The sequence below is a fragment of the Streptomyces sp. NPDC093064 genome (genome assembly GCF_044754605.1).
In the GTDB taxonomy this organism is placed as follows: domain Bacteria; phylum Actinomycetota; class Actinomycetes; order Streptomycetales; family Streptomycetaceae; genus Streptomyces.
On the sequence record NZ_JBIVPK010000005.1, the window covers coordinates 1 to 112393 of the forward strand.

Here is a 112393-nt window from a genome sequence, read left to right on the forward strand (position 1 = left end):
GACAAGGCGGGGAACACGTCGGTTGTGAAGTCGGTGCAGTTCACCGTGGTGGCGGCTCAGCCGGAGGACAAGACGCCGCCGGAGACGTCGGCGACCGTGTCCGGGACCAAGGACGCTTCCGGTAACTACGTGGGCAGCGCGACCGTGACGGTGTCCGCTTCCGACACTGAGTCGGGTGTGGCGAAGATCGAGTATTCGCTGGACAGCGGGGCCTATGCGACTTATTCGGCGCCGGTTCAGGTGAGTGCGGTTGGTGCGCACACGTTGTCGTATCGGGCGACGGACAAGGCGGGGAACACGTCGGCTGTGAAGTCGGTGCAGTTCACCGTGGTGGCGGCTCAGCCGGAGGACAAGACGCCGCCGGAGACGTCGGCGACCGTGTCCGGGACCAAGGATGCCTCCGGTAACTACGTGGGCAGCGCGACCGTGACGGTGTCCGCTTCCGACACTGAGTCGGGTGTGGCGAAGATCGAGTATTCGCTGGACAGCGGGGCCTATGCGACGTACTCGGCGCCGGTTCAGGTGAGTGCGGTTGGTGCGCACACGTTGTCGTATCGGGCGACGGACAAGGCGGGGAACACGTCGGCTGTGAAGTCGGTGCAGTTCACCGTGGTGGCGGCTCAGCCGGAGGACAAGACGCCGCCGGAGACGTCGGCGACCGTGTCCGGGACCAAGGACGCTTCCGGTAACTACGTGGGCAGCGCGACCGTGACGGTGTCCGCTTCCGACACTGAGTCGGGTGTGGCGAAGATCGAGTATTCGCTGGACAGTGCGGCCTATGCGACGTACTCGGCGCCGGTTCAGGTGAGTGCGGTTGGTGCGCACACGTTGTCGTATCGGGCGACGGACAAGGCGGGGAACACGTCGGCTGTGAAGTCGGTGCAGTTCACCGTGGTGGCGGCTCAGCCGGAGGACAAGACGCCGCCGGAGACGTCGGCGACTGTGTCCGGGACCAAGGATGCCTCCGGTAACTACGTGGGCAGTGCGACGGTGACGGTTTCGGCCTCCGACACTGAGTCGGGTGTGGCGAAGATCGAGTATTCGCTGGACGGTGCGGCCTATGCGACGTACTCGGCGCCGGTTCAGGTGAGTGCGGTTGGTGCGCACACGTTGTCGTATCGGGCGACGGACAAGGCGGGGAACACGTCGGCTGTGAAGTCGGTGCAGTTCACCGTGGTGGCGGCTCAGCCGGAGGACAAGACGCCGCCGGAGACGTCGGCGACCGTGTCCGGGACCAAGGATGCCTCCGGTAACTACGTCGGCAGTGCGACCGTGACGGTGTCCGCTTCGGACGCCGGGTCCGGAGTGGCCAGGATCGAGTACTCCCTCGACGGCGGCCCCTACCTCCAGTACTCGGCACCGGTGGTGATCGACAGGGCCGGTAACCACGCCTTCCTCTACCGGGCCACCGACAAGGCCGGCAACACGTCCACGCCGAAGTCGCTGTCCCTCACCGTCGTCAACAGCGAGCCGCCGACCGACTGTCCGGAAAGGGACGACCGGGCCACCGTGTTCGTCGGTTCGATCAACACCGGTATCCCCAACCGCGTCACGGCCGACGGCTGCACGATCAACGAGCTGATCGAGGACAACCGGGCCTGGGAGAACCACGGCACGTTCGTCTCCCACGTCGGAAAGGTCGTCCAGACGCTGCGGGACGAGGGCGTCATCGACCAGCGGGAGGCCGCCGAGATCAAGAAGGCGGCGGGCCAGTCCGACGTCGGCAAGCCCAACCGCGGGCCGTCCGGCGCGTGAGTCACGGCCGGGGCGGTGACACCGCCTGAACCGTGAGCCCTGGCGGGCCGCTTCAGCAGCCCGCCAGGGCACCCTCCGGCACCAGGTCCACGACCGACACTGCCGCGTATGGCTTTGTCCATCCGCAGATGAAAGTTCCACTCGTTAGTGCACAAGTTTCTTTCATCGGCGACGGCTCGGTGCTACGGTCCTTTCCAAAGTCGTGCCCCCCCACGTGCCGGGCATGCGAACGATTCTTGCCATGACGGGGGCGGCGTGAGGTCTATGACGGCTCGACCGGCCAATCTTCATCAGGCCCGGCTGCTCCGCCTCCTGCGTGACCTCGGCCCGCAGTCCCGGGTCGCCCTGGGGGAGCAGGTCGAGCTGTCCCGCTCCAAACTCGCCTTCGAGATCGACCGGCTGCTGGAGACGGGTCTCGTCGTCCAGGACGGCCTCGCCGCCTCCCGCGGTGGCCGCCGCTCGCACAACGTCCGGATCGCCCCGTCGCTGCGCTTCCTGGGCGTGGACATCGGCGCCACCTCCGTGGACGTCGCGGTCACCAACGCCGAGTTGGACGTCCTCGGCCACGTGGCCGAGACACTGGACGTGCGCGAAGGCCCGGTCGCGGTCTTCGAGCGGGTGCTCGCCCTGGCCAACAAGCTGCGCGAGGCGGGGCTGGCGGAACACTTCGACGGCGCCGGGATCGGCGTGCCGGGACCCGTCCGGTTCCCCGAGGGCGTCCCCGTCGCGCCGCCGATCATGCCCGGCTGGGACGCCTTCCCCGTCCGTGAGGCGATGAGCCAGGAACTGGGCTGCCCCGTCCTCGTCGACAACGACGTGAACCTGATGGCCCTGGGCGAGCAGCACGCAGGCGTCGCCCGGTCCGTACGCGACTTCCTGTGCGTGAAGCTCGGAACCGGCATCGGCTGCGGCATCGTCGTCGGCGGCGAGGTCTACCGCGGTGTCACCGGCAGCGCCGGCGACATCGGCCACATCCAGGCGGATCCGGACGGTCCGCGGTGCGCCTGCGGCAACATCGGTTGCCTGGAGGCGTACTTCGGCGGCAGCGCCCTCGTCCGCGACGCGACCGCGCTCGCCCAGTCCGGCCGCTCGACGGAACTGGCCGGACGGCTCGAAGCGGCCGGGAGACTGACCCCCGAGGACGTGTCGGCCGCCGCCGGTGCCGGGGACGCCGCGTCCCTGGACCTGATCCGCCTGGGCGGACGGCGTACCGGTCAGGTCATCGCCGGTCTGGTCAGCTTCTTCAACCCCGGCCTTGTGGTCATCGGGGGCGGGCTCACCGGACTGGGCCACAACCTCCTGGCGAGCATCCGCACCCAGGTCTACCGGCAGTCCCTGCCGCTGGCGACCGGCAACCTGCCGATCGTCCTCGGCGAGCTCGGCCAGGTCGCCGGCGTCGTCGGCGCCACCCGGCTGATCAGCGACCACGTCTTCTCACCGGCCTGACCCCCACGCGGCCCGACCCTCGCGACCGGAACCCGTGGCGAGGCGGTTCCCCTCCCCAGCGGGCCCCGCCTCACCGCCCGGATCGTCCGCCCCCGACCTGGTGCGCGGGCGCGAGCCCATGGCCGGTGCGGGGGAGCGCGATCTCCCGCCGCCCGCAGTCTGGCGCGAGTGGATGGTGACAGGTCAAGATCTCTTCCCCGGCGGCTCCGGCCGGCCGGGAGCCGGTACCGGTGAGGGCCGGCGCACGACCGGAGGAGGAGAAGAGCGACATGTTCGAGACCGCGAGTCTCAACTCCGTGGAGGTACGTGCGTACCGCAGTCTGGTCAGGGTGCCGGAGGCCACGCCGTCCCAGCTCGCCCGCCGTCTCGGTCTGTCCGGGCGGGAGGCGGCCAGGCTCCTCGACACGCTGGAGGCCAAAGGGCTGGTGAGCCGCGCCGAGGGTTCGGCACACCGCTTCCGGGCGTCGCCCCCGGACCTGGCGCTCGGCCCGCTGCTGCTGAGCCGGCAGCAGGAGTTGCAGGCCGCGCAGTCGGTGATGGCGGAGCTCACGGAGGAGTACCACAGCGAGGCCCGGCGCCGGGGTTCGGGTGAGGCGGTCGAGACGGTGACCGGGGCGCAGGCGATGGCCCGCACGTTCGACCAGCTTCAGCGCGGCGCCCGGGACGAGATCCTGGCGCTGTGCAAGCCGCCGAACATGGCGGTGCCGTCCCGCGGCAACGACACCCAACTGGAGGTCCTGGCCTCGGGGGTGACGTACCGCGCGGTCTACGAGCCGTCGGCGCTCGAGGTGCCGCCCGAGGTGTACCGGATTCGCGAGTTCGTCGAGAGCGGAGAACAGGCCCGGGTCGCCGCGGAGGTCCCGGTGAAGATGGTGGTCGCGGACCGGCAACTGGCCATGCTGGTGTCCCCGTTCGCACGCGCCGTGGATACGGGCGGCCCGGCGGGCGATCCGACGGACGATCCGACAGGCGGCCCGACAGACGCTCCGACCGGCGACGCGACAGGCGGGCCGACTGGCGGCCCGACCGGCGGCCCGACCGGCGATCCAGGCGATCCTGGCGATCCCCCCGCCCAACCGCCGCCCGCCCCCGCCGCCAGGCCGTCCGCCACCCCCTCCGCCGAGCCCACGCCTGAGCCGTCCGCCGTCCTGGTCCGCCCCGGCGCGTTGCTCGATGCCCTGATCGCGTTCTTCGAGAGCCTGTGGGCGGGCGCCTCCCCGCTGGTGCTCACCGAGGACGGGCTGGACGGCGCGGCGGTATCCGACCGGACCCCTCCGTCGGAGGACCTGCTCCTGCTGTCGCTGCTGCTCACCGGGCTGACGGACACCGCCATCGCCGGCCAGTTGGGCACGAGCCTGCGCACCGTCCAGCGCCGCATCCGCGATCTGATCGCGTTCGCCGGGGTCCGCACCCGGATGCAACTGGCCTGGGAAGCCTCCCGCCGCGGCTGGCTGTGACGGACGGCCGCCGCGCACGAGGGGCCCCGACCCGTACGACCGGGTCGGGGCCCCTCGCAACAACGCGGAACCGTGCGCGGTGACGGTGCCGAACACACCGTCACCGCGGCAGGATCAGTGCTCGAACACCTGGAACTCCGAGGCCCGCACGTTGAACGCCGCCGTGGAGCCGGTGGCGCAGTCGGTCACGTTGTTCGGGTCGTTGTCCTGCTTGCCCGCGAACGCCGGGCCGCCGATGCACTGGTTGGTGACGGTCTCGAAGCGCAGGTCGGTCGCCGTGGTCAGCGGGATGTCGAAGCTGCGCATCGTCAGGTCCGGCGCCGCCGGCCGCGGCTTGGCCGCCGCGAAGGCGTCCGCCGCGCTGGTGTAGACCGGCTTGAACTGGCCGGGCTGGGAGCAGTCCACCGACTCGGTGCGGGTGCAGGCCGAGATCTGGAACTGGCGCAGGGCCGAGAAGCGGCTCTGGCTGCCGGTGTCGCCGCCCGGGTCCCTGCTGTCGGTCGGCCGGTTCAGGGCGCTGACCTGCACGCGGCGGATCTTGCTCGGAGCGTCGCCGGCCAGATGGATGCTGACGCCCTTGCCGACCACCGACGTCCTGGTCTTGTCGCCGACGAACGCCCAGTTGGTGCCCTCGTCGTCGTCGATGAGCCGGGCCAGGTTCAGTCCGTCGCCGGTGACGGTGGCGCCGGCCGCCGCCGAGGCGAGGTTGCGCTCCATGTGCACCGGAACGGTCCGGTTGGACTTGCCGCCGACCTGGAAGTCGAACCGGACCAGGCCGTAGCCCGGGGCGACCGCGACCGCGTCGTAGCGGCCGGGGGTGAGGCGCGCGGTGGTGTCGAGGCCGGAGGCCGTGCCGGCGACCGGCGTGGTGCGGGTGCTGAAGTGGCCGATGGAGACCTTGGCGCCGTCGATCGGGCTGCCGCCGTCGTCGGTGATCTTGAAGGTCACCGTGCCGTTCTTGCCGTTCGGGGTGGAGAAGTCCGCGTGCGGCCGGGTGTCGCTCGTCGAGATGGCGGTGGCACCGATGCCGAGGCCGCGCTTGGCGAACGCCGCCCACATGGCGTCCACGTCGTCGCCGCCGAAGCGGATCCGGTCCGCGGCGAGCATCGCGTCACGGGCGTCGACCATGGTGATCCGGCCGTCGGCCATCAGCAGGTAGGAGTCGAACATCAGCTGGATCCAGCGGCGGCCACCGCCGCAGTCCTCGACCGCGGACTTGCCGGCCGCGCACGAGGCGAGGACCTTCTGGGACGGCTCGCCGTGCTTGCCGACGAGGCCCTGGCGCACCTCGTACTGCACGGCGTTCCAGATCTCGCCGTCGGAGTGCACCTCCGCTCCGCCCATGTCGTAGCCGAAGTTGGAGTAGTTGAGCGGGCTGCGGTCGATGGCGAAGTTGCGGATGCCGCGCTCGTTGTTGTCGGTCACGTACGGGCCGACCACCCACGGGTCCACCCCGTCCGGGACCACGCCGGTCTCGATCAGCCGCTCGCTGGCGACCAGGTCGCTCCAGGACTCGCCCATCGAGCCGCCGTGGGTGCCGGAGATACCGGCGTCGGGGCCGCCGATCATCCGGTTGGTGATGGCGTGGGTGTACTCGTGGCCGATGACGGAGGCATCGAAGTCGCCGTCGGCGCAGCGCCCGTAGAAGGCACCGGCCTGCGGCTGCCACAGGTACATGTTGGTCAGCGCCACGCCGCCGTCCGCGCCGGTGCTCTGGTTGGCGTTGTTGCGGGTGGTGGGGTTGCTGCCGCCGGACCGGGCGACACCCATCTCCGGGTCGCCGCCCTTGCCGCCCAGGCCGTAGTTGTCGTGCTGCATGTTCCACGCCTTCTCGGTGAACCCGAGGTGGTACGAGAAGTCGTGCATCCCGTTGTGCTGCGCGAACAGGTTGCCGATCGCGGCGTCCCGGTCCGGCTGGGCCGGGTTGGTCAGCACCTTGGGGTCGCAGCCGCTGGCGTGCCAGGCGTCGGTGTAGGAGTAGTCGTAGACCCGTTCGGGCCGCACGTTCGGGGTGATGCCGAGCCAGTTGCGCCCGGTGGCCGTCAGGCCGTCACTGGCGAAGGCGTTGGCGCCCAGCGTGGTGCCCGGCTTGTAGTAGCTGCCGTAGGTGCCGCCGCCCTTGCCGGAGGCGATGTCCCAGGCCAGGTGCGGTGCGCCCGGCGCCTCGTCGCCGACCACCCGGTCGCAGCCCGTGGCCGCCGTCCAGCACCAGGTCTCCCGGGTGTCGGCGGAGGAGTCGTTCAGCGGGGGAGAGAAGGGGAACACCTTCCACTGCGGGTTGCCGTCGTCGGTCCCGTCCACCACCTGCTCGGACTCCACCAGGGAGCGCCGGGCCAGCACCTCGCCGGTGCGCGCGTCGACGATGCTGTCGTACAGCTCCGGCTCCTCGCCGGCGGTGCCCGCCTGCACCTGGTAGGCGGAGCGCACCGTGCCGTCGGGGTCGGCGACGACCACCTGGCGCACCATCTGGGTGCCGTCCAGGTCCGCGGCCTCGTACTTCTGCCACTTCTCGGTGCCCGCGGTCTCGGTCAGCCTGCCCGGCGACATGGTCACGTCGGCCAGGGCGGCCTTGATGGCGTCCTGCTCCGAGAGCGTCGCGGGCTGCGGGGTGCCGGTGACCGGGGTGAGCGCGCCCGTGACGCTGACCACGGTGCCGTCGACCACGCCCACGGAGACCAGGCCGTCCCGGCCGAACGGCTTGCCGTCCACCTCCTGGGCGAGCAGCACCGCCGCGCCCTTGCCGATCGGCGTGCTCGACACCAGCTTCAGGCCGTCGACCTGGTCGGCGGAGACGCCGAACAGGGCCGCGTTGTCCTTCAGATACGCGCGGGCGGCCTGTTCGGGCGCGGCCGGCAGCCCGGTCGCCAGTGTGGTGCCCTCGCCGTCCGGCACGACCGTGGTCGGGGTGCCGTAGCGGCTCCAGCGCACCCGGGCGTCGGCCTCGGCCGCCGCGCCTCTGGCCTTGGCCGACGGGGCTCTGTGGGCCCCGGGCAGGTCCTTGTCGGGCTTGCCGTGGTCGTGGGCGCCGAGCATGCCCGAACCGGAGTCCGACGACTGCGGTTGTGCCGGGCCTGGGTCCGCACCGGCGGACGGTGTCTGGATGACCGCGACGATGCACGCGGTGGCCACCGCCAGGACGGTCCGCCGCACACGTGTGGAGCGTGTGGAGTATGTGCGCACTCGTACCCCTCTCCTCGTGGAAGGACCGGACGCGGATTGCCCGTCCGGACCCGCGGAGAGTGGCATGCGGCGTGGTGCCGCCGTAATGATCGTGCATGGCGGAAACATGACAATGCATAGTTCCGCCAGGGGCCGCCTCGTCATCGGTACGAGGCAGCCCCGTCCTCCGCCTCAGGCTGCCCGGTCCTTCGTCTCAGGGCGCCCCGGTGCGAGTCCTCCGTCTCAGGCCGCGCCGAACGCCGCGAAGGCCCAGCCCGTCGCCTGGTGCGTCGCGTCGTCCGGCAGCGCGGCCCGTGCGTCGCGCAGTGCCTCGGCCAGGGAGAGCCCGGCGTCCAGGCCCTTGTGCAGGGCAAGCATCAGCGGAACCACCGCCTCGTCGTTGACGGGGGCGCTGCACGCCACCACCCCGGCGGTGCCCAGTGGAAGCAACGCCGTGACCAGGCCGAGGAGTTCGTCGGCGCCCACCGAGGCGAACCGGGCCGTGTCGCAGCAGGACAGGATGATCCGGTACGGGCTGCGGTCCAGGCGCTCGAAGTCGTGCACGATCAGCGGACCGTCGGCCATCGTCAGCGACGAGAACAGGGGGCTGTCCGCACGGAAGGTGCCGTGCGCGGCGATGTGCGCGAGCGCGGCCCCGTCCAGCTCCCGCAGCACCCGCGACACGTGCGCGTCGGCCTCCTCCAGTACGGTCGGTGTGCCGTAGCGGTCGGCGAGTTCGGGCACCTCCGCGCCCCCGGTCGCCAGGCCCGGCCCGCGCACCAGCACCCGGCGGCCCCCCGGCGGCGGTTCGGTCTCGTGGGCGCGCAGCCAGCTGCTCGCCGACGGCGACACGCTCAGCACCCGATCCCGCAGCGACGGCAGCAGCGCCCACGGCACCCGGTGCAGCGAGCCCGGCGGCACCACCACGACCGGCCCGGAGCCCAGATGCCGGACGGCCGGCCCGAGCAGCAGCTCCTCCAGGCGGCGCCCCGCCGCCTCCACCAGCGGCAGCCGGGCCGCCGCCCCCGGGTGCGCCAGCCGCCGCAGTCCCGCCTGCACGTGCTCGGCCTCGGTCACCGCGTCCGCGAGCCGCCCGGCCTCGAAACGCCGTACCCGCCCCTCGCCGCACAGCAGCACGTGCACCCGCCCGTCCAGCACGGCCAGTTCGACCAGTCGCGCGTCCCCGAGCCGCGCCAGCAGCCGGCCGGGGTCGAACCGGTCGCCGCCGCCGGGCGCGTCGCCGCGCAGACGCAGGGTGCGGGAGCGGATCTCCCGCTCCAGGCGCCGCTGTTCGCGTTCCAGGGCGGGCACCGGGTGGCCGTCCTGGCGGGCGTCCTGCGCGCGGGCGGCGATCTCACGGAAGGCGGTCAGCCCGCTGAGCAGGGCCGGGTCGGCGGGCGGCCGGGTGGGCGGCGCGGACAGTACGGTGGCCCGCCAGCGCTCGCTCCACACCAGCAGCCGCCGCGGCTCACCGGAGGCGAGAGCCGACTCCTGTGCCAGCGCGGCCAGTTCGGCGCCCTGCGCGGTCGCCCGGGCACGCAACTCCGAGGCACCCAGCGTCATCCGGTGGTCGTCGAGCACGTCGAGCCCGCGTCGGCACGCCTCCAGCACGCCGCGGCGGGAGCCCGCCGCCCGCGCCCGCAGCGCCTGCGCCGCCCACCCCGTCATCCGGGCGAGCGGCGGCCCGCCGTGCCGGCTGCGCGCGGCGACGGCGAGATGGCTCTCGGCGTCCGCCGGCAGGTCCAGGGCGAGCGCGATCCGGCCCGCCAGCAGCGACGCCTCAGGCGCGGCAGGCGAGCCGAAGGAGGCCAGCCGTTCGGCCACCGCCGCGGCGTCCGCGACCAGCCGCCCCGAGCGGCGCCCGTCGGCCACCCGGGCCTCGATCAGCACCAGCCGGGCGTGCGTCTCCCACCAGGTGCGCCGCTGCCCGGCGAACAGCCGCACGGCCAGCGCCGCGCGCGCGGTCGCCGTGTGCGGGTCGTCCGCCAGCCGCGCTGCCCGCGCCGCGGCCAGCAGCAGCTCCGCCTTGCGGGTCGACTGGCCGCCGATGCCGTCCAGTTCGGCGATCGCCGCGTCCGCCCCGGCCAGCGCCTCGGGGGCGAGCCCGGCCGCCATCAGTACCTCGCAGCGCCGGATGTCCAGCATGAACGTCGGCGTGCCGAGCTTGGCGTACTGCTCCTCGGCCTCGTCGAGGAGCCGCAGCGCCGCCGGGATGTCGCCCTGCCGGAACGCCGCCAGACCCCGGCTCTCCACGGCGTCGGCCTTGTCGTGCTCCTGGCCGGTGGTGTCCCACAGGGCCTGGGCCGCGGTGAAGTCGGCGTCCGCCCGTTCCACCGCGCCCAGCGCCAGGTGCACGGTGGCCCGCAGCGTCAGCGCCCGCGCCGTCCAGATCACGTCACCGGTCTGCCGCAGCACGGGAATCGCCCGCCGTACGTCCTCCAGCGCCTCACGATGACGGCCCAGCACCCACCACACGTACGCCCGCCGGAACAGCACCCGCGCCCGGGTGTGGCCCGTCCCGCGCGCGACCCCGCGCTCGAACGCCGCGAGTCCCTGCCGTGTGCGCCCCGCGTGCACCAACGCGACCCCCAGCGTGGCCAGTACGTCGGCCTCCCGCTCGGCCGAATCGGCGCGCGCCGCCAGATCCCGGGCCCGCCGCAGATGCCGCAGGGCCAGCCGGGTGTCGCCGAAGTCCCGCTGCCAGATGCCGATCACCTGGTGCGCCACGGAGCCGTGCAGCGGCGGCGGACCGGCCTCCAGCAGCCCACGGGCCCGCGCCAGGGCCTCGCCCGGCGCGGCGAACACCATGGGCAGCAGTTCGAGGACCGATTCGCTTCCCGCTGTCACGCCTCGGATGGTAGTGGCCTGGTGAGGCCCCTGGAACCGGCGCCTGCCGGTTGACCGGATCTCTTGAGCGCAAGCCCCGTTCTTCAGGACGGGGTTAGCTCTTCCTTGGCGCGGAGCCGCCCGGCGGCGGAGTTCGCTGCGTTGTCAGTGGCGTGCACTATGTTGATCGCACCGGTCGAAGGGGGGTGTTCTCATGCTGTCCGGTCGCCGCTACCTGCTCGATCTCTCGCCCGAGCAAGAGGAGATGTGCGAGGAGTTCGGCGCTATCTGCCGGTCGGTGTGGAACACGGCGCTGGAGCAGCGTCGGGCATACCGGCGGCGCGGGGCGTGGATGAACTACGTGCCGCAGTGTGCCGAGTTGGCCGATGCCAAGCGTGAGCATCCGTGGTTGAAGGCGGCACCGTCGCACGCGTTGCAGCAGACGCTCAAGGATCTGGACCGGGCCTGCCGGGATCACGGCACGTTCAAGGTGCGGTGGCGGTCGAAGGCACGTTGGTCGCCGTCGTTCCGGTTCCCCGACGCCCAGCAGATCAGCGTGGAGCGGCTGGGGCGCAAGTGGGGCCGGGTCAGGCTGCCGAAGCTGAGCTGGGTCCGCTTCCGCTGGTCCCGCCCCCTCGGTGGCGAGATCCGTTCCGCGACCGTGTCCCGCAAAGGCGGCCGGTGGTTTGTGTCGTTCCTCGTGGACGACCAAGCGGCCACGCCCGAGCAGCACGCCATGCCCGGTACCGCCGTGGGCATCGACCGGGGGGTCAAGACCGCCGTCGTCACCTCCGACGGCGACTTCCACGGCCGGCCGTTCATCACGGCCGGCGAGATCGTCCGGTACCGGCGTCTGCAACAACGCCTCGCCCGGTCCAAGCGCGGCAGCGCGAACCGGCACAAGACGATCACGGCCATGGGCCGCATCATGTCCCGGGTGTCGGACCGGCGCGGGGACTTCTGCGCGCAGATTGCCGCCCGGATCGTCGCGAGGAACGCCCTGGTGGTCCTCGAAGACCTGCGGATCAAGAACATGTCCGCCAGCGCGTCCGGCACCGTGGCCGCGCCCGGCCACAACGTCCGCCAGAAGGCCGGGCTCAACCGGGCCATCCTGGACAAGGGGTGGCACCGCCTCGAACTCGCCCTTGCCAACGCCGCCCGGTACACGGGCACGCGCGTGGTGAAAGTCAACCGCGCGTACACGTCGCAGCGGTGCTCCGCCTGCGGCTTCGTCACCGAGGGAAACCGTGAGAGTCAAGCGGTCTTCCGGTGCAAAGCCCCAGGCTGCGGATACCGCGACCATGCCGACGTGAACGCCGCGAAGAACATCAAGGCCGCAGGACATGCGGTCTCAGCCTGTGGAGACCTTGGCACCAGCCGGTCCGTGAAGCAGGAACCCGTAAGCCGGGCGACCGGCCGAACCCCCTCATAGGGGAATCCCCGGGCTTCAGCCCGGGGAGGAAGTCAAGCTGTATCAAGCGTGAGCCCCATGGCTCAGACTGACGACGTCGCACCAACGGGAGGACACGCCATGGCACCTCAGCGATTCCGCGAGCAGTTCGCTCAGATCCAGCGCTCGATGCCGGACGTGCCGCTCGCGATGGGCCCGGACGACGCCGCCGAGTTCTGCTACGAGAAGGGCGTCGTCCTCGCCCGCGACGGCGAGGAGGCCCGCTTGGTCGAGGACACCGTCCGCACCCACTTCACCGCGGCGCCCGACCTGACCGCGGACCGCGTGCGCCGGGCGGGCCCCGAGACCAACCGCACCGGCATCACCCGTATCCAGGTCGGCGACCCGGGCCGCGGCGACCGCGGCGGCGACCTCGCCGTCACGCACGCGCTGCGCGCCCTGCGCGAGCACGAGGGCAGAGCCGGACGGCGGCTGATCAGCCGCAACCACGTGGTGTCCATCGCGGTCAACGCCTGCCCCGGTGACGAGCCGGTGCCCGCCCCGTTCGCCCAGGGCCCCAACCCGGCGGCCGCCGAGACCGCCTACGACGAGGACACCGCCGTCGGCGTCCTCGTCGTCGACACCGGACTCATGCACGACTACCGCTCGGTCCCGATGCTCGCCCACGTCCAGGGCGACGCGCAGGTGGAGGAGACCGACGACGCCGGCGTCCTCCAGCAGTACGTCGGCCACGGCACGTTCATCGCCGGGCTGGTCGCGGCCGTCGCCCCCAACACCGACATCACCGTGCGCGGCACCCTCAACGACGCCGGCGCCGTCCTGGAGTCCGACTTCGGCCACCGGCTGTTCGAAGCCGTCGACGCGGGCGGCTGGCCCGACATCCTCAGCCTGTCCGCGGGCACCTCCAACGGCCGCACCGACGGCCTGCTCGGGGTGGACGCCTTCATGCGGGAACTGCGCGCCCGCGGCACCCTGCTCGTCGCGGCCGCCGGCAACAACGCCAGTGGCACCCCGTTCTGGCCCGCGGCCTACGCCGGCCTGCCGGACTACGCCGGGTCCGTGCTGTCGGTCGGTGCCCTGCGCGGTGACGGCGAGCACGGCGCCTGCTTCAGCAACCACGGAGCCTGGGTGAAGGCGTACGCCCCGGGCGAGCGGCTGACCAGCGCCCTCACCGGCTTCCAGGCGCCCGTGCCGTACGTCTACCAGCACTCCACCTACGACGCCTGCCGGTTCGGCTTCTCCTACGACTGCACCTGCCAGTCCCCCCGGCACACCGGGGTGCTCAGCGAGGCGGAGCAGAGCCCTCCGGCGACGGCGGACCAGGTGATGTTCGAGGGCTTCGCGCAGTGGAGCGGCACCTCCTTCGCCACCCCCGTGGCCGCCGGCATGATCGCGGCGCACATGACCGCGCACAAGGAGCGCGACCCGCGTGCGGCCCGGCGCCAAGTACTCGCGGCGAACACCGAATACGCGGAAGTGCGCGGGGCGCACGTCCCGGCGCTGCGTCCGCCGACCTGGAGTCCGGTCCCCGTCGTCCGGCTCGCTCCGCCGGCATGAGGTCCGGAACCGTCCCCTCCACGGCGTACGATGACATGCCGTATTCGAGGGGTGAGTTCGTGGATCGTGCAGAAGTCGGCGTGCTCGTCCAGTCCGCCGTCGACGGTGACGCGGCGGCCTGGAAGGCACTGGTGGAGGGGCTGAGTCCGCTCGTGTGGTCGGTCGTACGCGTGCACCGGCTCTCGGACGCCGACGGACACGAGGTGTACCAGACCGTGTGGTTCCGCTTCGCCCAGCACCTCGGGCGGATCCGGGAACCCGACAAGGCGGGCTCGTGGCTGGCGAGCACCGCGCGCAACGAGTGCCTGAAGACGCTGAGGAGCCTCAGCCGGCTGACGGTGACGAGCGATCCGCAGCTGCTGGACCGGGTCAGCGAGGACCGTACGCCCGAGCAGTCGCTGCTCGACTCCGAGGAGGCCGCCGCGCAGAGCGAGCGGGTCCGCAGGCTGTGGCAGGAGTTCGAGAAACTCGGCGACCGCTGCCGCCAGTTGCTGCGGGTGCTGATCGCCTCGCCGCCGCCCAGCTACCAGGAGGTGTCCGCGGCCCTCGGCGTGGCCGTGGGCAGTATCGGACCACTGCGTCAGCGCTGTCTGCGGCGTCTGCGCGCACGACTCGACGCACGGGGGACAGTGTGAGCGACGGAAACGACACCCGCGACTACGACGGCAGCGGTGACGGACTCCTCGACGGGGAAGGGTCGTTCGATGAGGAGGAAGTGGCCGCGGGCCTGCTGGAGGAGGAGTTGCGGCAGGCCGCCGCCATCCTCGACCCGGTGCCCGTCGATCTGCGTCAACTCGCCGTCGAAGCCTACGCGTTGCGTGACCTCGACGCCCGGATCGCGGAGCTGACCTTCGACTCGCTGGTCGACTCCATTCCGGTCCGGGGCGCGACGGACACACCGCGGATGCTGACCTTCCAGGCCGGTGACCTGACCGTGGACATCGAGGTCACCGGGGACGGGCTGATGGGGCAGGTGCTGCCGCCGCAGCAGGCCAGGATCGAGGTGCTGGCGGGCCCGCGGCGGCCGGGTCCCGCGCTCACCGTCGACGAACTGGGCCGGTTCACCGGCGACGCACCGCCCGCCGGCCCCTTCGCGCTGCGGCTGCGCGCGGGCGCCGAGGTCGTTGTCACGGAGTGGCTGCGGGCGTAACCGGCCCGTCGCGCCTCACCCGGTGACGAGGCCGGCGCGGCTCACCGGGTGACCGGCCCGGCGCGGCTCACCGAGTGACCGGGCTGGCCCGCCTCACCACCTGGCCGGCAAGGTCCGCGGGCTGTGGATCATCGTCCTCCGCCGACCAGGCGACCTGGCCGGCGGGAACCGCGAGCCGCGGCCCCGGCAGCCGGTCGAGCGGCGTGTCGCTCGGCAACTCGGCCACGATCGGGTCGAACTCCGTGCCCGCCAGGTCGAGCGCGGGCCACTCGTGCTCCGGGGCGGGGCGCCCGCCTGCTCGCTCAGGGGCACGAGTGGCCCGGCCGGGCGGTGTCGTGGTGATGATCCCCTGCGTCATACGGTCACCCCGACCAAGCCCGCACCGCTTGTCGTGGCGTGCTCCGGCCGGAGGTCAGCGGCCCAGGCCGTCGACGAGGGCGGCCAGCGCCCCGGCGAGCCGGTCGAGGCCGGTGCCCGCGGGGCCGCCCGGCTCGGTCATGTACGTGTCCCGCCGGATCTCCACCATCAGCGCGCCGACGCGGGCGTCCTCGCCGTAGAAATCCAGCGGGACGTACGTGCCGCTGAACGGGCTGTCCAGTCCCGTCCCGCCGCAGCGCGCGAACGCCGTCCGGGCGAGCCCGGTCAGCTCGGGCGGGGTGTGGAAGGAGTCGGTGCCCAGGCACACGGGCGGCCGCGGACCCCGGCCGTGCAGCTCGTACGGCAGCGCGGCGCCGGGGTAGGAGTGCACGTCGATGATCACGGCCCGTCCGGTGGCGGCGAGCCGGTCGGCCACGGCCTTCGCCATCGCCTCGGCGTACGGCCGGAAGTACCGCTCGATCAGCGGCTCCGGGTCGGTGTCCGCCGGCCGCAGGACCTCCCGGTGCGTGGTCCGCGTGTACACCGCGCCCATTCCGACGGCGAGCATCTCCTCCCGCTCGTCCGGAAACCGCTCGGGGTCCACCACCAGCCGCGACAGCCGGTTGACGAACCGCCACGGCGCGAGGCCCGTCAACTCGGCCGCCGCCTCGGCGATCCGGTCGGTGTACGCGTCGGTGATGTGGTCCAGCTCCCGCTCCAGCGCCGCGTCGTCCAGCACGATCCCGGCCCGGACATCGGCCGGTATCGCCCGCGCCGCGTGCGGCACGTGCAGGATCACCGGCGACTCGGCGACACCGGGCAGCAGTTCGAAGGACGGCGGGGTGTCGGGCATGGGGCTGTTCCTGTCTCTCTTCGCCTCGCCACGCGGGTCTCGACGCCGTGGCCCCTCGATCCTGCCGCACCCCACCGACAACGCGGCTCAGACCGCCCCCAGCAGCTCCCGGACCAACCGTCCCACCTGCTCCGTCTCGATCAGGAAGCCGTCGTGGCCGTACGGCGACTCGATCACCCGGAGGCGGTCGGCGCCCGGGATGCCGTCGGCCAACTCGACCTGCTGGGCGAGCGGGTAGAGGCGGTCGGAGTCGACCCCGGCCACCAGCGTGGGGGCGGTCACCCGGCGCAGGGCGGCGCGCACGCCGCCCCGGGCACGGCCGGCGTCGTGGGCGTTCATCGCCTCGGTCAGGACGACGTAGCTGGCTGCGTCGAACCGCCGTACCAGCTTGCCCGCGTGGTGGTCGAGGTAGGACTCCACCTGGTAGCGGCCGCCGTGCCACGGGTGCTCCGCACCCTGCGACGAGCGGCCGAAACGGAGCTGGAGTTCGGGCTCGCTCCGGTAGGTGACATGGGCCAGCCTGCGGGCAAGACCCAGGCCGGCGTGCGGTCCGCGGCCGGTGTCGTGGTAGTCGCCGCCGCGCCAGTGCGGATCGCTGCGGATGGCGTGCAACTGGACGCTCGCCCAGGCGATCTGCTCCGCGCTCGTTGCCGCCGTCGTGGCGAGCAGCAGCAGGGCTCCCGTGCGCTCCGGGTACGACACCGCCCATTCCAGGGCCCGCATCCCGCCCATCGAGCCGCCGGCCACCAGGGCCCACCTCTCGATGCCCAGCGTGTCCGCCAGGTCCCGCTCGGCCGCCACCTGGTCCCGCGGGGTCACGAACGGGAAGGCCCCGCCCCAGGACCGCGCCCCGTCGGGTCGCGGCGAGGCCGGTCCCGTACTGCCCTGGCAGCCGCCCAGCACGTTCGGCGCGACGACGAACCACCGGTCGGTGTCCAGCGCCCGGCCCGGCCCGACCAGCCCCTCCCACCACCCCGGCGTGGGATGACCGGGCCCGGCCGGCCCGGTGACATGGCTGTCACCGGTGAGGGCGTGCAGCACCAGCACCGCGTTGGAGGCGTCCGGAGCCAGGCGGCCCCACGTCTCGAACGCCAGCCGTACACCCGCCAGTTCACCCCCCGCCTCCAGCGGCAGGGGCCGGCGGAGCCCGTGCCACCGACGGCGCCCCGGCGGGTCCCCCGCCCGCCAGGCCCCGGAAGCCGGCGGGCGGGGGAGCGCGTCCGCGTGGGAGGCGAGCACGTTGTTCAGGACGCCCCCTTGGCCGCGCGGAAGCCGGCCTCCAGATCGGCCTTCAGATCGGCGAGGCTCTCGATGCCGACCGACAGCCGCACCAGGCCCGGCGCGGTCCCGGTCGCCGCCAACTGCTCCTCGTCCAGCTGGCTGTGCGTGGTGGACGCCGGGTGGATGATCAGGCTCCGCACGTCGCCGATGTTGGCGAGATGGCTGAACAGCTCCACCCCGTCCACGAACCGCTTGCCCGCCGCGACCCCGTCGCGCAGCTCGAAGGAGACCACCGCCCCCGCGCCCCGCGGCAGGTACCTGCGCCCCGCCTCGTACCAGGGGCTGGAGGGAAGTCCCGCGTAGTGGACCGCGGACACCTCGTCGCGCCGCTCCAGCCACTCCGCGAGGGCCTGCGCGTTGGCGGAGTGCCGCTCGATGCGCAGGCTCAGCGTCTCCACGCCCTGAAGCAGCAGGAACGCCGAGTGCGGGGACAGCGCCGGTCCCAGGTCGCGCAGCAGCTGCACCCGCAGCTTGGCGGCGAACGCGCCCGGCCCGAGCACCGGCCAGTAGCGCAGACCGTGGTAGCTGGCGTCGGGCTCGGTGAAGTGCGGGAAGCGGTCGGCGTGCGCGCCGAAGTCGAAGGTGCCGCCGTCCACCACGACCCCCGCGATCGCGGTGCCGTGCCCGCCGAGGAACTTGGTCGCCGAGTGCACCACGACGTCCGCGCCGTGCTCGATCGGGCGCAGCAGGTAGGGCGTCGGCACCGTGTTGTCCACGATCAGCGGCACGCCCGCCGAGTGCGCCACGTCGGCGACCGCCCGCACGTCCAGCACGTTGCCGCGCGGATTGCCCAGCGTCTCCGCGAACAGCGCCTTGGTGTCCGGCCGGATCGCCGCCCGCCAGGCGTCCGGGTCGTCCGGGTCGTCCACGAACGACACCTCGATGCCGAACTTCGGCAGGGTGTGCCGGAACAGGTTGTACGTGCCGCCGTACAGCGACGTACTGGAGACGATGTGGTCGCCGGCGCGCGCGACCGTCAGCAGCGCGAGCGTCTCCGCGGCCTGCCCGGAGGACAGCGCGACCGCGGCGACTCCGCCCTCGAGGGCGGCGATCCGCTGCTCGAAGACGTCCTGGGTGGGGTTGTGGATGCGGGTGTAGATGTTGCCGGGCTCGGCGAGCGAGAACAGATCGGCGGCGTGCTGGGTGTCCCGGAAGACGAACGACGTGGTCTGGTAGATCGGCGTCGCCCGCGCGCCGGTCGCCGGGTCGGGCGCGGCCCCGGCGTGGACCTGCTTGGTCTCGAACGACCAGGCGGAGGTGTCGGGCCCGGCGGGGGCCTCGTCGGGCGTGTGACCGGCGGCGACGGCGTCGATGGGCTGGGTGGGGTCGCTCATGGTGCTCCTCGTACGGAGTGCGGTGGCGCGGGATGCCACGGGTGTGCCGCAGGTCCCGGGGCATGCGTGAGCGCGTGCGGGAACCGCGGGATGAACGAGATGAGGGAGAGGAACGACGGAGGACCCGAGGGCCGTGACGTGACGGCGGTCCGCGGGTACGTCAGCCGGTGAGGCGACAACCCGTGCTGGTGACACGTCCGTAGTCGACGTGGCGGCGGCTCACGAGCGCGATCATGCGACCCAGGTAAACACAGGGCTCCCCGGCGCACCAGCGCCGGAGCGGGGATGACACGCAGCCGTCACAAAAGGGCTCCGCCCCGGCCGGCGGGATGCCGGTCGGGGCGGAGCGGTGAGGACCGTCGGGCCCGGCGGGGTGCCGGGGCCCGGGTCGGCTCAGAGGGCGGCCAGCGCCTCGTTCCAGGTGGTCGACGGGCGCATGACCGCGGCGGCCTTGGCCGGGTCGGGCTGGTAGTAGCCGCCGATCTCGGCCGGCTTGCCCTGGACGGCGATCAGCTCGTCGACGATCTGCTGCTCGTTGGCGGCGAGGGTCTCGGCGAGCGGCGCGAACGCCTTGGCCAGACCGGCGTCGTCGGTCTGCTTCGCCAGCTCCTGCGCCCAGTACAGGGACAGGAAGAAGTGGCTGCCGCGGTTGTCGATGCCGCCGACGCGACGGGTCGGGGACTTGTCCTCGTTGAGGAAGGTCGCCGTGGCCCGGTCCAGGGTGTCGGCGAGGACCTTGGCGCGGGCGTTGCCGGTGGCCTGGGCGTACTGCTCCAGGGACGGCACCAGGGCGAAGAACTCGCCCAGGGAGTCCCAGCGCAGGTAGTCCTCCTTGACCAGCTGCTGCACGTGCTTCGGCGCGGAGCCGCCGGCGCCCGTCTCGAACAGGCCGCCGCCCGCCATCAGCGGGACCACGGAGAGCATCTTGGCGCTGGTGCCCAGCTCCAGGATCGGGAACAGGTCGGTGAGGTAGTCGCGCAGCACGTTACCGGTGACCGAGATGGTGTTCTCACCGCGGCGGATGCGCTCCACGGACAGCTTGGTGGCCTCCTCCGGGGACAGGATCTTGATGTCCAGGCCCTCGGTGTCGTGCTCCGGCAGGTACTGCTCGACCTTGGCGATCAGGTTGGCGTCGTGGGCGCGGCCCTCGTCCAGCCAGAACACGGCCGGGTCGCCGGTGGCGCGAGCGCGGGTGACGGCCAGCTTCACCCAGTCCTTGATCGGGGCGTCCTTGGTCTGGCAGGCGCGGAAGATGTCACCGGCCGAGACGGTCTGCTCGAGCACGGCGTCGCCGGCCTGGTCGACCAGGCGGACGGTGCCGGTGACCGGGATCTCGAAGGTCTTGTCGTGGCTGCCGTACTCCTCGGCCTTCTGCGCCATCAGGCCCACGTTCGGGACCGAGCCCATGGTCGACGGGTCGTAGGCGCCGTGGGCGCGGCAGTCGTCGAGCACGGCCTGGTAGACGCCCGCGTAGCTGGAGTCCGGGATGACCGCGAGGGTGTCGTGCTCCTGGCCGTCCGGGCCCCACATGTGGCCGGAGGTGCGGATCATGGCCGGCATGGAGGCGTCCACGATCACGTCGGAGGGGACGTGCAGGTTGGTGATGCCCTTGTCGGAGTCGACCATCGCCAGCTCCGGGCCCTCGGCGAGCTCGGCGTCGAAGGAGGCCTTGATCTCGGCGCCCTCCGGCAGGTTCTCCAGGCCCTTGTAGATGCCGCCCAGGCCGTCGTTCGGGGTCAGGCCGGCCGCGGCGAACGCCTCGCCGTACTTCGCGAACGTCTTCGGGAAGAAGGCGCGCACCACGTGGCCGAAGACGATCGGGTCGGAGACCTTCATCATCGTGGCCTTCAGGTGCACGGAGAACAGGACGCCGTCCTGCTTGGCGCGGGCGACCTGGGCGGTGAGGAACTCGCGCAGCGCGGCGACGCGCATCACGGAGGCGTCCACGACCTCGCCCTTCAGGACCGGCACGGACTCGCGCAGCACGGTGGTGGAGCCGTCGTCGCCCTTCAGCTCGATGCGCAGCGCGCCGTCCTCGGCGATCACCGTGGACTTCTCGGTGGAGCGGAAGTCGTCGACGCCCATGGTCGCCACGTTGGTCTTGGACTCGGCGGTCCAGGCGCCCATGCGGTGCGGGTGGGTCTTGGCGTAGTTCTTCACCGAGGCGGGGGCGCGGCGGTCGGAGTTGCCCTCGCGCAGCACCGGGTTCACCGCGGAGCCCTTGATCTTGTCGTAGCGGGCGCGGATCTCGCGCTCCTCGTCGGTCTTCGGGTCGTCCGGGTAGTCCGGCAGCGCGTAGCCCTGGCCCTGGAGCTCGGCGACCGCGGCCTTGAGCTGCGGGATGGAGGCCGAGATGTTCGGCAGCTTGATGATGTTGGCCTCGGGCGTCTTGGCGAGCTCGCCCAGCTCGGTCAGCGCGTCCGGGATCCGCTGGTCCTCGGCGAGGTACTCCGGGAACACGGCGATGATGCGCCCGGCCAGCGAGATGTCACGCGTCTCCACCGCGACACCCGCCTGCGAGGCGTACGCCTGGACCACCGGCAGGAAGGAATACGTCGCCAGGGCCGGGGCCTCGTCAGTGTGTGTGTAGATGATGGTCGAGTCAGTCACCGGGTGCTCCGCTCCACGTCTGCAACATTGCTCGACATCAAGATATCTCGTGACGGCCCCCGGCTCGACAGGGGTCCGCCCCGGATCCGGAGGGTTGGCTCACTCGTCCCTGGAGGGTTGGCTCAATCGTCCCTGGGGGGCGGGCTCACTCGTCCGCGAACGAACCGTGCCGTCCCGCCCCGGCGGCGAACCGGGCCGCGCCCTGAAGGCCCTCGGCCAGTACGCCCCAGCCGCGCCGGAGCTCCCCGCGCAGGGCCGACACCTCGTCCAGTGACTCCTGGTCCAGGACCGAGGCGCGGTCCGCCCGCAGACAGGCCTGGGGGAAGCCGGCGAGCCGGGCGGCCAACCGCTCGGCCTCGGCGCGGGCACGACCGGTGGGGACGAGCCGGTTCGCCAGGCCCATCTCGTACGCCTCGCGGGCCGGGACCGGCCGTCCGGTCAGGATCATGTCCATGGCGCGGCTGGTGCCGATCAGCCGGGGCAGCCGTACCGTGCCGCCGTCGATCAGCGGCACGCCCCAGCGGCGGCAGAACACACCGAACACGGCGTCCTCCTCCGCCACCCGCAGATCGCACCACAGCGCCAGTTCCAGACCGCCCGCCACGGCATGGCCGGCCACCGCCGCGATCACCGGCTTGGACAGCCGCATCCGGGTCGGCCCCATCGGCCCGTCGCCGTCCTCCACGACCCGGTTGCCCCGCCCGGTGCCGACCGACTTCAGGTCCGCGCCCGCGCAGAACGTGCCGCCCTCGCCCCACAGCACCGCCACCCTGGCCTCCGCGTCGGACTCGAACCGGCGGAACGCGTCGGCGAGTTCGGCGGCCGTCGGGCCGTCCACCGCGTTACGGGCCCCGGGCCGGGACAGGACGACCGTGGTGACGTACCCCTGGCGCTCGATCCGGACCGGCATGGCGGCGACCTCCTGCGGCGATCTCCTGCTGCGTGGTGGGACGGCAGGTTACTCCTCGGTCACCTCGTGCGGGAGACGGAGCCGCGGGGGAGGGGGACGGTCAGATGACCTTCAGCCGTACCAGCGCCCCCAGCGTGAGCGCCCCCGGCAGCAGCGGCAGCCACACCGTGATGATCCGGTAGGCGACCACCACCGCCGTGGCGACCGCGGCCGGCCCGCCCGCCGCCACCAGCGCCACGACGAGCGCGGCCTCCACCGAGCCGAACCCACCGGGCGTGGGCACCAGCGCGACGGCGGTGGTGGCAGCCAGGTACGCCAGCGCCATGTACACGGACGGCACCGGGAGCGCCAGCGCGTGCCCCACCGCGACCAGTGAGACCGCCTGAAGGGCCGGGAAGGCCAGCGAGCCGCCCCACAGCGCGAGCGCCCGCGCCGGACGGGAGTGCACCGAGCGCGCCTCGCTCAGCGCGGTGCGCACGAAGGAGGCGACCGCCGCGCGCAGCCGCCGTACGCACAGCGCCGCGCCGGCCGCGGCGACCAGGACCGCGCCCACGGTGTACAGCAGCGGACCGGCCACGCCCGAGGGCAGCAGGCCGCCGAGCCGCAGCGCGTTCGGGAACGCGAGGAGCAGGGCGGCGAGCAGTGCCAGCCGGGCGATGCTCTCCGCGAGCATGTACAGCGCGAGCGCGGCCGAGGACCGGGCCAGGGAGACCCCGCACACCGTCAGGAACCGCAGGTTCACCGCGCTCGCCCCGAGGCCCGTCGGCAACAGGTGGTTGGCGGCGCCGGCCGCGAACTGGGTGGCGAGCAGCCGCCGTCTCGGCAACCGCTGGACGACCGCGCCCTGCCGGGTGACGGCCGCCGCGACCCAGGTCAGACAGGTCGTGCCGACCGCGGCCAGCAGCCACGGCCACTCGGCGCTCCGCAGGTGCGCGAAGCCCTCGGCCAGCACCGACCGGTGCTGCACCGCGGCCACCGCCACGAGCAGCACCGGCAGCAGGCACAGCACCTGGCGCAGGGGCAGGCGCCGCGGGAGCCGTCCTGGCCGCAGATCGCGAAGTTCGGCCGCTGTCACATCCTGGGTCACATCCGGAGAGGGTTTCCCCGCCGCGCCAACGGCGGGTGGCGGAACCGAGGACGGCGCCTTACGAGCGGAAAGCGGGTCGGGAGGAGGCGGAGCAGTCGGGGCCTTCGGGGTGCGCACATTGACCTCAACGATGCTTGAGGTTCTAGGTTCTTCTTTATGAGCATGGAAACCACCGCCTGGACGCAGCTGCACAGCGTCATGACCGCCCAGCAGGAGCGGCGTCCGCTCGCCCGCGCGACGCTGCGCCGCATCGGCGCGTTCGCCCGGCCCCACCGCCGCCGTATCGCGCAGTTCGTCGCCCTCGGGGTGGTGACCGCGCTGCTCGCGGTGGCGACCCCCGTACTCGCCGGGCGCGTCGTCGACGTGATCGTGTCGCGCGGCGATCAGGGCACGGTCATACGCCTGGCCCTGCTCATCGCCCTGATCGCGGTGGCCGAGGCGGCGTTCGGCATCCTCGGCAGACGCCTGTCGGCCACGCTCGGCGAGGGACTCATCCTCGATCTGCGCACGGCGGTGTTCGACCATGTGCAGCGCATGCCGGTGGCGTTCTTCACGCGCACGCGCACGGGAGCCCTCGTCTCCCGGCTCAACAACGACGTCATCGGCGCCCAGCGGGCCTTCAGCAACACCCTCTCCGGTGTCGTCAGCAACGTGGTCACGCTGCTGCTCACCCTCGCCGTCATGCTCACCCTGTCCTGGCAGATCACCCTGCTCGCCCTGGTGCTGCTGCCGGTGTTCGTGGTGCCGGCCCGGCGGATGGGCACCCGGATGGCCCGTATGCAGCGGGAGGCGGCCACGCTGAACGCGGCGATGGGCACCCGGATGACGGAGCGCTTCTCCGCCCCCGGCGCCACCCTGATCAAGCTCTTCGGCCGCCCGGAGCAGGAGTCGGAGGAGTTCGCCTCCCGCGCCGGCCGGGTACGGGACATCGGCATCCGTACGGCGACGGCGCAGTCCGCCTTCATCACCGCGCTGACCCTGGTGTCCTCGCTGGCGCTGGCCCTGGTCTACGGCCTCGGCGGGTACTTCGCCCTGCGGGGCACCCTGGAGCCGGGCGCCGTCGTGTCGCTCGCCCTGCTGCTGACCCGCCTGTACGCGCCGCTCACCGCGCTCGCCGGGGCGCGCGTGGAGGTGATGAGCGCCCTGGTCAGCTTCGAGCGGGTCTTCGAGGTGCTCGACCTCAAGCCGCTGATCGAGGAGAAGCCGGACGCCCGCCCGGTGCCCGAGGGCCCCCTCGCCGTGGAGTTCGACGGCGTCCGCTTCGGCTACCCGTCCGCCGACAAGGTCTCCCTCGCCTCACTGGAGGAGGTCGCCGGCCTCGACACCCGCGACGGCGCAGAGGTCCTGCACGGCGTCTCCTTCCGCGCCGAGGCCGGGCAGACCGTCGCCCTCGTCGGCTCCTCCGGCGCCGGCAAGTCGACGATCGCGCAACTGCTGCCGCGCCTGTACGACGTCGACGAGGGCGCCGTGCGCGTCGGCGGCGTCGACGTCCGCGACCTGACCTCCGCGTCCCTGCGGGCGACCCTCGGCATGGTCACCCAGGACGGCCACCTCTTCCACGACTCCGTGCGCGCCAACCTGCTGCTGGCCCGCCCCTCGGCGACCGACGCGGAACTGTGGGACGCCCTGCGCCGGGCCCGCCTCGACGACCTCGTGCGCTCCCTGCCCGACGGCCTCGACACCGTCGTCGGCGAGCGCGGCTACCGCCTGTCCGGCGGCGAACGCCAGCGCATGACCATCGCCCGGCTGCTGCTGGCCCGCCAGCGGGTGGTCATCCTCGACGAGGCCACCGCCCACCTCGACAACACCTCGGAGGCGGCCGTCCAGGAGGCGCTGGCCGAGGCCCTGGAGGGCCGGACCGCGGTGGTGATCGCCCACAGGCTGTCCACGGTGCGGGCTGCCGACCTCATCCTGGTCGTCGAGGGCGGACTGATCGTCGAACGCGGCACCCACGACGAACTCCTGGCGGCGGACGGCCGGTACGCGGAGCTCCACCGCACGCAGTTCGAACAGCGGGCCGAGGATGCGCGGGAGGCGGGGGAGGCGCCGGGCATCGAGGCGGTTGCGTAGGCGACGCCGGGGGGTGCGGCGCGGGGGCGGCGGGAGCCACACTCGGGCGACCGCCGCCCCCGCTCACTGTGGGGGCGGACTCACCGCGGCGGCGGTTGCCGGGCGTGCCGCGTACGCCGCGCCTGCACGAGCAGGGGCACCAGGGAGAGCACGATGAGCACGGCGACCATGATCAGGAGGTAGTCCCCGATGCGGGGGACCGACGCCCCCAGGGCGTACCCGGCCAGCACCAGGCTCTGGGTCCAGAGCACGCCCCCGACGGTCGCCCAGAGCGTGAAGGTCCGCGTGGGCACGCCGAGCGCCCCGGCCGCCGGGTGCAGCACGGACCGCAGCATCGGGATGAAGCGGCCGATCACGAGCGCCTTGCCCTGCCCGTAGCGGGCCAGGAGTGCCTGCGCCCGAGCCGCCCGTTCCTTCAGCCTCGGGTTGGAGGAGCGGGCCAGCAGGGTCCGCCCGCCCCGCCGCCCGAGCAGGAACCCCACCTGCCCGCCCGCCACCGCGCCCACGGCGGCGCAGACCAGAACCTGCCACAAGGCCATCCGCGGCGTCTGGCCGTCGCTCTGCGCGCACAGCACGCCGGCCGGGATCAGCAGCGTGTCACCGGGAAGGAAGAAGCCGACCACGATCAGACCCGACTCCGCGAAGGTCACGACCAGGACCCCCAGCGCACCGAAGGCGGCCAGCACCGAGGCGCTGTCCGTCGGGTTGACGGCGAACACCGTCATCGCCTCATGGCCCTCCTCACCGCGCGCTCGTCGTCGGGCCCACTGCTCCATGATGAACGCGGCTCGACGTATACCGCCTTTCGGCAGGCAGTCGAATACGCCGCCGCAGCCTGCGCCGGCCCGAAGTTGGAGCGGACGAAGGTGCCCCGCCCGACCTCGCCCCCCACCGGCGTAGGCGCGGGCGACGGTCCCCCCGGTCACACCGAGGGTCCGTGCCGGGTGCAGATGGGTCGGCAGCCGGTCACCGGAACGCAGCCGGTCACGCGCGATGTCCCCGGCGAGCACGCCGGCCGACCCCTGCCCCGGCTGGCCGTTGAACCGCGCTCAGCCCTCCAGCCTGCCGATCGCCTCGTCCAGCCACTTCCTCTCTTCGGCTCCGGTGGCACGGGCGATGCGCAGCATGCCCTGCCGGAACAGGTCCGGTGCGTCCTCGGCCCGTACGGGCTCACCATCGCGGTAGAAGAAGCTCGCCGGGGTGTCGAGGAACGTTTGACGGCGCCGCAGGACGGCCGCCTGCTCGGCACGGTCCGGAAGGTGTCGCAAGAACGCGAGCAGCGTGAAGAAGCGCTGTCCATCGGTGATTTCGACTTCCTTGGGGCTCCTCAAGCGCCCCAGAAGCTCGGTACGGCCCGACTCGGTGAGGGACAGCGTCCGGCGCTGCGCGGCACCACTTCCGGGTTCGGTGCGCTGTTCGACCAGGCCCGCCTTCACCAGTCGGGTGATGGCGGGGTAGAGCGCGCCGTCGCTCACAGGACGGATGTGACCGCTGAGGCCCTGGATGCGCGCCTTCAGTTCGTAGCCGTGCAGGGGTGCTTCATAGAGGAAGCCCAGAATCGACAACTCCAGCATCAACCGGTCCCCTTCGGCGCCATCCGCACGCTTGTCCACTCGACGCCAGCATGCTATCTCTTTTCGCTGTACCTCGAATCGAGGTACAGCGAAAAGAGGGGGGTGTGATGAGTGCAGCGCAGCACCGTCGCAGGCTGATGTCACTCGCGATTCCGGTCTACTTCGAACTCCTCGCCGGGGTCATGGCAGGGATCATCAACATGGTGTGGGTGGCCCGGCTCGGCGGGCACGCCGTCGCCGCGGTGGCGGTCGCCACGAATGTCGAGAACCTGCTGCTCGGCGTCATCCTTGTCGCCGGCTCCGGCACGACCGTGCTGGTCGCACGGGCCAGAGGCGCGGGGGATCCGGCGGCGCTGCGATCCGCCGTACGCGGTGGCTGGGCGTTGTGGGCACTCGTCACACCCGTCGTCGCCATCGGCGGATACCTCTGCCGCGAACCGCTGGCCCGTCTCGTGCTCGGCGGCGACGAAGGCCGTTCACTGTCCCTCGCCACCGGGTACTTCTCGATCGCGCTACCCGGGATCGCGGTGTTCTTCGCCATCAACGTCGTCGACGGCATCCTCAAGGGCACGGGCGACACCCGCACCCCGATGAAGCTCTCACTGCTCGCGAACGGGCTGATCCTCGTGCTGGATCCCCTGCTCATCCTCGGTCTCGGACTAGGAGTGCGCGGGGCGGCGATCTCCACCGTACTGGGGCGGGCGGCCGCGCTCGTGTGTGGCTTCCTCACGCTGCTCCGAAACGGCACACTCCCGCAGACTGGCGGAGGAACCTCGTCGCTCCGCATCAAAGAACTGGGCACCGACGCACGCAGGACGGCTGCGACCGGTCTGCCGATGTCCGCCGACTTCGTCGTCAGAATGGCCGGGACACTCGCGCTCGTTGCCGTGGTCGCCCGGATCGGTGTCAGCGCCGTCGCCGCGTACGGGATAGCGACCAAAGCGATGTACATCGCCACCATGGCCTTCTACGCGGTACGCCAGGCCGCCGCCATCCACACCGCCCATCAACTCGGCGCCGGTCAGGACGAACGCCGGAACATCGGACGCCAGGCGCTGCTCCTGGCCGGGGCGTTGGGGCTCACGACCTCTCTGGCTCTGCTCGGTACGGGCCCGTGGATCATGCGAATCTTCGGCGCCGACGGCGAGGTGGCCGAGGCGGGGGCGCTGTATCTGCGCTGCGTGGGGCCCTACTTGGTATTGCTCGCGTGCTTCATCGCGCTGGGCGGCGTGTTCGAGGGCAGTGGCGGCAGCCCGGCCCTTGCCCGGATCACCGCGTTCGGGGTGGTGCTGCAACTGGCCCTTGCGTACGGACTGTCGGGATGGGGCCTGCCGGGCATCTGCTCGGCCATGGCACTGTCGACGGCGTCGCAGTGCGCAGCCATCACCAGGATGTATCGGCGCACGAAACAGCCCGGGACGGCAGGAGACGCCGAAGGTCGGCCGAAAGCCACGGCCGTGGAACCCGACACCCCTACGTCGAGGTAGCAGGCCGTCGGACGGGCGGCATACTCTGAGCCCCGTCCGCACTGTCTGGGAGAGTCATGACAAGTAGGTTCACCGAGTTGGCCGTTGACTGCCGCGACCCGGAGAGGCTTGCGGCCTTCTGGTGCGAGGTCCTGGACTTCAAGGTGATCGACCGGAGCGAGGGCAAGGTCGAGATCGGCTCCTGGGTGCCGACCGTCGAGGATGTTCGGGCCCGCCAGATGCCGCCCACGCTGCTGTTCATCCAGGTGCCCGAGGGCAGGACCGTGAAGAACCGGCTTCACCTCGACGTCAGCCCGATCGACGGCAGCACCGAGGGCGAGGTGACCAGATTGCTCGGCCTCGGCGCCACCAAGACGGATGTGGGCCAGGGCTCAGGCCGAAACTGGGTGGTGATGGCAGACCCCGAGGGAAACGAGTTCTGCGTCCTGCGCACCCTGGCACCGCAGAACTAGGGGCGTTGCCGCGCCGGTGTGACCTGGTCCGGCGCGCCATGCCGCGGACGCGAACCGGGGATCCAGTCAGGTCGTGCTGTCCTGCTTCGTAGGCATCAGTGTCCGGTCCGCGTACGGAGTGAAGTGCGCCGGTGCGTGGTCGATGGGCGGCAGGTCGGAGCGCCAGGACGTGAGGATCTGGGCACTGCACACGAACAGTCCCTGCGGCAGCTCGTCCAGGGCCCACCACCGCCACTCGCCCACGCTTTCGTGCGGCTGGTCGGCGGGCTCGCCCTGCCAGGCCGTGACGACGGCGCCGACGGTGACGCGTACGACGTCGTCGACGTGGTCGATGAGCGTGCCCAGCAGAGTCACGTCCTCGGGGCGCGCGACGAGCCCGGTCTCCTCGGCGAGTTCGCGCACGACCGTGTCGTGGAGGGACTCGCCGGGCTCGACGGTACCCCCGGGCAGCTCTCAGGTGCCGTGCCGGTGCCGTCCCAGTGAGCAGGCCCCGCTCGCCGAACATGATGGCTCCGACGCCGATCGCGGCGTGGGGTACGGGCGGCCGGGCGGTCCGTGGACGACTTGTTACGCGGGGTGGGCTGGTCGTGCGGTGGCGTCGGGCCCGGACGAGTTGGAGTATCCCGGGGTTGTCCGGTTCCGGTGCGGTGAGGAGTTCGACCCCCTCCACCCGGAACCCGTGCTCGGTCAGAAGGTCTTCCCAGAGCTGCGGAGTGAGCACCCACATCTGGGTGGGGATGGGTTCCCCGTCGCGCAGTCGGATCAACTCCTGTCGTGGCACCACCTCGTTGGACGGCCCCTGTGCGTCGGCGTCGGTGTGGAGGGCGGAGAAGACGAGGGGCGCGCCGTCGACCAGCGCGTCCCGCAGGGCCGGCAGCAGGTGGTGCGGGTCGATGCAGGCGAAGGTGCGGATGCCATAGGCGGCCTCGTACGGTTCCGCGCGACGCAGATGCTCGGCGACATCACCGCACAGGAAGCGGACTCCGGGCTCGCTGCCGTGGGCGTTCAGTGCGCGCTGGTGCTGGGTGGCGGACAGGTCGATGCCGTCCACGAGGGCGCCGTACTCGCGGGCCAGGTGGACGGCGTGGTGCCCGGGACCGGATCCGACGTCGAGTATCCGCTTGCCGCGGATGTCTCCGAGGACCTCGGCTCCGGGACCCACACCCGGCCAGAATCCCCAGTCGATGCGGTCCGGTACCGGGGGCGAGTAGCCGTAGTCCAGTTGGCGTTGACCGCAGATCGTCCAGCTCTGTTCGTACGCGGGGTGTGCCGTCACAGAAGGACTCCAAGTCATTCGACGCAGCGATGGCCAAGCTCAAGAGTCTCAAGGATCGCCGTTCGTGACCGTAAGTGACGCCTTCGCAGCGTCCGTCCAGGCCGCGCGCATGCGGCCCCCGGCCGCCCGTACAGGCCATCCCGTACTGGTTGTAGCCGGGCCGGACACGTAACCCCTGCTCATGGTCGGGCCGTTGTACCCGTTGCAAGAGGTGACGCGGGTGTGACAAGGGGGTCGTCATTCATGGCAAGTGGCAGTGCGCTTGATTCGTCCGGCAGTATGAAGGCGTTCGGGGCGGCCCTGAAGGTCTTTCGTGAACGGGCCCTGCTGACGCAGGAACAGCTGGTCGAACGGCTCAACTACTCGCATGCTTCAGTCGCTTCTGTCGAGCAGGGTCGGCGGATGCCCACCGCGCTCTTCGTCGAACGGGCCGAGGAGGCGCTGGAGTCGTTCGGTGTGCTGCGCGCGGTGGCCCGGCACGTGGGGCGGCAGCGGGGGCTGGCGGTCTGGTTCCGGGAGTGGGCGCAGTTGGAGGAGACGGCGGTCAGCCTGTGCACGTACGAGTGCCGGGTCGTACCGGGGCTGCTCCAGACCGAGGCCTACACGCGGGCGCTGATGCTCAACGTGCCGCCTCCGCCGACGGAGGAGCAGCTCCAGGAGCGGATCGCCGCTCGGCTGGCGCGGCAGGAACTGTTGACGCGCAGGCCGCCGGTCGCGTTCAGTTTCATTGTCGAGGAGTCGGTACTGCTGCGGCACACGGGAGGTGAGGAGGTCACCCGAGGACTGCTCGACCACCTCCTCGTCCGCACGAAACTGTGGAACGTGGAGCTGCAGATCATGCCGCAGAGGCAGCCGCACCACGCGGGTACGGACGGACCCATGCGACTCCTGGAGACCCCGGAACGTCAGTGGTTGGGGTACTCGGAGGGGCAGAAGACCGGACAGTTGGTCTCCGACCGAGAAGCGGCGAGCGTCATGCAGATGCGGTATGCCAAGATGCGCTCGCAGGCCCTGTCCCCAGTGGACTCGGCGGAGTTGTTGCAGCGGATGAGAGGGGCTCTATGAACACCGCCGGTGAACTGGACTGGTTCAAGAGCAGCTATAGCGGATCCGAAGGTGACGACTGCGTGGAAGTCGCACACGCTCCCGGAGCCGTGCACGTACGCGACTCCAAGCAGAGCGACGGGCCGCGATTCGAGGTCGCCTCCTCGACATGGGCGGATTTCCTCGGTCTCGTGGTGTAGTGCGACGAGTCAGGACGCCGGAGGCGGACTGCATCAGACGACGAGCGGGGTTCGGTGGATGCGCTGCTGAACCCCTGGGTGTTGGCCCTGCTCGGCATCGGCGTGGCCATGTTGATCTGGGCTGCCCTGGCGGGAACGGTGACCCGGCCCCGCTCTTGGCCGAGGATCAGCCCAGGGTCCGGGCGAGGATGCGTGTCTACCCCGAGGCCGGCCGTTTGGGACGGATGATGACCTCGCTGCCCAGGGGACTGTAACCAGCCGCGAGGAAAGCTCGAAGGGATCGAGCGTTGCCTGGGGCGACAGCGGCGAAAACCGGCTCACCGGTGGGGAGCAGGGTGAGCGCGTCACGCAGCAGGGAGCGACCGAGCCCAGCCGCACTGCTACCAGGGTCGTTGAGTTCGATGCTCATCTCGCGCCGTCCAGCCAGGCCACCGGCCAGTGTGACAAGGCCGCGTTCATCTCCGTAGACACGGACGTCGGTACGCAGAGCCTGAGCATGACGAACGCGTGGGTGGTCATCGACATCGAGACGTTCAGGCAGGCGGCGAGGGGCCGGCGCGCCACGCGCAACGAGTGTCGCGTCGACACTGTCGATCCACCCCTCGCGACCTGCGAGGTAGCGCAGGAAATCAGGAGCCATTGAAGCCCCGTAACCGTCGGGTCCTTGAGCCTGGATGTCGGAAGTGAACAGGGCGGTGGCGACCACGGCGTGCCCGGTGAAGGCGACCGAGCACTCCAGCCCACCCGGCAGAGGCGGAAGAACTGTTACGCGGCCGTCTGCAGGCGGGAAGCGTCCGTCGGCAGCATCGAGGAACATGCCCAGCAGCGGGTGAGACTCGGCCATGACGGTCCACCCTACGAGGGGTTGTTCGTCGTGGCAGCCACACCCGTTGGGTGAAGCGCCGGTAGGCCGTGGGCCGGGTCGGCCCAAAAGCAGCGATGGCTCAGTAGTCGCCCAGGAGCGTCCGCACCCTCCGCGGGTGTCCCGGTCGAGCCGTCCGTCAAACCGGCGAGCGTCCGATCGGAGGCATGACGCCCCGAAGCAGAGTGCCGAGCGCGTGGGCTCGCCCTCCACGGGTACTCGTCACCGCGTGTGGCGGCCTGACGACCGCACGACGAAGAGCCGGGACGAACGCATGCCCGAACTGCCGGATGTCGAGGGATTCCGCGAGGTGCTGATGACCTGCGGCCGGCGCCGGTGTGTCACGGACGTCGAGGTGCGGGACGCAGGGGTTCTGCGCGGCGTCAGCGCGCAGCGGCTGCGGAGGGAGCTGGTGGGCAGGCGTCTGGGGGAGGCGTGGCGGCACGGAAAGTGGTTGTTCGTGCCGACGGACGACGGTGGTCCCACTCTTGTCTGGCACTTCGGCATGACGGGGTCGCTGCGGTGCTGTTCCCCGGACGAACCGATCGAGGCGCACGACCGCGTCCTGCTGACGATCGACGGCTCCCGACACCTCCGCTATCGCGACCAACGCAAGCTGCATGGCGTGCGGTTGGCCGACGACACGGAGATCGAACGGATCACGGACGGTCTCGGTCCCGACGCCCTCACCGTGCGCGCACCGGAATTCAGGGAGCTGCTCTCGGGACGACGGCGCGCCGTCAAGAGCGCGCTGATGGACCAGTCCGTGATCGCGGGTCTCGGGAACCTCCTGTCCGACGAGATCCTCTGGCGGGCCGGTGTCCCTCCGCGGACTCCCGCGCGGGACCTGAGCGAGACCGAGATCCGGCGTGTCCATGCGGGGATGGGCCGGGTCCTTGAGACGTCCGTGGTCGCCGGGTGCGTGCCGCCGAGGCGCTCCTGGCTCACCGGGCACAGGGACGACAGCGAGCCGATGTGTCCTCGCTGCGGGTGGCCTCTGTGCTCGAACCGCGTCGGCGGGCGCCGCACGGTCTGGTGCCCGCAGTGCCAGAAATGAACGAAGCGGGCCGTTCTCAAGTGAGCCGACAGCAAGTGGGATGATGATCGGCGACATAAGGCGACGGCGGTCCGAGGAAGCCGGTGAGAATCCGGCGCGGTCCCGCCACTGTGACCGGTGAGCGAGTTCCGGAAGGCCACTGCCCCGCCCGGGGTGGGAAGGCGGGACGAGTGAAGACCCGGGAGCCAGGAGACTCACGCGGTCGCCTCCTCGAGCGACACCGGGGCGGATCTCCCCGGGAGGGGAGTGGTGCGGCGTGCCCGAGAGGCCGACGGACGAGGCACCGGGCGGTGCCGTGACGGGGAGCGGTTCGGTGCCGTGCCGGGTCGTCGTGTGCCGGGACTGCTGCTGCGGCAGCCCCAAGGTGACCGGGGTCGATCACGCGGCGCAGACCGCGCGGCTGCGAGCGGAGGTGCCGGTGCGCATCTCCGACTGCCTCGACGTGTGCGAGCAGGCGAACGTCATCGTGGTCCAGCCGTCCACCGCGGGCCGGGCCGCCGGTGCGCGGCCGGTCTGGCTCGGACTCGTCAACGATGCGGACGCGACCGAGGACATCGTCGCCTGGGTGCGCGCCGGAGGCCCGGGCGTGGCTCCCCTGCCGGACATCCTCGACCTTTACGCCATCACACCGCCACGACGTGCCACGGATTCCTGAGGCCCGCACGCGCGAGGAGGCCCGGACGCGTGAGGAGGCCGGCCCGTCGTCACCGGCCGGGGAACGGGCGGGCCTCGGCCGATGTGACCGCCTCGCCGGCCGGCACACCGTGCAGGACCTGGGCGAGCACCTCCGCGCCGCGCACCACGCGGGGGCCCGGCCGGTTGAAGTAGGACGGCCCGTCCAGCACCCAGACGCGGCCGGACCGAACGGCGGGCAGATCCGTCCAGCCGGGCAGCCCGGTGAGCAACGCGGCTTCCCACAGGGTGCGTTCAGGTGGGAAGCCGCACGGCAGGACGAGGACCACGTCCGGCTGTGCGTGGCGCACCGCCTCCCAGGTCATCGGCTTGGTGTGCTCGCCGGGCGCGGCGAGGAGAGGCTCACCGCCGGCGGTGGTGATCTGCTCGGGCACCCAGTGCCCGGCGGGCCACAGCGGGTCGAGCCACTCGATCGCCACGACCCGGGGCCGGCCGAGGCCGGCGACCGCGCCGCGGACCCGGGCGAGGCGCGCCTGCAACTCGCCCCGGCGCCGCTGGGCGCGCTCGCGCACGCCGAGCAGGTCCCCGACTGTGACAAGACAGTCCAGTACGTCGTCGAGCGTGCGCGGCTCCAGGCTGAGGACTCGGGTGCCGGCGTCGAGCAGCCGCACGGTCCGGCTGACCCTTTCGTACGACACCGCGCACACGTCGCACAGGTCCTGGGTGAGCACCACGTCGGGGCGCAGGGCGGCCAGAGCCTTGGTGTCCAGCGTGTACAGCGACGAGCCGGAGTGCGCCGATCCGCCGACGGCGTCGGAGATCTCCCGGCTGGTGAGCGCGTCCTGGTCCAGGTCGGCCCCCGTCACCACAGGCACCGAGGCGACCTCGCGCGGCGGCCAGTCGCACTCGTGGGTACGGCCGGCCAACTGCTCCGACAGGCCGAGTTCGGCGACGATGTCGGTTGCGGCGGGCAGCAAAGAGACGATGCGCATACCTCGACTGTAGGAGGCTCCGGGACCCGCGGACCTCGCGGATCCGCCGATTCCGGCGCCCGGCGTGCAGGGCATGCACGGCGTGATCGCACGAACCGACACCGGCTACTCGGCCGCCGACCGGGTGCTCCAACTGCACGGCGGCTACGGCTACCTCGGCGAGTACGGCCTTGAGAAGATCGTCCGTGACCTGCGCGTCCATCAGATCCTGGAAGGAACCAACGAGATCATGCGTGTCATCGTGGCCCGCGGCCTGACGGAGGCGTTCGGATGACCGCCGCCGAGGAACCCGTCCTGTTCCACACCGACGGACGGGCCGCCCACATCACCCTCAACCGGCCGAAGGCCCTCAACGCCCTCACCCACGAGATGGTGCGCCGCATCGACGCGGCACTGACGGCCTGGGAGCACGACCCGGCCGTGGAGACCGTCGTCGTCACCGGCGCGGGGGAGCGCGGCCTGTGTGCGGGCGGTGACATCCGCGCCATCCACGACGACGTCCGTGACGGGGACGGCACCGCGTCGGCCGCCTTCTGGCGCGACGAGTACCGCCTCAACGCCCGTATCGCCCGCTACCCGAAGCCGTACGTCGCCGTCATGGACGGCATCGTGATGGGCGGCGGCGTCGGCGTCTCCGCGCACGGCAGCGTCCGCATTGTCACCGAGCGCTCGCGGATCGCGATGCCGGAGACCGGCATCGGCTTCGTACCCGACGTCGGCGGCACCCATCTGCTGGCCCTCGCCCCCGGGGAACTGGGCACCCATCTCGCGCTGACCGGTGCGCAGATCGGCGCCGGCGACGCCGTGCTCTGCGGGCTCGCCGACCACTACGTGCCGTCAGCGGCCCTGCCGGCCCTCATCGACGACCTCGCCGGCACGCCCGTACGGGAGGTGCTGGCGCGCCATGCCCGACCGCTGCCGCAAGGGGAGTTGGAGGGGCAGAGGGAATGGATCGACCCCTGCTGTGCCGCCGCGACGGTCGAGGACATCGTGAGCCGGCTGTTCGACCACGGCGAGCCCGCCGCCAAGGAGGCGGCCGAAACCCTGCTCACCAGGTCACCGACCGCCGTGAAGGTCACCCTGGCCGCCGTGCGCCGCGCCCGCCGTCTCGGATCGCTGGAGCCGGTCCTCGACCAGGAGTACCGCGTCTCCTGCGCCGCCCTGAGCAGCCCCGACCTGGTGGAGGGCATCCGGGCCCAGGTCATCGACAAGGACCGCGACCCGCGCTGGTCCCCCGACACCCTCGCCGAGGTGACCGACGCCGACGTGAACCGCTTCTTCGCCCCGCTCGGCGACCGTGAACTGGGCCTCGCCGGCTCTGGCACCACCGCGGAGGCGGCCTGGTGAGGAGGACCGTCGTGTTCCTCGGACTCGGACACATGGGCGCCCCCATGGCCGGGGACCTGGGCCAGGCCGGTCACCGTGCGAGTCGGGTCAAGCCGGCGGTAGCACGTCCACCAACCGCCTAGGCAGGTGCTGGGCAGCTGTCGTCGGCGACCGGGGCCTCCTCGTCCACCCCGGGGTGGAGCACCTGCGCCGAACCGAGCAGCGCCTCGACCACCTCCTCCAGGTCGAGGCGCTTCTCGACCGACCGCAGGTGCGGCAGCCGCGCCCCGGTGCTGACCCGGGGAGGGGCGAGCAGACTGCAGCAGTCCTCGTCGGGCAGGACCGAGATGCCGGCGGTGCCGATGGACCGGGCCTCGTCGATGATCTCCTGCTTCTCCCAGCCGATCAGCGGACGCAGTACGGGCAGCGCCGCCGCCTCGTCCACCGCGACCAGGTTGGCCAGTGTCTGACTGGCGACCTGCCCGAGGCTGTCGCCGGTCACCAGCGCCTGGGCACCGATACGGTCGGCCAGCGCGGAGGCGGTGCGCACCATCAGCCGGCGCTGGGCGACCACCTGGAGCCGCCCGGCCCCTGCCACGGCGAGTTGCTTCTGCGCCTTGCCGAGCGCGACGACGTGCAGGGTTCCGGGCGGCTGACAGCGGTTCAGCTCACGGGCCAGGGCGTACGCCTTGTACACGGACGACGGGTTCGTGTAGGGAGCGCCGTTGAAGTGCACGAAGTCGCACGCCAGTCCGCGCCGCATGGCCCGGTGGGCGGCGACGGGGGAGTCGTAGCCGCCGGAGAGCAGGACCAGGGCCCGTCCGCTGGCACCGACGGGCAGCCCGCTCAGACCGGGGAGGCGTTCACAGGAGAGGTACGTCTCCTTGTGGTCGATCACGACGTTCAGCGTCACGTCGGGCGCGGTGAGGTCGACCGTCAGCGCGGGCACGGCGTCGAGTACCCGGGCCCCCAGGAACACTTCCATGCGGGAGGAGGTCAGCGGGAACTGCTTGTCCCGCCGCCGCACCCGCACGGCGAAGCGGAGCCCCCGGCGCTCGCCGCTCAAGGCACGCAGGGCGTCGATCGCCGCCGCCGTGATGCCGTCGAGCGTGCTGGGCACCCGTACGGCCGGCTCGACGGAGTTGAAGCCGACGACGCGCCGGGCCCGCTCCACCAGGGCCTCAACGGGGACCTGCCCGCCCAGCACGGTGACGTTCTGCGCGGTCTTGATCCAGGTCGAGCCGCCGACCCCGCGCAGGGAGACGCGCAGGTTGTCGTGCAGCCGCTCGGTGAAGCGGTGGCGGTTGCGGCCCTTGAGGAAGACCTCGCCGTGCTTGAGCAGCACGCACGGGCCGTGGGAGACCGGGGCGGCACCGGAGGAGGCCCGGGGAGTGGGTACACGGAGATCGTCGGACATGTGAGCGAGCTTCTCAGAAGTCCCCGTGGCCGTCGCAGGTGCCCTCCGTGCTGCCGGGAGAGGTTCGGAGGCCGACCGCCTGTGCGGCAGCGGGTCTCCGTCCTGGTCCCGTCGTTGCGCCGACTCTGGCACGGCAACGGGTGTCCGGTCTCGCTCGTCAAGGCACCCCACCACGGCAGTGCGCAGAACGTGAGCGCCGGGCTGGTCGCCGCGGTCGAGTGCCGGGACTGGCTGTTCTCCACCGACGGCAGCCACGGCCACGCGAAGCGCACGCGGGCCGGCCGCTCGACGCATCCCGCCCCCGAGGCGGTCGCCCGGATCCTGCTGCGGAACGCCGCGGGCGAGGACCGCCCGCAACCACTGGATCAGCGTCGGGATGCGGGGACAGGACGTGACGCTGGATCGGCTCCGCGTCGACCGGCAACTCGGAGAGGCCTGTACTCAAAGGCCCCGGCCCGCTCCACGTCGCGGAGGTCGTCGGGCCCGGAGAGAAGACCGCGATGCGCTATGCGGACTCCGCATGGCTCTACTGGAACGGACCGGAGAGCGCTCGTCATCGCCGCCGGGAAAAGGGTTTGGCCCGGCTTGTGGGGACTTGAAGAATGACGGTCATGCAGACCCGACGGGCATGGCCTGACGACGCAGTGGCGGTCGCTGGTGTCTACGTGCGCTCCTGGCAGGCGGCGTTCGCCGGTCTGGTTCCCCAGGCCTATCTCGACGCCATGGAGCCAAGCCGCGAAGAGCCCAAGTGGAGGACGCGCATCGCGGAGGCACGGTGGCCGTCGTCGGGAGTGCTCGTAGCCGAAACCGAGGCGGGGATCGTCGGATTCGCAGGTTTCGGCCCGTCCGAGGAGAGCCCTGCCGTCGCGGAGATCGGCATGCTCTACGCGCTGCCCGAAGTCTGGGGAACGGGGATCGGGAAGCAGTTGATGCCGGCCACGTTGAAGACCTTGGGAAAGGCCGACTACACGCAAGCGACCTTGTGGGTCCTGGAAGACAACGAACGCGCCCGGCGCTTCTACGAAGCTGCCGGCTGGCGCGCGGACGGCGCAGCCGTGGAAGACACCACAGGCGGGGCCTCTCTCAACAAGTTGCGCTACCGCTGCGCTCTTGGCCAGCCCCATCACTCGCTTTTCTGGGGTGAGTTGGAGTCGAACGGCTCTTCGCAGGAGCTTCCAGTCGGCGGGGTACGGCGCCTGGTCCGTCCGGCGCAACTCGCCGACAGGGCGGGGTCAGCAGCCGCAGGCGCCCGTGACCGGGGCGGCCAGGGGGTCGGCGTCGCGGCGCTCCGGGCCCTGCCGGGTCTCGTAGGCGAAGCCCTCGCGTACCCAGTACTCGAATCCGCCGAGCATCTCCTTGACCTGGTAGCCGAGTTCGGCGAGGGCGAGGGCGGCACGGGTGGCGCCGTTGCAGCCGGGGCCCCAGCAGTAGGTGACGACGGGCACCGACCTGTCGAGCAAGTCCCCGGCCTGTTCGGGGATGAGCGCGGTAGGCAGGTGGACCGCGCCGGGGATGTGTCCCTGGTCCCAGGATTCGGTGGAACGGGAGTCGAGAACCACGAATCCAGGGTCGCTGCCGGCCGTGAGCGCGGCGGCGACGTCGGCCACGTCGGCGTGGAAGCGCAGTGAGGCACGGAAGTGGACGGCGGCCTCGGCGGGTGCCGCGGGGGCGACGCGCAGGATGGGGTTCGGGACGGTCGTGGTCATGAAACAGGGCCTTTCCTGATGCCGGACGACACGGCCCGGCTGCTGTCTACGCCCTCGAATCTACGGGCCGGAACGGGCACCCAGAAGGCATCATCCACGGCCTTTGATTGCTGAAGCCGTGGAATCCGTGCTACTTCTCGTGAATGACCACGATTTCCCTGGACACCATCGACTGGCGCATCCTCGACGTTCTCCAGCGCGACGGCCGGGTCAGCTTCACCGACCTCGCACGTGCCGTCTCCATGTCGGCCAGCGCGGTCACCGAGCGCGTGCGCCGACTGGAGGAGGCGGGGATCATCAGCGGCTACGCGGCGGTCGTGGACCCGGACATGGTCGGGCTGACGATCATGGCGTTCGTGCGGCTGCGCTACCCGAACAGCAACTACAAGCCCTTCCACGACCTGGTCAAGGCGATGCCGGAGATCCTGGAAGCCCATCACGTGACAGGCGACGACTGCTTCGTCATCAAGGTCGCGGCGCGTTCCATGCGCCACCTGGAAGAAGTCTCCGGCCGAATCGGCGGCCTGGGCTCCGTCACGACCAGCGTCGTGTACTCGTCTCCGCTGCCCCGGCGCCCTGTCGGCCACTGACACACCCGACGATCCGCCGGAGAGGCCGGGAATTCCCCGCAAGCCGACGTAGCGCGATCAGGTCCCGGCGAAGTCGTCCAGGAAGAACTGGAAGAAGAAGCCGGTATGAGTCCCGAAAAACCTGAGGAGAGCTGTCCGGACATACGACTGGCTGTAAGGTGTCGAGCCAGCCCTTGACCTGCAAGAACGCAGGCAGGGAGCCTAGCTTCAGGAGTAGTTCGATGCTGCGCACCATGTTCAAGTCCAAGATCCACCGCGCCACCGTCACCCAGGCCGACCTGCACTACGTGGGATCCGTGACCATCGACGCGGACCTGCTCGACGCCGCCGATCTGCTGCCCGGTGAGCTCGTCCACATCGTCGACGTCACCAATGGCGCGCGGTTGGAGACGTACGTCATCGAGGGCGAGCGCGGGTCCGGGGTCGTCGGGATCAACGGGGCAGCCGCGCATCTCGTGCACCCCGGAGACCTGGTGATCATCATCAGTTACGCCCAGGTCACCGACGCCGAGGCGCGGGCCCTTCAGCCGCGGGTTGTCCAGGTCGACGCGGACAACCGTATGGTGGCGCTCGGCGCCGATGCCTCCGAGCCGGTGCCGGGTTCCGACCAGGAGCGCAGCCCGCAGGCCGTATCGAGCTGACCGACCAGGAGCGTGACCGTGAGCGACATCGAGATCCGCGACGACCGGACGACGGGACGCCTCGAGGCGGTGGAGGGCGGTGCGGTCGTCGGCCGCATCGAGTACTTCGTCCTCGAACGACCCAGGCGCGCGATGGTAGCCGTGCACACGATCGTGGAGCCGACCCACGAGGGCCGGGGCATCGCGGGCTCGCTGGCGCGCGAGCTGTACGCCATCGCCGGGCGCGAGGGTGCCGCCGTGGCCCCGCTCTGTTCGTACGTCGTCAAGTGGGCCGAACGCCACCGCGACGAGGCCCCGGCGGCCGACCCCGAGCTGCTGGGGGCCGCGCGGGAGTGGCTCGCGGCGCATCCGGAACGGTTCTGAGCCATGCTCGCCCTGCTGCACACTTCGCCGGCGCATGTCCCCGTCTTCGACGGGCTGCGCGACGAGACCCACCCCGGCCTCCGGCTACGGCACTTCGTCGACGAGGAGCTGCTGCGCCGGGCCCGCCGGGAAGGTCCGGCGGCGGTGACGGACGCGGTGGCGGCGGTGCTCGGCAGGGCGGTCGCCGAGGGCGCCAGGGCGGTCCTTTGCACCTGCTCGACCCTCGGGGGCGTCGCGGAGGAGGCGGGGACGGCGCAGCTCGTCGTGCCCGTGCTGCGGGTGGACCGCCCCATGGCGGCCGCCGCGGTCGCCGCCGGGCCACGCGTGGTCCTGCTCGCGACGGTCGCGAGCACCCTCGCGCCGACCACCGCGCTCATCGAGCAGGAGGCACGCCGCGCCGGGCGCACCGTCACCGTCCGCCTCGTGCTCGTCGACGCCGCCTGGTCCCGCTTCGAGGCCGGCGACAACGAGGGATACGTGCGTGAGGTGGCCACCGTGGCCGACCGGGTCACCGACGCCGACGCGATCGTCCTCGCCCAGGCCTCCATGGCTCCCGCCCAGCACCTCATGACGACCCCGGTCCCCGTCCTCTCCAGTCCGCGACCGGGCTTCGAGGCAGCGGCACGCGCGGCACGACACGGCCCCGCCCGACCGCTCGACACCCCCACGTAGCCGAACAGGCCGCCCGCCACCCATGGGTCCGCCCGGCTGCTCGCCGTGCCCCCGTCGGGTGACTGGTGGCGCGGGGGTCGGGTAGGTGGGGGAGTAGTCCAGAGCCGATGTCGACCGACTGGCCGGAGGACGCCATGACCGACCCGTACCCGGACCCCACCTCGCCCTCACCCATGCCGGGTCCGGACCCCCAGCATCCGCAGCCGCAACCGCACCCCGTGCCCACACCGGAGCCGCCCCCGGCCCCGGAGCCCCCTCCGGCACCAGGGCCGCTGCCGGGCCCACCACCCGGTCCTGGCCCGACCCCGCCGCCCGCGCCTCCGCCCCCGCCGCCAGGCCCCGGCCCGATCCCGCCCACGCCCCCGGGCCCGATCCCCAGCCCGCCGCCCAGTCCTCTGCCTCCGGAGCCCCCGCCGTCCCCGATCCCGCCGGGCCCGGAGCCGGTCCCGAACCCCGAGCCGGGACCACCCCTGACCTGACGCCTGATCCGGCCTCGGGACGTGATCCGGCCTCGGGACGTGACCCGGCCTCGGGACGTGACCCGGCCTCGGGATCCGACCTGGCCCCCTGACCTGACGTCCGACCTGACCCGGGACCCGGTCCGCCCCCGGTATCGACCCGACCTCGCTACCGCCCAGGCGTACCCGCCCCTCGCCCCGCCCGCGACCGAAGGAAAACGAAGGAAGACGGTGGGCGGCTCCGGCCGCCCACCGTCTTCTGCCTGCTCCGCAGCTACGCCCGTACTCCCGGCCGAGGCGGCCGGCGAAGCGGAATCCCTAAGCCGTCACCTCCGACCGGTCCCCGCCCCACAGCGTGTGGAAGGAGCCGTCCTGGTCCACCCGCCGGTACGTGTGCGCCCCGAAGAAGTCCCGCTGCCCCTGGGTGAGCGCGGCGGGCAGCCGTTCGGCGCGCAGGGCGTCGTAGTACGCGAGGGCGGCCGAGAAGCCGGGGGTCGGCACGCCCTGCCGGGTCGCGGCGACCAGGACCTCGCGCCAGTCGTCCTGGGCCGCCGCGATCTCCTGGGCGAAGGTGTCGTCGGACAGCAGGCTCGGCAGGTCCGGGCGGGCGTCGTAAGCCGCGCGGATCCGGTCCAGGAAGGCCGCGCGGATGATGCAGCCGCCGCGCCAGATGGCGGAGACCGCGCCGAGGTCGATGTCCCAGCCGTACTCCGCGCTGCCGGCGGCGATCTCGTGGAAGCCCTGGGTGTAGGACACGATCTTCGAGGCGTACAGCGCCTGTTCCACCCGGTCGGCGAAGGCGCCCGCCTCCGACTCGCTCAGCGGCGACGCCTTCGGGCCCGCCAGCCCGCGCGAGGCCTCCCGCAGGTCGGCATGGCCCGACAGGGAACGGGCGAAGACCGCCTCCGCGATGCCCGAGACCGGCACGCCCAGGTCGAGGGCGATCTGGACCGTCCAGCGGCCGGTGCCCTTCTGCTCGGCCTGGTCCACCACCACGTCCACGAACGGCTTGCCGGTCGCCGCGTCCACGTGGGACAGGACCTCCGCCGTGATCTCGATCAGGTACGAGTCGAGCCGGCCCGTGTTCCAGGTGCGGAAGATCTCCGCGATCTGCGCGGGGGAGTACCCGGCCACGTCGCGCAGCAGCTGGTACGCCTCGCCGATCAGCTGCATGTCGGCGTACTCGATGCCGTTGTGCACCATCTTCACGAAGTGCCCGGCGCCGTCGGGGCCGACGTGCGTGACGCACGGCGCGCCGTCCTTCGCCTTCGCGGAGATCTTCTCCAGCATCGGACCGAGCGACTGGTACGACTCCTTCGAGCCGCCCGGCATGATGCTCGGCCCGTGCAGCGCGCCCTCCTCGCCGCCGGAGATCCCGGCGCCCACGAAGTGGATGCCCTGCTCGCGCAGCTCGCGCTCCCGGCGCCGAGTGTCCGCGAAGTGCGCGTTGCCGCCGTCGATGATCATGTCGCCGGGCTCCAGCAGCGGGGCGAACTCCTGGATCACCGCGTCGGTCGGATCGCCGGCCTTCACCATGATGACCAGGCGGCGCGGCCGCTCCAGGGCCGCGACGAACTCCTTCGCGGTCTCGGCCGCGACGAAGTCCCCCTCGTGCCCGAACTCCTCGACCAGGGCGTGCGTCCGGGCCACCGTCCGGTTGTGCAGTGCGACCGCGTAGCCGTTGCGCGCGAAATTGCGGGCGAGGTTGCGGCCCATGACCGCGAGTCCCGTGACGCCGATCTGGGCTGTAGTGCTCATACCGCCTGCTCCTCGAAAATCCGGTGAATCATCAAGTGGAACGCTGGGGCCCCGCCGCCGGTGCCGTCGGCCGGTCCGCCGCCAGTGCCGCCGTCGATGCCGCTGACGGCCGGTCCGCCGCCGGTTCCGCCGTCGGCCTTCCGTCCGTCGCGCCGTCCGTGCCCGCCAGTATCGCCGTTCATACCCTTTCGACCATCCTGACGTGCCGGTACGGCGCGCGCATATCCGGACCCGGCACCCTTCCATACGCGCGGCGGGGGCCCAGTGGCTCAGCGCACGGCCCGCGGATCCGGCCAATCAGGTGCCCCAACCGGTCAGTTGGAGTGACGAACCGGCCGATAGCCGTCTTGTCACGGCCTGTTCGCGGCGGTTACTTTCGCCCCTCCTGACGCATGTCGAGGGGGCTTGAGATGGCCGTACGCGGCCGGCACCGCCGGTACCAGCCGAACAGGATCAACCGCGCCTCGCTCACCGTCACGGCGGGCGGCGCCGGGATGGCCATTCCGCTCATCGGCGCCGGAGCCGCGCACGCCGCCGACGCCTCCACCTGGAACAAGGTGGCGGCCTGCGAGTCGAGCGGCAGCTGGCACATCAACACGGGCAACGGCTACTACGGCGGACTCCAGTTCACCCGGTCCACCTGGGAGGCGTACGGCGGGACGCGGTACGCGCCCCGCGCGGACCTGGCCACCCGGGACCAGCAGATCGCCGTCGCGGAGAAGGTGCTCGACGGGCAGGGACCCGGTGCCTGGCCGGTGTGCTCGACCCGGGCCGGTCTCGCCCGGGGCGGCGGCGCCCCCGACGTCCACCCGGACACGGCCGGGCAGCGGACCGTGCGCAGTGCCAAGAGCTCCGCCCGCGAGGTCGACGTACGGCCGCAGACCGCCCCGCAGGCGCGGGCCGGCAGCGCCGAGATGTACAAGGTGGTCCGCGGCGACACCCTCTCCGGCATCGCCGAGGAGCGTCATGTCTCCGGTGGCTGGCGGCAGTTGTACGCCGTCAACCGCACAACCGTGGGCGCCGACCCGAACCTGATCCAGCCGGGTCAGCGGCTCGCCGTGCCCAAGTCGCGTACGACGGCAGAGCCGCACCGCAAGCCGTCCACCGCCACGCGCCCCGCCAGAGAGGCCAAGCCCGCCGCCGGCACGGCCAAGTCCCGTCCCCACGCCACCCCGCACACCCTCGTCGCCCCCGTCGGCGGCGGCGTCGGCACGCCCTACCACGCGACCGGCGCCCACTGGTCGAAGGGCTACCACACCGGCGTCGACTTCGAGGTCCCCACCGGTACCTCGGTGAAGGCGGCCGCGGCCGGCCGGGTGGTCAGCGCCGGCTGGGGCGGCGCCTACGGCTACCAGGTGGTCATCCGGCACGCCGACGGCCACTACACGCAGTACGGCCACCTGTCGGCGATATCCGTACGGGCCGGGCAGTCGGTCGCCGCCGGACGCGGCATCGGACGCTCGGGGGCCACGGGCAACGTCACCGGACCGCATCTGCACTTCGAGGTGCGCACGGGGCCCGGCTTCGGCACCGACGTCGACCCGCTCGCCTACCTGAGGTCCTGCGGCGTCAGGATCTGACCCGCCGCAACAGGACCGGGGCCCGTATCCAGAGTTGGACCCGTATCCGCACCCGGACCCGTACCCGGGGCCGGGCGCCGGAGGTCAGGATCCGACGCGGGACTCGTGCCGGTCGGGCACGGGCACCGGGACGCAGGGGTTCGCGTAGATCTGCCCGCCGTAGCACGGGGCACCGTAGAACAGGCCGAGGATGAGCGGCGGTTCGCCCTGCGCGGGGTCCTCCTCCCGGGCCGCCGGTGCAACCGGGACGACGACCGCGTCCACCCGCACGCCCCGCCCGGAGGCCCCGGACGCCTCGGCGGACAGCGCCGCCTCGGCAGACAACACCGCCTCGGCGGCCGACGCCACCTCGGCGGGCATTTGCCCGGTCCCGGTCACCACGACCGGAGTCGTACGCTCGATGCGCTCGGTCGTCAGCAGGATGAGCCCGCCCGCGGCCACCACACCGCAGCCGAGGGCGAGCACGGTGCCCGTCGTGCCGTAGCTGAAGGTCTCGCCGAACAGCGTGAGCCCGACCGCGGCCGCCATCACCGGGTTCACCACCGTCAGCGTGGCCAGCGGCGCCGCCAGGCCACCGCCCCGGTACGACGCCTGCGACAGCAGGATGCCGGCCGTGGCCAGGACGCCTATCGCGGCCAGGGACGGCAGTTCCGACGCCGCGATCCCGTCGGTGAAGTCGACCGTGACGGTCTTGGTGAACACCGAGGACATGCCGAAGGCGATGCCGGAGCCGGTGGCGAGCAGCACGCTGCGCACCGCCGGATGCCGGTGCGCCGCCCGGCCCGCGACCGTGAGCGCCGCGACCACACCGGCGGTCACCACGGCCAGGCCCCCGCGCTGCGCGGTGGTCAGCGACTGGGCCTCGGAGGTGCCCACCAGGGACAGCAGACCCGCGAGCCCCACCGTCGCCATGATCGCGCCGCGCCAGGCGGCGGCGCCGGCCCGCCGGCCGACGAACAGCGCCGCCATCGGCAGCGCGAACACGATGGTCAGGGCACCCAGCGGCTGCACCAGGCTGAGCGGGCCGCAGGCCAGGGCCACCACGTGCAGCAGCCCGCCGAGACCGTTCAGCAGCAGCGCCGCCCACCAGGCGGGCCGGCGCAGCGGCGCGTACCGCTCGCCGGGGGAGGACACCGCGACCCGCTCCTGGACGATCGCACCGCCGGCGTAGGCCACGGCGGACACGAAGGACAGCAGCACGGACAGCGCGAGGGCGCTCATGAGCTGCACCTCCGCGTGGGGCTGGGGCGGCGACCCCGGCGCGACGAACGGTCGGCTTCCATGGTTGACCACCCTGCCGTGCCGATCGCCTCCCGTCGTCGTCCCTGAGCAGTCAATAGGTCCTACTGCCGATGGAGTACGCCCCGCCCGCCGTCCTCCCCTGGGTGGGCGACACAGGACGCGGAGTCCCCGCCGGAACCCCTTGCGCACCGCTCGACGGGCCTTGGTACTACTGCTTCCCGTGAACCTCGCCCCCGGCCTCGCCGCACTGAACGACCTCGGCGGATTCTTCGTCCTGCGCACGGGCGCCCCGCCGCACCGGCCACTGCCCACCCTCGCCCAGGCCTACGCCGCGCCCGCCGCCGACCCCGACCGGCATCCCCTAGTGGTTCGGGTCCGCCGGGTCGCCGACGGCATCGGCGCCCCCGAAGCCCGGGTCGCCGCCTCGGTCGCGCACCAGGCGCTCGCCGCCCGGCTCTGGTCGGCCGCGCTCGGCTGCGCCGTGCTGTACGGGCGGCTCCCCGACCTGGACGCCCACCTGATCCGCTGGGACCCCGCCGGCAGCGCCCCGGACGACCTGTGGCTCACCGAGGTGCGCGCCCGCCCGGCGGACCCGGAGACGGTCGCGCACGTCGTCCTGCACGGGCACCTCGACCCCCTGGCGGCCGCCCTGCGCGCCCGGTACCGCCTCGCACCCGGACTGCTGCGGGGCAACGCGGCCTCCGCGCTGGCGGCCGCGGCACGCCTGCTGGAGAGCCGGGCGCGCGACAGCGGTCGTACCGCGGCCGGCGACCACGCCCGGGAGCTGGCCGCCGGGCTCCTCGCTCATCCCCTCCTCGACGGTGCCGGCACGCTGACCGGCGCCGGCACCGGCTTCCGACGGCGCAGTTGCTGCCTCTACTACCGCGTCCCCGGCGGCGGCCTCTGCGGGGATTGCTGCTTCACCCGGGTGCCGGGCTCTTCCCCACGGGCCGCATCTGAGTGACCATGAAGGCGACCGGCCGCTTCGGACCAGGGGGTTGCGGGTGCGCGTGGGACTACTGACCCGGGAGTACCCGCCGGACGTGTACGGCGGTGCGGGCGTCCACGTCGAGTTCCTCGCGCGGGAGCTCGGACCGCTGGTGGACCTGGAGGTGCACTGCTGGGGCGAGGGCCGCGCCGACGGCGTCGTGCGCCACCGTCCCTGGACCGCGCTGGACGGCGCCAACGACGCGCTGCGCACCTTCTCCGTCGACCTCGCCATGGCCGCCGCGCTCCAGGACCGCGAACTCGTCCACTCCCACACCTGGTACGCCAACCTCGCCGGTCACCTCGGCAAACTGCTGTACGGCGTGCCGCATGTGATGACCGCGCACTCCTTGGAGCCCCTGCGCCCCTGGAAGGCCGAACAGCTCGGCGGGGGCTACGCCCTGTCCGGCTGGGCCGAGCGCACCGCGATCGAGTCCGCCGACGCGGTCGTCGCGGTCTCCGGCGCCATGCGCGAGGACATCCTCGGCTGTTACCCGGCGCTCGACCCGGACCGGGTGCACATCATCCACAACGGCATCGACACCACCCTCTACCGGCCGGACCACGGCACGGACGCCCTCGACCGCGTCGGCCTCGACCCGGACCGCCCGTACGTGCTGTTCGTCGGCCGCATCACCCGGCAGAAGGGCGTGCCCCATCTGCTGCGGGCGGTACGGGACATCGACCCGGCCGCGCAGGTGGTGCTGTGCGCGGGAGCGCCCGACACACCGGAGATCGACCGGGAGTTCCGGGACCTCTACCAGGAGTTGAGCCGGACCCGCGACGGCGTGCACTGGATTCCGCGGATGCTGCCGCGCCCGGACGTGATCCAGCTCCTCACCCACGCCGCCGTCTTCGTCTGCCCCTCGGTCTACGAGCCGCTGGGCATCGTCAACCTGGAGGCGATGGCGTGCGGCACGCCCGTCGTGGCCTCCCGGGTCGGCGGGATCCCCGAGGTGGTCGACGACGGCCGGACGGGGGTACTCGTGCCGGTGGACGACGATTTCGAGACCGGGCTCGCCCGCGCCCTCGACTCGGTGCTCGCGGACCGGGACGGCGCCCGCCGCATGGGTGAGGCCGGAAGACGGCGCGCGGTGGAGGAGTTCGGCTGGGACGCGGTCGCCCGGCGCACCGTGCGGCTCTACGAGGAGATCCTCGGACAGGCTTAGGGCTCTATCCCTCCTGCTCAGGTGCAGGGGGGAGGCAACCTGGTGAGGGGAGCGGCCATGCGTCGTGGTGGACCTTCGGTCCTCGGGATCGTCCTCGCGGGCGGAGAGGGCAAACGGCTGATGCCGCTGACCGCGGACCGCGCCAAACCAGCGGTCACGTTCGGCGGCACGTACCGGCTCGTCGATTTCGTCCTGTCCAACCTCGTCAACGGCGACATCCTGCGTATCTGCGTGCTGACTCAGTACAAGTCGCATTCGCTGGACCGGCACATCACCACCACGTGGCGGATGTCCAGCCTGCTCGGCAACTACATCACCCCGGTCCCCGCCCAACAGCGGCTCGGGCCCCGCTGGTACCTGGGCAGCGCCGACGCGATCCTTCAGTCGCTCAATCTGATCCACGACGAACAGCCCGAATACGTAGCGGTGTTCGGTGCCGACCACGTCTACCGCATGGACCCGCGGCAGATGCTCAAGGAGCACATCGAGGGCGGCGCGGGCGTGACGGTCGCGGGCATGCGGGTGCCGCGCGCCGAGTCGTCGTCGTTCGGGGTGATCACCCCCGGTTCGGACGGGCAGACCGTGCAGCGCTTCCTGGAGAAGCCCGCCGACCCTCCGGGGCTGCCCGACGACCCGCAGAGCGTCTTCGCCTCCATGGGCAACTACATCTTCTCCACCAAGGTGCTGATCGAGGCACTTCAGCGGGACGCGGAGGACGACCGGTCGGTGCACGACATGGGCGGCTCGATCCTGCCCCAGCTCACCGTCCGCGGCGAGGCCCAGCTGTACGACTTCGGCGCGAACCACGTGCCCGGCGAGACCAGCCGCGACCAGGGCTACTGGCGGGACGTCGGCACGCTCGACGCGTACTACGAGGCCCATATGGACCTGATCGCCGAGCGCCCCGCGTTCAACCTCTACAACCGCGACTGGCCGATCTACACCCACTCGGGTCAGCTCTCGCCGGCCCGGTTCAACGGGGGCGGGATCGCGGGCGAGTCGATCATCAGCGCCGGCTGCCTGATCCGTGGGCAGGTCACCCGCTCCGTGCTGTCGCCGGGTGTCCGGGTCGACCCGGGCGCGGTCGTCCAGGGCTCGGTGCTGCACGACAACGTCCGGGTGGGCCGGGGCGCGATCGTGCGCGGCGCGGTCCTGGACAAGAACGTCGAGGTGCCGCCCGGCGCGACGATCGGCGTCAACCCGGAGCGGGACGCCGAGCTGTACACCGTCTCCCAGGGCGGTGTGATCGCTCTCGGCAAGGGTCAGCTGGTCCCGTAGCCCGACGCGGCGCGTCCGGGGGCCCCGCACGGGGCGCCGATCCGCGACGCGTCGCGCGCGACACCCGCCGGTTGCCGGACTGACCGGCCTTCAGACCGGATCATGCAGGCAGTGACGTCTCCTTCGGAGGTCTTCCTGCATGAGATGGACCCGGCGCCTGCGCCTGTGCGCGGCGGGGGCGGTGGCAGCGTTCGCGCTGACCGCCGCTCCCGTCGCCGCACCGGCCGCCGAAGCGCGCGACGACCGGCTCACCGATCTGGTCGACCCGTTCATCGGCACCGCGAACGAAGGCAACACCTTCCCCGGCGCGGCCGTGCCCTTCGGCATGGTGCAGCTCTCGCCGGACACCGGCCACAGCACCGGTTACGACCATGCCCAGGACCGCGTCCGCGGCTTCTCCCTGGTCCATCTCTCCGGCGTCGGCTGCCGCATCGGCGGCGACCTGCCGGTGCTGCCGACCACCGGTGACGTCACTCGGACGGACTACGCGAAGTACGCGGCCGCCTTCAGCCACGACACCGAGCGGGCGAGCCCCGGCTACTACCGCGTCGGCCTGTCCTCCGGTATCGGCGCTATCGGCGCCGAACTGACCGCGAGCGCGCGCACCGGGGTGCAGCGCTACACCTTCCCGGCCACCGGCAAGGCCAACATCCTGCTCAACGTGGCCCAGGCGCTGCACAAGCCGGGCGCCGCGAAGGTGGAGATCCTGGACGACCGCACCGTGCGGACCGCGATCACGGGCCGCGGCTTCTGCCGGGACACCCGGCCCTACACCGTCTACACCGTCACCCGCTTCGACCGCCCGTTCACGGCGTACGGCACCTGGGACGGCACCCGGGTCACGGCGGGGTCCAGAACCGGACACGGCGGCGCCTACGTCCGCTTCGACACCACCGAGGACCGCACGGTGGAGGCGACGACCGCGCTGTCCTACGTCGACGCGGCCGGCGCGGCGGGCAACCTGGCGGCGGAGGGCGGCCGTTCCTTCGACGCGGTGCGCGGCGCGGCCCGGCGGTCCTGGGAGAGGCGGCTGGCCGACGTACGCGTCCGGGGCGGCGACGCGGTCCTTCGCCGCACGTTCTACTCGGCGCTGTACCACTCGTTCCTGGCGCCGAACACCGGCAGCGACGCCGACGGCCGCTACACCGGCTGGGACGGGCGGATCCACCGCGCGCGGGGTTTCACCTACTACCAGAACTGGTCGCTGTGGGACACCTACCGCACCCAGGCCCCGTTGCTGGCCCTGCTCGCGCCGCGCGAGTCCCGGGACATGGCGATCTCGGTGATCAGGGTCGCCGAGGAGAGCGGCTGGCTGCCCAAGTGGGGCTACGGCACCGTCGAGACGAACGTCATGACCGGCGACCCGGTCACCCCGTTCCTGACCAACGCCTACCAGCAGGGCCTGCTGAAGGGCTACGAGGAGCGGGCCTACCGGGCGCTGAGGCGGAACGCCGACGGGGTGCCGCCCGCCGACTCCCCGGCCGTGGGCCGCGACGCCAACCGCGACTACCTCGCCCGCGGCTACGTCCCGTACCTCAAGGGCCACGAGCCTGCGAAGCCCGGCCACTCCGACTACGCGTTCGGCGCGTCGGCGACCCTGGAGTACGCCCTGTCGGACGCGATGCTCGCCCGGATGGCCCGCGCCCTCGGCCACCACGGGGACGCCGCGCGGTACGCCGCCCGCTCCCGCGCCTACCGCGAACTGTTCGACCCCGCCACCGGCTTCTTCCGCGCCCGCGACACCTCCGGCGCCTTCACCGGACCGGCGGACCCGGCCCGCGGCGTCGGCTTCCACGAGGGCACGTCCTGGCAGTACCAGTGGCTGGTGCCGCAGGACCTGCCCGGCCTGGTGCGCCTGATCGGCGGCCGGCACGCCGCCAACGCGCGGCTCGACGCGTTCTTCGCCTACGCCGACCTGCTCAAGGACCCGGAGCGCACCGTCCGCGAGACCTGGGTCAGCGGGCCGTACGCCTACTACGGCGCCGACAAGTACAACCCGATGAACGAGCCGGACCTCGCCGCGCCGTACACCTACCTGTCGACGGGGCAGCCGTGGAAGACCACCGACGTGGTGCACGCCGCGCTGACCCTGTTCACCGACGAGCCGGCCGGGCTGAGCGGGAACGACGACCTGGGCACCATGTCCGCCTGGAACGTGCTGGCCTCCATCGGCCTGTTCCCCGTCCAGCCCGGCTATCCCACCTGGGGCCTGTCCACGCCCGTCTTCGAACGTGTCGACCTGCGCCTGGACCGCGGCTACTACCCGCGCGGCGGTCTCACCATCACGGCGCCGGGCACCTCGCGCAAGGACCGGTACATCCAGTCGGTCCGGGCCGGCGGAGCACCGCACGACCGGACGTATCTGACCACCCGCGCCCTGCGGTCGCTCGGCACCCTGAGCTACACCGTGGGACCGCGGCCCTCGGCGTGGGGCACGTCCGCGCAGGCCGCGCCACCCGCCCTGCGGTGACACCCGCGGCGGGTCGAAGTGACCTCAAAGGCCCCATGTGTCCCACCCCTTTCTTCATGGGTCCGACTTAATCTGTTGTTAACTGAGAGTAGCTTGATCGTACTTGACTGTAATCAGTCGAGGGCGGTTGACTGCGTACACACCCACCGCCGATGCGAGGCAAGCCATTGACTCCCGACCTGCTCGCTCCCCTCGACCTGGCGTTCTGGAACATCGAGTCCGCCGACCACCCCATGCACCTCGGCGCCCTCGGGGTCTTCTCCGCCCACTCGCCGACCGCCGGCGCGCACGCGGCCGACCTGCTCGCCGCCCGCGCGGCCGCCGTGCCCGGCCTGCGCATGCGGATCCGGGACGTGTGGCGGCCGCTCGACCTGCGCCGGCCCCTCGCCCAGGCGCTGCGCCCGCCGCTCGGCTTCGGCGGCGCCGCCCGCGAACCCGACCCCGGCTTCGACCCGCTCCACCACGTCCGGCTGCACGCCCCGGCCACGGACTTCCACGCCGAGGCCGGCCGGCTCATGCAGCGCCCGCTGGAACGCAACCGCCCGCCCTGGGAGGCGCACGTGCTGCCGGGCGAGGACGGCGTCTCCTTCGCCGTGCTGTTCAAGTTCCACCACGCCCTCGCCGACGGCCTGCGTGCCCTGACCCTCGCCGCGGCCATTCTGGACCCCATGGACATGCCCACTTCGCGGCCCCGTCCGGCCGCGCCCGCACGCGGTCCGCTGCCCGACGTACGCAAGCTGCCCGAGGCGCTGCGCGGTGCCCTGTCCGACGTGGGCCGCGCCCTGGACATCGGCGCCTCGGTCGCCCGCTCGTCCCTCGCCACGCGGTCCACCCCGGCGCTCACCGCCGAGCCCACCGGAACCCGCCGCACCGCCGGCGCGGTCGTCGACATCGACGACGTGCACCTGGTCCGCAAGGCCGTCGGCGGCACCGTCAACGACGTGCTGATCGCGGTCGTCGCCGGCGCCCTGCGGCGCTGGCTCGACGAACGCGGCGAGGGCACCGAGGGGATCGCGCCCCGCGCCCTGATCCCGGTCTCCAGGCGCCGCCCGCGCACCGCCCACCCGCAGGGCAACCGGCTCTCCGGCTACCTGATGGAACTCCCCGTCGGCGACCCGGACCCGCTGCGTCGGCTCGGCGCCGTCCGCACCGCCATGGACCGCAACAAGGACGCCGGACCCAACCGGGGCGCGGGCGCCGTCGCGCTGCTCGCCGACCACGTGCCCGCCCTCGGCCACCGGCTCGGCGGACCGCTGGTCGCCCAGGCCGCCCGGCTGTGGTTCGACATCCTGGTCACCAGCGTGCCGTTGCCCGGCATCGGCCTGAAACTGGGCGGCCATCCGCTGGCCGAGGTCTACCCCTTCGCGCCGCTGGCCCGCGGCCAGTCCCTGGCCGTCGCGATCTCCACCTACCGCGGCCAGGTCCACTACGGGCTCGTCGCCGACGCACGGGCCGTGCCCGACCTGAACCGGCTCGCCCGCGCCGTGACCGAGGAGGTGGAGACCCTGATCACGGTCTGCGGACCCTGATCACCGCGGTTTGGCCTACGGGCCCGGCGCTGCCGTAAAATCCCCGGTTCGAAAGCGGACGCGAGTCGGAGCGCCGCACGGGTGATCAGGGAACGGCAGCGCGATGACGGTGACAGACGAAGGCCCGACGGCCACGGACGAAGTGGTGTACGGGCCCGGTATCGACCCCGAACGCCTCGCCGTGTGCCTCGGCGTGCTCAAGGAGCTCGACGGGATCGAGGTGGACCACCCGGACGCCGTCGCTGTGCGCCGGGCCACCTCGCACATCTACCGCACGGTCAAGCAGCGCCGCCGCCAGGAGCGCCGGGCCGCCAAGACCGCGAACGACAAGGCGGTCACGGAGGCCACGGCCACCGGCTCCGCGCAGCGCATCGACGACGAGACCGAGGGCATCCTGCCCTCGTCCGCGACGCGGGAGGGGCAGATCGCGGGCATACTCCAGCGCCCGCGCTCCTGCTACGTCTGCAAGACCCGCTATGTCGAGGTCGACTACTTCTACCACCAGCTCTGCCCGCGGTGCGCCGACGAGAACCGCGACCGCAGGGACGCCCACGCCGACCTCACGGGCAAGCGCGCCCTGCTCACCGGCGGCCGCGCCAAGATCGGCATGTACATCGCGCTGCGGCTGCTGCGCGACGGCGCGCACACCACGATCACGACCCGCTTCCCCAACGACGCCATCCGCCGCTTCAAGGCCCAGCCCGACAGCGGCGAGTGGATCCACCGGCTGAAGATCGTCGGCATCGACCTGCGCGACCCGGCCCAGGTGCTGGCCCTGGCCGACTCGGTCGCCGCCGAGGGGCCGCTGGACATCCTGATCAACAACGCCGCCCAGACCGTACGGCGCTCCCCGCAGGCCTACAGCGAGCTGGTCGCCGCCGAGTCGGCCCCGATGCCGGCCGGTGAGCTGCCCGCGGCCGAGGTGATCGGCACGTTCGGCTCGGGGGCGGTCGCGGAGCTGCCGGTGGCGGGCGGCGGCGCGCTCACCGCCCAGGACGTCACCGACCTGGCGCTGGTCTCCGGCTCGGCGTCGTTGGAGCGGATCGCGGCCGGCACGGCCATCGACGCCGGCGGTCTCGTGCCGGACCTGCACGACACCAACAGCTGGATCCAGGCGGTGGAGGACGTCACGCCGGTGGAGCTGCTGGAGGTCCAGCTGTGCAACTCGACGGCGCCCTTCATCCTGATCAGCCGGCTGCGTCCGGCGATGGCGGCCGCCGCGGCCCGCCGCACCTACATCGTGAACGTCTCCGCCATGGAGGGCGTGTTCAACCGCGGCTACAAGGGCGCCGGCCACCCGCACACCAACATGGCCAAGGCCGCCCTGAACATGCTCACGCGCACCAGCGCCGAGGAGATGTTCCAGAAGGACCGCATCCTGATGACGGCCGTCGACACCGGCTGGATCACGGACGAGCGTCCGCACCCCGACAAGGTCCGCCTCGCGGAGGCCGGCTTCCACGCCCCGCTCGACCTGGTGGACGGCGCCGCCCGCGTCTACGACCCGATCGTCCGCGGCGAGGAGGGCGAGGACCTGTACGGCGTCTTCCTCAAGGACTACGCGCCGGGCAAGTGGTGAACCGCCGGGGCGGCCCTCCGGCCGTCCCCGTTCCGACGTCGTGTCAGTCCACGGTCCGCAGCCGGTAGTTGCCCGCCGCGAGCAGTTCCAGGACCGTGCGCCAGTCCTCCAGGACACCGGCGTCGAAACCGGTGGCGCCGGCCTCCTCGGCCGCCTGGCGCAGCGACAGCGCGTCCTCGTCGGACTCGTCGGGCAGACGGCCGTCGGCGGACGCCGCGTGCCGCCGTACGAGGCGGGAGACGCGCTCGCCGAGCAGCGCGTGCACCGCGTCCGCCGCCGGGTCGGACGCACCGGTTCCGCCACCCGGCCGCAACAGCCGGCCGATGCCGTGGACCAGGCCCGCCACCTGGAGCTCCTTGTCGGCCGGATGATGCCGGCGCAGCAGGGCGGCGGTGCGCAGGGCGTGGGCGCGGGCATCGGGCGGGCAGGCGTACAGCAGGTCCATGAGCTCCTCGGCGCTGCGCAGCTCCATGCGTCGGTCCTCCTGCGAGAAAGCCGTCGTGGTGGGTCAGCAGATCATGGCGAGCTTGCGGCGCGGCCAACGGAACCTGAACGGTCCCGCGGGTGTGCCGGGTAGCCCTCAGGGATGAATCCCGCCCGGCACATGATGCGACAAATCGCCCTGTAAGTGGTCCAATCAACACGCGCGACGTCAGATAGTTACCAGCTCTTTGCAGCCCCATCGAGCAGGGGGCCGCTCATTTGGTTAATCTGGGGTGGACGGACAGCGACTAGGGGTTCCATCCACACCCATGGTCCGTCCCGGGGCAAGCCGGTGCACCACGGCCTGCTCGCACCTCAGTTGCCGACGCCACCGCGTCCGAGATGCATACCAACCAGACCCGAACGGGCTTGGGCGGCGCGGTGCGTACCGGCCGCATGCCCCGAGGGTGACCGACACATAAGGAGTGCGCGGTGACACCGGAGAAGACGAATCGCGAGCAGCGCCCCAACGAACGCACGGAGCGCGCGGGCCGACGGCCCGCGGATCTGGGCAGCCTCGACGTGTGGGCCCGCTCGGCCCCGATCCGCCTGGCGGGCTACGAGGACGACCTGGCCGAGCCGCACATCCTGCCCAGCGTGGACTGACCGGCGGAAACCCGTCGCGATCGCCGACCGCATGGGCGTGCCAGACTCACGCCCATGCTGATCAGAGAAGCCGCGGCCGAGGACTGGCCGCGGATCTGGCCCTTCTGGCACCGGATCGTCGTCGCCGCCGAGACCTACGCCTGGGGCCCGGACACCTCCGAGGAGGATGCCCGGGCCCTGTGGATGAGCCCCGCCAAACGCGTGTACGTCGCCGAGGACGACACCGGGGCGGTCGTCGGCTCCGCCTACGTCACCCCCAACTACGGCGGTCCCGCGGCCCGCGTCGCCAACGCGGGCTTCATGGTCGACCCCGACCAGGCCGGACGCGGCATCGGCCGCGCCCTGGCCGAACACGTCATCGAGGCCGCGACGGCCGCCGGCTACCGGGCGATGGTCTTCAACGCCGTCGTGGAGACCAACCCCGCCGTCGGGCTGTGGACCTCGCTCGGCTTCCGGATCCTCGGCACGGTGCCGGAGGCGTTCGAGCACCCCCGGCACGGCCTGGTGGGCCTGCACATCATGTACCGGGCCCTCTAGAACGGGCCCCTCCAGAACGGGCCCTGCGAGCCCGGGGCGGCCCTACGCGTCCGGCGGCAGGTCCGCCGTCCGGGTCCACGGGCGCAACCGCTCGATCTCCTCCGCCAGGTCCAGCAGGTCCGCCTCCGAGCCCGGACGGCCCACCAGTTGAACGGCGCACGGGGCGCCCGAGGGCAGTGCGCCGAACGGCACCGCCATCGCGGGCCATCCGGTCAGGTTCCACGGCGGGGTCATCGGCGAGTAGGCGGTGTCGGCCAGTACGTTGCGCAGCCAGCCCCGCTCGTGCCAGGGCCCGGCCTGCGGGGAGCGGCGGGCCAGCGCGGGGGTGAGCAGCATGTCGTACTCGGCGAAGAACGGCTCCATCCGCCGCCGCAGCGCCTCCCGTCGCGTATCCGCGCGCACCCCCTTCAGGAACCGCCGCCCCACGGCGGCATGCACCCGGGTGCGCCGGGCCAGCCGCCGCGGGTCCAGGCCCGCGGCGTCCACGGCCGTGCCCGCCGTCCAGTGCCGCAGAGACGTCACGCCCAGCGACATCGGATACGGCGGCTCGGCCCGGCGCACCCGGTGACCGGCCCCCGCCAGCAACCGCGCCGCGTCCCGGGTGGCGGCGGCGTAGGGCGTGCTCACGCCCACCCCGGCGAGCGGGCTGCGCACGGACACGGCGATCGTGCGCGGGGCCGCCTTCCGACCGCGTACGGCGTCGGTGCCGGCCAGCACGGAGAGCATCAGCCGCGCGTCCTCGACGGTCGTGGCGAGCGGCCCGTTCTCGGCCATGGCGAACCAGTCGCCTTCGCCGATACCGGCGGGCACCACCCCGTGACCCGGCTTGATGGTGACCAGGCCGCAGTTGGCGGCCGGGATGCGCAGCGAGCCCATGCCGTCGTTGCCGAGGGCGATCGGGACCATGCCGGCGGCGACCGCCGCCGCGCTGCCGCCCGAGGAGCCACCCGCGTTCCGGGTGGTGTCCCACGGGTTGCGGGTGGTGCCGTGGACACTCTCCGTGGTGCCGAAGACGCACAGCTCGGGCACGTTCGTCAACCCGACGACCACCGCGCCCGCCGCCCGCAGCCGGGCCACCGTGACATGGTCGTCGACGGCCAGCGTGTCCGAGGTCGCGGCCGAACCCACGCGGCTGGACTCGCCCCGCACCGCCAGGTTGTCCTTGATGGCCACCGGCACACCCGCGAGCGGCAGTCCGGCCAGATCGCCGCGGGCCGCCACCTCGTCGGCCTCCTCGAGCGCGGCCTCGGCACGGACGGTGCGGAAGGCGCCGACGCGGCCGTCCAGCCGCTCGATACGGGCGAGGTGCTCGGCCACCACCTCGCGGGGAGTGGCCCGCCTCTCGCGTACGGCGGCGGCGATCTCGGCGGCACTGCGGCCGGCCCAGCTGGTCACGGGCGCTCCTCGGATGGGGGACGGGCGGTTTCGTACTCACGGGTACGCAGGGAGAACTGTGCCCGGCGGCGGGTGCCGCGTCGAGAGGCCGCCCGCCGCGGAAAGGCCGGTGCAGCGGCGTATGCGGCCCGTCGGAGTGGGTCTAAGGTCGAAGGCAGAGGACGCGTACGAGGGGAACCGGTCGGCGATGGCACAGGACGAGGCCGTGATCGGCTGCACGGGGGAGCTTCTCATCGGAACGCGCGGTTCCGCCGGTCCGGGCGAGATCCTGGTACGGGTCAGAGGCGGTTCCGAGACCTTCCTCGCCTGGTCGCAGGAACCGCTGCCGATCGGTGCGACGGTGCTCGTGGTCGAATCACGCGGATGCCGTGAGGTCGACGTCATCGCGTGGGGCGACCCCTTGGAGAGATTGCGGGACGATCCTGTGGATCGGGGCTGATCCGGGCTGATCCGGACTAAGGAGAACAAGACCATGTTCGGTTACCGCGTTCCCGCCCCCGACGAGGCGATGCTGATCTCCGGAGGCAGGCGGGGACTGGGGGGCGCGCCGTTCCGGGTGGTGACGGGCCACGGCAAGTTCGTGCTCCCCGTCTTCCGCAAGGTCCGCTTCCTCACCCTGTCGATGTGCGAGTCCGAGGTCGTCGAGACCTGCGTCACCAGGCAGGGCATCGCGCTCCACGTGCGCGCCGTCATCGCCTTCAAGGTCGGCAACGACACCGAGAGCATCATCAACGCGGGCCAGCGGTTCCTCTCCGACCAGGACCAGATGTCGGTCCTGACCGGCCGGATCTTCGCCGGCCACCTGCGGGCCATCATCGGCTCGATGACGGTCGAGGAGATCGTCACCGAACGGCAGAAGCTCGCCGCCGAGGTGCTGGACACCTCGAAGACCGAGATGGCGAAGATCGGCCTGATCGTGGACTCGCTGCAGATCCAGTCGATCGACGACGGGGACACCGGCTACATCGACGCGATGTCCGCGCCGCACAAGGCGGCCATCCGGCGGCAGGCCCAGATCGCCCAGGCCCAGGCCAACCAGGCCGCCGCCCAGGCGGAGCAGGAGGCGGCGCGCAAGCAGGCCGAGTACGCCCGGCAGACCGCGGTGGTGAAGGCCGAGTACTCGGCCGAGGTGGACCGGGCCCAGGCGCGGTCGGCCCAGGCCGGCCCGCTGGCGCAGGCACACGCCCGGCAGGAGGTGCTCGACGCCCAGACCGAACTGGCCCAGCGGCAGGCCAAGTTGCGCCAGCAGGAGCTGGTGGCCGAGATCGTGAAGCCCGCCGAGGCCGAGGCCGAACGCGTCAGGGTCCTCGCCGCCGCCGAGGCGCAGCGGATGAAGATCCAGGCCGAGGCCGCGGCATCGTACGATCGTGTCGCCCTGGACCGGATGCTGATCGACCAGCTGCCGCTGATCGTGAAGGAGGCCGCGGGAGGCCTCTCCGGGGCCAACGTCAACGTCCTGAACGGCGCCGACGGGCTCGGCGAGATCGCGGCCGGCCTGGTCGCCCAGGGCCTGACGATCCTGGACTCGGTCCGGCAGAACCTGAACGGCCACGGTGACCGGAACTCCGGCGGAGCCCGCCCCGAGGAGGGCGACGGCCGGCTCGCGCTGCGGGGCCCGAGCGCACCGCGGCCGGACACCGAGGGAGCCGAGCCGCGCGAGGGCTCGGCCGACGGGGAACGGCCGGACCCCCGAACCCGCTGATGCCCGCCCCGGGCCCGGACCGCCGCCCGCCCACCCCACGGAGCGTCCCTCATGCATGACGACCGCGGCCTGGTCGAGGCCCGCCTGCGGCGGGTGCTCGGCGAGCGCATCCGTCCCGCCGTGTATCCCGAGTCCGTCCCGCTGGAGGTGGCGGTGTGGCACGCGCCTGGCGAGCCCGTACCGGTCGCCGAGGGCCTGGCCGCCGAGCCCGAGCCGATCGAGGTGGGCACCCGGTGGGGTGCGCCGTGGGGCACCAGCTGGTTCCGGGTGACCGGCACCGTGCCCGAGGCATGGGCCGGGAGAACCGTCGAAGCCCTGCTCGACCTCGGCTTCGACGAGAACATGCCCGGCTTCCAGTGCGAGGGCCTGGTCCTCCGGCCGGACGGCACCCCGGTGAAAGGGCTCAACCCGCGCAACCAGTGGGTCCGCGTCGGTGCCCCCGCCCTGGGCGGCGAGGAGGTGCGCCTGCACATCGAGGCCGCCTCCAACCCCGTCATCCCCGGCTTCCTGCCCACCCCGCTCGGCGACCGCGAGACGGCGGGCGACGAGCCGCAGTACACGCTCACACGCATGGACCTCGCCGTGTTCGACGAGAACGTGTGGCAGCTCGTCATCGACCTGGAGGTGCTGGGCGAGCTGATGGCCGAGCTGCCGGCGGACTCGCAGCGCCGCTGGGAGATCCTGCGCGCGGTGGACAGGGCGCTGGACGCGGTCGACCTCCAGGACGTGAACGGCACGGCGGAGGGGGCCCGCGCCCGGCTCACCGAGGTGCTGGCCGCGCCCGCCGCCGCCTCCGCGCACCGGATCAGCGCGGTCGGGCACGCCCACATCGACTCGGCGTGGCTGTGGCCGCTGCGGGAGACGGTGCGCAAGGTGGCCCGCACCGCGTCCAACATGACCGCTCTGCTCGAGGACGAGCCGGACTTCGTCTTCGCCATGTCCCAGGCCCAGCAGTGGGCGTGGCTCAAGGAGCGGCGGCCCGAGGTGTGGGCGCGGGTGAAGAAGGCCGTGGCGGACGGGCGGTTCGTGCCGGCCGGCGGCATGTGGGTGGAGTCCGACACCAACATGCCCGGCTCGGAGGCGATGGCCCGGCAGTTCGTGCACGGCAAGCGGTTCTTCCTCGACGAGTTCGGCATCGAGAACGACGAGGCCTGGCTGCCCGACACGTTCGGCTTCGCCGCCGGACTGCCGCAGATCATCAGGGCGGCGGGCTCCACCCGGCTGCTCACGCAGAAGATCTCCTGGTCACGCACGAACGCGTTCCCGCACCACACCTTCTGGTGGGAGGGCATCGACGGCACCCGGATCTTCACCCACTTCCCGCCCGTCGACACCTACAACTGCTCCATGACGGGCGGTGAGATCGCCCACGCGGCACGCACCTTCAAGGACAAGGGCGCCGCCCGGCACTCCCTCGCACCCACCGGCTGGGGCGACGGAGGCGGCGGCACCACCCGGGAGATGGTCGCCAAGGCGGCCCGGCTGCGCGATCTGGAGGGCTCCGCGAGAGTGGTGTGGGAGACACCGCGGGCCTTCTTCGACCGTGCCGAGGCCGAGTACCCGCAAGCCCCCGTCTGGGTCGGTGAGTTGTACCTGGAGCTGCACCGCGCCACCCTCACCAGTCAGGCCGGGACCAAGCAGGGCAACCGGCGCAGCGAACACCTGCTGCGGGAGGCCGAGCTGTGGGCGGCGACGGCGGCCGTACGTACTGGGTTCGCCTACCCCTACGAGGAGTTGGACCGGATCTGGAAGACGGTGCTGCTGCACCAGTTCCACGACATCCTGCCCGGCTCCTCCATCGCCTGGGTGCACCGCGAGGCACGGGCCACGTACGAGCGGATCGCCGGGGAGCTGAACCGGATCGTCGAGTCCGCGCAACGCGCGCTGGCGGGTGAGGGCGCCACCCCGCTGGTCTTCAACGCGGCCCCGCACGCGCGGGCGGGCGTCCCGGCCGGCGGCGCCGCCACCCCGGCCACCGGGGGAAGCACGGAGCTGAGGCCCCGCGCGGGCGGCGGACACGTACTGGACAACGGTCTGCTGCGGATCGGGATCGACGACCGGGGCCTGGTCGTCTCGGTGTACGACATCGAGGCCGGCCGGGAGACGATCGCTCCGGGCCGGGCCGCGAACCTCCTCCAACTGCACCCGGACCTCCCGAACATGTGGGACGCCTGGGACGTGGACGAGTTCTACCGCAACACGGTCACCGACCTCACGGACGCCGAGTCCGTCACTGCCGGCGAGGACGGGGCCTCGGTGCGGGTCGTACGGGCCTTCGGGAACTCCCGGGTCACCCAGGTGCTGTCGCTTCCGGCGGGGGAGCGGCGGCTGGTGCTGGACACGGAGGTGGACTGGTACGAGACGGAGAAATTCCTCAAGCTGGCCTTCCCGCTCGACGTGCACGCCGAACGGTACGCGTCGGAGACGCAGTTCGGGCACTTCCACCGGCCCACCCACACCAACACCTCCTGGGACGCGGCCAAGTTCGAGGCCTGCAACCACCGCTTCGTGCACGTGGCCGAGCCCGGCTGGGGCGTCGCCGTCGTCAACGACTCGACGTACGGCCACGATGTGACCCGCACGGTCCGCACCGACGGCGACCGGGGCACCACCACCACGGTCCGGATGTCCCTGCTGCGCGCCCCGCGCTTCCCCGATCCCGAGACCGACCAGGGCGCGCACCGCTTCCGGCACGCCCTGGTGCCGGGCGCGGACATCGGGGACGCGGTCCGCGAGGGCTGGCGGATCAACGTGCCCGAGCGGCGGCTGACCGGTGGCGGGGAGGTGGCTCCCCTGGTGGCGGTGGACGAGGACGCGGTGGTCGTGACGGCGGTGAAACTGGCCGACGACGGCAGCGGTGACGTGGTGGTCCGCTTCCACGAGGCCCACGGCGGCCGGGCCAGGGCGACCTTGACGGCCGGGTTCGAGGTCGCGGACGTGACGGTGACGGATCTGCTGGAGCGGGCCCTGCCCGAGGCGGCCGAACCGGAGCGGGACGGCGGCCGGATCGCCGTGCGGCTGCGCCCGTTCGAGCTGATGACACTGCGGCTGCGGCGCGCGTGAGGCCCTGAACCGGGGGCGGCGCGGCGGAATCGGGCCGTGCCGCTCTTTCCCAGTGAGCCGTGCCGCTCTTTTCCGGTGGGGTGCGCGGCCACGATGATGTGGCGATGACACGAAGAGCGGTTCCCGACCACTCCTGGGCCGCCCAGCCGGATCCCCTGCTGGCCCTGGCCGAACGGGAGTTGACGTTCTACACCCGGTCCTGCGACCGGGCCAGACGGCTGCACCGCGGCACGGAGCTGGGCGCCCTCGCCACCACTTCGATGACGGTCGTCGCCGCCGGTCTGCACGCACCGGCCTGGCTGACCGCCATGATCGCGGGCGGTGCCGTGTTCTTCACCGGCATGCGGCAGTTGTACGATCCCGGCTCCCGCTGGGTGCTCACCGCGCGGGCACGCGAGACCCTGCGCCGGGCCGTCGACCGGTATCTGCTCCTGCCCGAACCGGAACGCGACGCCGTGGCCCGGCAGACCCTGCGGACGGTGATCGAGGAGGTCGGCGCCGACGAACTGCGCGAATGGTCGGAGTCCCGGACCCGCAGCCCGGAACCGCCACTGCCGGCCCCCGGGCCCTGAGCACGACCGGAATCCAGGCCCGCCCGCGCGACTTCCCCCGCCACCGACCGAAAGGCCATCCGTGTCCGCGACGCCCGCCCGCATCACCGCGGTCGACACCCACGTCATCCGCCTCCCCGCCTCGCGCGAACTCGACGGCTCCGACGCGATGAACCTGCGCCGGCCCGGGCCCGAGAAGGGCGTGATGCACATGGCGGTCGGCGCGGTCGTCAAGGCGGTGTGGGGCCTCGCCGCCGAACGCGTCGGCGCGTCCCTGCGGCGCCTGCTCGCCGGGGCCCACCCCGAATGGCTGGTGCCCCAGGCGATCCGCCGGACCAGGGCGCTCGCCGAGTTCGACCCGTACTGGATCGAGGGACCCACCAGCCCCGACTACGTCCTCGGCCACGCGGCCGTCCGGGAGGACGTCGCCCCGGTGCGGGTCGCCACCGACGTGGCGAGCCATCTGTCCGGCGCCGCCACCGGCACCGGCCTCGCCGTCGACGGCGGCCTGCGGGGCCCGCGGCCGCGCAGGAGGCCCGATGAGGACGCTGGGCGGGAGCGGGGTCGAGGTCAGCGCCCTCGGCTTCGGTGCCGCCGCCATCGGCAACCTCTACACCGAAGTGGACGAGGGGCAGGCGCGGGCGGCCGTGGCCGCCGCCTGGGAGCAGGGCATCCGCTCCTTCGACACCGCCCCGCACTACGGCCTCGGCCTGTCCGAACGCCGCCTCGGCGCGGCCCTGCGAAGCCTTCCGCGGTCGGCGTACACGATCTCCACGAAGGTCGGCCGCCTGCTGGAGCCCACGGACCAGGGCGGGAGCGACCTCGCCCACGGTTTCGCCGGTGAAGGTGCCCGTAGCTCTCATGCCCGCGACCGTACCGGCCGGGTCCGACAACGGGGGCCGGTCACGGCTCCTCGGTGCCGGCCGCCAGCCGGGTCGGCGGCAGGAAGTCCCGCACATAGGTGCGGTCCCAGCAGGCGCCGGTCGCGCGCAGCTGCCGCCGCGTCGTGTAGTGGTAGCGGAAGAGCCGGGCGCGGACGTAGCGCGGGGGCTCGTCGGGCGTGAAGGGGGAGCGGCGCAGCAGCCGGAGGGTGTCGCGGTCGTTCTCCAGGAGCCGCTCCACCAGCGCGCCGAACCAGACGCCCGCGTAGGCCGGGGACAGCGCGGCGAACCACATCATCCAGTCCAGGCGCAGATGGTAGGGCGCGAACTGGCGCGGCCAGTGCCGGGGATCACCGGGCTTGCCCCGGAACTCGTACTCCCGCCAGTCCGCTTCCTCGTCGTCCTCGTCCCGCACCTCGTCCAGCGTGCCCTCCACCACCACCTCGTAGCGGACGCGGCTGACGCTGCCGAACGCGCCGTAGGTGTTGACCAGGTGCAGCGGGTCGAAGGAGCGGTTCATGACCTGTCGGCGGGAGACCATGTTCACCACCGGGCGGTAGCTGAGGAACACCACCAGCGCGGCCACGGCGACGACCACGACCTCGTACCACAGCGGCGCGGCCGGCACGGATGGAGCGTTCCCCGGGAAGCGGACCGCGGACAGCGCCAGCACGATCGTGATCCAGTTCAGCCAGGCGAAGTTCCCGGACAGCACCAGCCACAACTGGGTGACGATCATCAGCGCGGCGCCGGCCGTGGCGATGGGCTGCGGCGTGAACAGCAGGAACGGCACGATCAGCTGTGTGACGTGGTTGGCGGCCACCTCCGCCTTGTGCAGCGGCCCTGGCAGATGGTGGAAGAACCAGCTCAGCGGGCCCGGCATCGGCTGTGTCTCGTGGTGGTAGTGCAGACAGGTCAGCTTCCGCCAGCAGGCGTCGCCGCGCAGCTTGATCAGCCCGGCGCCGAACTCGACGCGGAAGAGGATCCAGCGCAGCAGGAACAGCACGACGACGGGCGGGGCCACCTCGTCGTTGCCGAGGAAGACCGCGAGGAACCCGGTCTCCAGCAGCAGCGACTCCCATCCGAAGCCGTACCAGGTCTGCCCGACGTTGACGATCGACAGATACAGCGCCCAGGGGACGAGCCACAGCAGCATGCCCGCCCACAAAGGCACCAGTGAGTCCGCACCCGCTGCCAGCGCCGCCGACACCGCGCACCCGGCCCAGGCGACCGCCGCGAAGAGCTGGTCGGAGTAGCGCAGGTGGAACAGGCTCGGCGCCCGGGCGAACGGCACCCGCTCGAGGAAACGGGGGATCGGCAGCATGCCCCGCTCGCCGAGCAGCGCGCGGAACTGGAGGGCCGCCGTCAGGAACGCGACGAGATACACCGCGGCCAGCGCCCGCTGGAAGACCAGCCGGCTCAGCCAGTACTCGGGTGCGGTGAACCAACCCACGGTCGAGCGCTCCTCTCCTCGCGTCCCCCGGGAAAGTCACGGGCCCCGGCTACCCCACCCCCGGCTCGAAGAATCAGTCAATCCCTGGCAAGGTGTCCCCATGGCTGAACAGGGAGCGCCTGCCCTGTCACTCCCGGAGGACTGGCCCGCCCACCCGGAACCCATTCTGGCGCTCAACGGCATGGGCACCTTCGACTGGGACCTGGACGCCGGGCTCGTGCACATGGACGCCCAGGCCCACCGGATCTTCGACATCACCCCCGAGGAGAACGACAGCCGTCCGGACACCGTGGGCGAGCGGCTGCCGCGGTCCGAGCGCGAGCGCCTGGACGCGCTGGTGGCCCAGGCGATGAAGGAGGGCCGCGAGAACTACGGCACCTACGTCCGCCTGCGCCGCCGCGGCGGCGGCCTGCGCTGGGCCCACATCCAGGGTTCCATCCGCCGCGACGGGACGGGCCGGCCGCGCAGGATCATCGGGATCATCCGGGACGCCTCCGAGGAACTCAACGACATCGCGGCCCGCCGGGAGCGGGCCGCCCAGGCCGCGGCCCGGCGCAAGCAGACCAACGTCGTGGAGACCGCCACCGCCGCCCTCGCCCACGCGCGCACCGTGCAGGACGTCATCGACGTCGTCAAGGACTCCCACGGGCTGGCCCTCCTCGGCTCCAAGAGCCTGGTCCTCGGCCTGGTCGAGGCCGGCCGCATCCGGCTCGTCGCCGAGGGCCCCGAGGGCTCCTCCGTGCCCGGCACCCGCGTCACCCGGATCGACGAGCCGTACCCGATGAGCGAGGCCGTGCGCACCCTCAGCCCCCGCTTCATCGAGTCCCCCGAGGACTTCGCCGAGCGCTACCCCATTCTGTGGCCGCACATCACCGGACTGGACATCACCTCGGCGGCCTATCTGCCGCTGATAGCCCAGGCCCGCCCGATCGGCGGCATGGGCCTGCTCTACAGCGACCGGCGGGGCTTCACCTCGGAGGAGCGCAACGTCCTGATCGCCCTCGGCAGCAGCATCGCGCAGAGCCTCCAGCGGGCCATGCTCTACGAGCAGGAGAAGGACCTGGCCCAGGGCCTGCAACAGGCCATGCTGCCGCGCACCATCCCCAGCGTGCCCGGCGCCGACGTCGCCGTCCGCTACCGCTCCGGATACGCGGGCGGCTCCCTGGGCCGGGACATCGGCGGCGACTGGTACGACCTGATCCCGCTGCCCGGCGGCCGGGTCGGCGCCGTCATCGGCGACGTCCAGGGCCACGACACGCACGCCGCCGCCGTCATGGGCCAGCTCCGCATCGTGCTGCGCGCCTACGCCGCCGAGGGCCACGCTCCGGCCACCGTGATGGCCCGCGCCTCGGTCTTCCTGCACGAACTCGACACGGACCGCTTCGCCACCTGCCTGTACGCGGAGGCGGACCTGTCCACCGGCGTGGTCCAGCTGGTGCGGGCCGGGCACATCGACCCGCTGGTCCGGCACAACGACGGAAGCTGCCGCCGGGTCGCCGTCGACGGGGGGCTGCCGCTCGGCCTGTCCGCCGAGTTCGGCAGCCTGGAGTACCCGGTCGGCACCATGGAGCTCGATCCCGGGCAGTCCCTGGTGCTGTGCACCGACGGCCTGGTCGAACAGCCCGGCGCCGACCTCGACGACGGCATACGGGCCCTGGCGCGGTCCGTCGCCGCCGGACCCGGCGACGTACGGGACCTCGCCGACCGGCTGATAGCGATGGCCGAGGCACGGGGCGGCGACGACGACGTGGCCCTGCTGGTGCTGCGCCGCCGGGTGCCGGCCGAGCGGCAGCCCGTCGGCCGGCTCCAGCAGTACGTGGCCCCCGGCGACCCCGAGGCCCTGACCCGGGCCCGGCACATGATCCGCACGGCGGTACGGGACTGGGGCGCCGGGGAGGACTCGTACGAGATCGAACTCGTGGCCGACGAACTGATCACCAACGCCCTGATCCACACCGAGGGCTCCGCGATCGTCACCCTGCGGGTCCTCAGCGGCCCGGCCCGGCGGCTGCGGATCGAGGTCGAGGACTCCTCCAGCGCCCTGCCGCGCCGCCGTGAACCGGGAGAGGACGGCGTCTCCGGCCGGGGACTGCTGCTCGTGGACCGGCTCACCGACGTGTGGGGCGTGGAGGCGCGCGGCGGCGGCAAGTGCGTGTGGTGCGAGTTCGCGGTCCCTGACCAGAGCTGAGAGCCGGGAGCCGAGGCGTCCGGCACACCGCATGGCGCCCGGGGCCTCCGGTGGCACTCTGGACCTATGCCGGAACTGCCCGAGGTCGAAGCGCTCAAGGACTTCCTGACCGACCATCTGGTCGGCCACGAGATCGTGCGCGTACTGCCCGTCGCGATCAGCGTGCTGAAGACGTACGACCCCCCGGTCACCGCCCTCGAAGGCCACGAGGTCACCGCGGTGCACCGGCACGGCAAGTTCCTGGACCTGAGCACCGACGGCGGCCCCCACCTCGTCACCCACCTGGCCCGCGGGGGCTGGCTCCAGTGGAAGGACCGGCTGCCCGACGGCGCGCCCCGCCCCGGCAAGGGCCCGCTCGCCCTGCGCGTCGCCCTGGAGAACGGCGCGGGGTTCGACCTCACCGAGGCCGGCACCCAGAAGCGGCTCGCGGTCCACGTCGTACGGGATCCGCAGGAGGTGCCCGGTGTGGCACGCCTCGGACCCGACCCGCTGGCCGACGACTTCGACGAGGAGCGGTTCGCCCGGCTGCTCGCGGGGGAGCGGCGGCAGATCAAGGGTGCACTGCGCGACCAGGGCCTGATCGCGGGTGTCGGCAACGCCTACAGCGACGAGATCCTGCACGCGGCGAAGATGTCCCCGTTCAAGCTGGCCGCCTCCCTGACGCCGCGGGAGACACGAACCCTGTACGAGGCGCTGCGCACCACCCTGACGGAGGCGGTCGCGCGCTCCCGGGGCCTCGCGGCCGGACGGCTGAAGGCGGAGAAGAAAGGCGGCCTGCGCGTGCACGGCCGGACCGGCGAACCCTGCCCGGTGTGCGGGGACACCATCCGCGAGGTGTCCTTCAGCGACTCCTCGCTCCAGTACTGCCCGACCTGCCAGACGGGCGGGAAGCCGCTGGCCGACCGGCGCCTGTCCCGGCTGCTCAAGTGACGGCTCAGCGCGCGTCGAGGGTCACCAGGGGCCGCCCGTCCGCGGTGCGCACCTCGAAGCGGTCGATCTGGCCCGGATGCATCGTCGTGCCGCCCGCCACCGTGCTGGGCCGCGCATCGTGCGGGGGGACGGTCCAGGTGGTCACGGTCTGCTCCGAGCCGTCCCGGCCGACCACGACGAGCCGGCAGGAATAGGGGCCCGCGCCGTCCTTGACCCGCACCTCCACGTCGCTGCCCCAGTCCCGGTCGGCGGCCCTGACCTCGGCCCACACGCCCGTGGTCGCGTCGGTCGCCGAGTACCGGGCGGGCCCGTCGTGGTGCCCGGCGACGGCGGCGACCGCGGGTCCGCCCACGGCGAGCACCACCGAGGCGGCCAGCCCGTAGAGGACGCGCCGGCGTCCGGCCCGGCGCCGCCGTGTCACCTCGCCGAGCAGCCGGTCCAGCAGCGCGGAGCCGGGCCGGGTCATGGGGTGCACGAAGCGCGGCGTGGCCCGGCGGTACAGCATCAGCTGCCGTGCCGTGGGCCCGAACTCGGTGACGTGCGCCGCGCAGCGAGCGCACTCCATGAGGTGGTCCTCGAAGCGGAAGGCGTCCGCCTCGTCCAGCATGCCGAGCGCGTACGCGCCGACGTCGCGATGCCGTTCCAGGGACCTCATGCCGAATCCTCGTGCCTGTGAGTGCGGGTGGGGTTACTCCTTGCTCCCACCCGTACGCACCCGGCACCGGAATCACTCAGCCGCGTTCCGAATCGTAATCAAGACGTTCGGAGCGGCCGGCCCCGCGGATTGGTCGGATTCCAAGAAAGATCTAGAAGAGGTGGATCGCCAGATGCCCGAGGGGCAGTCCGAGTCGCCAGGCGGGCGTCCACACCTTCGGTCCCTCGTCCTCGCCGACCACGCCCGCGCCGCCCGGCACCGCGTCCAGATCGGGCGCGAGCAGCTCGGTCTCCTCCAGCCAGCGCCAGGCCGCCTCGGCCAGCGCCAGGTCCGGCGAGGGCACCCCGCGGGCGTCCGCCTCGGCCGCGAGGCAGGCCATCCGCTCGCACACCCAGTCCTGCCACGGCTGGTCGTACGCGGTCAGCGACAGCCAGGTCTCCAGCTGGGAGACCACCCGGACACGGGACAGCTCGCCGCCGGTGTCGGAGAGGAAGATGGTGAGCGCCAGCGCGTCCCGCCCGGCGCGGAACTCGAACGACGTCGGCGGCATCAGATCGCCGGTACGCAGCAGTTCGTCGGCGATGTACTCGGCGTACAACCAGGCCATGGGGACGGCCAGTTCGCCGCCGCCCTGGCCGTCCGTGCTCTCGTGACCTCTGTGCAGCATCCCTTCCTGCCTTCCTCCGGTGCGCGCTCCTCGCCCGACCCCGGGTCCCGGGGGCGGGCCCCCTGTCGGAACACGGATGAGGACAGCCGATTACTCAATAGCGGTCCACGGCAAGGCGCTTTACGGAGGTTTGACTCGACAGTCGGTTTCACCGCAGGTCGGCCGCGTATCCCGGAAGCATCCGGCGCAGGGCGCGCAGCGCGTAGTACGCGCGGGACTTCACGGTACCGGGCGGGATGCCCAGGGTTTGGGCGGCCTCCGCCACACTGGCCCCCCGGAAGTACACCAGCACCAGGACTTCACGATGCTCGGGAGTGAGTGTCTTCACAGCCTCCCGGACGTCGAGCGTCGCGGCGGACCGCTCGGCGTGGTCGGCGATGACCCGCGCGTTCTCCAGGTCCGCGTCCCCGACCTCGGGCGGGCGGGCCTGCCGGGCGCGGCGCGCGTCGATGGCGAGCCGGCGCGCCACGGTCAGCAGCCACGGCCGCACCGAGTCGAAGGCGTCGGCGCGCAGCGCCTCGGGGTGCTGCCAGGCGCGTACGAGCGTCTCCTGGAGCAGGTCCTCGGCGCGCTGGCGGTCGCCGTCGCACAGGCGCAGCAGCAGTGCGAAGAGTGGTCGGCCGTGCTCGCGCTGCAGTGCGGCGAGCTCGTGCTCGGCGGTCGTCGTCCCGTGCGGGAGGGTGGTTCCGGCCGTCATGGCCGTATGGCATCGCAGGGGGCCGCACGGGGACAGGGCGCGCACACCGCTGTGCGACGGACGGTCGATCGCGTCGGCGAACGGTACGACGAACGGTCCGTCAGGCCCCTTGTCACACACGAACGGGCTAACGAAGCCCCGATACCGTTTGCGAAAGCCGTCAGATTCGTACCCATTTGTCTGTCCATACGACCGCCTTGGGGTGAACTGATGATCGCACGCAGACAGCAGGTGTCCCTGGTCGTGACGGCCCTCCTCACCGCGGCCGCCGCCTGCCAGGCTCACCAAAGGGAAGAGCAGCACCCTCCGCCCGGACGAGCCGCCCCGGCCCCGGACTCCGCGACCGTGCCCAGCGCTTTCACGCTCGTCGCCTCCGGCGGCATCCTGCCCGAGCCCCCGGTGCTGGAGCGGGCAGCCTTCGACGCGGGCGGCTCAGGCCACGACTTCCGTCCGATGCTCGAAGGCGTCAAGGACATCGTCTCCCGAGCCGATCTGGCGCTGTGTCACCTGGGCACCGTCTTCGGCGCGAACGCGCCCTACGCCGGCACCCCGCGCTACAAGTCCCCGCCCGAGCTGGCGCCGTCCCTCGCCGCGGCGGGCTACGACAGCTGCGCCACCGCCTCCGAACACGCCCTGGACGACGGCGCCGACGGCGTCCGGCGCACCCTGGACGCCCTCGACCAAGCCGGGGTGCGGCACGCCGGTACGGCGCGCGCCGAGAGCGAGTCACGCGGCACGCTCCTTCAGGCCGGGCGGGCCGTGGTCGCCCACCTCGCCTACACCTACGGGACGAACGAGGACCTTCCTCCCGATCAGTCGTGGGCCGTCCGTGTGATCGACGAGAAGCGGATCATCGAGGACGCCAGGGCCGCCCGCCAGGGGGGTGCCGACGTCGTGGTCGTGTCCCTGAACTGGGGCCGGGCATGGCAGGACGCACCCGATGCGCAGCAACTGGACCTCGCCCGGAAGCTGACCGCCTCGCATTCCGGCGGCCGGCCCGACGTCGACCTGATCCTCGGCAGCCACGCCCATGTCCCGCAGGCCTACGAGAAGGTCAACGGCACCTGGGTGGTCTACGGCCTCGGTGACCAGATCACCGGTGCCACGACCGACGACAGCGGCGCGCGGAACCCGCGCGCCAACCAGAGCACCCTCGCCCGCTTCACCTTCTCCCCGCCCGCCCGGCCCGGCGGGCGATGGGAGGTGGCCCGCGCCGAGTTCGTCCCCGAGGTGTTCGACCTCGACGCCGGCCGGGTGCTGAACGTGAGCAGGGCCATCGCCCAGGGTGCCGACCTCCGGGGCGTGCGCGACCGGATCCGCACCGCGGTGCTCAGCCGGGGCGCGGCGAAGGACGGGCTCGTCATGGGGGAGTGAGGCCGGTCAGTCGACGTCCACGTGCTCGAAGAGGTCGAGCATCTCCCCGAGCACGCGCAGGCAGGCCCGTACCTCGGACTCCGTCAGATCGCCCCCGACCCGGCGCAGCAGCAGGTGCTCACGGGCCAGCACCGCGTTGATCGCCGCCCGGCCCGCGTCCGTGAACCGGATCAGCGACGAGCGCTGGTGCGCAGGGTTCGGGACGCTGCGCACCAGGCCGCGGGCCGCCGCGTCGTTCACCATGCGCTGAACGAACTGGCGGCTGATCGCCTGCGCGCGCCCCATCTGCGGAACGGTCATCGGGCCGTGCTTGTGCAGCAGGTCGAGCACGGCCCGTACGCCGACGGACAGCCCCTCGACGGCCTCGCCCTGCTCGACCTTGCGCTGCACGCGCCGGTACAGCGGGCCCACCAGGTCGAACACCTCGGTGAGGCGGCGGCCGAGTTCGTCCGGCGGGAGGGGGGTCTCGGGACTGTCGTCGATGTCGCTGTCGATGTCGCTCATCGCACCATCATGACACCTAGGTTGCCAAACTCCGCCGTGAAATGACACCCTGGTTGTCATGACTGCTCCTGCGGATCTGCGTTTCCTCCCTTCCTCCGACGGCGACCTCGCCTACCTCGACACCGGCAGCGGGGACCCCGTGGTCCTGCTGCACTCCGGCTGGGTCGACCACCGCGTCCTCGACGCCCAGATCACGGCCCTCGCCGCCGAGTTCCGGGTCATCGCCCCGGACGTACGCGGCCACGGCTTCTCCGCCAACGCGACCGGGCCGTTCCGCTGGGCCGACGACCTTGCCGCGCTGCTGCGCCACCTCGACGCCGGCCCGGTGGTGCTCGTCGGCGTCTCGATGGGCGGCGCCATCGCCACCGACACCGTGCTGGAGTACCCGGAACTGGTCCGCGGGGTCGTGGCCTGCGGCGCCGTCACCAGCGAGTTCCAGTACACCGACCCGTGGGCGCGGCAGACGCAGGCCGAATCGGCCCGCGCCCTGGGCGCCGGCGACATCGAGGGCTGGCTCGCGTCCTTCCTGCGCTTCGCGCCCGGCCCGCACCGCACCCCGGACGACATGGACCAGGACATCCTGCGCCGGCTGCGCGACATGGCCCTGCACACCCTGTCCAAGCACACCGCCGACGAGAAGAACTGGCACGTGCCCCTGACCGGCACCTGGGACCGCGTGCCGAAGATCGGCGTCCCCGTGCTCACCGTCAACGGCGCCCTCGAGACACCCGACCTCATCGCCGAGGCCGAACGCCTCGCCCGCACCGTCCCCGACGGCCGTTCCGTGACGATCGAGGGCACCGCCCACTACCCGAACCTGGAGAAGCCGGAGGAGTTCAACGAGGTCGTCGCGGACTTCGTCCGCGCCCTCCCGGCCCGCTGAACCTCTCCGCGGCCACCTGGCCCGGCAGGTCCCCGGCCGGGCCTAACGCCCGGCCAGCGCCGAGCGTTTGTACGAGTACCCGAAGTAGATCACGCACCCGATCAGGAACCACACGGCGAACCGCACCCAGGTCTCCCACTTCAGGAACGTGATCAGCCAGAGCGAGAAGACCACACCCAGCGCCGGCACGAACGGCATCCACGGCGTACGGAAGCCGCGCGGCAGGTCCGGCTGCCGGTAGCGCAGCACGATCACCGCCGTGCACACCACCACGAACGCCAGCAGGATGCCGATGTTGGTCAGTTCGGCCGCTTCCGCGATCGGCAGGAACCCCGCGATGACGGCCGACGCCACCCCGACGATCCACGTCACCCGCGTCGGCACGTGCCGCGTGGGGTGCGTCTTCGCGAACCACTTGGGCAGCAGCCCGTCCCGGGACATGGCGAACCACACCCGGGTCACGCCCAGCATGAACGTGAACATCACGGTGAGGATGCCGATGATCGCGCCCACCGCGATCACGTCCGCCAGCCGGCTCAGCCCCACCGACTTGAACGCGGTGGAGAAGCCGCTCTCCTTGTTGATCTCCTTGTAGTTCTGCATGCCGGTCAGCACCAGACACGCCGCCACGTACAGCACCATCGCGATCGCCAGCGAGTAGATGATCGCCTTCGGCATGTGCCGCTGCGCGTCCTTGGACTCCTCGGCCGCCGTCGACATCGCGTCGTAGCCGAAGACCGCGAAGAACACCGTCGCCGCACCGGTGAACGCCCCGCCGACCCCGTAGGGGAAGAACGGGTGGTAGTGGGCGGTGTTGACGTGGAAGACGCCGACCACGACCACCACCAGCACGACCAGCACCTTCAGCCCCACCACGAGCGTCTCGAAGCGGGCCGCGCTGCGCATGCCGAGGTTCAGCAGCCAGGCGATCAGCAGGCACAGGATCGCCGCGAACAGGTCGACCCTGTGCCCGGCGCCGGTGCCGGGTGCGCCCAGCATCCAGGCGGGCAGATGCGCGCCCATGTCCTGCACCAGGAAGCTGAAGTAGCCCGAGATGCCGATCGCGACCACCGCCACGATCGCCGTGTACTCCAGGAGCAGGTCCCAGCCGATGAACCAGCCGGCGAACTCGCCGAGCACCGCGTAGCCGTAGGTGTAGGCCGAGCCCGCCTTCGGGATCAGGCCCGCGAACTCGGCGTACGACAGGGCCGCCGCCGCGCTGGCGACACCGGCGACGAGGAAGGACACCAGCACCGCGGGACCCGCCGTACCGTTGGCCACCGTGCCGGCGAGGGTGAAGATGCCCGCCCCGATGATGCCGCCCACACCGATCGCGGTCAGCTGCCACAATCCGAGGGTTCTTTCCAGCCGCGGTCCCTCGGCGGCTTCTGTCTCCTCGATGTGTTCGATGGGTTTGCGGCGGAGAATGCCCTCACCCATCCGGAGCCCGGCCATGCGTCTCACCTCTTCACAGACGGCAAACGGCTGACGGCGGATCATGATGGCCCAGCACCGCCGGGTACGGAAGACACCGCGCACGGTCCGGGCGGCGGCCCCCGGCCGCCCGCCGCGCGGTTTGAACGCCGGGAACGGGCCCTACGGAACCACCGTCACCGGCCAGCGTCCCGCCTTCACCAGGCGGATCGCGACCGAGCCGATGATCCGGTGGCCGGCCTGCTCGGAGGCGCCCACCACCACCGCGTCCGCCCGCAGCTCGTCGGCGGCCTTCACCAGACCGTTGTACGGGTCGCCGGGGAAGGTGTGGAACTCCCAGCGGACCTCGAATATCCCCTTCAGCCGCTCCGTGGACTCCCGGATGTACTGCACGAGGTCCTCGGCGATCTCGTCGGTCGTCTCCGCCACCGGCGCCCCGAGTGCCGCCCCCGCCGTCATCACCGGCTGCACGTACACGAGGGCCAGCAGCGCGCCCTGCCGGCGGGCGAGACCGGCGGCGTACGCGGCGGCCCGCATCGAGGAGTCGGAGCCGTCCACGCCGGCGACGATGACCTTCGGCCCGTCCGTGCCCCGCTCGAACCGGTGAGCGTGCCGCTCGTGCTGCTCGTGCTGTTCCGTCACATGTGCGAGGCTATCGGAATCCCCGGTTCCCAACGCCGCGCGGGTCACGTCTCGACGGGCGCCCCGCGCGCCCAGTTCCTACAGTCGGAACCATGAGCGCCACCACACCAGAGCCATGACCGCCGCCACCGGTGCCGCCCCCTCCCGGGGCGCCGCCGACCCCGCCCCGCCGCCGCGCAGGAACGGACTCCTCAGCAGGGTGCCGCAAGGCTTCGCCACCTTCTTCGGTGCTCTGGCCCTGCTGTGCGCGCTGCTGGACCTCATCGCCCCGCTGCGGGTCCTGCTCCACCCCGTCGTCCGCGTCCTGGACCTGCTCCTGGTCCCGGTCAGCGTCAACCTCGCCTACGCCGTCTTCCTCGTCCTGCTGGCCGGCGCGACCGCGGCCCGCAAGAAGGTCGCCTGGTGGCTGGTCGTCGGCTACCTGGGCCTGGTGATCCTCGGCGACGTACTCGGCCTGGCGGCCGGCGACTACGCCGAGTCCGCGCCGTCCCTCGTGCTCTGCGGTCTGGCACTGGTGCTGCTGATCACGGCCAGAGGCGAGTTCTACGCCGCCTCCCGCCGCGGCTCCTGGTGGCGGGCGCTGGCCGTGCTGGTCGCCGGACTCGCCGTGGCCGTCCTGGCCGGCTGGGGCTTGGTCGCGCTCTTCCCCGGCACCCTGCCCTCCGGCCTGCACCTGGCGTGGTCCGCCAACCGGGTCATGGGCGGACTGGTCTCCACCCGCGACTTCGACGGCCGCCCGCCGCGCCCGGTGACCTTCCTGCTCGGCCTGTTCGGAGCGCTCGCCCTGCTCAATGCCGCCGCCACACTGTTCCGTTCGCAGCGCCTGGAGGCGGCCCTGCACGGCGACGAGGAACCCCGCATCCGCGCCCTGCTCAAGGCCTACGGCGAGGACGACTCCCTCGGCTACTTCGCCACCCGCCGCGACAAGGCCGTCGTCTTCTCGCCCAGCGGCAAGGCTGCCGTCACCTACCGCGTCGAGGCCGGCGTGTGCCTGGCCAGCGGCGACCCCGTCGGCGACCGCGAAGCCTGGCCGCACGCCATCGCCGCCTGGCTGGACGCGGCCCGCCGCTACGCCTGGGCGCCCGCCGTCATGGGCGCCTCCGAGGAGGGCGCCCGGGCCTACGCCCGCGCCGGACTCGGCGCCCTCCAACTCGGCGACGAGGCGATCGTGCACGTCGCCGGCTTCGACCTCGACGGCCGGGACATGCGCGTGACCCGGCAGGCGGTGCGCCGCGTCCGCCGCACCGGCGCCACCTGCCGCGTCCGCCGGCACGCCACCCTCACCGACGCCGAGATGGAGGAGATCGTCGACAAGGCCGACGCGTGGCGCGACACCGAGACCGAGCGCGGCTTCTCGATGGCGCTGGACCGCCTGGGCGACCCGGCCGACGGCGACTGCCTCCTGGTCGAGGCCCTCGACACGGAGGGCCGGCTGCTCGCCCTGCTGTCCTTCGTGCCCTGGGGCCGCGACGGCGCCTCCCTGGACCTGATGCGCCGGGACCGCGCCGCACCCAACGGCGTCATGGAGTACATGGTCGCCGAACTCTGCGCCGCCGCCCCGAAGCTCGGCGTACGCCGCATCTCGCTGAACTTCGCGGTGTTCCGCTCGGTGTTCGAGGAGGGCGCCCGCATCGGAGCCGGGCCCGTGCTGCGGCTGTGGCGCGGCCTGCTGCTGTTCTTCTCCCGCTGGTGGCAGCTGGAGGCCCTGTACCGGTCCAACGCCAAGTACCACCCCGAGTGGTACCCGCGTTTCATCTGCTACGGCGAGACCGGCTCCCTCGCCCGTATCGGCCTGGCCTCCGGCATCGCCGAGGGCTTCGTCGCCGTACCCTCGCTGCGCAAGCTCTGGGGCAAGGGGCACCCGGCCCACCCCGCCGCCGGACCGCGCCCGGCCACCACCGAGGGCCTGCCCCCGCTGACGGCGCTCGGACGCGACGAGGAGGCCCGGACCGAAACCGGCGGACCCCTCGCCGGCCTGCCCGAACAGGTCCGCGTCCGGCACGCCAGGCTCGACCGGCTGCGCGCGGCCGGCACCGACCCCTACCCGGTGGGGACGAAGGCCCGCACCCGCGACCTCGCCGAGGTCCGCGAAGGGGAGCAGCTCACCGTGGCCGGCCGGATCCTGCTCGTCCGGGACTTCGGCGGCATCGTCTTCGTCGTCCTGCGCGACTGGTCCGGCGACCACCAACTCGCCCTCACCCGCGACCGGACCGGGCCATCCGCGCTGAAGCGCTTCACCGCCGACACCGACATCGGCGACCACATCACCGCCACCGGCCGGGCGGGACGGAGCGACACGGGCGAGCCGACCGTCTTCGTCACCTCCTGGCGGCTGCTCGGCAAGTGCCTGCGCCCGCTGCCCGACAAACGCCGGGGCCTGGCCGACCCCGAGACCAAGGTGCGCCTGCGCTACCTCGACCTGGTCACCAGCCCCGAGGCCCGCGAGGTCGTCCGCATCCGCTCCACCGCCGTACAGGCCCTGCGCCAGGGGCTGCTGGACCGCGGCTTCCTCGAGGTCGAGACGCCGATGCTCCAACAGATCCACGGCGGCGCCAACGCCCGCCCGTTCACCACCCACATCAACGCCTACGACCTCGACATGTACCTGCGCATCGCACCCGAGCTGTACCTGAAGCGCCTGTGCGTCGGCGGTCTGGAGAAGGTCTTCGAGATGGGCCGCACCTTCCGCAACGAGGGCGTCTCCCACAAGCACAACCCCGAGTTCACGATGCTGGAGGCCTACCAGGCCTACGCCGACTACGACGTCATGCTCGACCTCGCCCGCGAGCTGATCCAGGGCGCCGCCACCGCCGCCTTCGGCCGACCGGTCGCCCACCAGGACGGCACCGGATACGACATCTCCGGGCCCTGGCCGGTCAAGACCGTGCACGGCGCGATCTCCGAGGCGCTCGGGGAGGAGATCGGCCCCGGCACCGGCCCGGAGGCACTGCGCCGGCACTGCGACCGCGCCGGCGTGCCGTACACCGCGGACGACACCCCCGGCGAGATCGTCCTGGAGATGTACGAGCGGCTGGTGGAGGAGCGGACCGGACCGCCCGTCTTCTACAAGGACTTCCCGACCGAGGTCTCCCCACTCACCCGGCAGCACCGCACCGACCCGCGGCTCGCCGAACGCTGGGACCTCGTGGCCTTCGGCACCGAACTGGGCACCGCCTACTCCGAGCTCACCGACCCCGTCGAACAGCGCCGCCGGCTGACCGCCCAGTCCCTGCTCGCCGCCGGGGGAGACCCCGAGGCGATGGAACTGGACGAGGACTTCCTCGACGCCCTCGAGTACGCCATGCCGCCCACCGGCGGCCTCGGCCTCGGCGTCGACCGGCTGATCATGTTCCTCACCGGCCTGACGATCCGTGAGACGCTGCCGTTCCCGCTCGTACGCCGCCGCTGAGGCACCCGCGCACAACTGCCGCCGGGCGCTGGGCCGGGCGGGTGCTTTCGTGGCGTCGTGCCGGTGGAGAGGCGGAACGCCCGGACACTGATGAATCATGCAGAAGGATCAGTTGCTCACGCGGCGCCGGGCGTTGTTCGCCGGGGCCGTCGCTCTCGGAGCGGCGGGAGCGGCCGGCACGGCCGGTCTGCTGCTCTCCGGTTCCTCCGACACTCCGGTACCGCCCGCCCCCGCCGCGGGCCCCGAGGCGCGCAGCGTCCTCAAGCCCTCCGCCTACCGTCTGACACCCCTGGCCGGTGACGTCCCGCAGCGGGCCGCGCCGCTGCCCGCCAGGGTGCGGACCACGCCGATCCTGCGTTTCTCCGGCCGCGGCGACACCATCATGCTGTCGTTCGACGACGGACCCCACCCCGAGTTCACCCCGCACGTCCTGGACACCCTGGCCAAGTACGACGTCCGGGCGACGTTCATGGTCTGCGGGGAGATGGCCGACTGGAACCGGGACCTGCTGGCCCGGATGGCCGACGAGGGACACGTCGTCGGCAACCACACCTGGAGCCACCCGCTGCTCACCCAGCTCGGCCGCCGCGGCATCCGCCACGAGATCGAGCGCACCAGCGACATCATCGAAAAGGCCTACGGCGAGCGGCCGTTGTGGTTCCGTGCCCCCTACGGTGCCTGGAACCGCGACGTTTTCAAGATCAACGCCGAGCTGGGCATGGAACCGCTGGCCTGGAGCGTCGACAGCCTCGACTGGACCACCCCCGGCACCGGCGCCATCGTCCGCCGGATCGAGCACGGCGCAGCCCCCGGGGTCGTGGTGCTCTCCCACGATGCCGGGGGCGACCGCTCGCAGACCGTCCGCGCGCTGCGCGACTACCTCCCCAAGCTCCTCGACGACGGCCACCACTTCACCGTGCCGCGCCGGGAGTACACCTGAGCCGGGCCGCGCGCACCGCCCGGCGCCCGCCCGGCCGGGGTCCTGTCAGCGGACCTCGACCAGGCGGGCGAACACGACGACGTTCCCCTGATATCCGTTCTGCTTCGTGTAGCCGCCGCCGCAGGTGATGACCCGCAGTTCCGGCGTGCCCTTCGAGCCGTACACACGGTCTCCGGGGAAATCGTTCTTCGCGAACACCTCGACGCCGTACACCTCGAATACGGCCGTCTTCCCGTCCTGGCGGTTGATTTCGACGCGGTTTCCCTTCTGCAGGGCGCCGAGTCCGTAGAACACGGCGGGTCCCGCAGCGTTGTCCACATGGCCGACGACGACCGAAGTGCCCTTTTCCCCGGGCGTGACCGCGCCGTTGAACCAGCCGGCCAGATTCGGATCTGCGGGCGGCGGCGCGGCGACCCAGCCGTCGGCGTCCACACCCACCGGTGTGATGGGCGCGTTGATCTGGACGACGGGGATTTTGATCCGGTCCGGCACCGAGCGAGACAGAGGCTGCAGGACCCCGCCCGAGGGGAGTGGCTTGTGCCTGAGGTCCGGTGCCGCCGCCGTCGCGGGCTGGGGCGGGCCGACGTCGAACTCCCCGGAGCCGTTGCGGATCAGGGCGAGTCCGGTCAGCAGGGCAAGCGCTATCACACCCCACGGTGCGCGCTTCCTCGGGGCCTCCCGCTCCTCCTCGACGAATCCGGGCAGCTCTCTCGCAGGCATTCGGCATCCCCTCTCGACACGGCCGTCGCCGCGTCAATCGCGCATGCGAGAAACGCTAAGTCCCGAGCGCGCAACCGGCGACGGGACGCACGCGAACGGGTGGTGGCGCCGTTTTACCGTGCGCCATCCGAGGCGGTCCGGAAGGGTCATTTCTGACGGTCCGTGACCTGCGTCGATATTCAATGGGGTGAAGGTCCTGGCGGATTCGCTCACCGAGACGGACCAGCCCCGAAATGCGCCCGCGTGGAGTGCGTCCGAGGGTCGGTGGCGGGAGGTGCTTTCTCACCGATCGACCGGGTACGGGTCCCCGGGGCGCCTTCCGCGGAGGATCACATGCGTACTACTCGTACCCTTATGGCCCGCACGGCCCCCTCGGTCTCCTTGGTGGTGCTGGCCGCGGCGGTCGCCGCGGTCGGGCTCGCCTCCCCTGGGGCCGTGGCGAAGGGCGCCGAAGTCCTCGGCATCACACGGGACGGCGGCGTGGGTGGGGGCACGGGGGTTGCCCCAGGCGGCGGCCCAGGTGGAGGTCTAGGAGTGGGTCCGGGATTCGGGACGGGAGTGGGGCCGGGAGTGGGTCCGGGATTCGGGACGGGAGTGGGGCCGGGAGCGGGTCCGGGATTCGGGACGGGAGTGGGGCCGGGATTCGGGACGGGAGTGGGGCCGGGGTTCGGGTTCGGCCCCGGATTCGGGCCCGGCATTGGAGGGGGCGGCCGCTTCGGTGAGTTCCGTGGCTTTGGTGAGTTCCGCGGTGGCGGCCGGGGGGACCGGTTCGGTGAGTTCCGTGGCTTTGGTGAGTTCCGCGGTGGCGGCCGGGGGGACCGGTTCGGTGAGTTCCGCGGGTTCGGTGAGTTCCGTGGTGGCGGCCGGGGCGACAGGGACAGGGACCGGGACCGGGACCGGGGCAGGTTCGGCGAGTTCCCCGGTGGTGGCCCTGGCGTTGGCGGCTTCGGCGGGAACTTCGGCGGGGACTACGGCCTCGTCGGCCCCGGTGGCTTGGGGGGTTTGGTTGACAAGGGAGGCGAGGGCGCGGGTGTCGGCGGTCTCGGGGGCTTGGTCGACAAGGGAGGTGAGGGGGCGGCACCCGGCGTCGGAACGGGTGGCGGTTCCGGGGTCGGTCCGGGTGCCGGTCTCGGCGGTGCGCCCGGCCGCGGCCCGGGCGGCGTCAACAGCATCGTGCCCTCGCCCGGCGTGATCGCCCGCGGCGGTCAGCTGGTGGTCACGATCGACGGCTGCCGCAACGGCGGGACCATGTCGTCGACCGTGTTCTCCCAGTCGACGCTGCGGCCGTTCGACGGCGCCGGCGAGCGCGCGAGGGGTGTCGTGACGATCCGCGACGACGCCCGTCCCGGGACGTACGACATCACGGTCGACTGCAACGGCCGGCGGCTGACCCGGCCGGAGGCCTTCACCGTAGTCGGCGGTGTCCTCGGCGGAGTGGGCGGCGGCACCATCACCGGCGCCACCCCGGCCGACATGGCCATCGGCGGCGGGCTGATGGCGGCGGGCGCCGTCGGCGGCGGCGTGCTCTGGATGCGGCGCCGGTCCGACAAGCGCTCCTGACGGCTCCGTACGCCTGATCCGGCCCCGCTCCCGTGTGCGGGGCCGGATCTCTTCCTGTCGGCGGGGTTTTCGCCCCTGGTCCGCCTACGCCGCCCCTGGTCCGCGTACGCCGAAAGGCCTTCGCCCCGGACCTGGAGAGGTCCGGGGCGAAGGCCAGTCCCGAGGAAGAGGACACGGTCAGGCGGTGCCCTCCTCGCCGGTGCGCCGGCGGGAGAGGCAGTACGCCGTGCCGATGGAGCCGCCGATGAGCGCGGTGCCCAGGCCGATCTGCTTGAGGTCGAAGCCGGCGACGGTCCCGCCCACGCCCGCGCGGACGCCGTGCCGGAAGTGCTCCGAACCGCCGCCTCCGCCACCACCGAAGCTGCCCTCGTCGTCACCGCCGTAACCGGAGCGGCCGTTGCCGCCATAGGAGTTGCCGCGCCCGCCGCCGCCCCCGCCCCCGCCGCCGCCGTAGGAGTTGCCGCCGCCGCCGTAGCGGTCCTCGTTACCGCCGCCTCCGCCTCCGCCTCCGCCTCCGCCTCCGTAGGAACGGCTGTCGCCGCCCCCGTTGCCGTAGGAGCGGCCGTCACCGCCGCTGGCGACGGCGGCCGGCGCGCAGAAGGTGAGGGCGCCGACGCCCACTAGTGCGGCCGATACGACACCTATTACGCGCATGGTGGGTCCTCCGGTCCCCGAGGAGCAGCAGCGGACCTTTTCCGCTTGTGCCGGGTATGCGCCTCGCTGACCAAAACGCTAGGGAGGTGTGCACTCCGGCGCGATTGGACCCGGGCGAACGGGGCAACGGTTGGGCCGCACAGGGGATTCACACGGGGCCGTCAGTGTGTCAGATGGGGGAACAGGTCCAGGAACGGCCCGGCGGTGGCCGAGACTCCGCGGCTGTAGGGGGCGTCGAAGTCCCAGATCAGGAAGAGGAGGAAGGCGATCAGCGCGGAGAACAGCCCAGCGAGGATCAGCTCCCGTTTCGTGCGCCGGATCTGGAGCGCGAACACCATGCCGATGGTGACGACGCCCCCCGCGATCAGACCGAACCACACCACACCGGGCATCGTCGCCCCCATGGAGCCGGCGCGTGCGGTGCGGGCCTGGGCGGCGGCGGCCACTTGGTCCACCAGCGGCTGGTAGGCCTGCGCCTCGAAGTCCGACTTGGGCTGGTAGTCGGTGACGTCGGCGCGGACGCGGTCGAGCAGCTCGTCGCCCCGCTTGGTGACATGGCCGTGGTCGGCCATGGTCTTCCACTCGGTGGTCACGACGTGTCCGGCGTAGGCGTCGACGTCGGCGCGGATGCGGTCGCGGACGTCGGCCGGATAGACGCGGACACGCTCGGAGACCTCGTGCAGCGCCTGGGCCTCCGCCTGCACGTGGTCCTGGGCGGCGACGCGCGCCTCCCAGACACCGGCGATGGCCAGCCCCAGCACGATGGCGTAGACCACGCCGATCCACATGGTCATGTACTCGATGACGTCCGGGGTCTCGGTGGGATCGTCGTCCACGGCCTTCGTGCGGTGCCGCAGGAGGGTGATGACCACGACCACCGCACAGGCGGCCAGCATCGCGAGAACGAGAACAAGCCATTCCGACAACGGGTTCCTCCAGGGGTCAGCGCGGGCGGAGCGCGGCCACGGCGGCCAGGGCGGGTACCGCGATGAGCAGGACGAAGGTGAGGGGTGAGGGGCTGCGCCGGGGTGTCGGCCGGTGCGGCTGGGTGTGGTGGCGCGGGTAGGTCACCGGGGCCACGGACGGGCGGGGACGGGGCTTGGGGGCCGGCTTCGGGGCCGGCGGCGGGGGTGGTGCGGGCGGTGGGGGCGGTGGGGGAGTGGGCCGGGGCTGCGGGGCGGCCGGGGCCGGGCGCGGGGGCGGCGGGGGTTTGGGTGTGGGGGTGGGCCTCGGCTTCGGTGGTGGTGCCGACTTGGGCGGCGGAGGCGGCGTGGGCGTCGGTGTGGGTTCGGGTGTCGGCGTCGGGGTGGGGCTCGGGCTGGGCGGTGGCGTCGGCCGCGGGCACGGCGGTGGAAGGGGCGGAAAAGAGGGCAAGGGGCCGCTGCCGGCCACCGCCACCGCTTCCGTGCCGTCCGGGCCCGTGGAGGCGTACGCGCAGGCGTCGGCCGCCGCCGGGGCGGCCCCGCCCACACACGTCCACGCCAGCAGTGCCGGCGCCAACACCCGCAGCACCAGGGCGGATCGCGTCGGTTCGGGTCGTTGCACGAGCAAGATCATGAGCTGTCGTGGACCAGGGCACGCCGCGGTGGGCGCGGATTGCCCCGAAGGTGGGATGTGGCAGGTCGGAGCGTTTGATCGGCGGGCCGGTGCGGCGCCGCCGATGGGTACGCGCGTACGGGGTGGCGCGAAACGTGTCACGGATTCCGGAAAGAAATCTTCGCCGCGGTTGAACACAACCACCGGTGCCGTGCGTACCCAGTGTCGTGCGGCGGCGCAGCAGGGCGCTGCAACACCCTTTTGATTATGAGGAGTTGACGATGAACACCTCCTGGCGAAGCGCCTCACTCGTGGCGGCGGCCGCGGCCGTGCTGGCGCTGACGACGGCGTGCGGTCAGGAAAGCGCCCCTTCGGCGGGCAGCCAGAACGTGGGCGCGACCGCCGCGGCCGGCGGATTCGGCAGCGCCGGGACGAGCGCCGGCGCCGGTGCCGACAGCGCCCTCGGCAACGGTTACGGCGCCGACGGTCAGCAGAATGCCGCGAAGGCCGCCGGGCAACTCGCGGTCTCCGCCAACGCGGAGCTGGGCAAGGTGGTCACCGACAGCGCCGGGATGACCCTGTACCGCTTCGACGCGGACACGGCCAAGCCCCCCAAGTCCACCTGCGACGCCGACTGCGCCACGGCCTGGCCGCCGGTTCCCGCCGACGACGCCACGGCCGGCGCCGGTATCGACAAGGCCCTGCTGGGCGAGGTCACCCGGGCCGACGGCACCAAGCAGCTGACCATCGCCGGGTGGCCCGCCTACCGCTACGCCAAGGACACCAAGGCCGGCGAGACCAGCGGCCAGGGCGTGAACGGCAAGTGGTTCGCGCTGGCGCCCGACGGCAAGAAGGCCTCGTTGGTGAACCTGCCCGGCCTGTCCGTGAAGAAGACCGAACTGGGCGACGTCGTCGTCGACAAGAACGGCATGACGGTCTACCGCTTCTCGAAGGACCAGGCGTGGCCGAAGTCGGTCTCCGCCTGCACCGGTTCCTGCCTGGAGAAGTGGCCGGCCGTGGCGCCCGTCGCCGTCAGCGACACCAAGGGCGTGCTGAAGAAGGGCATGATGCCCTTCACCCGGCCCGACGGCGTCAAGCAGATGACCATCAACTGCTGGCCCCTCTACACGTTCTCCGGGGACGAGGCGCCCGGCGACGTCAACGGCCAGGGCGTCGGCGGCACGTGGTTCGCCGTCTCCCCCGACGGAAAGGCGATCGGCGCGCCGCAGTAGGGACCACCTCCCCCCACGCCGGACCGCCCCCTCCGCCCCACGCGGAGGGGGCGGTTCGCCGTGTGCGCGGATCGTGGCAATTCACCGCGATGCGGGTGCGAGGAGCGGGCCGGAAGCGCAGGTGGTGACCGGGAACGGATGGTCAATTTCCGTTTCCGCTCGCCCGTTCGGCAGGCGATCAGTAGCCTCAGCTCGAACACCGGATCGCCTACGCAGTGGAGAGATGGATGGAGCGTCCCGCCTGGGCTCCGCGAAGCATCGACATCTCGGTGCCGAGCGTCGCTCGCATCTACGACTTCTACTTGGGCGGTTCGCACAACTTCGAGGTCGACCGGGAAGCGGCCCGCAGGGCCATGGAGTTCATGCCGGGGCTGCCCAAGATCATGCAGGCCAACCGGGCGTTCATGCGCCGGGCCGTGGACTTCGCCCTGGAGGAGGGCGTCACCCAGTTCCTGGACATCGGGTCCGGCATCCCCACCTTCGGCAACGTCCACGAGGTCGCCCAGGCCGCCCGGCCCGGCGCGCGGGTGGTGTACGTCGACCACGACCCGGTGGCCGTCAGCCACAGCAAGGCCGTTCTGGCGGGCAACGAGGACGCCGACGTGGTCGCGGCCGACCTGCGCAAGCCCGGGGAAATCCTCGCGAGCCCCGAGTTGGGGCGGCAGATCGACCTGAATCGGCCAGTCGCGCTGCTTCTCGTTGCCATACTGCACTTCGTGGAAGACGCGGACGACCCCTACGGTGCGGTGGCCGAGCTGCGCGACGCGCTCGCGCCGGGCAGCCTGCTCGTCCTCACCCATGCCGCGTACGAGGGAATCCCGCTCCCCGAGAAGCGGAGCCGGTCCCTGGTCGACGTGTACAAGGACATTCGCAACCCGCTGATCATGCGTTCGCGCGAGGAGATCGCGCGGTTCTTCAAGGGGTACGACATGGTGGAACCCGGGCTGGTGCCGATGCCGAACTGGCGGCCGCGTACGGCGCCGGAGGACGAAGACCCGTACGCCTACTCCGGTTTCGCGGGCGTGGGGCGTACGGCGTGAGCGCGGAACCGGACGGGCCGGAGGGCAGACTGCGCCGGCTGACGACGATCTGGAGCCGGGCCGTCTTCCCGGTGACCTCGACGTCGCTGACCCGCCCGGAGTTCGAGGAGCAACTCCTGCCGCTCGCCCGCCGGTTGAGTACGGCGCTACGGGACCGGACCTTCGCGGCGGAGGAGGGCGAGGCGGTCGGCGCGGCCCTGGTCGACGCGCACTGCACCGCACCCGAGGCGCTCAGCCGCTCCCTGGACTGCCTCGACGCCTACCTCGTGCTGTACTGCGGCGAGGACGGCGACCAGGAGGACCTGCGGGCCCGCTCCGCGCGGTTGCAGCACTCGATGGCGGCCGGGTTCGCGCGGGCGCTGCGCGAACGCACGCTGGCCGAGCAGGAGGCGATAGCCCAGGCGGCGCTGCGCGCCCAGGGCGTGGTCGCCCAGGCCCTGCACGCCAGCGAGGCCCGCTTCCGCGCCGTGTTCGAAGGCGCGGCGATAGGCATCGCCATCGCCGACCTGGAGGGCCACGTCCTCCAGGTCAACAGCGCGCTGCTGCGCATGTTCGGCGGCTCCGAGCAGACCGTGCGCGGCCGCAACGTACGAGAGTGGACCCACGCCGACGACGCCCCGCAGATGTGGCGGCTGTACGAGGAGCTGGTGCGCGGCGAGCGCGAGCACTACCACGTGGAGAAGGCCTTCTACCGGCCGGACGGAACGGTTCTGTGGACCAACCTGACCGTCTCCCTGCTCCGCGACGCCGACGGCAACCCGCAGTACCAGCTCGCCCTCATGGAGGACACCACCGAGCGGCGGCTGCTCAACCTGAGACTGCGGTACGAGGCCACCCACGACGCGCTCACCGGCCTGCCCAACCGCACCCTGTTCTTCGAACGCCTGGAGAAGGCGCTGAACGCGGGCGAGGACCAGCGCTTCGGCCTGTGCTACCTCGACCTGGACGGTTTCAAGACCATCAACGACAGCCTCGGCCACGCGGCCGGCGACCGGCTGCTCGTCGAGGTCGCCGACCGGCTCCAGGCGTGTGCGACCGCGCCCGGCGAGATGGTCGCCCGGCTCGGCGGTGACGAGTTCGTCGCGCTGACCACCGGCCCCGGCACCCGGCACGAGGTCGACGAGCTCGCCGGCCGGATCATGAACGCGCTGGTCGCCCCGATCCGTATCGACGGCCGGGAACTGGCCGTACGCGGCAGCATCGGCATCGTCGAGGGACCGGCGGGCGAGCGCAGCGCGGCCGAGGTGCTGCGCAGCGCGGACATCACCATGTACCGGGCCAAGTCGGCCGGCGGCAACCGCTTCGAGCTCGCCGACCCGGAGGCCGACGCCCGCGCCATCACCCGGCACGGACTGACCACGGCGCTGCCGGCCGCGCTGGACCGCGGCGAGTTCTTCATCGAGTACCAGCCGCTGGTGCACCTCGGCGACGGCAGCGTGCGCGGCGCCGAGGCGCTGGTGCGCTGGCTGCATCCGCAGCACGGCGTCCTCGGCCCCGACCGGTTCATCCCGCTCGCCGAGCACACCGGGCTGATCGTCCCGCTGGGCCGTTGGGTCATGGAGCAGTCGGTGCGCCAGGCCCGCCGGTGGCGGGAGACGCACCGGGACGGCGCCGAGGGCCCGCTGCGCATCAACGTCAACCTCTCGCCGTGCCAGCTCACCCACCCCGGGCTCGTCCAGGACACCGTCGACATCCTGGAGCGCGCGGGCGTGCAGCCGGACGCGCTGTGCCTGGAGGTCACCGAGTCGGCGCTCATCGGCGCCGACGACGACCTGCTCAAGCCGCTGCGCCGGCTCGCCGAGATGGGCATAGACATCGCCCTGGACGACTTCGGCACCGGCTACTCGAACCTGGCCAACCTGCGCCGGCTGCCGGTGAGCGTGCTCAAGCTGGACCGTTCCTTCACCGAGGGCATGCAGCGGTTCCCGGCCGACCCCGTCGACCTGAAGATCGTCGAGGGCATCGTCGCGCTCGCCCACAGCCTGGACCTCGCGGTCACGGTGGAGGGCGTGGAGACCGGCGCCCAGGCCGAGCAACTGCGCGTCCTGGGCTGCGACACCGCCCAGGGCTGGTACTACGCCCGCCCGGGCCCACCGGAACGCCTGCACGAACTGGCCCTGGCGGACGCGACGGGCTGAACGGGAAGCCGGGCGCGGATCCGAGAACGGCCGAGGGGCCTGCCGACACACCGTCGGCAGGCCCCTCGGCCGTCGCTCTCAGACGCGCGGCACCGCCGCCGCGCCCACTCCCGGCTCGTCGTGGGGAGCGGCCTCCGCCTCCGCCCGTTCCTCGCTGAAGCTCATCACCGGAGGCTTCCGCCGGAACGCGCGGGTCAGGAACAGCAGGTACAGGAACCCGGCCAGCATCCAGCAGAGCCCCACCTCGAAGGTGATGCCCTCCAGGCTGGTCCACAGCCAGACGGTCAGGGCGAATCCGACGATCGGCAGCAGCCCGTAGGAGAGGAGGTCGCGCCCGCTCCGGCGGCCCCGGTCGATCAGATAGTGCTTGACCACGCTCAGGTTGACCATCGAGAAGGCGATCAGGGCACCGAAGTTGATCATGACCACGGCGTTGTCGAGGCTGATGAACAGGGCGACCAGCGAGACCGCGGACACCAGGCCGGTCGCGATCACGGGTGTGCGGAAGCGGGGGTGGAGATAGCCGAACACCCGCTTGGGCAGCACCCCGTCGCGTCCCATCGAGTACAGGATCCGGGACACGCTCGCCTGCGTGGTGACCCCGGAGCCGAAGGAGCCCGCGACGTAGACGGCCACGAAGAACGAGGTGAAGGCCGAGCCGCCCAGCGTCCGCATGATGTCCAGGCCCGCGCTGTCGGGATTGCTGAACGTGGAGCCCGGGTGCACCAGCGCGCCCATCCAGGACACCACGATGAACAGCACGCCGCCGATGGCCGTGGTCAGCACGATGGCGCGGGGGATGGTGCGCCGCGGGTCCTTGGCCTCCTCCGACATGGTGGAGACCGCGTCGAACCCGAGGAAGCTCAGCGCGAGGATCGCGGCCCCGGAGAACGCCGCCGAGGTCCCGGAGCCGCCCGGCAGGAACGAGGCGAACGGCTTGGGAGTGCCGTGGCCGAGCGTGTGGTGGACCGACAGGGCGACGAAGAGCACCACGAGCACCCCGGCCAGGCCCACCACCAGGACGCTGAGCCGGCTGATGGAGCCCACGCCGAGCACGTTGACGAGCAGCGCGAGCAGCAGCGCGGCGAGCACGAACACCCGTGCGGGAACCGACGGGAACTGGCTGTGCAGATAGATGCCGATCAGCAGGAAGTTGATCATCGGCAGGAAGAGGTAGTCCAGCAGCAGGGTCCAGCCGACCATGAAGCCGACATGCCCGCCGAAGGACTGCTGGGTGTAGGTGTACGCCGACCCCGCGGTGGGGAACGCCCGCACCATCCGCCCGTAGCTGACGGCGGTGAAGAGCATCACCACGAGGGCGATCACATAGGCGGCCGGCAGATGGCCGTTGGTCACGCCGGTGACCGCCCCGTAGGTGGTGAACACGGTCACCGGGGCGAGATACGTGAGTCCGAAGAGGGTGAGCCCCGGCAGCCCGAGGACTCGCTTGAGTCCTTTTTCCGCGGGGATGTCGGTATCCGTCATGAAGCGTTCCTTCCGCAGAAGAATGAGGCATTGCCGGGTGATCCGGCAAGGGCGGCGGCTGGGGCGGGGCGTGCGGCGGCGCCCCGCCGTGGGGTCACCCCTGGGTGCCGTGCGTGCGCTCGCCGGCCAGCCAGGTGCCGAGCACGGTGATGGCGGGCACGTCGTGCGGGTCGCAGTCGCGGGGGTCCCGGTCGAGCCAGACCAGGTCGGCGACCCGTCCCTGGGCCAGGACGCCCCGGTCGTCGGCCATCGCCTGGTGGGCGACGCCGGCCGTGTAGCAGGACATCGAGGTCTCGATGTCGATCCGCTCCCGCGGCAGCCAGCCGCCCTCGGGGCGGCGCTCCGGCGTCTGCCGGGTCACCGGGACCGGAAGGCCGGTCAGCGGCCGGTGGTCGGTGACCGGCCAGTCGCTGCCGAACGAGACCCGGGCGCCGCTGCGCAGCAGCGAGCCCAGCGGGTACTGCTGCCGGGACCGGACCTCGCCCAGACGGGGCATGGTGAGGTCGGTCATCGCCGGGTCGGGCTGAAGCCACAGCGGCTCGATGTTGGCGATCACGCCCAGTTCGGCGAAGCGGGGCAGGTCCTCGGGGTCGACCATCTGCACATGGGCGATCACCGGACGGCGGTCCCGGGGGCCGCGCGCTTCGGTGAGGTGGGCGAGGGCGTCAAGGGCGGTGCGGATGCCGGCGTCGCCGATCGCGTGCAGATGCGGCTGGAGTCCCAGCCGGTCGATCTCCACCAGGGCCTCGCGCAGCTCGGCGGCGGCCCAGACCGGCATGCCCCGGGTGCAGGGGTCGTCGGCGTACGGTTCGAGCAGCGCCGCGGTGCGGTTCTCGATGATGCCGTCGACGAAGAACTTGACGGTCTGCACGGTCAGCCGGTCGAGCCCCTCCGCCCGGATCCGGTCGCGGTCGGCCGCGAACTCGGCGAGCTGCTCGCGCCACCGCGACGGGTCGGCGCGCAGGGCGAGGTTCACCCGCGTGGCCAGGACGCCTTGCCGGGCCGCCGTCAGATAGGCGTCGACGGCCTCGTGGTCCACCCAGGCGTCCTGGATCCAGGTGACCCCCGCCGCGGCGTAGGTGCGGGTGGCGTGGGTCAGGGCCCGTACGCGTTCGTCCAGGGTGCGCGCGGGAGCGGCGCCGAGGACCGCGTCGACCGCGTCCCACTCGACCATGGTGCCCATCAGGCTGCCGTCGGGACGGCGTACGAACCGGCCGCGCTCGCTGTCCTCGGTGGAGCCGTCGAGGCCGGCCCGGCGCATGGCCTCGGTGTTGCACCACAGCGTGTGGTAGTCCCAGGCCCGCAGGGCGACCGGGCGGTCGGGCACGACGGCGTCCAGCCAGCGGGCGTCGAAGAGGCCGTCGGGGGCGAGCGTGGAGTCGTAGCTCCCGCCGAGGATCCAGTCCGCCTCCGGGTGCTCGGCGGCGTACCGGCCGACCTCCGCGACCAGCTCGCCCACGCTGGTACAGGGTCTGATCCGCGGCCCGAGCGCTTCGAATCCGCCCTGGTCGGGGTGGCAGTGACCGTCTCCGAACGCGGGCATGAGCAGACCTCCGCCGAGGTCCAGCAGCTCGTCGGCGGCGCCGGCGAGCGCCTCGGCCGCGGCGCCGACGGCCTCGACGCGGCCGTCCCGCACGGCCAGCGCGGTCGGCGGCTGCCCGGCGCCGGACGGTACGGGCAGACCGGTCCACACGGTGCCGTTGCGGAAGACGGTGAGGGGCATACGTACTCCCAAAGCGAATGCCGTTCGTTTTAGTGGACGCAGGTTAGACTCACGCGACGACGCTTGGGAAGAGGGGCGGGGACACCTGATGGGCGCCGGGACACGAAGGTCGGGACGGCCGAGCACGCCCGTACTCGATCGCGAGGTGATCGTGCGCGGCGCGCTGGACCTGATCGACGAGGTCGGCGCCGAGGGGTTCTCCATCGCCCTGCTGGCCCGGCGGCTCCGGGTCCGGCCCTCGTCGCTCTACAACCACGTCAAGGGCAAGGGCGACATCCTGGCCGGAGTGCGCGAGCTCGTGGCCGACCCGATCGACGCGAAGGTCTTCGACACCCTGCCCTGGGACGAGGCCCTGGTGAGCTGGGCCCGGCTCTACCGGGCGGCGTTCGCGGCGCATCCGCAGACCATCTCGCTGCTGGCCACCATGCCGGTGTCCGGTGCGCACCGCACCCTGCGGATGTACGAGTCGGTGGTGGGCGGGCTGGAGCGCGGCGGGTGGCCGACCGCTTCGGTCATCCCCGTCATGGTCGGCGTGGAGTCGTTCATCCTGGGTTCGGCGCTGGACCTGGTGGCACCGGCCGCGATGCTCGACCCGGGGCCGGACTCGCCCCAGGTGCCCAGGTTCACCGCCGCGGTGCACGCCCGGGACGAGGCCTCGGCCGCGCGGGGACGGCCCGCCGCGGACCTCGCCTTCGAGGTCGCCCTCGCGGCACTGGTCGACGGCCTGCGCGCTCGCCTGGCCGCGGAAACCGCCTCTGGCGCACGGTAATTGACGTTAAATCAAGCTGATGTGCCGTCAGGGTGATGGGCAATCAAGTGCGGGTCTGGAAGCGCGGGGTGCGCTCAACGGTCACCGTTCCAGCAGCATCCGCTGAAGTTCCCTCGCGGCCCTCGGCGGAGCCACGTCGCTGCGGTGGGCCAGCGCGATCGTGCGGTGCAGTCCGGGCCGGGCGAGCGGGGTGACCCGCAGGCCGTGGCCGGCGCGCGTCGCGACCATGCGCGGGACGACGGCCACCCCGAGCCCCGCACGTACGAAACCCAGCACCGCGTCCATCTCCCCGCCCTCGACGGCGAGGTCCGGCTCGAAGCCCTCGGCGCGGCACGCGGCGACCGTCAGCTCCCGCAGGTCGTAGCCGTGCCGGAACATCACCAGACGCTCACCCTCGAGATCCGCGATGCCGACCGAGCGCCGCCCCGGACCACCGGGCGCCGGCGCCTCCGGCGAGGAGACCACCGCCAGGTCCTCGCGCAGCAGCTCCACCGTGGTCAGGGCGGGGGAGGGGGTGGGCAGTGGGAGCACGACCAGCGCCAGGTCCAGGGCGCCGCGGGCCAGCTCCCGTACCAGGTCGTGGGAACCGCCCTCCTCGACCAGCAGCCGGATGCCGGGGTAGCGGTCGTGGAAGGCGCGCAGCACGTCCGGCAGCAGGCCGGTGCACAGGCTCGGGGTGGCGCCGAGTCGCACCCGGCCCCGGCGCAGCTGCACCAGTTCCTGCACCTCGTGCCGTGCCGTGTCGGCGTCGGCGAGGATGCGCCGTGCCAGCGGCAGCAGCGCCTCACCGGCGTCGGTGAGCGTGATGTTGCCCCGCGCCCGCAGGAACAGATCCGCGCCCAACTCCCGCTCCAGCGCCTTGATCTGCTGCGAGAGCGACGGCTGGGCGACATGGACCAGATCGGCCGCCCGGGTGAAGTGCCGGGTCTCGGCGACCGCCACGAAGTACTGGAGCTGCTGGAACTGCACGAGACCAGCATAGCCAATCCCTATCGAAACGAGCCGGACCATGTCTTGGACCGATGGGGTCCTTCGGCCCTAGCGTCCTGAGACATGGCACTGGCAACGCGGACGGACCGACGGCCGTCCATGGCACGCACCGTGTGGGGCTCGACCGTCGGCAAGAAGACCGTGATGGCGGTCAGCGGCCTGATCATGCTGCTGTACCTGGTCGTCCACATGATCGGAAACCTGAAGATCTACTTCGGGGCGGCCGAGTTCAACCACTACGCCCACTGGCTGCGCACACTCGGCGAGCCGTTCATGCACTACGAGTGGACGCTCTGGCTGGTCCGTGTGGTGCTCGTGGCCGCCGTCGTCGCCCACGCCGTCTCCGCCTACCAGCTCAGCCGCCGCGACATCAAGGCGCGGCCCAGCAAGTACGTGCACACCAGGCCCCGGGCCAGTTACGCCACCCGCACCATGCGCTGGGGCGGGATCATCCTCGGCCTGTTCATCGTCTGGCACATCCTCGACCTGACCACCGGCACCGTGCACTCCGGTGGATTCCAGCCGGGCCACCCGTACCAGAACGTCGTGGACACCTTCTCCACCTGGTACGGCAACGTCATCTACATCGTCGCCATGCTGGCGCTCGGCCTGCACATCCGGCACGGCTTCTGGAGCGCCGCCCAGACCCTCGGCGTCGGCAGCCGCACCCGCGACCGTGCCCTGAAGACCGCCGCCAACGTTCTCGCACTGCTGCTCACGGCCGGCTTCATCGCCGTCCCGGTGGGCGTCATGACCGGAGTGGTGAGCTGACATGACCTCCTACGCCGACTACGCGACCGGTGCGCCGGTCGCCGACACCAAGGCCCCGTCCGGCCCGATCAACGAACGCTGGGACAAGCGCCGCTTCGAGGCCAAGCTGGTCAACCCCGCCAACCGGCGCAAGCACACGGTCATCGTGGTCGGCACCGGCCTCGCGGGCGGCTCGGCCGGCGCCACCCTGGCCGAACAGGGCTACCACGTCGTCCAGTTCTGCTACCAGGACTCTCCGCGCCGCGCCCACTCCATCGCCGCGCAGGGCGGCATCAACGCGGCGAAGAACTACCGCAACGACGGCGACTCCGTCCACCGCCTGTTCTACGACACCGTCAAGGGCGGCGACTTCCGCGCCCGCGAGTCCAACGTGCACCGCCTCGCGCAGATCTCGGTGGAGATCATCGACCAGTGCGTGGCCCAGGGCGTGCCGTTCGCCCGCGAGTACGGCGGCCTGCTCGACACCCGCTCCTTCGGCGGCGTCCAGGTCTCCCGCACCTTCTACGCCCGCGGCCAGACGGGCCAGCAACTCCTGCTCGGCGCCTACCAGGCGCTGTCCCGGCAGATCGCCGCCGGAAACGTCGAGATGCACCCGCGCACCGAGATGCTCGACCTGATCGTCGTCGACGGCCGGGCCCGCGGCATCGTCGCCCGCGACCTGATCACCGGCAAGACCGACACGTACTTCGCGGACGCCGTCGTCCTCGCCTCCGGCGGCTACGGCAACGTCTTCTACCTGTCGACCAACGCCATGAACTCCAACGCCACCGCGATCTGGCGGGCACACCGGCGCGGCGCGTACTTCGCCAACCCCTGCTTCACCCAGATCCACCCCACCTGCATCCCGCGCACCGGCGACCACCAGTCCAAGCTCACCCTGATGAGCGAGTCGCTGCGCAACGACGGCCGCATCTGGGTCCCGAAGGCCAAGGGCGACAACCGCCCGCCGAACGAGATCCCCGAGGACGAGCGCGACTACTACCTGGAGCGCATCTACCCCTCCTTCGGCAACCTCGTCCCGCGTGACATCGCCTCCCGCGCCGCGAAGAACGTCTGCGACGAGGGCCGCGGCGTCGGCCCCGGTGGCCAGGGCGTCTACCTGGACTTCGCCGACGCGATCCGGCGGATGGGCCGGAAGAAGGTCGAGGAGAAGTACGGCAACCTCTTCGACATGTACGAGCGGATCACCGCGGAGAACCCGTACGAGGTGCCGATGCGGATCTACCCCGCCGTGCACTACACGATGGGCGGCCTGTGGGTCGACTACGACCTCCAGACCACCGTCCCCGGCCTGTTCGCGGTCGGCGAGGCCAACTTCTCCGACCACGGCGCCAACCGCCTCGGCGCCTCCGCCCTGATGCAGGGCCTGGCCGACGGCTACTTCGTCCTCCCGGCCACGATCAACGACTACCTGGCCCGCAACCCGCACCAGGAGGCCGTCACCGAGGACCACCCCGCCGTCCAGGAGGCCGTCGCCGAGACCGAGGACCGCCTCAACCTGCTCCTGTCCGTCGACGGCGACCGCACCCCCGACTCCTTCCACCGCGAAGTCGGCGAACTGATGTGGGAGTTCTGCGGCATGGCCCGCACCGAGGCGGGCCTGCGCAAGGCACTGGACCGCATCCCGCAGATCCGCGAGGAGTTCTGGCGGCGCATCAAGGTGCCCGGCACCGGCGAGGAGTTCAACCAGTCCCTGGAGAAGGCCAACCGCATCGTCGACTACCTGGAGCTCGCCGAGCTCATGTGCCTCGACGCGCTGCACCGCGCCGAGTCCTGCGGCGGCCACTTCCGCGAGGAGTCCCAGACCCCCGACGGCGAAGCGGCCCGCAGGGACGAGCAGTTCACCTACGCGGCGGCCTGGGAGTTCACAGGCACGGGCGAGGCCCCCACCCTGCACAAGGAAGACCTGGTCTTCGAGTACGTCCACCCCACCCAGCGGAGCTACGCATGAAGCTCACCCTGCGCGTCTGGCGGCAGAAGAACGCCGACGCCGACGGCGCCATGTCCACCTACGAGGTGGACGGCATCTCGCCCGACATGTCCTTCCTGGAGATGCTGGACGTCCTCAACGAACGGCTCATCCTCTCCGGCGAGGACCCGGTCGCCTTCGACCACGACTGCCGCGAGGGCATCTGCGGCGCGTGCAGCCTGGTCATCAACGGCGACGCGCACGGCCCCGAGCGCACCACCACCTGCCAACTGCACATGCGGTCCTTCGAGGACGGCGACACGATCGACATCGAACCGTGGCGCGCCGCCGCCTTCCCGGTGGTGAAGGACCTGGTCGTGGACCGCTCGGCCTTCGACCGGATCATCCAGGCCGGCGGCTACGTCACCGCCCCCACCGGCTCCGCGCCCGAGGCCCACGCCACCCCCGTACCGAAGCCGGACGCCGACTTCGCCTTCGAGCACGCCGAGTGCATCGGCTGCGGCGCCTGCGTCGCCGCCTGCCCGAATGGCGCGGCGATGCTGTTCACCTCCGCCAAGATCAACCACCTCAACGTGCTGCCGCAGGGCGCCCCCGAGCGCGAGACCCGCGTCCTGGACATGGTGGCCCGCATGGACGAGGAGGGCTTCGGCGGCTGCACCCTGACCGGGGAGTGCGCCGCCGCATGCCCCAAGGGCATCCCCCTCGTGTCGATCACCAGCATGAACAAGGAGTGGCTGCGCGCGACCCGCAAGGCGTCCAAGCGGTAGCCCATCACAGAACGTTCGCCGAGGGGGCGGACGGGCGGGGCCGGGAGTGGTGCTCATCCCCGGCCCCGCCTCGGTTTTCTCCACGAGGACCCGGCCGCGGGCGGCCGGCCCGGTCCTCGAACGGGTCCTCGACGCCGAGGGGAGTGTCAGGTGGGCCGGCCGGACGCGGCGCCGCCCGCGCCGTTCAACATCCCCACATCCGTTCTCCCGGCACAGGTCACACGGACGCCAACCGGCATCGGAAGAACAGGGACGACGGACCGCACCGCCGGTCCGCCGTCCCTCTTCCGTACCGGGTCCACGACCAGGAGAGAACATGACCGGCGTCTCCACGCTCGAAAGCCCCCCGCAGCCCGCGCCGCCCACCCGCTACACCGTCGCCCTCGCCCGTGACGAGGCCGACGTGCGGGCCGCGCAGCGGCTGCGGTACGACGTCTTCGCCGGGGAGATGGGCGCCCTGCTGTCCACCCCGCAGCCGGGGTACGACGTCGACCCCTTCGACGCCTACTGCGACCACCTGCTGGTGCGCGACACGACGACCGGGCAGGTCGTCGGCACCTACCGGCTGCTGCCGCCGGAGCGGGCCGCGATCGCCGGACGGCTGTACGCGGAGAGCGAGTTCGACCTCACCGCGCTGGCCCCGATCCGTCCCGGCCTGGTGGAGGTGGGACGCTCCTGCGTGCACCCCGACCACCGTGACGGCGCGGTGATCGGGCTGATCTGGGCCGGGCTGGCCCGCTACATGGTGGACCGCGGCCACGAGTGGCTGGCGGGCTGCTGCTCGATACCGCTCGCCGACGGCGGCGCCCTCGCCTCCGCCACCTGGGAGCGGGTGCGCGAGAAGAACCTGGCACCGCAGGAGCAGCGGGTGCACCCGCTGCTGCCGTGGATCCCGCGGACCGACCTCCCGGCCGCGCCCCGCACCGAACTGCCCGCCCTCCTGCGCGGCTACCTGCGGCTCGGCGCCCAGGTCTGCGGCGCGCCCGCGCACGACCCCGACTTCGGGGTCGCCGACCTCTACGTCCTGCTGTCGATGCGCCGGGTCAGCCCGCGCTACCTGCGGCACTTCCTCTCCCTCGTACCGGCCTGATGAGCCTCTGGCTGCCCAGCGCGCCCTGCACCCCGAGGGCGTGCGTGGAGACGACGGGGTCCGCGGGGTCCACGGGGGCGGCCGTACCGCGCGCCGTGCTGCGGCTGACGCTGGTCGCGATCCTCGTGCTCGCCGGGGTCGTACTGTCGCCGCTCGGCGCGCGGATCCCCGCCGGCTGGGTCCGGCGCTGGTGCCGGGCGGTCGTCAGGGCCTCGGGGGTGCGGGTCCGGATCACCGGCACCGCCCCGCCCACCGGCGGCCTCCTGCTGGTCGCCAACCACATCTCCTGGCTGGACATCCCGCTGCTGGCCGCCGTCCGTCCGGCCCGGATGCTCGCCAAGACGGAGATCCGCGCGTGGCCGGTGGCCGGTGCGCTCGCCGCGCGAGGCGGCGCCCTGTTCATCGAACGGGACCGCCTGCGCGCCCTGCCCGCGACGGTGGCGCACATCGCCGGGGAACTGCGCGCCGGCGCCGCGGTCGCCGCCTTCCCGGAGGGCAGCACCTGGTGCGGTCGCGCCCAGGGCGCCTTCCACCGAGCCGTCTTCCAGGCCGCCCTCGACGCCGGGGTGCCCGTCCAGCCGGTCCGCATCCGCTACCTGGGCCACGCCGGGGGAGCGGCCAGCACGGCCCCGGCCTTCGTCGGCGACGACTCCCTGCTCGCATCCCTGTGGCGGGTGGCGACAGCACGCGGCCTGGTCGCCGAGGTCGACGTGCGCCCCGTGCTTCCTCCAGGCACCTACCCGGACCGCCGCACGCTGGCCCGCGCGGCGGCGCAAGGCCTGCCCGAGGGTTGCCACCATGGCGCCGACCCGCACGCGAACGGGACCTGCGATCACGCACCCGCTGCGCACGCTTCCGCGGGAGACGTTCTCGCGGGTGCGGCTTCAGCCGGTCGTGTCTCCGCGGGTGAGGTTTCCGCCGGGCGGGCCTCTGCGGGGCAGCTCTCCGGGGCTCACGCTTCTGTGGGTGACGTTTCCGCGGGTCACGCTTCTGTGGGTCAAGTTTCCGTGGGTCAACCGTCCGTGGGGCAGCCCTCCAGGGGTCACGCTTCCGAGGGTGACGTTTCCGCCGGGCGCGCCTCCGCGGGTCAGGTTTCCACGGGTCACGCCTCCGCGGGGCAGCCTTCCGGGGGTCACGCTTCTGCGGGTGAGGCTTTCGCCGGGCGCGTCTCTGCGGGTGAGGCTTCCACGGGTCACGCCCCCACCGGCCACGCCCCCGCCGGGGCGACCGCCGGGCCGCCCCGGCCCCATGCGCCGGCTCAGACGCGGCGCACGGTGTGCAGGGACTCGGCGTAGAGGCCCGTGCCGTCGAGCAGTGAGGCGCCGGCCAGGTCGGCCATGGTGGGCCCGTTGACCGTCTTGCGGCTGGACAGGAAGCGCCGCTTGCCGACCGCGTCCCGTCCGAGGTAGATCTCCACATGGTCGACCGTGACGGTCGGCGGGTCCCCGTCGTCCCCGGAGTCGGCGTTGAACAGCACGAGGTCACCGGGCTGGAGGAGGGACGCGGCCGTCGGGCGGACACCGTCGGTCCGGTCGATCAGCAAAGTTTGCCGACCTGCTTGCTCGACGTACAGGTGACGCCCCGCCGTACGGCCCGCGCCAGATAGGGAGCCGTGGCGCTCCCCGCCGCCCGCGCGACCTCAGCCGGCGGTCCCGCCGCCACGATCCGGCCGCCCGCGTCGCCGCCGCCCGGGCCGAGGTCGACGACCCAGTCGGCGCCGGCCACGACGGACATGTCGTGCTCGACGACGATCACGGTGTGCCCGGCGTCGACCAGGCCGTGCAACTGCCGCATGAGCACCTCGACATCGGCCGGGTGCAGTCCGGTCGTCGGCTCGTCGAGGAGGTAGAGGGTGTGGCCGCGGCGGCCGCGCTGCAACTCGCTCGCGAGCTTGATGCGCTGCGCCTCACCGCCGGACAGTTCGGTGGCGGGCTGACCGAGTCGCAGATAGCCGAGGCCGACGTCGAGGAGCGTGCCGAGACTGCGGGCCACGGCCGGGGTGTCGGCGAAGAACTCCGCCGCGCTCTCCACCGTGAGGTCCAGCACCTGGCCGATGTTCCGCCCGCGGTACGTCACTTGAAGCGTCTCGGGGTTGTAGCGGGCCCCGCCGCAGTCCGGGCACGGAGCGTACGTACTCGGCAGGAACAGCAGCTCCACGCTGACGAATCCCTCGCCCTGGCAGGTCTCGCACCGGCCTCCCGCGACGTTGAAGGAGAACCGCCCGACCCCGTAACCGCGCGTCCGCGCCTCGTCGGTGTCCGCGAACACCTTCCGTACGACGTCGAACAGCCCTGTGTACGTGGCCAGGTTGGAGCGCGGAGTGCGCCCGATCGGCTTCTGGTCGACGCGGACCAGCCGCCCGACACCGGACTGCTCCTCCGTGATCTCACCGATGAGCGTGGACTTCCCGGACCCCGACACCCCGGTGACCGCGGTGAACGCACCGAGCGGGAACTCCGCCGTCACCGCGAGCAGGTTGTGCCGGGTGACCGGCCCCACCGTCAACTGCCCGCGCGCACGCCGCACTTCCCGCACCGGCCCGGGGGAGCCGTCGAACAGGAACCGGCCCGTCGCCGACTCCGCGACCCCCGCCAGCTCGGCGACCGGCCCGCTGTGCAGCACCTGCCCGCCGTGCTCCCCGGCCCGCGGACCGACGTCGACGACCCAGTCGGCACCGCGCACCACGTCGAGGTGGTGCTCCACCACGAACACCGAGTTGCCGGCCGCCTTGAGCCGTTGCAGGACCGTGAGCAGGGCCTCGGTGTCCGCCGGGTGCAGCCCCGCCGACGGCTCGTCGAGCACGTACACCACCCCGAACAGCCCCGACCGCAGTTGCGTGGCGAGCCGCAGCCGCTGCAGCTCGCCCGCCGACAGCGTGGGCGCCGCCCGGTCGAGGCTGAGATAGCCCAGGCCCAGTTCGACGACGGGCACGATACGGGACTTCAGGTCCGCGGTGAGTACCCGCGCGGCCTCGGAGGTGCCCCGCAGGTGCTCCGCGAGTTCGGTCAGCGGCAGCGCGGCCAGCTCGGCGATGGTGCGCCCCGCGAAGGTCACGGCCAGCGCCTCGGGCCGCAGTCTGCTGCCGCCGCAGGCCGGGCAGGGGGCGGCAGTGAGGAAACGCTCGGCCTTGGCCCGCAAAGTCGAACTCTTCGAATCGGCGAACGTCTTCATCACATACCGCTGGGCACTCATGTACGTGCCCTGGTACGGCCGTTGGATCCGCTCGGCGTCCCGCACCGGGTGCACGGTCACCACCGGCTGCTCGTCCGTGAACAGGATCCATTCCCGGTCTCCGGCGGGCAGTTCACGCCACGGCCGGTCCACGTCGTATCCCAGCGCGTCGAGGATGTCCCGCAGGTTCTTGCCCTGCCAAGCACCCGGCCAGGCGGCGATCGCGCCTTCACGGATCGACAGTGAGGGGTCGGGTACGAGCAGCGCCTCCTCCGTGCGGTGCACCTGCCCGAGACCGTGGCACTGGGGGCATGCCCCGGCGGCCGTGTTCGGCGAGAACGCGTCCGAGTCCAGCCGCTCGGCCCCCGGCGGATAGTCCCCGGCCCGGGAGAACAGCATCCGCAGCGAGTTCGACAGGTTGGTGACGGTGCCCACCGAGGACCGCGACGTCGGCGCCGCCCGCCGCTGCTCCAGCGACACAGCCGGCGGCAGCCCGGAGATCTCCCCGACCTTCGGCGCCCCCACCTGGTGGATCAACCGCCGCGCGTAGGGCGCCACCGACTCGAAGTACCGCCGCTGGGCCTCCGCGTAGATCGTCCCGAACGCCAGCGACGATTTCCCCGACCCCGACACCCCCGTGAACACCACCAGCGCATCCCGCGGAACATCCACGTCCACCCCTTGGAGGTTGTGCTCACGAGCACCACGGACGCGGACGTACGGGTCGTGCGGGCTGTGCATGGAAGGGCTCCGTACGGGGTGCGGGCGGGAAGGGGCAAACCCTGAAATTCTACGCGAGCGGTCCTGCCGGCCACCGGGCCTGGCGGATGGGCTCTTGCTCAGGGGGTGGCGGGGGCTCGCAGTGAGGTGGCGAGCAGTTCGATCATGCGGCCGTAGCGGGCGGGGAAGTCGACATGCGCGGCGAGGAGCGCGGGGTCCTCGACGGCCGCGACGACGGTGGGTCCGGGGTGGGCGAACGGCCACAGGCCGGCGATGAGCACGATGGTCGCCGAGGCCAGTTCCTTCGCGGCCGCCTCGTCCAGTTCGGGGAGGCGGGCGTGGATGATGCCCGCGAGCCGGTCGTTGTTTGCCAGCGCCTGGCGCTTGTAGGCGCGGACCGTCTCCACCGAGACCGTGCGTTCCAGCACGCTGGCCAGCACGCTCGCCAGCTCGCACATCGCCGGCCGGGCGGCGAGTGAGGCGGCGTAGGCCTCGGCGAAGCCGCGCACCCGTGCTGCCGGCCCGGTGCCGTCCGCGTCGGCGCGCGCCAGCTCGGCCGGGAGCGCGTCCAGCCAGGCGTCGTAGTCCCGGTTGAGGAGCTCCAGGAAGACCGCCTCGCGGTTCTCGAAGTACCGCAGCACGTTCGAGGTGGCGATCCCCGCCTGCCGGGCGATGTCGCGCAGGGTGATGTCCGCGACCTGCGACTTCTCCAGCAGATGCTCGGCCGCGTCCAGGATCGACTGCCTGCGCAGCTCCCGGTTCTCGGGGCTGCGCGCGCGGATGAACCCCTGCTTCGACTCGCTCATGACCCTCTCTTCGCTAGCGGTGTCCCTGCGGTCAGGATATCGACCGCCCTGGTTAACAGAACGCGATTCTGTTACAGTCGGAGAAGAGTTAAGAGAACGCCGTTCGGTTAACTCGGCCGGACCGGTTCCGTACGGATCAGGGAGGACATCGTGATCACGTTCGACAAGCTGCTGGTGGGCGGCGTCTGGGCTGCCCCCGCCACCTCCGACGTCCTGGAGGTCCGCTCCCCACACGACCAGTCCCTGGTGGGCGTCGTGCCCGAGGCGTCCTTCGCCGACGTCGACCGTGCCGTGGCGGCGGCCCGCGAGGCCTTCGACCACGGCCCCTGGCCGCGGCTGGCGCCCGAGGAGCGGCGACGGGTGGTCGCCCGGTTCAACGAGCTGCACGCGGCGCGCGCCGACGAACTGGCCGCGCTGATCACCTCGGAGAACGGCTCGGCGATCTGGTTCACCGGCTGGCTTCAGCGCAGCCTGAAGGACTTCAACGACGACTTCCTCGACGTCGCCGCCGGCTTCGACTGGGAGTCCGAGCTGCCCGGCCGGGACGGCCACCGCACCGTGGTGCGCCGAGCCCCCGTGGGAGTGGTCGCGGCGGTGATCCCGTGGAACGCGCCGCACCAGTCCGCCCTGGTCAAGCTGGTCCCCGCGCTGCTCGCGGGTTGCACGGTGATCCTCAAGCCGTCGCCCGAGACGGCCGTGGACGGCCTGCGGCTCGCGGAACTCCTCGCCGAGGCGGGTTTCCCGGAGGGCGTGATCAGCGTGCTGCCCGCCGACCGCGAGGTCAGCGAATACCTCATCGCCCATCCCGGCGTCGACAAGATCGCGTTCACCGGCTCGACCGCGGCCGGGCGCCGTATCGCCGCCATCGCCGGTGAGCGGTTCAAGCGCGTCAGCCTGGAACTCGGCGGCAAGTCCGCCTCCATCGTCCTGCCGGATGCGGACGTCGCCCGGGCCGCGGTGGCCCTGAAGGGCCTGTCGCTGGGCAACAACGGCGAGGCCTGCGTCGCCCACACCCGCATCCTGGCCCCGCGCAGCCGCTACGACGAGGTCGTCGAGGCGATCGCCGCCATGATGCGGGGCGTCACCGTGGGCGACCCCATGGACCCGGACACCTGGATCGGTCCCATGGTCAAGCAGGCCCAGCAGCAGCGCGTCCAGTCCTCCATCGAGGCCGGCATCGCCGAAGGCGCCCGCCTGGTCCTCGGCGGCCCCGGCGCTCCGGACACCGCGGGCCTGGAGAAGGGCTTCTACGTGCGCCCGACCCTCTTCGCCGACGTCGCCAACACCATGAGGATCGCCCAGGAGGAGATCTTCGGCCCGGTCCTTGCGGTCATTCCGTACGACACCGAGGACGAGGCCGTCGCCATCGCCAACGACTCCGCCTACGGGCTCGACGGCGGTGTGTGGACCGCCGACCCGGAGCACGGCCTCGAAGTAGCCCGCCGCATCCGCACCGGCACCTTCGGCGTCAACGGCGCCTCCCGCGACATGCGCGCACCGTTCGGCGGCTTCAAGGCCAGCGGCCTCGGCCGCGAGTTCGGCCCGGCGGGCCTGAGCGCCTACACGGAGTACCAGTCCATCGCAGTGTGATCACCCCGAGGTGCCCGGCCCTCCCGAACAAGACGCACACCTCCCGCAAGAACCGCGCCTACCGACTTCCGGGCGACACCGCCCCTTCCACCGCGTAGCCGGGCACGGACGGCCACCGAACGGTCAGCACCACCGACTCCTCCTCCGCGCACCACGAGTGGTCCACTCCGCGCCCCCACACGACGTAGTCCCCCTGCTCCTTCAGAAGAACGCTGCGACCCGGGAGTTCCACCCGGAAGCGCCCACTGATGAGCACCAGCAGAGCCGTACGTTCCTCCCCCTCCACCCACCGCAGCCGCGCGTCGCCACGACGATGGACCCCCCACTTGATCTCCACGGCCTCACTGCGACGCGGATCGCCGACACCCTTGAAGTGCCCGAGCAACCACCCCCGATCCAGCGCCGCGTCCTTGCCCGCGTTCCCCACATACACACTGTCACCCACGCGGGCGGACGCTAGCAGTTGTTGTGACGACTCCTCATGAACGGCGCACGCCCGCTTCCCGGTTGGTTCAGTTCTCCAGGCGGACCGGCATCAGGAGTGAGAGCGTGTGCTCGTCGTCGGGGCGGCGGATGGTGAGGGGGGCCGTGGGCGTGGTGAATTCCAGGAGGAGTTCGGGGCGGGCTCCGGCGGTGAGGGCGTGGTGGAGGAAGTCGCGGTTGACGGCGATGTGGTGCTGGTCCTCGTCGCCGTCGCCGCGGACGGTCACCGTGCCGTCGTCCGCGAACTTCAGCACGCTCAGGGCGCAGGGCGGGCCGTCCTGGTTCCGTGGCTCACTCGTGCGGACGGGGCCGGTCGCCAGGGACTCCCGGAGGGCGGCGACGTCGACGAGGGTGCGTCGGCGGTCGGGCAGGTGGACGAGGCGGCGGTAGTCGGGGAAGTCGTGGTCCAGGCACTGGCCGGCCGCCTGGCGGTCGCCGGCCTCCAGTGTCACGCGGCCGCCCTCGACGGTGAGTTCCACGGCTTCCTCTCCGTCCAGCAGTGCCCGCATCGCGTCGGCGAGGGGAAGGGGCACGATGATCTGCACCCGTCCCGCGTCGTGTCCGGTGGTCCGGGCCCGCGCTACGGCCAGCCGGTACCGGTCGGTGGCCACCGCGCGCAGGTCTTCGCCCTCGATGTCGAACAGGAGCCCGCAGAGCATCGGCAGTTCCGGATCGGTACTGGCCGCGAAGCGGACCGCGTCCAGCGCGGCGGCCAGTACCGGGGCGGGGACGGACAGCCGGACTGTTGCGGTGCGGAGCGAAGTCATGGGGTTCTCCCTGTGGTCGAGTACGGCTCGAAGTGCGGAGAGCTCGCTGCGGGCATCGGACAGGCCCCGTTCGAGACGGCGCAGGTGCGCCTGAAGGAGCCGCCGCACCAGGTCGGTGTCCGCGTTGGACCAGCCGGCCAGCACCAGCCGGATGTCCGCCAGCGGCATCCCGGCTCGACGCAGCCGGGCCAGCAACCGGGCCTCGTCGAGCTGACCGGGCTCGTACCAGCGGTAGCCGCTCACCGGGTCCACCCAGGCGGGGACCAGCACCCCGGACCGGTCGTAGAACCGCAGCGCGCTCACGCCCAGTCCGCTGTCCCGGCCCATCTCCCCGATACTGCGCATCTCGCTCTCCACACCCGGAACCCTGAGGCCTCGACCAGGTCGAGGGTCAACTGGGCGCGGGATCAGCCTTGGATCAGCCCTTGTCCGCCTCCCGTGCGGTGTGCTCCAGCCGGCGTCGGTGGTTCTCCCACCAGGCGCGATCGCCCGGAGGGATGTTGCCGGCGCCCTGTGACAGGCCTACGGTCCCGTCGATGAGTTCCCGGACGATGTCGGCGTGGCCTGCGTGCCGCTGGGTATCGGACAGCACGCGGACCAGGATGTGGTGCAGGGTCACCTCTCGCCGCTCCTCCGGCCACCACGGGACGTGACCGGTCGCGTCGAGCGGCAGCTGCGCGATCGTCCCGTCCGCGTGCTCCCAGGCCTGCCGGTAGAGCCCGACGATCTCCTCACGCGACTCGTCCGCGGTGGCCCACATGTCCGCGTTGGGCTCGGCGTCCTCCGTGTACCACCAGGGCGGCGGATCCCCCTTGAAGAACGGCCGTCCGAACGTGTCGCCGAAGTAGCCGAGTTCCACGCCGGCGGTGTGCTTGACCAGCCCCAGCAGGTTGGTGCCCGTGGGGGTCAGAGGGCGGCGTACGTCGTATTCCGAGAGCCCTTCGAGCTTCCACAGCAGGGCGTCACGGGCGTCTTGCAGATAGCGGAGAAGGTTCGCCTTCGGGTCTGCTTCGATCATGCCGGGCAGTCTTCCAGCCGCCACTGACAACGGGGCCCGCCTGTCCCCCGGGTGCGTGGGGCGGATGCGGGCGACAAGCTGAGAGTACGGATCCAGGGCAGGTGAGTCATGAGCGACCTGACGGCGTCCGCCGCACGGATCGTGGTCGGCGTCGACGGCTCCGAGCCGTCGAAGGCCGCCCTGCGCTGGGCGGCGCGGCAGGCCGCCCTGACAGGTGCCGTGATCGAGGCGGTGACCGCGTGGGAGTACCCGCTCTGGTACGGCACCAGTCCCATGGCCGCCGGTTTCGATTTCGCGGACAACGCGGCGAAGATCCTCAGCCAGGCGCTCGACGAGACCTTCGGCCCCGACCGGCCGGTCGAGATCCGGTCCCGGGTCGAGCGCGGACACCCGGCGGCCGTGCTGCTCGAGGCCTCCCGGGAAGCGGAACTGCTGGTCGTGGGGAACCGGGGGCACGGCGGATTCACCGAGGCGCTGCTCGGGTCGGTCGGCCAGCACCTCGTTCAGCACGCGGCGTGCCCGGTGGTCGTCATCCGCGGCCCCGTACCGAGCGCCGCCCAAGGGGCCAACGGCGTGCGGTGAGGCCATGTGGCCCTATGACACAGGGCGTCGGCCGGGCGAGTGTGGAAGGGCGCGGGACCCGAGCGCGGGAGCAGGAGAGAAGGGTGACGTCATGGCCTGGGCATCATGGACCACCCCCGGGGTCTTCACCGGCCGGGGCGGCGTACGGACCGACGAGGCGGGGGTCGTCACCGGCAACCTGACCGTCCACACCACCTGGGACGGCAACAACGCCGACGTGACGGTCGGGTACACCGGCACCTCCGAATGGTTCACCCTCACCGGAAGCCCCGTGCCCTGCCGTTCCGAGCGGCGCAGCCGGGAGCTGCACCAGGCCGTGGTGGCCGCCGTCGGCGCGGGTGGCGGAGCCACCATCGAGCAGACGCGGGTGAGGGAAACGACCTGAGCGATTCGGCTGGTTCCTTCTCGGCAGATCGTTCCCGTGGCGCTCAGGCGCGCGTGTCGTCGGGTTCGGGACCCCAGTACTCCGGGCCACCCCCGCGCCAGTCGATCAGCGGGGAGACCGAGACCTCCACGGGATCGACGTCCAGCCCCGCGCGGCGCAGGAACTCGGCGACGTCGGCGACGCTGTAGGCCAGCCCCAGGATCTCGCCGTTCACGCGGACGCGCCGGCCGCCCGTCGGGGAGGGCGGGTGCACGATCACAGGCAGTGGTCCGGGCATGTACCCAGCATCGGATGCGGGCCGCGCCGCCGCATCCGGACGGCGGCGGTCCGCGCCCCGGTCCGCTCCGGGGAGGGCCCGATTACGCTGTCCGGGTGACGGACAGCAACAGACGGCCGCTCGCCGTGTTCGACCTGGACAACACCCTCGCCGACACGGCGCACCGGCAGCGCTTCCTCCAGCGCCGCCCGCGCGACTGGGACGCCTTCTTCGCGGCCGCGCCCGAAGATCCGCCGATCGGGCAGGGAGTGGAGCTGGCCTGCCGGAGCGCGGTGGAGTGCGAGATCGTCTACCTCACCGGGCGGCCCGAGCGGTGCCGCCGGGACACCCTGGACTGGCTGGCCGCCCACGGGCTGCCCGAGGGGCGCCTGCACATGCGGCGCGACGGCGACCGCAGGCCGGCCCGCCGCACCAAGCTCGAGACCCTGCGGCGGCTCGCCCGCGGCCGGGAGATCCGTGTCCTCGTGGACGACGACGAGCTGGTGTGCGAGGACGCCGAACTGGCGGGGTTCCGCGTCCTGCGCGCCCGCTGGACGGCGCCGTCCGCCGAGTTGAGGACCGCGCAGGGGAGCGAGGGGCGTACCTGAGCCGCAGGAGGGCCGGCCACGCACCAAGAGGGACGCCTCAAGAGGGACGCCTCAAGAGGGACGCGCCAAGAGGGACGTACGAGGGGGAGGGACGAGAACGAGGGACGCAGGCGCGTCAGTCCGCGTCCTCGATCCGGAAGCCGACCTTCAGGCCGACCTGGTAGTGCTCGATCCGCCCGTCCTCGATCTGGCCCCTGACCTGGGTCACCTCGAACCAGTCCAGGTTGCGAACGGTCTGCGAGGCGCGGGTGATGGCGTTGCGGATGGCCTGGTCGACGCCTTCGTGCGAGCTGCCGACGATCTCCGTGACCCGGTAGGTGTGGTCGGTCATGCGGGTGGCTCCTCTCGGCGGGCGGCGCCGGTGACGCGGGTAAGGGGCGTCACGACTTCCGGGCGCGCGTGTGGCGCGCGTCACTCCACCGTGCCGTATGTGGAGGCGGTGCGCGAGACGAAGAAGTGCGGCAAGCGGGACATCACTTGACCCGGGCATTGGTCCATACCAAAATCGCTGCCACACCCGCCCGAGCCCCTGCTCGTCCCCCCACGTCGGGCCCCTTCCCTGTGCGTCGGAAAGAACAGGACCCCTCGTGAGACCTCGCCTCCTCGCTCTGGTGTGTGCGTCCTCCTTCCTGGTCAGCGCCTGCGGCGTGCTGTCGCCGGGCGGAAGCGGGCGGCACACCGTCACCGTGTGGATGATGAAGGGCAGCGCGTCGCAGGACTTCCTGAACCGCTTCACCGAGGACTTCGAACGCACCCACGGCGACCTGCGTCTCGACATCCGCATCCAGGAGTGGACCGGCATCGGTCCGAAGGTGCAGGCCGCGCTCACGAATCGCTCCGAGGGCGGCCCCGACGTCATCGAGGTCGGCAACACCCAGGTCGCGCAGTACGCCAAGGGCGGGAGGCTGACCAACCTGACGCTGGAGTCGATGCGGGACTGGGGCATGCGGGACTGGCTGCCCGGCCTGGCCGAACCAGGGCTGGACAACTCCTCCCAGTACGGCATCCCGTGGTACGCGGCCAACCGGGTCGTCATCTACCGCAAGGACCTGTTCGAGCAGGCGGGCATCACCAAACCGCCCCGCACCCGGACCGAGTGGCTGGCCGCGAGCGAGAAGCTCAACTCCGAGGCCAACCAGGGGATCTACCTCGCCGGACAGGACTGGTACACGCTCTCCGGCTTCATCTGGGACGAGGGCGGCGACCTCGCCACGGAGACCGAAACCGGCTGGAAGGGCACCCTGGACAGTGACGCCGCGCTGCGCGGCATGGGCTTCTACCGGCAACTCCAGGTGCTGGGCAGGGGCCCGGTCGACGCCGACGAGGAACACCCGCCGCAGGCGGAGGTGTTCGCCGAGAGCAAGGTGGCGCAGATCGTGGCGGTGCCCGGCCTCGCCCAGACCATCGTGGAGAAGAACCCCGACCTCAAGGACAAGTTGGGCTTCTTCCCCGTGCCGGGCAGGACCGCCGCCCGGCCGGGCTCGGTGTTCACCGGCGGCTCCGACCTCGTCGTGCCCCGTAACACCGCCGACCGGGACGGCGCCGTCGCCGTGGTCGCCGCACTCACCGGCGCCAAGTGGGACACCGACCTCGCCCGCACCATGAACTACGTTCCCAACAAGACGAAGCTCGCCGCCGCCGTCGCGGACGAGGAGGGGGTCGCGGCCATGGCGGCGGGCGCCGCACACGGTCGGGCGACCCCCAACACGCCGCTGTGGGCCACAGTCGAGGCCGACAACCCGATCAAGGACTACATGACGAAGGTGCTCTCCGGGGGCGACCCGGGGAGGGAGGCCCGCCGCGCCTCACAGCGGATCACCGAGCAGTTGGCGTAACCCCCGGGCCCGCGGCGATGGCCCCCGAGCCCGGGCTCGGAGGACCAGGAGGGCCAGGAGGCCCTCAACGGCGTCCGGAGCCCCGCCCCCGATACCGGCCCCCCGTCACCGCACCACACTCAGGGACAGCGCGAAGCGTTCCTCACCGTCGGTCCACCACCGCTCCAACTCAAGCCCCGCAGTGGCCAGTTCAGCGCTTACCCGGTCCTTGCGGAACTTCGCCGACACCTCGGTGCGCAGCTCCTCGCCCGCCGCGAAGTGCACGGCGAGATCGAGCGCGGGCACCTTCACCGTCTGGGCGGTGCGTGAGCGCAGCCGCATCTCGATCCACTCGTTCGTCGTGTCCCAGAGCGCCACGTGGTCGAAGGCGTCCGGCTCGAAGTCGGCGCCCAGCTCGCGGTTGACCACACTCAGGACGTTCTTGTTGAACGCGGCCGTCACCCCGGCCGCGTCGTCGTACGCCCTGACCAGCACGTCCTCGGCCTTGACCAGGTCGGTGCCGAGCAGCAGCGCGTCGCCGGGAGAAAGCAGGGCGCGCACCGAGGCCAGGAACTCGGCGCGTTCGCCGGGCAGCAGGTTCCCGATGGTGCCGCCGAGGAACGCCAGCAGCCGGGGGCCGGGGGAGTGGGGGAGGGCCAGGCCGGCGGTGAAGTCGGCGATCAGCGCGTGCACGTTCAGTCCGGGCCGCTCGGCGACCAGGGCCCGCCCAGCCTGTTCCAGCGCGGTGTCGCTGACGTCGACGGGGATGTAGGTGTGCAGCCGGGGCAGCGCGTCGATCAGATGGCGCGTCTTCTCCGAGGAGCCGGAGCCCAGTTCGACGAGTGTGCGGGCGGGCAGCGCGTCGGCGATCTCGGCGGCGCGGCCGGCGAGAATCTCCCGCTCGGCACGGGTCGGGTAGTACTCGGGCAGTTCGGTGATCTGCTCGAACAGCTCGCTGCCGCGCGCGTCGTAGAACCACTTCGGCGGCAGCGTCTTGGGGTCGGAGGTCAGGCCCTTCTGGACGTCGGCGCGCAGGGCCGCGGCCATGGCGTCCTCGGGCAGGGTACGGGTGATATGGAACTCACTCACGTGCGGGGCTCCTCGGATCGTGCGGGTGCCAGGTCCTCGGTGGGGTCCTTGAGCGGGGTGAGCAGGACGTCCGTGCGGCTCGCCGCGAGCAGGGTGCGGT

General features: G+C 72.1%; 96 protein-coding genes, 8 pseudogenes and 1 riboswitch (1 of these 105 cut by a window edge). Of the genes and pseudogenes, 59 read left to right on the forward strand and 45 right to left on the reverse strand.

Annotation, left to right across the window (positions count from 1 at the left end):
- The 3 genes from ACIQFZ_RS08060 to ACIQFZ_RS08070 all read left to right on the forward strand — a co-directional run.
- The coding region (locus ACIQFZ_RS08060; RefSeq protein ID WP_402690844.1) for an OmpL47-type beta-barrel domain-containing protein at positions 1–1755 on the forward strand (1755 nt) is incomplete at its 5' end.
- A 264-nt stretch (positions 1756–2019) separates the two neighbouring features.
- Positions 2020–3201, forward strand: coding sequence for an ROK family protein (locus tag ACIQFZ_RS08065; RefSeq protein ID WP_365436274.1), 1182 nt, complete (start codon positions 2020–2022; stop codon positions 3199–3201).
- A 269-nt stretch (positions 3202–3470) separates the two neighbouring features.
- Entirely contained in the window at positions 3471–4658 is a 1188-nt protein-coding gene (locus ACIQFZ_RS08070; RefSeq protein ID WP_402690845.1) for a helix-turn-helix domain-containing protein, read from the forward strand.
- A gap of 114 nt (positions 4659–4772) precedes the next feature.
- On the opposite strand, the gene ACIQFZ_RS08075 is transcribed toward ACIQFZ_RS08070, so the two are convergent.
- Positions 4773–7808 (reverse strand): M36 family metallopeptidase, encoded by a 3036-nt coding sequence (locus tag ACIQFZ_RS08075; RefSeq protein WP_402690846.1) that lies wholly within the window; start codon positions 7806–7808, stop codon positions 4773–4775.
- 252 nt (positions 7809–8060) lie between these two features.
- Positions 8061–10625, reverse strand: coding sequence for a CHAT domain-containing protein (locus tag ACIQFZ_RS08080; RefSeq protein WP_402690954.1), 2565 nt, complete (start codon positions 10623–10625; stop codon positions 8061–8063).
- Positions 10626–10857: 232 nt separating this feature from the next.
- Here ACIQFZ_RS08080 and ACIQFZ_RS08085 point away from each other — a divergent pair, with 232 nt between their 5' ends.
- From ACIQFZ_RS08085 to ACIQFZ_RS08100, 4 genes are all read left to right on the forward strand, one after another.
- A complete protein-coding gene (locus tag ACIQFZ_RS08085) occupies positions 10858–12075 on the forward strand; it encodes an RNA-guided endonuclease InsQ/TnpB family protein (protein ID WP_402690847.1) in 1218 nt (405 codons plus the stop codon).
- A 99-nt stretch (positions 12076–12174) separates the two neighbouring features.
- The gene (locus ACIQFZ_RS08090; protein WP_402690848.1) at positions 12175–13611 is read left to right on the forward strand and encodes a S8/S53 family peptidase; all 1437 of its coding nucleotides are present in this window, start codon (positions 12175–12177) and stop codon (positions 13609–13611) included.
- 59 nt (positions 13612–13670) lie between these two features.
- Positions 13671–14246 carry a sigma-70 family RNA polymerase sigma factor gene (locus ACIQFZ_RS08095; protein ID WP_365434653.1) on the forward strand — a complete coding sequence of 192 codons (576 nt, stop codon included), beginning with the start codon at positions 13671–13673 and terminating at the stop codon, positions 14244–14246.
- Positions 14243–14761, forward strand: a complete 519-nt coding sequence (locus ACIQFZ_RS08100; protein WP_383058067.1) for a hypothetical protein — start codon at positions 14243–14245, stop codon at positions 14759–14761. Before ACIQFZ_RS08095 ends, ACIQFZ_RS08100 begins: the two co-directional genes overlap by 4 nt.
- A gap of 67 nt (positions 14762–14828) precedes the next feature.
- Here the strand turns inward: ACIQFZ_RS08100 and ACIQFZ_RS08105 are convergent, their stop codons facing one another.
- The 7 genes from ACIQFZ_RS08105 to ACIQFZ_RS08135 all read right to left on the reverse strand — a co-directional run bounded on the left by ACIQFZ_RS08105 (position 14829) and on the right by ACIQFZ_RS08135 (position 23181).
- A complete protein-coding gene (locus ACIQFZ_RS08105) occupies positions 14829–15119 on the reverse strand; it encodes a hypothetical protein (RefSeq protein WP_383058066.1) in 291 nt (96 codons plus the stop codon).
- 54 nt (positions 15120–15173) lie between these two features.
- Positions 15174–15971, reverse strand: a complete 798-nt coding sequence (locus ACIQFZ_RS08110) for an N-formylglutamate amidohydrolase (protein ID WP_402690849.1) — start codon at positions 15969–15971, stop codon at positions 15174–15176.
- An 87-nt stretch (positions 15972–16058) separates the two neighbouring features.
- The gene (locus tag ACIQFZ_RS08115) at positions 16059–17219 is read right to left on the reverse strand and encodes a homoserine O-acetyltransferase (protein WP_402690955.1); all 1161 of its coding nucleotides are present in this window, start codon (positions 17217–17219) and stop codon (positions 16059–16061) included.
- Positions 17216–18586 carry a bifunctional o-acetylhomoserine/o-acetylserine sulfhydrylase gene (locus tag ACIQFZ_RS08120; protein WP_402690850.1) on the reverse strand — a complete coding sequence of 457 codons (1371 nt, stop codon included), beginning with the start codon at positions 18584–18586 and terminating at the stop codon, positions 17216–17218. Before ACIQFZ_RS08120 ends, ACIQFZ_RS08115 begins: the two co-directional genes overlap by 4 nt.
- Before the next feature lie 393 nt (positions 18587–18979).
- Complete coding sequence (locus ACIQFZ_RS08125) at positions 18980–21196, reverse strand: NADP-dependent isocitrate dehydrogenase (RefSeq protein WP_383058063.1); 2217 nt, start codon at positions 21194–21196, stop codon at positions 18980–18982.
- 145 nt (positions 21197–21341) lie between these two features.
- The gene (locus tag ACIQFZ_RS08130; RefSeq protein WP_402690851.1) at positions 21342–22106 is read right to left on the reverse strand and encodes a crotonase/enoyl-CoA hydratase family protein; all 765 of its coding nucleotides are present in this window, start codon (positions 22104–22106) and stop codon (positions 21342–21344) included.
- Positions 22107–22206: 100 nt separating this feature from the next.
- A complete protein-coding gene (locus ACIQFZ_RS08135) occupies positions 22207–23181 on the reverse strand; it encodes a YbhN family protein (protein WP_383058074.1) in 975 nt (324 codons plus the stop codon).
- 174 nt (positions 23182–23355) lie between these two features.
- On the opposite strand from ACIQFZ_RS08135, the gene ACIQFZ_RS08140 reads away from it, so the two are divergent.
- Positions 23356–25263, forward strand: coding sequence for an ABC transporter ATP-binding protein (locus ACIQFZ_RS08140; protein WP_383058073.1), 1908 nt, complete (start codon positions 23356–23358; stop codon positions 25261–25263).
- Positions 25264–25343: 80 nt separating this feature from the next.
- Here ACIQFZ_RS08140 and ACIQFZ_RS08145 read toward each other — a convergent pair whose 3' ends face one another.
- On the reverse strand, positions 25344–25982 hold the full coding sequence (locus ACIQFZ_RS08145; protein ID WP_383058072.1) for a DedA family protein: 639 nt from the start codon (positions 25980–25982) through the stop codon (positions 25344–25346).
- A gap of 330 nt (positions 25983–26312) precedes the next feature.
- Positions 26313–26837, reverse strand: a complete 525-nt coding sequence (locus ACIQFZ_RS08150; protein WP_365430261.1) for a PadR family transcriptional regulator — start codon at positions 26835–26837, stop codon at positions 26313–26315.
- 107 nt (positions 26838–26944) lie between these two features.
- Between ACIQFZ_RS08150 and ACIQFZ_RS08155 the strand changes: the two genes are divergently transcribed.
- Both ACIQFZ_RS08155 and ACIQFZ_RS08160 read left to right on the forward strand, forming a co-directional pair.
- The gene (locus tag ACIQFZ_RS08155) at positions 26945–28324 is read left to right on the forward strand and encodes an MATE family efflux transporter (protein ID WP_402690852.1); all 1380 of its coding nucleotides are present in this window, start codon (positions 26945–26947) and stop codon (positions 28322–28324) included.
- Positions 28325–28380: 56 nt separating this feature from the next.
- A complete protein-coding gene (locus ACIQFZ_RS08160; protein ID WP_365430257.1) occupies positions 28381–28776 on the forward strand; it encodes a VOC family protein in 396 nt (131 codons plus the stop codon).
- A 66-nt stretch (positions 28777–28842) separates the two neighbouring features.
- Here the strand turns inward: ACIQFZ_RS08160 and ACIQFZ_RS08165 are convergent, their stop codons facing one another.
- Both ACIQFZ_RS08165 and ACIQFZ_RS08170 read right to left on the reverse strand, forming a co-directional pair.
- On the reverse strand, positions 28843–29178 hold the full coding sequence (locus ACIQFZ_RS08165) for an NUDIX domain-containing protein (protein WP_402690853.1): 336 nt from the start codon (positions 29176–29178) through the stop codon (positions 28843–28845).
- Between the two features lie 322 nt (positions 29179–29500).
- A pseudogene (locus ACIQFZ_RS08170) lies at positions 29501–30070 on the reverse strand (SAM-dependent methyltransferase); the annotation flags it as partial.
- A gap of 225 nt (positions 30071–30295) precedes the next feature.
- On the opposite strand from ACIQFZ_RS08170, the gene ACIQFZ_RS08175 reads away from it, so the two are divergent.
- Complete coding sequence (locus ACIQFZ_RS08175; protein WP_402690854.1) at positions 30296–31117, forward strand: Scr1 family TA system antitoxin-like transcriptional regulator; 822 nt, start codon at positions 30296–30298, stop codon at positions 31115–31117.
- Positions 31114–31296, forward strand: a complete 183-nt coding sequence (locus ACIQFZ_RS08180) for a DUF397 domain-containing protein (protein WP_376651772.1) — start codon at positions 31114–31116, stop codon at positions 31294–31296. The genes ACIQFZ_RS08175 and ACIQFZ_RS08180 overlap by 4 nt, the downstream gene beginning before the upstream one ends.
- A gap of 196 nt (positions 31297–31492) precedes the next feature.
- Here the strand turns inward: ACIQFZ_RS08180 and ACIQFZ_RS08185 are convergent, their stop codons facing one another.
- Positions 31493–32140 carry a hypothetical protein gene (locus ACIQFZ_RS08185; RefSeq protein ID WP_402690855.1) on the reverse strand — a complete coding sequence of 216 codons (648 nt, stop codon included), beginning with the start codon at positions 32138–32140 and terminating at the stop codon, positions 31493–31495.
- Between the two features lie 292 nt (positions 32141–32432).
- Between ACIQFZ_RS08185 and ACIQFZ_RS08190 the strand changes: the two genes are divergently transcribed.
- Both ACIQFZ_RS08190 and ACIQFZ_RS08195 read left to right on the forward strand, forming a co-directional pair.
- Positions 32433–33215, forward strand: coding sequence for a DNA-formamidopyrimidine glycosylase family protein (locus tag ACIQFZ_RS08190; protein ID WP_365416952.1), 783 nt, complete (start codon positions 32433–32435; stop codon positions 33213–33215).
- Between the two features lie 73 nt (positions 33216–33288).
- Positions 33289–33411: riboswitch (cobalamin riboswitch) on the forward strand.
- Between the two features lie 60 nt (positions 33412–33471).
- The gene (locus ACIQFZ_RS08195) at positions 33472–33870 is read left to right on the forward strand and encodes a (2Fe-2S) ferredoxin domain-containing protein (RefSeq protein WP_376542949.1); all 399 of its coding nucleotides are present in this window, start codon (positions 33472–33474) and stop codon (positions 33868–33870) included.
- 49 nt (positions 33871–33919) lie between these two features.
- Here ACIQFZ_RS08195 and ACIQFZ_RS08200 read toward each other — a convergent pair whose 3' ends face one another.
- Positions 33920–34840 (reverse strand): cobalamin-binding protein, encoded by a 921-nt coding sequence (locus tag ACIQFZ_RS08200; RefSeq protein WP_383058057.1) that lies wholly within the window; start codon positions 34838–34840, stop codon positions 33920–33922.
- Positions 34841–34934: 94 nt separating this feature from the next.
- Here ACIQFZ_RS08200 and ACIQFZ_RS08205 point away from each other — a divergent pair.
- Both ACIQFZ_RS08205 and ACIQFZ_RS08210 read left to right on the forward strand, forming a co-directional pair.
- A pseudogene (locus ACIQFZ_RS08205) lies at positions 34935–35114 on the forward strand (acyl-CoA dehydrogenase family protein); the annotation flags it as partial.
- A complete protein-coding gene (locus ACIQFZ_RS08210; protein WP_402690856.1) occupies positions 35111–36187 on the forward strand; it encodes an enoyl-CoA hydratase/isomerase family protein in 1077 nt (358 codons plus the stop codon). The pseudogene ACIQFZ_RS08205 and the gene ACIQFZ_RS08210, both read left to right, overlap by 4 nt.
- 118 nt (positions 36188–36305) lie before the next feature.
- Here ACIQFZ_RS08210 and thiI read toward each other — a convergent pair whose 3' ends face one another.
- Positions 36306–37583 carry a tRNA uracil 4-sulfurtransferase ThiI gene (gene thiI / locus ACIQFZ_RS08215; protein ID WP_402690857.1) on the reverse strand — a complete coding sequence of 426 codons (1278 nt, stop codon included), beginning with the start codon at positions 37581–37583 and terminating at the stop codon, positions 36306–36308.
- Between the two features lie 722 nt (positions 37584–38305).
- Between thiI and ACIQFZ_RS08220 the strand changes: the two are divergent.
- Positions 38306–38632: pseudogene (locus tag ACIQFZ_RS08220) on the forward strand (GNAT family N-acetyltransferase); the annotation flags it as partial.
- Positions 38633–38815: 183 nt separating this feature from the next.
- On the opposite strand, the gene ACIQFZ_RS08225 reads toward ACIQFZ_RS08220, so the two are convergent.
- Positions 38816–39289: a rhodanese-like domain-containing protein gene (locus ACIQFZ_RS08225; RefSeq protein WP_402690858.1), complete on the reverse strand. Its 474-nt coding sequence runs from the start codon at positions 39287–39289 to the stop codon at positions 38816–38818.
- Between the two features lie 143 nt (positions 39290–39432).
- Between ACIQFZ_RS08225 and ACIQFZ_RS08230 the strand changes: the two genes are divergently transcribed.
- From ACIQFZ_RS08230 to ACIQFZ_RS08245, 4 genes are all read left to right on the forward strand, one after another.
- Entirely contained in the window at positions 39433–39879 is a 447-nt protein-coding gene (locus ACIQFZ_RS08230) for an Lrp/AsnC family transcriptional regulator (protein ID WP_402690859.1), read from the forward strand.
- A gap of 221 nt (positions 39880–40100) precedes the next feature.
- On the forward strand, positions 40101–40520 hold the full coding sequence (gene panD, locus ACIQFZ_RS08235) for an aspartate 1-decarboxylase (RefSeq protein ID WP_365416966.1): 420 nt from the start codon (positions 40101–40103) through the stop codon (positions 40518–40520).
- A gap of 18 nt (positions 40521–40538) precedes the next feature.
- On the forward strand, positions 40539–40883 hold the full coding sequence (locus ACIQFZ_RS08240) for a GNAT family N-acetyltransferase (protein WP_365416968.1): 345 nt from the start codon (positions 40539–40541) through the stop codon (positions 40881–40883).
- Between the two features lie 3 nt (positions 40884–40886).
- Positions 40887–41555: an aspartate/glutamate racemase family protein gene (locus ACIQFZ_RS08245; RefSeq protein WP_402690860.1), complete on the forward strand. Its 669-nt coding sequence runs from the start codon at positions 40887–40889 to the stop codon at positions 41553–41555.
- 776 nt (positions 41556–42331) lie between these two features.
- Here ACIQFZ_RS08245 and gndA read toward each other — a convergent pair.
- Entirely contained in the window at positions 42332–43771 is a 1440-nt protein-coding gene (gene gndA, locus ACIQFZ_RS08250; protein WP_365416973.1) for an NADP-dependent phosphogluconate dehydrogenase, read from the reverse strand.
- A 410-nt stretch (positions 43772–44181) separates the two neighbouring features.
- Between gndA and ACIQFZ_RS08255 the strand changes: the two genes are divergently transcribed.
- Positions 44182–45351, forward strand: a complete 1170-nt coding sequence (locus ACIQFZ_RS08255; RefSeq protein WP_402690861.1) for a transglycosylase family protein — start codon at positions 44182–44184, stop codon at positions 45349–45351.
- Positions 45352–45435: 84 nt separating this feature from the next.
- Here the strand turns inward: ACIQFZ_RS08255 and ACIQFZ_RS08260 are convergent, their stop codons facing one another.
- A complete protein-coding gene (locus ACIQFZ_RS08260) occupies positions 45436–46572 on the reverse strand; it encodes a DMT family transporter (protein WP_365416979.1) in 1137 nt (378 codons plus the stop codon).
- Between the two features lie 241 nt (positions 46573–46813).
- On the opposite strand from ACIQFZ_RS08260, the gene ACIQFZ_RS08265 reads away from it, so the two are divergent.
- The 6 genes from ACIQFZ_RS08265 (at position 46814) to ACIQFZ_RS08290 (ending at position 55605) form a co-directional block, all read left to right on the forward strand.
- Positions 46814–47557, forward strand: a complete 744-nt coding sequence (locus ACIQFZ_RS08265) for a (2Fe-2S)-binding protein (RefSeq protein ID WP_365416981.1) — start codon at positions 46814–46816, stop codon at positions 47555–47557.
- A gap of 40 nt (positions 47558–47597) precedes the next feature.
- Positions 47598–48749 carry a glycogen synthase gene (glgA, locus tag ACIQFZ_RS08270; protein ID WP_365416983.1) on the forward strand — a complete coding sequence of 384 codons (1152 nt, stop codon included), beginning with the start codon at positions 47598–47600 and terminating at the stop codon, positions 48747–48749.
- A 57-nt stretch (positions 48750–48806) separates the two neighbouring features.
- The gene (gene glgC / locus ACIQFZ_RS08275) at positions 48807–50027 is read left to right on the forward strand and encodes a glucose-1-phosphate adenylyltransferase (RefSeq protein WP_402690862.1); all 1221 of its coding nucleotides are present in this window, start codon (positions 48807–48809) and stop codon (positions 50025–50027) included.
- 139 nt (positions 50028–50166) lie between these two features.
- A complete protein-coding gene (locus ACIQFZ_RS08280; RefSeq protein WP_402690863.1) occupies positions 50167–52497 on the forward strand; it encodes a GH92 family glycosyl hydrolase in 2331 nt (776 codons plus the stop codon).
- Between the two features lie 167 nt (positions 52498–52664).
- Positions 52665–54026: a wax ester/triacylglycerol synthase family O-acyltransferase gene (locus ACIQFZ_RS08285; RefSeq protein ID WP_402690956.1), complete on the forward strand. Its 1362-nt coding sequence runs from the start codon at positions 52665–52667 to the stop codon at positions 54024–54026.
- A 103-nt stretch (positions 54027–54129) separates the two neighbouring features.
- Positions 54130–55605: an SDR family NAD(P)-dependent oxidoreductase gene (locus ACIQFZ_RS08290; RefSeq protein ID WP_402690864.1), complete on the forward strand. Its 1476-nt coding sequence runs from the start codon at positions 54130–54132 to the stop codon at positions 55603–55605.
- A 43-nt stretch (positions 55606–55648) separates the two neighbouring features.
- On the opposite strand, the gene ACIQFZ_RS08295 is transcribed toward ACIQFZ_RS08290, so the two are convergent.
- Positions 55649–56077 (reverse strand): hypothetical protein, encoded by a 429-nt coding sequence (locus tag ACIQFZ_RS08295; RefSeq protein ID WP_365416991.1) that lies wholly within the window; start codon positions 56075–56077, stop codon positions 55649–55651.
- A 443-nt stretch (positions 56078–56520) separates the two neighbouring features.
- Here ACIQFZ_RS08295 and ACIQFZ_RS08300 point away from each other — a divergent pair, with 443 nt between their 5' ends.
- Positions 56521–56694: a hypothetical protein gene (locus ACIQFZ_RS08300; RefSeq protein ID WP_141355952.1), complete on the forward strand. Its 174-nt coding sequence runs from the start codon at positions 56521–56523 to the stop codon at positions 56692–56694.
- Positions 56695–56748: 54 nt separating this feature from the next.
- On the forward strand, positions 56749–57231 hold the full coding sequence (locus ACIQFZ_RS08305) for a GNAT family N-acetyltransferase (protein ID WP_402690865.1): 483 nt from the start codon (positions 56749–56751) through the stop codon (positions 57229–57231).
- A 42-nt stretch (positions 57232–57273) separates the two neighbouring features.
- Here ACIQFZ_RS08305 and ACIQFZ_RS08310 read toward each other — a convergent pair whose 3' ends face one another.
- Positions 57274–58626 (reverse strand): amidase, encoded by a 1353-nt coding sequence (locus ACIQFZ_RS08310; RefSeq protein WP_402690866.1) that lies wholly within the window; start codon positions 58624–58626, stop codon positions 57274–57276.
- Between the two features lie 187 nt (positions 58627–58813).
- On the opposite strand from ACIQFZ_RS08310, the gene ACIQFZ_RS08315 reads away from it, so the two are divergent.
- The 6 genes and pseudogenes from ACIQFZ_RS08315 to ACIQFZ_RS08340 all read left to right on the forward strand — a co-directional run.
- On the forward strand, positions 58814–59065 hold the full coding sequence (locus ACIQFZ_RS08315; RefSeq protein ID WP_361417600.1) for a hypothetical protein: 252 nt from the start codon (positions 58814–58816) through the stop codon (positions 59063–59065).
- Between the two features lie 33 nt (positions 59066–59098).
- Entirely contained in the window at positions 59099–60328 is a 1230-nt protein-coding gene (locus ACIQFZ_RS08320) for an SPFH domain-containing protein (protein WP_365416998.1), read from the forward strand.
- A 51-nt stretch (positions 60329–60379) separates the two neighbouring features.
- The gene (locus ACIQFZ_RS08325) at positions 60380–63391 is read left to right on the forward strand and encodes an alpha-mannosidase (protein WP_383058040.1); all 3012 of its coding nucleotides are present in this window, start codon (positions 60380–60382) and stop codon (positions 63389–63391) included.
- A 104-nt stretch (positions 63392–63495) separates the two neighbouring features.
- Positions 63496–63963 carry a DUF4231 domain-containing protein gene (locus ACIQFZ_RS08330; protein ID WP_365417002.1) on the forward strand — a complete coding sequence of 156 codons (468 nt, stop codon included), beginning with the start codon at positions 63496–63498 and terminating at the stop codon, positions 63961–63963.
- A 61-nt stretch (positions 63964–64024) separates the two neighbouring features.
- Positions 64025–64390 (forward strand): annotated as a pseudogene (locus tag ACIQFZ_RS08335) (enolase C-terminal domain-like protein); the annotation flags it as partial.
- Between the two features lie 91 nt (positions 64391–64481).
- Positions 64482–64700: pseudogene (locus ACIQFZ_RS08340) on the forward strand (aldo/keto reductase); the annotation flags it as partial.
- 145 nt (positions 64701–64845) lie between these two features.
- Here the strand turns inward: ACIQFZ_RS08340 and ACIQFZ_RS08345 are convergent.
- Positions 64846–66276, reverse strand: a complete 1431-nt coding sequence (locus tag ACIQFZ_RS08345) for a lipase maturation factor family protein (protein ID WP_365417004.1) — start codon at positions 66274–66276, stop codon at positions 64846–64848.
- A gap of 100 nt (positions 66277–66376) precedes the next feature.
- Between ACIQFZ_RS08345 and ACIQFZ_RS08350 the strand changes: the two genes are divergently transcribed.
- Both ACIQFZ_RS08350 and ACIQFZ_RS08355 read left to right on the forward strand, forming a co-directional pair.
- Entirely contained in the window at positions 66377–68464 is a 2088-nt protein-coding gene (locus ACIQFZ_RS08350) for a SpoIIE family protein phosphatase (protein WP_383058039.1), read from the forward strand.
- Positions 68465–68530: 66 nt separating this feature from the next.
- Positions 68531–69394, forward strand: coding sequence for a DNA-formamidopyrimidine glycosylase family protein (locus tag ACIQFZ_RS08355; protein ID WP_361417627.1), 864 nt, complete (start codon positions 68531–68533; stop codon positions 69392–69394).
- A 4-nt stretch (positions 69395–69398) separates the two neighbouring features.
- On the opposite strand, the gene ACIQFZ_RS08360 is transcribed toward ACIQFZ_RS08355, so the two are convergent.
- From ACIQFZ_RS08360 to ACIQFZ_RS08370, 3 genes are all read right to left on the reverse strand, one after another.
- On the reverse strand, positions 69399–70049 hold the full coding sequence (locus ACIQFZ_RS08360) for a zf-HC2 domain-containing protein (RefSeq protein WP_365417007.1): 651 nt from the start codon (positions 70047–70049) through the stop codon (positions 69399–69401).
- 151 nt (positions 70050–70200) lie between these two features.
- Positions 70201–70716 carry a hypothetical protein gene (locus tag ACIQFZ_RS08365; protein WP_365417009.1) on the reverse strand — a complete coding sequence of 172 codons (516 nt, stop codon included), beginning with the start codon at positions 70714–70716 and terminating at the stop codon, positions 70201–70203.
- A 148-nt stretch (positions 70717–70864) separates the two neighbouring features.
- Entirely contained in the window at positions 70865–71413 is a 549-nt protein-coding gene (locus ACIQFZ_RS08370; protein WP_365774669.1) for a sigma-70 family RNA polymerase sigma factor, read from the reverse strand.
- A 210-nt stretch (positions 71414–71623) separates the two neighbouring features.
- On the opposite strand from ACIQFZ_RS08370, the gene ACIQFZ_RS08375 reads away from it, so the two are divergent.
- Complete coding sequence (locus ACIQFZ_RS08375; RefSeq protein ID WP_402690867.1) at positions 71624–72787, forward strand: CapA family protein; 1164 nt, start codon at positions 71624–71626, stop codon at positions 72785–72787.
- 6 nt (positions 72788–72793) lie between these two features.
- Here the strand turns inward: ACIQFZ_RS08375 and ACIQFZ_RS08380 are convergent, their stop codons facing one another.
- A complete protein-coding gene (locus tag ACIQFZ_RS08380; RefSeq protein WP_402690868.1) occupies positions 72794–73291 on the reverse strand; it encodes a MarR family winged helix-turn-helix transcriptional regulator in 498 nt (165 codons plus the stop codon).
- A 58-nt stretch (positions 73292–73349) separates the two neighbouring features.
- On the opposite strand from ACIQFZ_RS08380, the gene ACIQFZ_RS08385 reads away from it, so the two are divergent.
- Positions 73350–74174 (forward strand): alpha/beta hydrolase, encoded by an 825-nt coding sequence (locus ACIQFZ_RS08385; protein WP_365417016.1) that lies wholly within the window; start codon positions 73350–73352, stop codon positions 74172–74174.
- Positions 74175–74216: 42 nt separating this feature from the next.
- Here the strand turns inward: ACIQFZ_RS08385 and ACIQFZ_RS08390 are convergent, their stop codons facing one another.
- Positions 74217–75629: an amino acid permease gene (locus ACIQFZ_RS08390; RefSeq protein ID WP_383058037.1), complete on the reverse strand. Its 1413-nt coding sequence runs from the start codon at positions 75627–75629 to the stop codon at positions 74217–74219.
- A 141-nt stretch (positions 75630–75770) separates the two neighbouring features.
- The gene (locus ACIQFZ_RS08395; RefSeq protein WP_141355915.1) at positions 75771–76250 is read right to left on the reverse strand and encodes a universal stress protein; all 480 of its coding nucleotides are present in this window, start codon (positions 76248–76250) and stop codon (positions 75771–75773) included.
- A 115-nt stretch (positions 76251–76365) separates the two neighbouring features.
- On the opposite strand from ACIQFZ_RS08395, the gene lysX reads away from it, so the two are divergent.
- Complete coding sequence (lysX, locus tag ACIQFZ_RS08400) at positions 76366–79659, forward strand: bifunctional lysylphosphatidylglycerol synthetase/lysine--tRNA ligase LysX (RefSeq protein WP_402690869.1); 3294 nt, start codon at positions 76366–76368, stop codon at positions 79657–79659.
- A gap of 97 nt (positions 79660–79756) precedes the next feature.
- Positions 79757–80599 (forward strand): polysaccharide deacetylase family protein, encoded by an 843-nt coding sequence (locus ACIQFZ_RS08405; RefSeq protein ID WP_365417022.1) that lies wholly within the window; start codon positions 79757–79759, stop codon positions 80597–80599.
- 45 nt (positions 80600–80644) lie between these two features.
- Here the strand turns inward: ACIQFZ_RS08405 and ACIQFZ_RS08410 are convergent, their stop codons facing one another.
- Entirely contained in the window at positions 80645–81319 is a 675-nt protein-coding gene (locus ACIQFZ_RS08410) for a class F sortase (RefSeq protein WP_365774665.1), read from the reverse strand.
- A gap of 1002 nt (positions 81320–82321) precedes the next feature.
- Here ACIQFZ_RS08410 and ACIQFZ_RS08415 point away from each other — a divergent pair.
- A complete protein-coding gene (locus ACIQFZ_RS08415) occupies positions 82322–82879 on the forward strand; it encodes a hypothetical protein (RefSeq protein WP_365417025.1) in 558 nt (185 codons plus the stop codon).
- A gap of 177 nt (positions 82880–83056) precedes the next feature.
- On the opposite strand, the gene ACIQFZ_RS08420 is transcribed toward ACIQFZ_RS08415, so the two are convergent.
- The 3 genes from ACIQFZ_RS08420 to ACIQFZ_RS08430 all read right to left on the reverse strand — a co-directional run bounded on the left by ACIQFZ_RS08420 (position 83057) and on the right by ACIQFZ_RS08430 (position 84604).
- Positions 83057–83533, reverse strand: a complete 477-nt coding sequence (locus ACIQFZ_RS08420; protein WP_402690870.1) for a hypothetical protein — start codon at positions 83531–83533, stop codon at positions 83057–83059.
- Between the two features lie 161 nt (positions 83534–83694).
- The gene (locus ACIQFZ_RS08425) at positions 83695–84459 is read right to left on the reverse strand and encodes a DUF4239 domain-containing protein (protein WP_383058034.1); all 765 of its coding nucleotides are present in this window, start codon (positions 84457–84459) and stop codon (positions 83695–83697) included.
- A gap of 16 nt (positions 84460–84475) precedes the next feature.
- Entirely contained in the window at positions 84476–84604 is a 129-nt protein-coding gene (locus ACIQFZ_RS08430) for a hypothetical protein (RefSeq protein WP_402690871.1), read from the reverse strand.
- 746 nt (positions 84605–85350) lie between these two features.
- Between ACIQFZ_RS08430 and ACIQFZ_RS08435 the strand changes: the two genes are divergently transcribed.
- The 3 genes from ACIQFZ_RS08435 to ACIQFZ_RS08445 all read left to right on the forward strand — a co-directional run bounded on the left by ACIQFZ_RS08435 (position 85351) and on the right by ACIQFZ_RS08445 (position 89479).
- Entirely contained in the window at positions 85351–86301 is a 951-nt protein-coding gene (locus ACIQFZ_RS08435; protein ID WP_365417029.1) for an SCO0930 family lipoprotein, read from the forward strand.
- Positions 86302–86528: 227 nt separating this feature from the next.
- A complete protein-coding gene (locus ACIQFZ_RS08440) occupies positions 86529–87341 on the forward strand; it encodes an SAM-dependent methyltransferase (RefSeq protein ID WP_365436547.1) in 813 nt (270 codons plus the stop codon).
- Positions 87338–89479 carry a putative bifunctional diguanylate cyclase/phosphodiesterase gene (locus ACIQFZ_RS08445; RefSeq protein WP_402690872.1) on the forward strand — a complete coding sequence of 714 codons (2142 nt, stop codon included), beginning with the start codon at positions 87338–87340 and terminating at the stop codon, positions 89477–89479. Before ACIQFZ_RS08440 ends, ACIQFZ_RS08445 begins: the two co-directional genes overlap by 4 nt.
- Positions 89480–89557: 78 nt before the next feature.
- Here the strand turns inward: ACIQFZ_RS08445 and ACIQFZ_RS08450 are convergent, their stop codons facing one another.
- Positions 89558–90964 carry an APC family permease gene (locus ACIQFZ_RS08450; protein WP_365431328.1) on the reverse strand — a complete coding sequence of 469 codons (1407 nt, stop codon included), beginning with the start codon at positions 90962–90964 and terminating at the stop codon, positions 89558–89560.
- 94 nt (positions 90965–91058) lie between these two features.
- On the reverse strand, positions 91059–92687 hold the full coding sequence (locus ACIQFZ_RS08455; protein ID WP_383058029.1) for an amidohydrolase: 1629 nt from the start codon (positions 92685–92687) through the stop codon (positions 91059–91061).
- 145 nt (positions 92688–92832) lie between these two features.
- Between ACIQFZ_RS08455 and ACIQFZ_RS08460 the strand changes: the two genes are divergently transcribed.
- Positions 92833–93456: a TetR/AcrR family transcriptional regulator gene (locus ACIQFZ_RS08460; protein WP_383058027.1), complete on the forward strand. Its 624-nt coding sequence runs from the start codon at positions 92833–92835 to the stop codon at positions 93454–93456.
- 81 nt (positions 93457–93537) lie between these two features.
- Here ACIQFZ_RS08460 and ACIQFZ_RS08465 read toward each other — a convergent pair whose 3' ends face one another.
- A complete protein-coding gene (locus ACIQFZ_RS08465; RefSeq protein ID WP_365431337.1) occupies positions 93538–94425 on the reverse strand; it encodes a LysR substrate-binding domain-containing protein in 888 nt (295 codons plus the stop codon).
- Positions 94426–94545: 120 nt separating this feature from the next.
- Between ACIQFZ_RS08465 and ACIQFZ_RS08470 the strand changes: the two genes are divergently transcribed.
- The 7 genes and pseudogenes from ACIQFZ_RS08470 to ACIQFZ_RS08500 all read left to right on the forward strand — a co-directional run.
- Complete coding sequence (locus tag ACIQFZ_RS08470; protein WP_376403409.1) at positions 94546–95217, forward strand: succinate dehydrogenase; 672 nt, start codon at positions 94546–94548, stop codon at positions 95215–95217.
- 1 nt (position 95218) lies between these two features.
- Entirely contained in the window at positions 95219–97168 is a 1950-nt protein-coding gene (locus ACIQFZ_RS08475; protein WP_365774655.1) for a fumarate reductase/succinate dehydrogenase flavoprotein subunit, read from the forward strand.
- Complete coding sequence (locus ACIQFZ_RS08480) at positions 97165–97914, forward strand: succinate dehydrogenase/fumarate reductase iron-sulfur subunit (RefSeq protein ID WP_402690873.1); 750 nt, start codon at positions 97165–97167, stop codon at positions 97912–97914. Before ACIQFZ_RS08475 ends, ACIQFZ_RS08480 begins: the two co-directional genes overlap by 4 nt.
- A gap of 316 nt (positions 97915–98230) precedes the next feature.
- Positions 98231–99004, forward strand: a complete 774-nt coding sequence (locus tag ACIQFZ_RS08485; protein ID WP_365424257.1) for a GNAT family N-acyltransferase — start codon at positions 98231–98233, stop codon at positions 99002–99004.
- A pseudogene (locus ACIQFZ_RS08490) lies at positions 99004–99774 on the forward strand (lysophospholipid acyltransferase family protein); the annotation flags it as partial. The gene ACIQFZ_RS08485 and the pseudogene ACIQFZ_RS08490, both read left to right, overlap by 1 nt.
- A 242-nt stretch (positions 99775–100016) precedes the next feature.
- Positions 100017–100064, forward strand: a pseudogene (locus ACIQFZ_RS08495) (hypothetical protein); the annotation flags it as partial.
- A gap of 33 nt (positions 100065–100097) precedes the next feature.
- Positions 100098–100154, forward strand: a pseudogene (locus tag ACIQFZ_RS08500) (hypothetical protein); the annotation flags it as partial.
- Positions 100155–100262: 108 nt separating this feature from the next.
- On the opposite strand, the gene ACIQFZ_RS08505 reads toward ACIQFZ_RS08500, so the two are convergent.
- The 3 genes from ACIQFZ_RS08505 to ACIQFZ_RS08515 form a co-directional block, all read right to left on the reverse strand.
- Positions 100263–100547, reverse strand: coding sequence for a hypothetical protein (locus ACIQFZ_RS08505; protein ID WP_365774651.1), 285 nt, complete (start codon positions 100545–100547; stop codon positions 100263–100265).
- The gene (locus ACIQFZ_RS08510; protein ID WP_365774649.1) at positions 100541–102916 is read right to left on the reverse strand and encodes an excinuclease ABC subunit UvrA; all 2376 of its coding nucleotides are present in this window, start codon (positions 102914–102916) and stop codon (positions 100541–100543) included. The genes ACIQFZ_RS08505 and ACIQFZ_RS08510 overlap by 7 nt, the downstream gene beginning before the upstream one ends.
- Before the next feature lie 98 nt (positions 102917–103014).
- Positions 103015–103701, reverse strand: coding sequence for a TetR family transcriptional regulator (locus ACIQFZ_RS08515; RefSeq protein ID WP_402690874.1), 687 nt, complete (start codon positions 103699–103701; stop codon positions 103015–103017).
- A 150-nt stretch (positions 103702–103851) separates the two neighbouring features.
- Between ACIQFZ_RS08515 and ACIQFZ_RS08520 the strand changes: the two genes are divergently transcribed.
- Positions 103852–105291, forward strand: a complete 1440-nt coding sequence (locus tag ACIQFZ_RS08520; protein ID WP_365774648.1) for an aldehyde dehydrogenase — start codon at positions 103852–103854, stop codon at positions 105289–105291.
- Positions 105292–105349: 58 nt separating this feature from the next.
- Here ACIQFZ_RS08520 and ACIQFZ_RS08525 read toward each other — a convergent pair whose 3' ends face one another.
- The 3 genes from ACIQFZ_RS08525 to ACIQFZ_RS08535 all read right to left on the reverse strand — a co-directional run bounded on the left by ACIQFZ_RS08525 (position 105350) and on the right by ACIQFZ_RS08535 (position 107559).
- Positions 105350–105736 carry a signal peptidase I gene (locus tag ACIQFZ_RS08525; RefSeq protein WP_402690875.1) on the reverse strand — a complete coding sequence of 129 codons (387 nt, stop codon included), beginning with the start codon at positions 105734–105736 and terminating at the stop codon, positions 105350–105352.
- Positions 105737–105803: 67 nt separating this feature from the next.
- Complete coding sequence (locus ACIQFZ_RS08530; RefSeq protein WP_402690876.1) at positions 105804–106886, reverse strand: MerR family transcriptional regulator; 1083 nt, start codon at positions 106884–106886, stop codon at positions 105804–105806.
- A 73-nt stretch (positions 106887–106959) separates the two neighbouring features.
- Positions 106960–107559: a DinB family protein gene (locus ACIQFZ_RS08535; RefSeq protein ID WP_365424244.1), complete on the reverse strand. Its 600-nt coding sequence runs from the start codon at positions 107557–107559 to the stop codon at positions 106960–106962.
- A 108-nt stretch (positions 107560–107667) separates the two neighbouring features.
- Here ACIQFZ_RS08535 and ACIQFZ_RS08540 point away from each other — a divergent pair, with 108 nt between their 5' ends.
- Positions 107668–108141 (forward strand): universal stress protein, encoded by a 474-nt coding sequence (locus ACIQFZ_RS08540; RefSeq protein ID WP_365424243.1) that lies wholly within the window; start codon positions 107668–107670, stop codon positions 108139–108141.
- 91 nt (positions 108142–108232) lie between these two features.
- Complete coding sequence (locus tag ACIQFZ_RS08545) at positions 108233–108526, forward strand: hypothetical protein (protein ID WP_365424241.1); 294 nt, start codon at positions 108233–108235, stop codon at positions 108524–108526.
- Between the two features lie 43 nt (positions 108527–108569).
- Here the strand turns inward: ACIQFZ_RS08545 and ACIQFZ_RS08550 are convergent, their stop codons facing one another.
- The gene (locus ACIQFZ_RS08550; RefSeq protein WP_361417754.1) at positions 108570–108803 is read right to left on the reverse strand and encodes a hypothetical protein; all 234 of its coding nucleotides are present in this window, start codon (positions 108801–108803) and stop codon (positions 108570–108572) included.
- A 95-nt stretch (positions 108804–108898) separates the two neighbouring features.
- Between ACIQFZ_RS08550 and ACIQFZ_RS08555 the strand changes: the two genes are divergently transcribed.
- Positions 108899–109390: a hypothetical protein gene (locus ACIQFZ_RS08555; RefSeq protein ID WP_365424239.1), complete on the forward strand. Its 492-nt coding sequence runs from the start codon at positions 108899–108901 to the stop codon at positions 109388–109390.
- 115 nt (positions 109391–109505) lie between these two features.
- Here ACIQFZ_RS08555 and ACIQFZ_RS08560 read toward each other — a convergent pair whose 3' ends face one another.
- Positions 109506–109721: a dodecin gene (locus tag ACIQFZ_RS08560; protein WP_361417760.1), complete on the reverse strand. Its 216-nt coding sequence runs from the start codon at positions 109719–109721 to the stop codon at positions 109506–109508.
- Positions 109722–109977: 256 nt separating this feature from the next.
- Between ACIQFZ_RS08560 and ACIQFZ_RS08565 the strand changes: the two genes are divergently transcribed.
- Positions 109978–111225 (forward strand): extracellular solute-binding protein, encoded by a 1248-nt coding sequence (locus ACIQFZ_RS08565; RefSeq protein ID WP_365774647.1) that lies wholly within the window; start codon positions 109978–109980, stop codon positions 111223–111225.
- Between the two features lie 105 nt (positions 111226–111330).
- Here ACIQFZ_RS08565 and egtD read toward each other — a convergent pair whose 3' ends face one another.
- Positions 111331–112293, reverse strand: coding sequence for an L-histidine N(alpha)-methyltransferase (egtD, locus tag ACIQFZ_RS08570; RefSeq protein ID WP_365424235.1), 963 nt, complete (start codon positions 112291–112293; stop codon positions 111331–111333).
- On the reverse strand, positions 112290–112393 hold the 3' end of the coding sequence (egtC, locus tag ACIQFZ_RS08575; RefSeq protein WP_365424234.1) for an ergothioneine biosynthesis protein EgtC. 688 nt of this gene lie beyond the right edge of the window; only the last 104 of its 792 coding nucleotides appear in the window; its start codon lies off the right edge, out of view; the stop codon is at positions 112290–112292. The genes egtD and egtC overlap by 4 nt, the downstream gene beginning before the upstream one ends.

Excerpts from the sequence above, each read along its gene's own strand:
- ACIQFZ_RS08390 (WP_383058037.1), bottom strand. The coding sequence starts at position 75,629 with ATGGCCGGGCTCCGGATGGGTGAGGGCATTCTCCGCCGCAAACCCATC.
- ACIQFZ_RS08510 (WP_365774649.1), bottom strand. The coding sequence starts at position 102,916 with ATGCACAGCCCGCACGACCCGTACGTCCGCGTCCGTGGTGCTCGTGAG.
- panD (WP_365416966.1), top strand. The coding sequence starts at position 40,101 with ATGCTGCGCACCATGTTCAAGTCCAAGATCCACCGCGCCACCGTCACC.
- ACIQFZ_RS08545 (WP_365424241.1), top strand. The coding sequence starts at position 108,233 with ATGGCCTGGGCATCATGGACCACCCCCGGGGTCTTCACCGGCCGGGGC.
- ACIQFZ_RS08260 (WP_365416979.1), bottom strand. The coding sequence starts at position 46,572 with ATGAGCGCCCTCGCGCTGTCCGTGCTGCTGTCCTTCGTGTCCGCCGTG.
- gndA (WP_365416973.1), bottom strand. The coding sequence starts at position 43,771 with ATGAGCACTACAGCCCAGATCGGCGTCACGGGACTCGCGGTCATGGGC.
- ACIQFZ_RS08230 (WP_402690859.1), top strand. The coding sequence starts at position 39,433 with ATGACCACGATTTCCCTGGACACCATCGACTGGCGCATCCTCGACGTT.
- ACIQFZ_RS08360 (WP_365417007.1), bottom strand. The coding sequence starts at position 70,049 with ATGAGGTCCCTGGAACGGCATCGCGACGTCGGCGCGTACGCGCTCGGC.
- ACIQFZ_RS08375 (WP_402690867.1), top strand. The coding sequence starts at position 71,624 with ATGATCGCACGCAGACAGCAGGTGTCCCTGGTCGTGACGGCCCTCCTC.
- ACIQFZ_RS08175 (WP_402690854.1), top strand. The coding sequence starts at position 30,296 with ATGGCAAGTGGCAGTGCGCTTGATTCGTCCGGCAGTATGAAGGCGTTC.
- ACIQFZ_RS08130 (WP_402690851.1), bottom strand. The coding sequence starts at position 22,106 with ATGCCGGTCCGGATCGAGCGCCAGGGGTACGTCACCACGGTCGTCCTG.
- ACIQFZ_RS08185 (WP_402690855.1), bottom strand. The coding sequence starts at position 32,140 with ATGGCCGAGTCTCACCCGCTGCTGGGCATGTTCCTCGATGCTGCCGAC.
- ACIQFZ_RS08365 (WP_365417009.1), bottom strand. The coding sequence starts at position 70,716 with ATGCTGCACAGAGGTCACGAGAGCACGGACGGCCAGGGCGGCGGCGAA.
- ACIQFZ_RS08385 (WP_365417016.1), top strand. The coding sequence starts at position 73,350 with ATGACTGCTCCTGCGGATCTGCGTTTCCTCCCTTCCTCCGACGGCGAC.
- ACIQFZ_RS08355 (WP_361417627.1), top strand. The coding sequence starts at position 68,531 with ATGCCGGAACTGCCCGAGGTCGAAGCGCTCAAGGACTTCCTGACCGAC.
- ACIQFZ_RS08420 (WP_402690870.1), bottom strand. The coding sequence starts at position 83,533 with ATGCGCGTAATAGGTGTCGTATCGGCCGCACTAGTGGGCGTCGGCGCC.
- ACIQFZ_RS08245 (WP_402690860.1), top strand. The coding sequence starts at position 40,887 with ATGCTCGCCCTGCTGCACACTTCGCCGGCGCATGTCCCCGTCTTCGAC.
- ACIQFZ_RS08225 (WP_402690858.1), bottom strand. The coding sequence starts at position 39,289 with ATGACCACGACCGTCCCGAACCCCATCCTGCGCGTCGCCCCCGCGGCA.
- thiI (WP_402690857.1), bottom strand. The coding sequence starts at position 37,583 with ATGTCCGACGATCTCCGTGTACCCACTCCCCGGGCCTCCTCCGGTGCC.
- ACIQFZ_RS08190 (WP_365416952.1), top strand. The coding sequence starts at position 32,433 with ATGCCCGAACTGCCGGATGTCGAGGGATTCCGCGAGGTGCTGATGACC.
- ACIQFZ_RS08290 (WP_402690864.1), top strand. The coding sequence starts at position 54,130 with ATGACGGTGACAGACGAAGGCCCGACGGCCACGGACGAAGTGGTGTAC.
- ACIQFZ_RS08435 (WP_365417029.1), top strand. The coding sequence starts at position 85,351 with ATGAACACCTCCTGGCGAAGCGCCTCACTCGTGGCGGCGGCCGCGGCC.
- ACIQFZ_RS08455 (WP_383058029.1), bottom strand. The coding sequence starts at position 92,687 with ATGCCCCTCACCGTCTTCCGCAACGGCACCGTGTGGACCGGTCTGCCC.
- ACIQFZ_RS08140 (WP_383058073.1), top strand. The coding sequence starts at position 23,356 with ATGGAAACCACCGCCTGGACGCAGCTGCACAGCGTCATGACCGCCCAG.
- ACIQFZ_RS08440 (WP_365436547.1), top strand. The coding sequence starts at position 86,529 with ATGGAGCGTCCCGCCTGGGCTCCGCGAAGCATCGACATCTCGGTGCCG.
- ACIQFZ_RS08515 (WP_402690874.1), bottom strand. The coding sequence starts at position 103,701 with ATGAGCGAGTCGAAGCAGGGGTTCATCCGCGCGCGCAGCCCCGAGAAC.
- ACIQFZ_RS08160 (WP_365430257.1), top strand. The coding sequence starts at position 28,381 with ATGACAAGTAGGTTCACCGAGTTGGCCGTTGACTGCCGCGACCCGGAG.
- ACIQFZ_RS08370 (WP_365774669.1), bottom strand. The coding sequence starts at position 71,413 with ATGACGGCCGGAACCACCCTCCCGCACGGGACGACGACCGCCGAGCAC.
- ACIQFZ_RS08090 (WP_402690848.1), top strand. The coding sequence starts at position 12,175 with ATGGCACCTCAGCGATTCCGCGAGCAGTTCGCTCAGATCCAGCGCTCG.
- ACIQFZ_RS08530 (WP_402690876.1), bottom strand. The coding sequence starts at position 106,886 with ATGCGCAGTATCGGGGAGATGGGCCGGGACAGCGGACTGGGCGTGAGC.
- ACIQFZ_RS08295 (WP_365416991.1), bottom strand. The coding sequence starts at position 56,077 with ATGGAGCTGCGCAGCGCCGAGGAGCTCATGGACCTGCTGTACGCCTGC.
- ACIQFZ_RS08305 (WP_402690865.1), top strand. The coding sequence starts at position 56,749 with ATGCTGATCAGAGAAGCCGCGGCCGAGGACTGGCCGCGGATCTGGCCC.
- ACIQFZ_RS08535 (WP_365424244.1), bottom strand. The coding sequence starts at position 107,559 with ATGATCGAAGCAGACCCGAAGGCGAACCTTCTCCGCTATCTGCAAGAC.
- ACIQFZ_RS08120 (WP_402690850.1), bottom strand. The coding sequence starts at position 18,586 with ATGAGCGACCCCACCCAGCCCATCGACGCCGTCGCCGCCGGTCACACG.
- ACIQFZ_RS08550 (WP_361417754.1), bottom strand. The coding sequence starts at position 108,803 with ATGCCCGGACCACTGCCTGTGATCGTGCACCCGCCCTCCCCGACGGGC.
- ACIQFZ_RS08065 (WP_365436274.1), top strand. The coding sequence starts at position 2,020 with ATGACGGCTCGACCGGCCAATCTTCATCAGGCCCGGCTGCTCCGCCTC.
- ACIQFZ_RS08480 (WP_402690873.1), top strand. The coding sequence starts at position 97,165 with ATGAAGCTCACCCTGCGCGTCTGGCGGCAGAAGAACGCCGACGCCGAC.
- ACIQFZ_RS08280 (WP_402690863.1), top strand. The coding sequence starts at position 50,167 with ATGAGATGGACCCGGCGCCTGCGCCTGTGCGCGGCGGGGGCGGTGGCA.
- ACIQFZ_RS08380 (WP_402690868.1), bottom strand. The coding sequence starts at position 73,291 with ATGAGCGACATCGACAGCGACATCGACGACAGTCCCGAGACCCCCCTC.
- ACIQFZ_RS08150 (WP_365430261.1), bottom strand. The coding sequence starts at position 26,837 with ATGCTGGAGTTGTCGATTCTGGGCTTCCTCTATGAAGCACCCCTGCAC.
- ACIQFZ_RS08080 (WP_402690954.1), bottom strand. The coding sequence starts at position 10,625 with ATGGTGTTCGCCGCGCCGGGCGAGGCCCTGGCGCGGGCCCGTGGGCTG.
- ACIQFZ_RS08155 (WP_402690852.1), top strand. The coding sequence starts at position 26,945 with ATGAGTGCAGCGCAGCACCGTCGCAGGCTGATGTCACTCGCGATTCCG.
- ACIQFZ_RS08560 (WP_361417760.1), bottom strand. The coding sequence starts at position 109,721 with ATGACCGACCACACCTACCGGGTCACGGAGATCGTCGGCAGCTCGCAC.
- ACIQFZ_RS08105 (WP_383058066.1), bottom strand. The coding sequence starts at position 15,119 with ATGACGCAGGGGATCATCACCACGACACCGCCCGGCCGGGCCACTCGT.
- ACIQFZ_RS08200 (WP_383058057.1), bottom strand. The coding sequence starts at position 34,840 with ATGCGCATCGTCTCTTTGCTGCCCGCCGCAACCGACATCGTCGCCGAA.
- lysX (WP_402690869.1), top strand. The coding sequence starts at position 76,366 with ATGACCGCCGCCACCGGTGCCGCCCCCTCCCGGGGCGCCGCCGACCCC.
- ACIQFZ_RS08470 (WP_376403409.1), top strand. The coding sequence starts at position 94,546 with ATGGCACGCACCGTGTGGGGCTCGACCGTCGGCAAGAAGACCGTGATG.
- ACIQFZ_RS08410 (WP_365774665.1), bottom strand. The coding sequence starts at position 81,319 with ATGCCTGCGAGAGAGCTGCCCGGATTCGTCGAGGAGGAGCGGGAGGCC.
- ACIQFZ_RS08315 (WP_361417600.1), top strand. The coding sequence starts at position 58,814 with ATGGCACAGGACGAGGCCGTGATCGGCTGCACGGGGGAGCTTCTCATC.
- ACIQFZ_RS08085 (WP_402690847.1), top strand. The coding sequence starts at position 10,858 with ATGCTGTCCGGTCGCCGCTACCTGCTCGATCTCTCGCCCGAGCAAGAG.
- ACIQFZ_RS08330 (WP_365417002.1), top strand. The coding sequence starts at position 63,496 with ATGACACGAAGAGCGGTTCCCGACCACTCCTGGGCCGCCCAGCCGGAT.
- ACIQFZ_RS08325 (WP_383058040.1), top strand. The coding sequence starts at position 60,380 with ATGCATGACGACCGCGGCCTGGTCGAGGCCCGCCTGCGGCGGGTGCTC.
- ACIQFZ_RS08475 (WP_365774655.1), top strand. The coding sequence starts at position 95,219 with ATGACCTCCTACGCCGACTACGCGACCGGTGCGCCGGTCGCCGACACC.
- glgC (WP_402690862.1), top strand. The coding sequence starts at position 48,807 with ATGCGTCGTGGTGGACCTTCGGTCCTCGGGATCGTCCTCGCGGGCGGA.
- ACIQFZ_RS08405 (WP_365417022.1), top strand. The coding sequence starts at position 79,757 with ATGCAGAAGGATCAGTTGCTCACGCGGCGCCGGGCGTTGTTCGCCGGG.
- ACIQFZ_RS08485 (WP_365424257.1), top strand. The coding sequence starts at position 98,231 with ATGACCGGCGTCTCCACGCTCGAAAGCCCCCCGCAGCCCGCGCCGCCC.
- ACIQFZ_RS08110 (WP_402690849.1), bottom strand. The coding sequence starts at position 15,971 with ATGCCCGACACCCCGCCGTCCTTCGAACTGCTGCCCGGTGTCGCCGAG.
- ACIQFZ_RS08320 (WP_365416998.1), top strand. The coding sequence starts at position 59,099 with ATGTTCGGTTACCGCGTTCCCGCCCCCGACGAGGCGATGCTGATCTCC.
- ACIQFZ_RS08540 (WP_365424243.1), top strand. The coding sequence starts at position 107,668 with ATGAGCGACCTGACGGCGTCCGCCGCACGGATCGTGGTCGGCGTCGAC.
- ACIQFZ_RS08070 (WP_402690845.1), top strand. The coding sequence starts at position 3,471 with ATGTTCGAGACCGCGAGTCTCAACTCCGTGGAGGTACGTGCGTACCGC.
- ACIQFZ_RS08350 (WP_383058039.1), top strand. The coding sequence starts at position 66,377 with ATGGCTGAACAGGGAGCGCCTGCCCTGTCACTCCCGGAGGACTGGCCC.
- ACIQFZ_RS08210 (WP_402690856.1), top strand. The coding sequence starts at position 35,111 with ATGACCGCCGCCGAGGAACCCGTCCTGTTCCACACCGACGGACGGGCC.
- ACIQFZ_RS08450 (WP_365431328.1), bottom strand. The coding sequence starts at position 90,964 with ATGACGGATACCGACATCCCCGCGGAAAAAGGACTCAAGCGAGTCCTC.
- ACIQFZ_RS08180 (WP_376651772.1), top strand. The coding sequence starts at position 31,114 with ATGAACACCGCCGGTGAACTGGACTGGTTCAAGAGCAGCTATAGCGGA.
- ACIQFZ_RS08255 (WP_402690861.1), top strand. The coding sequence starts at position 44,182 with ATGGCCGTACGCGGCCGGCACCGCCGGTACCAGCCGAACAGGATCAAC.